The sequence below is a fragment of the Telluria sp. ZB2R32 genome, from assembly GCF_059685715.1.
In genome coordinates this window covers 113,143-228,485 of sequence record NZ_JCASIG010000007.1, presented here as the reverse complement: position 1 = coordinate 228,485, position 115,343 = coordinate 113,143, and the positions used below count along the sequence as shown (strand labels likewise).

Below are 115,343 nucleotides of genomic sequence, written 5' to 3'. Positions count from 1 at the left end.
TTGCTGTCGGCGTGTGCCGTGGCGCCGCCGGCGCAGCCTGTTGCAGAATCGGCGCAGCTGTCGACTGAAGCACAGGAGCAGGCGCAAGCCAGGGCCGAGCGCGATGCGAAAGCCGAGGCCGACGCCGAACAGGCGCGCCTGCCGAAAGTCGAACTGACCAGCACCTTGCTGAACCAGTTGCTCAAAGCCGAATTCGCCTTCCGCGGCGGCGACTGGCAAGGGCCGTATCTCACCATGCTGAGCCTGGCGCAGCAGACGCGCGACCCGCGCCTGGCACGCCGCGCCGCCGAGATGGCGCTGGCCGCGCGCCAGCCGGAAGACACCCTGGCCGCAGTGCGCCAATGGCGCCAGCTCGATCCGCAATCGGACGAAGCGACGCAGTACTATCTGGGGATGGTCATCCTGTCCGACAATATCTCGGACGCAGAAGAAATTTTCCGCAAGCGCCTCGAAGGGGCGCCGGCAGGGGTACGCGGCATCGTCCTGTACCAGGTGCAGCAATTGCTCGCGCGTGCCAAGGACAAGGAAGCGGCGGCTGCCATGCTGGAACGCCTGGTGTCCCCCTACCGCGGCACGCTCGAGGGTCACGTGGTGCTGGCCCAGGGCGCGCTGGCGCGTGGCGACAAGGCGGCGGCAGCCCGCGAGGCGCGCGCCGCGCTGGCCCTGAAACCGGACTCGGAAATTGCCGTCCTCACCCTGGCCCAGGCCGGTGAGAACGAAGGGCAGGTGCGCGAATTGCTGGCGACATTCGTGGCCGCCAATCCGAATGCACGCGAAGTGCGCGCCGCGCACGCGCGCCTGCTGGTCAACGACAAGCAGTTCGAAGCCGCGCGCAGCGAATTCCTGCTGCTCGACAAGCAGCAACCCGACAACGTCACGACCCTGTACGCGCTCGGCGTGCTGTCGACCCAGCTGAACGACCCGAGCGGCGCCGAAACTTATTTCACGCGCTTCATCGACGTGCTCGGACGCAACCCGGAAGACGAACGCGATCCCTCGAAAGCTTTATTAATCCTGTCGCAGCTGGCCGAGGAACGCGGCGACATCAAGGCCGCCGTCAGTTGGCTCGATAAATTGCCCGAGGGTGACGAAAAGGCGCTGTTCGGCACCCAGCTGCGCCGCGCCCAATTACTGGGGAAGGGGGGCGACGTGCCGGCTGCGCGCCGTTTGCTCGCTTCGCTGAAGCCGGGCGAACCCGCTGCCCAGGCCCAGGTCGCCGCAGCGGAGGCGCAAGTGCTGCGCGACGCTGGCCAGGCCGAGCAGGCATTCATCCTGATGCAGGACGCGGCCAAACGCTTCCCGACCAATCCGGATTTGCTGTACGACTTCGCGCTGCTGGCCGAGAAGACCGGCCACCTCGAGGTGATGGAACAGACCCTGCGCGACGTGATGCGTCTGGCGCCCGACAACCACCACGCTTACAACGCCCTCGGCTATTCGCTGGCCGAGCGTAATGTCCGCCTGGAAGAAGCGCGCGCGCTGATCGAAAAGGCCTTGTCCATGGCGCCGGAAGATCCCTTCATCATGGACAGCATGGGCTGGGTGCAGTATCGCCTCGGTAACCTCGATGCCGCCGAAGCGCACCTGCGCCGCGCCTATGGCTTGCGCCGCGATCCCGAGATCGCCGTCCACCTGGGAGAGGTGCTGTGGCAAAAGGGCAAGCAGGCCGACGCCCAGAAACTGTGGCGCGAAGCGCGTGCGAAAGATCCGCAGAACGACACGCTGCGCAGCACGCTGGCGCGCCTGCGGCTGTCGCTGTGAAATAATGCAGCATTAGCACGGCGGGCAGGTGCCCGCCGTTTTCATTTTCACTGCCCACCGACCGATGCCCTTCAATCGCCACCTTTCCCTCATCGTTCTCGCCGCCGCGCTTGCCGGCTGCGCCACCACCGCCACGCAACCGGGCGGCGCTCCCGGTGCCGCCGCGCCCGTAGCGAGTGTTCCCTACCGCGAGACCATCGAACTGAGCGGCCGCCTGCAGGTGACGTACCAGAAGGATGGCCAGCCCGGCAGCATGAATGGCCCCTTCGAATGGTCGCAGCGGCCGGGCCAGCTCGACGTCGTCTTCCTGAACCCCCTGAAACAGATCGCCGCCACGATCAACGTGACGCCGCAACAGGCCACCTTTACCGAAGCCGGACGCGCACCGCGCAGCGCCGCCGACCTCGAGTCGCTCACCAGGCAGACGCTCGGCTGGTCGCTGCCCGTCTCGGGCCTGCGCGACTGGCTGCAGGGCTATGCCACCGATGCTTCCGGCCAGCGCGTTGCCGCCTCGGCCGCCAACAACAGCGTCTTCACGCAGGATGGCTGGCGCCTGCGCTTCGTCTCCTGGCAGAACGCGAAAGAGGGCGGGCAGATGCCGCGCGAAATCGCCGCCGAGCGCAGCGCCACGGCCGCCGCCGACGAGCTGGCGATCCGGATCATTCTCGATCCAGCAACATGATCGCCTCACTCCACAATTGCCCGGCTCCGGCCAAGCTGAACCTGTTCCTGCACGTCGTCGGCCGCCGCGCCGACGGTTATCACCTGCTGCAAAGCGTGTTTCAACTGATCGAGCGCGGCGACACGCTGCATTTCGACTTGCGTGAGGATGGCCGCATCCGCCGCACGAACGACGTGCCGGGCGTGCCGGAAGCATCCGACCTGATCGTGCGCGCGCTGGGGCGCCTGGCCGATGCGTATCAAAGGCGCCATGGCCGCGCCGCGCCCGGCATCGACGTCGCCGTCAAAAAAATCCTGCCGATGGGGGGCGGGCTTGGCGGCGGTTCGTCGGATGCGGCTACCGCCTTGATGGCGGCAAATCATGTATGGCAAGCCGGCTTCAGCGATGCCGAGCTGATGCAAATCGGCTTGCCGCTGGGCGCCGACATTCCCTTTTTTATTTATGGCCAGACGGCATTCGTCGAGGGCGTGGGGGAGGCGATGCAGCCGCTTGCCGGGCCCGATTGCTGGTATGTCGTGATCGAACCGGGCGTCTCGGTACCGACCCCTGCAATTTTTACTGCTGAGGATTTGACGCGCGACACGAAGCCCATTACAATAGCGGACTTTCCTGCAGCACATTTAATAAATGAGTTCGGGAAAAATGATTTGCAAGCAGTGGCGTCCCGTTTATTTCCGCCGGTAGCACAGGCGATCGAATGGCTGGGTCAATACGGAGCGGCAAGGATGACTGGTTCGGGAGCGTGCGTATTTTGCGCGGTACCGGATGAGGCGCAGGCGGATCGGGTAGTCGGACAAGTTCCTTCAGCCTGGCGCGCCTGGAAAGCCCGGTCCCTGCAGCGACATCCGATGAAATCGCTCTTGCAAAACACTGAGTTGTAGAATAAAATTTTGCCTGTTGCAGGATTTGACGATGAGTTGAATACTTCAGCAAGCTGTAAGTTGCGTAGGGGAATCGCCAAGCTGGTTAAGGCACCGGATTTTGATTCCGGCATACCAAGGTTCGAATCCTTGTTCCCCTGCCATTCGTTTTGTCGGGTCTGTCGATGCCAGTGCGTCCAGCGGATAATCCGGGCGAACCGCTCTCGCGGTCGAGCCTTTTAAGCGCATAATCAGCCGGTACACCCGGCTGATTGTTTTTCAAAGTATCAACGCTCTTCTCTCAGGACTCCCATGGCTTACGAAAACCTGATGGTTTTTACCGGCAACGCTAATCCGGCGCTAGCAGAAGGGGTCGCAAAAAGCCTCGGTATCCCCCTCGGTAAAGCAGTCGTCTCGAAATTCTCGGACGGCGAAGTCATGGTCGAAATCAACGAGAACGTGCGCGGCAAGGATGTCTTCGTCCTGCAGTCGACCTGTGCTCCGACCAACGACAGCCTGATGGAAATCATGCTGATGGTCGACGCCCTCAAGCGCGCATCGGCAGGCCGCATCACCGCCGCCATCCCTTATTTCGGTTACGCCCGCCAGGACCGCCGCCCACGCTCGGCGCGTGTCGCGATCTCGGCCAAGGTCGTTGCCAACATGCTCGAAGAAGCCGGCGTCGAGCGCGTCCTGATCATGGACTTGCACGCCGACCAGATCCAGGGTTTCTTCGACATTCCGGTCGATAACATCTACGCATCGCCGCTGCTGCTGGGTGACCTGCAAAAGCGCAACTACGACGACCTGCTGGTCGTTTCGCCGGACGTCGGCGGCGTGGTGCGTGCCCGTGCGCTGGCCAAGCGCCTCGGCTGCGACCTGGCGATCATCGACAAGCGCCGTCCAAAGGCGAACGTGTCGGAAGTCATGAACATCATCGGCGAAGTCGAAGGCCGTAACTGCGTCATCATGGATGACATGGTCGATACCGCCGGCACCCTGACCAAGGCTGCCGAAGTGCTCAAGGAGCGCGGCGCCAAGAAAGTGGTTGCGTATTGCACGCACCCAGTGCTGTCGGGTCCTGCGATCGAGCGTATTTCGAACTCGCCGCTGGACGAACTGGTCGTGACCGACACGATCCCGCTGAGCGAAGCCGGCCGTGCCTGCGGCAAGATCCGCCAGCTGACCTGTGCGCCGCTGCTGGCCGAGACCTTTAAACGTATCGTCAAGGGCGACTCGGTCATGTCGCTGTTCGTCGACTAAAGAATCAAGCATCAACATGCGGCGCGCCCGGCTTCAAGCCCGGCGCGCCGTTGTACTGTAAGACGAATTTCTTGAGCGCGTCATCAGCGCTCAGCCAAGCCGGTCCCTGGTCGCGGGGGCGGCACAAACCGGGAAATCGGGCGGATATCTTCCGCATGCGATCCCAAACTTATGGAGTTTCACATGAAAGTAGTTGCATTCAACCGCACCCTGCAGGGCACCGGAGCGAGCCGCCGCCTGCGCAAGGCTGGCCAGACCCCAGGCATCATCTACGGCGGCGCCGCTGCCCCACAACTGATCGCCCTGGACGGCAACGCCCTGTACCACGCGCTCAAGAAAGAAGCTTTCCACGGTTCCGTGCTGGACCTCGAAATCGAAGGCCAGGCCCAGCAAGTCCTGTTGCGCGACTTCCAGATGCACGCATACAAGCAACTGGTCCTGCACGCTGACTTCCAGCGCGTCGACGCATCGCAGCCGATCCACACCAAGGTCGCCCTGCACTTCATCAACGCCGAGACCTCGCCAGCCGTCAAGCTGAGCAGCGCTGTCATCTCGCACGTGCTGAACGAACTGGACGTGTCCTGCCTGCCAGGCCAGCTGCCAGAGTTCATCGAAGTCGACCTGGCCAACCTGGAAGCCGGCCAGTCGATCCACACCGGCGACCTGAAGCTGCCAGAAGGCGTGACCGCACTGACCCATGGCCAGAACCTGACCATCGTCACCTCGTCGATCCCACGCGGCGCCGTTGCTGCTGAAGCGACCGAAGAGAAGAAGTAATTTTTTCATGTGCCGCGCGAGCGGTGCTGAAAACCAAACCCGCCGCGCGCAAGCCGGCGGGTTTTTTCATTTCCGCCGCCTGTGCATTTCCTCCTGCTCGTTTCTTAATCGGCGATAATCCTCCTTTTCCTGACGCGACCGCTATGTCCATCCGCCTCATCGTCGGCCTCGGCAACCCTGGCCCCGACTACGAACAAACCCGCCACAATGCCGGCTTCTGGCTGGTCGACAACCTCGCCAATAGCCTGCCCGGCTGCCGCCTGCAGCGCGAAAGCCGTTTCAACGCCATGATGGCGAAGACCAGCATCGGCGGCAACGAAGTCTGGCTGCTCGAGCCGCTCACCTTCATGAACCGTTCCGGCCAGTCGGTCGGCGCGCTGGCGCGCTTTTATAAGATCAATCCGGACGAAGTGCTGGTCGTGCACGACGAACTCGACCTAATGCCGGGCGTGGCCAAACTCAAAAAGGGCGGTTCCTCGGGCGGCCACAACGGTTTAAAAGACATCACCGCGGCGCTCGGCACCCAGGAATACTGGCGCCTGCGCCTCGGTATCGGCCACCCGCGCACCCTGGGCCTGAACCAGGGCGTCGCCGACTTCGTGCTGCACCGTCCGCGCAAGGACGAGCAAAGCCTGATCGAGGAATCGATCGACAAGGCCTTGCGCATCATTCCGCTCGCCGTCGACGGCAAACTCGACACGGCGACGATGCAGCTGCACACCGCTTAAACGCCACCTTACTGCGCGCCCGGACGCACCAGCCCGCGTGCGAACACATAGTCGGCCACCTGATGGCTCAGCGCCTGGCCGCCGGTCTTGTCGAACTGCCAGTGCACGCCCAGGTAGATCCGGCTTTGCCCCGCTTCCTCTTCCGCCTGCGTCAGGTTGGCGTAGCTGCGCGGCAGGCGCGGGCGCACGCGGCCGTCGTTGTCGCGCGTGATGCCGTTGTATTCGTCCGAGACGAAGGTGAAGGGCACCCGGTCGCCGTAGAGCCGGCGCAGCATGTGGAAGGTGGCGCCGCAAAAGCCGGCGTGGCCGGACACGTAGGACGGGAAGGGCGGCGTGAAATCCGGGCCGGTGAGGTTGCTGGCGGGGGCACCCAGTGGCGTCCAGCCCGGATCGCCACGGGTGTCCGGATTGCCGTCGCCCTGGCCGGTCGGGCCGGTCCCGGGACTGGCTTCGCGAATCGCGACGACCGGGCGCCAGAAATCGTAGGCGTACTTCACTTCCCATCCGGTAATGGTCGCATCGGCAATCGCCACGTTTACCAGCGCCAGCACGCGCGCCAGTTCGAGCGCGTCGTTGCAGCGCTGCAGGGCGATCTGCATCGTGATCTGGTTGAACAGGCGCGCCGGCGTGCCGATCCAGGCCGTGCTGTCATACGCCCAGTAAATGCCGGCAACGGTCTGGTCGGGCGTACGTTTGGTCGGCGTGCGCACGCCATCGCCGCCCAGTTGCTTCACCTCGTTGAAGGCGCGCATATAGGCCGCGCTGGCCAGCGGCGGCGGTGGCGGCAAGCGGAACTGGGTGCTCGACTGCAGCACGAACGGTTTGACGCCGCGCCACCAGGCGCCGAGCGCAATCGGGCTGCGGCTGACCGGGTCGGGCCGCCACTGTCCGGACGCGTTGCTGACCGGGTAATCGACGCCGACGATCGGTTCAGTATCGTAGGCGCCGTCGCCGGCGCGCAGCGCCAGGATCGCGGCGGCCGCGCGACGGCCCACGTCGATGCCGTTGAGCTTGGCGCGGCCGTCCGGCAGGCGCGCCAGGTCGGCATTCAGCCAGGCATCGAAGCGCGGTTTCTGGCGCGGATAGAGTGCGGCCAGGGTGTCGTGCGCCGCCTGGGCAATGGCGGCATCCTGCGCGCTGTCGGGGTAGGCCTGCAGCGCACCGGTATAGCCGGGATAGCGCCTGACGATCGCATTCACCGCGTCGTAGATGGCAATGTGGAAGATCGCCATTGCCCGGCTGGTACGCGTCGGCCCGAGCTGCTCGGCCTCCATTTCCACGTTGCCGACGACGGCCGGCGTATGGTCGACTGCGTTGGCGCGCTGCGCGACTTCGTTCCAGTAGGCCAGGCGCGCCTTGGCATTCGCCCCGGCCGGCGGCGCATAGCGCGGCGGCAATTCCTGGGTGCCGGGCTGGGTCTGGTAGACGACCGGCCCGCCACCGATCGGGGGCCGCGTACCCGCCGCGGCCGGCGGGCCAGCCAGCGACATCAACAAAGAGCAGCACAACAACGAGCACAGCATAACGCGCGACTTCATGACGGTTCTCCAGTCGGGAAAAGCGGATCGGTGCGGCAGGCGCCCGCCTGACGGCACGGACCACCCGGTGTCGAGTCGAGCTTAGAAATGGATGAATTAAAAAACAAGCGGAACAGCGACGGGGCTTGATTTCGCCCAGCTAGCATTCTGCTCTGCATTAAAGTGCTCGGCGCCATTCTTTCTGCCGGTCTAACGTTTGCGGACGGCAGCCGCTGCACGCCGCCGGGCCTCCTGCGATAATGGAACGCATGAGTGCACTTTCCTTCCACGCCGGCCCGCGCGCGCTGGCCCGGATCCGCGCGCACGGCTTGCGCGCGGCCGACGTCGCCGTCATTCCTGCCGCCGCCGGCGGTCCCAAGGGCCTGATCTTCCAGGCGCTCGACCAGTACGTGTTCGGCGAATGGCTGCCCGCCAGCCCGCGCGAACGCACCCTGATCGGTTCCTCGATCGGCGCCTGGCGCATGGCGGCGGCTTGCCAGCGCGACCCGGTGCGCGCCTTTGCCCGCCTGGGCGAACTGTACGCCGGCCAGCGCTATACCAGCACCAAGCCGAGCACGCAGCAGATCGACGCGGTGGTGCAAGGCCTGCTGCACGCTTTTGTGAGCGGCCACGAGGACGATATTTTGAGCCACCCGCAACACCGCCTGCACCTGCTGGCCGTGCGCGGCAAGGGAGCGCTTGCAGAACCCGCGCACCGGCGCGCCGAGATGCGCGGCTTCGCGGCGGCGGCGCTGACGAATTTCGCTTCGCGCGCACGCCTGGGGCGGCTGCTGGAACGGGTCGTGATCGGCGACGCCCGTGCCCCGGCCGCCTGGCTGCGCAAGGAGTTCGACGGGTTTACGACCCATTTTTCCCCCCTCACGAGAAATAACCTGGCCGCCAGCCTGCTCGCCTCGGGCACGCTGCCGCTGATCATGCAACCAGTGACGGGTATCGAAGGCGTGCCGCCCGGGCACTACTGGGACGGCGGCATTATCGACTACCACCTGGCGCTGCCCTACGCTCGCCTCGAGCAGGACGAGCCGGACGCCATCGTGCTGTATCCGCATTTCAACGAACACATCGTGCCCGGCTGGCTCGACAAGGCGATGCCGTGGCGCCGCTGCGCGCGCGGCCCCAACCGCGGCTGGCTCGACAACGTGCTGATCGTCGCGCCCACGCCGGCTTTCATTAAAACGCTGCCGCGCGCCAAGTTGCCGGACCGCAGCGATTTCAAGTTTTATGGACTCGACCACGACGCGCGTATCCGCGCCTGGTCGCAGGCGATGGGGGCGGGTCAGCGGCTGCGCGACGAGCTGGCGGCGTTTATCGCGCGGCCAGACCTGGCGCGCCTGCGTGCGATCTGACAGCCATCGGGGCGGCGCCGCGACTGTGGCGCCGCGCCTGTTTTTGCGGCATGCGGCGGCATCCGCGGTTACAATACGGGGTTACGAGCTGCGCTACCGCGCTCACCACCATCGAATGAAAGAATTCCCATGAGTCTCCAATGCGGCATCGTCGGCCTGCCCAACGTCGGTAAGTCCACCCTGTTCAATGCGCTGACCAAGGCCGGCATTCCGGCCGAAAACTATCCGTTCTGCACCATCGAACCGAACGTCGGCGTGGTCGAAGTACCGGACCCGCGCATGCAGGCGCTGGCCGACATCGTCAAGCCGGAGCGCGTGGTGCCGGCCATCGTCGAGTTTGTCGACATCGCGGGCCTGGTGGCCGGCGCCTCGAAAGGCGAGGGCCTGGGCAACCAGTTCCTGTCGCACATCCGCGAAACCGACGCCATCGTCAACGTGGTGCGCTGCTTCGAAGACGACAACGTGATCCACGTGGCGGGTAAAGTCAGCCCGATCGACGACATCGAAGTCATCCAGACCGAACTGGCCCTGGCCGACCTGGGCGCCGTCGAAAAGGCGATCCACCGCGAAAACAAGAAGGCGCGCTCGGGCGACAAGGATGCGGCCAAACTGGTCGCCATCTGCGAACGCCTGCTGCCGCACCTGAACGAAGGCCAGCCGGTGCGCACGATGGGCCTGGACGCCGACGAGATGGCGCTGATCAAGCAGCTGTACCTGATCACCGCGAAACCGGCGATGTACGTCGCCAACGTCTCGGATACGGGTTTCACCAACAACCCGATGCTCGACCAGCTGACCGAATTCGCCAAGAAGCAGAACGCCCCGATCGTCGCGATCAGCGCCTCCATCGAATCGGAAATCGCCGACCTCGACGACGCCGACAAGGCCGCCTTCCTGGGTGACATGGGCATGGAAGAACCGGGCCTCGACCGCCTGATCCGCGCCGCCTATAAACTGCTCGGCCTGCAGACCTATTTCACCGCCGGCGTCAAGGAAGTGCGCGCCTGGACGGTAAAAGTCGGCGCCACCGCCCCGCAGGCGGCCGGCGTGATCCACACCGACTTCGAACGCGGTTTTATCCGCGCGCAGACCATTTCGTATGACGATTACATCGCCTACAAGGGCGAGGCGGGTGCGAAGGAAGCGGGCAAGATGCGCGCCGAGGGCAAGGAATATGTGGTCAAGGATGGGGATGTGTTGAACTTCTTGTTCAACGTCTAACCTTGTACGACCGGCGCCGCTGCTGCGCACCGGCATCGACAGAGCCCGCCGCGTGCGGGCTTTTTTTTTGCGTCCAGATTGTATTCGCGTCGGCCGCTGGTCATCAAGCTGACATACTGCCCCGTTATTCTGCGCCTCCATGAACGCGGCAATCGCCGCGCACGACCCTGACTTGGAGAGACGCATGAACCCGACCCCCGAACTGTCCCGCCGCCGCCTGCTGCGCATGCTGGGCGCCGCCCCAATGCTGCCGATCGCCAGCGTTGGCGCCGCCTCGCTGCTGACCGCCTGCGGCGGCGGCAGCGACGATGACGCAGCCCCGGTGGCCGTGGCCCCGGTGGCGCCGGTCGCCACCCTCGGCTCGGTCACCTTCAGCTCGATGGCCGCACCGAACCTGGCGAACGCCGCCGCGATGGCGACCAACACGGTCGGCTCGACCATGAGCGTGAACTTCAGCGACAGCAGCAAGCTCGATTTCAAGCTCGCCTATCAACCCTTCTTCATCACCGGCGACATGGTCCCCAATGGCAGCGGCGGCACGATCCTGGCCGGCGGTTACTACGACATCCGCAACCAGCCGATCGTCGACACCACCGTGCCTGGCAAGGAGCGCCACTTCTTCTCGGACGCGCCGGACGGCACCTCGCTGTTGACGGTACCGAACGCCAGTGTGGCGGGCGTGAAGGGCAAGCCCGTGTTCGCCGTGGTCCAGTTCGAGTACACGACCTTTGCCCAGGACGGCAAGACCGGCATGTACGGTCGCCTGCCGTCGCCGATCGGCGTGCTCACGCTCGACCAGGACCAGTCCACCGGCAAGCTCACGCTCGTGAAATACCATAACGTCGACACCTCCAGCGTCGAGGGCTTGTGGATCACCTGCGGCGCCAGCCTGTCGCCGTGGGGCACGCACCTGTCGAGCGAGGAGTACGAGCCGAACGCGTTCACCGCCGCCAGCGATGCCCAATTCAAAGCCTTCAGCAAGAATTTGTATGGCAGCGAGACGACGGCCAACCCGTACCACTACGGCCACTTGCCGGAAGTGACGGTCAACCCGGACGGCACCGCCTCGATCAAGAAGCACTACTGCCTGGGCCGCATCTCGCACGAGCTGGTGCAGGTGATGCCGGACCAGCGCACGGTGCTGATGGGCGACGACGCCACCAACAGCGGCTATTTCGTGTTTGTCGCCGATAAGGAGAAGGACCTGTCGAGCGGCAGCCTGTACGTGGCCAAGGTCGGCGCCGGCTTCTCGCTCGACCCGGCAGCTGCCGCCGCGCCGCTCACCTGGATCAAGCTTGGTTCGGCTACCAGCGCCGAGATCCGCGCGCTGGCCGTGTCGGTCAAACCGATCGACATCATGGACGTGCGCACCGCCGACCCGCAAGACCCGACTTTTACCAAGGTGGCGGCGAACGGCGCCATCGAATGGATCAAGCTGAAACCGGGCATGGAAAAGGCGGCGGCCTTCCTCGAAACCCACCGCTACGCATCCCTGGTCGGCGCGTCGATGGGCTTTACCAAGATGGAAGGCACGACCGTCAACGCCAAGGACAAGATCGCCTACTCGGCGCTGCAGAACTGCCAGAGCTCGATGGTGGCGGGGAATGCCCTGAACGTGGCCGGCAACGGCGTCTCGATTCCAAAGGCGCTCAATGCCGGCGCGGTGATGGCCCTGAAGCTGGCCGGCGGCCAGAAGGATCTGACTGGTGCGGCGATCAACAGCGAGTGGATGCCGGTCGATTTGAAGGCGCTCTTGACCGGCGAAGACATCGCGGCCGACGCCCTCGGCAACACGGCCAATCCGGACCGCATCGGCAATCCGGACAACCTGAAATTCTCGGAAAAGATGCGCACGCTGTTCATCGGCGAAGACAGCGGCCAGCACGTGAACAACTTCCTGTGGGCCTATAACGTCGACACCAGGGTGCTGTCGCGCGTGATGTCGATTCCGGCCGGCGGCGAGTCGACCGGGCTGCATGCGGTCGATGAACTGAATGGCTGGACCTACATCATGAGCAACTTCCAGCACGCCGGCGACTGGGGCGGTATCCACAACGTGGTCAAGGGCACGCTCGATCCGCTGGTGCGAGCGAACTACAAGGACAAGTTCGGCGCAGCCGTGGGGTATCTGACGGCGGACTTGAGCCAGACGAAGTTGGCCAAGGCGTGATGTCCGACCACGCGTCGTCGTCGTCGGCGGGGGCGCTTGGTCATTGATGGTGTAACGCGTGGAGTCGGGACTCCACCCTACGAGGTTGTGAAAAAATCGCCATGGCGGCGTTGCGCCGCCTTGCCGTACCCACGCGTGGAGTCGGGACTCCACCCTACGTATACCTGAGTTCGTAGGGTGGAGTCCTGACTCCACGCGTTTTTACGAGTGGCATCCACGCGGCATGCGATACTGTCGCCCTCATGCCCACGCTCACCCACCTCATCCTGTACCCGATCAAATCCTGCGCCGCCATGCCGGTCGAGGAAGCGATCGCCACCGTCTCCGGCCTGTCCGCACTGGGCGTGCACGACCGCGAATGGATGCTGGTCACAGAAGACGGCCATTTCCTGACCCAGCGCGAATTCCCGCGTATGGCGACGATTGTTCCGCGCGTCGAGGGCGATGAACTCCTCGTCGGCGCGCCCGGCATGGCGCCGCTGCGCCTGCCGCTGGCGCAGGCGTCAACCCGCACGCTGCGCGTACAGATCTGGGACGACTCCGTCGACGCCATCGACTGCGGCGATGCCGCCGCCGCCTGGTTCGGGCAAGTGTTGAACACCACCTGCCGCCTGGTGCGCTTCCGCCCGGATGCGGCGCGTCCGACGAGCGAAAAATGGACCGGCGGCGCGCCTTCAAGCGCCCGCTTTGCCGATGCCTATCCGCTGCTCCTGATCGGCCAGGCCGCGCTCGACGAGATCAATGTCCGCATGCTGGCCGCCGGACGCGACCCGCTGCCGATGGACCGCTTCCGCCCGAACCTGGTGGTCGACGGCACCGATCCGTTCGAAGAGGACTATACCGAGGCCTTCGCGGTGGACGGCATCGTCATCAAACCGGTCAAACCCTGCGCGCGCTGTCCGATTCCGGCGATCGACCAGGCGACAGGTATTCCCGGCCCGGACCCGCTCGACATCCTGCAAACCTGGCGCGCCAAGGCGGTGCTCGACGGCGCCGTGTGCGTCGGCATGAACTGCATCGTGGCCGACGGGGCAGGGCGGCCCTTGCGCCGCGGGCAGCAACTCGCGGTCAGCCTGTCGTTTTAAGGCAGCGCCGCGGCTGGCGCCGGCGAAAAAATCGGCCATCCCGTTCTCAAGCGTGGGAAAGTCACGTAATGTAACGGGTATTGCTGAAAGGAATTCCCATGCACCAGTCGGATGCCGCTGTGTTGCCCAACCCGCAGGACCAGCGCGACCTCGTCGCCGAGAACGAAGCCCTGCGTGCACAGGTCGGCTATGTCATGGAGCAGGCGCAGCGCAACCACGACATCATGTGCCGGCATCAGGCGTTTGACCTGGAAATCGTTGGTGCGGCCAACTTCCCGCAACTGGTCGGCACCATCTTTCGCCTGCTGCCCGTCATTTCCGACCTCGACAGCGTGACCCTGGCGCTGGTCGACACCGACGCCGACATTTATACGGTCATGCACAAGCTGGGCATCGACTTCGAGACGCTGCCCGACCTGCTGTTTTGCGAGCATGCGGTGGAACTCGGCTTCGAGGTCGAACATGCGCGTCCGCGCCTGGAGCCGTACGCGCATGGCGCGCACCGCGCGATGTTCCCCCATCCGCCTGCGGGCCTGCAAAGCGTAGCCCTGGTGCCGCTGCTGCGTAATCAACGCCTGATCGGCAGCCTGAACCTGGGTAGCCGCGACAGCGAGCGCTTCACGCCGGCGCTGGGCACCGACTTCGTCGAGCACATGGCCTCGATCATCGCGATCTGCCTGGAAAACGTGATCAGCAACGAGATGCTGAAGTACATCGGGCTGACCGATCCGCTGACCGGCATCTACAACCGCCGCTACATCGACCGTCGCCTGGTCGAAGAGATCGCGCGCGCGCGGCGCCAGGACTACCGCATCTCCTTCATGTTCATCGACGTCGATTATTTCAAACAGGTCAACGATAGCGTTGGACACCAGGCCGGCGACGACGTGCTGCGCGAAGTGGCGGCGCGCATCAAGATGGAATTGCGCCTGTCCGATGCGCTGGCGCGTTTCGGTGGCGAGGAATTCGTGGTGCTCCTGATCGACGCCGACCTGGCGGCGGCGGCTTTAGTGGCCGACCGCATCTGCGCGGGTGTGGCCGATAAGCCGTTCGACCTGGCGGGCGGGCAGTGCCTGGACGTGTCGGTGTCGATCGGTGTGGCGGTGCTGGATGACTATCAGCGCGACCATGCGATCGAGGGCGTGGCGCAGCAACTGGTGGCGTCGGCCGATGCGGCGCTGTACCAGGCGAAGGAGACGGGGCGGAATCGGGTCGTGACGGCGGAATGAAATAAATTTCACCCGTAAGGTGGGCGGCTTCACCCAGAAATCTGTATCGCGTTAGCTGTAACGCCGCCCACGCGTCCAAGCGGCCGAAGCATACCGCACAATCATTCCAGCACCGGTTGAACGCGTGGGCGGGGGACCCGCCCACCTTACGTCCCTCCAGCCCATACCGCATCACCGTACCATCACAGCAACCGTCCCTCCGCCCGCGTCACCGCATCGCCCGACCCGCGCAGCACCACCACGTCGCCCGCCTGCAGCACCGTCCCCGGCACCGGTTCGATGCGCACGCGCGCACGCCGGATGCCGCTGACTTCCGCTTCCAGTTCGTCCAGCCCGAGTTCGTCGATGCGCCGGCCGACCGCCTGCGCTTCTTCGTTCAGCACCACCGAATGCAGGCGCACGTACATGTGCTCGGGGTCGTCGACGACGTCGCTGGCGCCGTGAAAATAGCCGCGCAAGGAGGCGTAGCGTTCGTCGCGCGCGCTCTGCACGCGGTGCACCACGCGCCGCAGCGGCACTCCGACCACGACCAGGGCGTGCGAAGCCAGCATCAGGCTGCTCTCGAGCGCTTCCGGCACGACTTCGGTCGCGCCGGCCTGGCGCAGCAGTTCGAGATCGCTGTCGTCGTGGCTGCGCACGATCACCGGCAACGAGGGCGCCAGCTCGTGCACCAGGTGCAGCACTTTTAACGCCGCGCGCGTGTCGGCGAAGGTGATCACCAATGCACTCGCCCGATTAATGCCGGCCGCGATCAGCGCTTCGCGGCGGCCGGCGTCGCCGTAACTCACACTCGATCCCGCCGCCTGCGCTTCCTGCACCCGTTCCGGATCGAGGTCGAGCGCATACCAGGGCAGCTTTTCGTCGGAGAGCAGGGTCGCCACGCTTTGCCCGCTGCGCCCGAAGCCGGCGATGATCACGTGCTTTTGCGCCGCCATCGTGCGGCTCGCCAGCTGCGTCAGTTGCAGCGACTGCATCATCCATTCGTTGGCGGCGATCTTCATCACGATCTGGTCCGACTTGGCGATGACGAAAGGCGCGACCAGCATCGACAGCACCATCGAGGCCAATACGAGCTGCATCAGGAACGGGTCGATCAGGTTCGAACCCGACGCCATATTCAGCAGCACGAAGCCGAATTCGCCGGCCTGCGCCAGGGCGAGGCCGGTGCGCATCGCCACGCCGTCGCTCGATCCGAACATTTTTGCCAGCACCGCGATCAGCGCGAACTTCAGCAGCACCGGCACGGCCAGCAGCAGGAGCACCAGCCACCAGTTCTGCAGCACCAGCCGCATGTTCAAGAGCATGCCGATGGTAATGAAGAACAGCCCGAGCAGCACGTCGCGGAAGGGCTTGATGTCTTCCTCGACCTGGTGCTTGAACTGGGTTTCGGAGATCAGCATGCCGGCGACAAAGGCGCCCAGCGCCAGCGACAGGCCGGCGCGTTCGGTGATCCAGGCCGCGCCCAGCGTCACCAGGAGCAGGTTCAGCATGAACAGTTCCTGCGAGCGGCGCTTGGCCACCAGGGTGAACCAGCTGCGCATCAGCTTCTGGCCGAAGAACAGCAGCAGCGCCAGCACCGCCGCCGCTTTTACGCCAGCCCAGGCCAGCGTTTTCACCAGGTTCTCCGGGTCCTTCGCCAGCGCCGGAATCAGGATCAAGAGCGGCACCACGGCCAGGTCCTGGAACAGCAGGATGCCGATGATGCGCCGTCCATGTTCGCTTTCCAGCTCCAGCCGTTCGGTCAGCAATTTGACGACGATCGCCGTCGACGACATGGCCAGCGCGCCGCCCAGCGCAAAGGCGGCCTGCCAGCCGATGTGCAGCTGCGGCGCCCACAGGGCGAGCACCAGGCCGCCGATGACGGTGGCGACGATGGTCAGCACCACCTGCGCCAGGCCCAGGCCGAACACGATGCGCCGCATTGCGCGCAACTGGGCCAGCGAGAATTCGAGGCCGATCGAGAACATCAGGAACACCACGCCGAATTCGGCCAACGCGTGGGTCGAACCGGTTTCGGCCGCCAGGCCCAGCGCGTGCGGGCCGATCAGCACCCCGACGGCGAGGTAGCCCAGCATCGGCGGCAGGTGCAGGCTGCGGAAGACGACGACGCCGAGAACGGCGCTGCCGAGCAACAAAAGGGTCAGTTCAAGGCCAGATGCCATACGATGAGTACTCTTTCTACGAACGGAGCGTTGTTCGATACGTCTGGCAAGTTTTTTGCTTTCGCAATTCGTTTATACTTCCAGAATGAGTGTAACCGATGAAAAAACAATGCTGAACAGTTTTGACGAGAACCAGGCGGGACGCATATTGACGCTGGCCCGCGAGACCCTCGCGATCGAAGCCGAGGCCATTCAAGCGCTGCACGCACGGCTCGACGCCGACGACAGCCTGGTGCGCGCAGTGGCCGTGCTGTACGCCTGCAGCGGCCGCGTGGTCGTCTCGGGCATGGGCAAGTCGGGCCATATCGCGCGCAAGATCGCCGCCACGCTGGCCTCGACCGGCACGCCGGCCATGTTCGTGCACCCGGGCGAAGCCGCGCACGGCGACCTCGGCATGGTGACCGCGCAGGACGTGTTCATCGCCATCTCGAATTCCGGCGAATCGTCGGAGCTGATGGACATTCTGCCCGTCGTCAAACGCATGGGTACGCCGCTGATCGCCATGACCGGCAAGCCGCAATCGCGCCTGGCGCTGCTTGCCGACGTCCACCTCGACATCTCGGTGGCCAAGGAAGCCTGCCCGATGAACCTGGCGCCGACCGCCAGCACCACGGTGACGCTGGCCATGGGCGACGCCCTGGCCGTGGCCCTGCTCGATGCGCGCGGGTTCCGTGAAGAAGACTTTGCGCGCTCGCATCCGGGCGGCGCGCTGGGACGGCGCCTGCTGACCCACGTGCGCGACGTGATGCGCAGCGGAGAAGCGATTCCCGCCGTGAGCCCGGACACGCCAATGACGCGCGCGCTGCTGGAGATCAGCCAGAAGGGCATGGGCATGACCGCCGTGGTCGACCCGGCCTTCAAGCCGCTCGGCGTGTTCACCGACGGCGACTTGCGCCGCCTGATCGAACGCGTGCAGGACTTTTCGAATCTGACCATCCGCGACGTCATGCACGTCGGCGCGCGCACCGTGCACCCCGAGCAGCTGGCGGTCGATGCGGTGGCGATCATGGAAGAATTCCGCATCAACCAGATGCTGGTGATCGACGAGAACGGCGTGCTGGTCGGCGCCCTGCACATCCATGACCTGACCCGGGCAAAGGTGATCTGATGGCTGACTCCCTTACTCCGCTGGCCCACGTCGAACGCGCCGCGCGCATCAAGGTCATGATCTTCGACGTCGACGGCATCCTCACCGACGGCAGCCTGACCTATGGCCCGGACGGCGAGATCACCAAGACTTTTAACGTCCTCGACGGCCTCGGCATCCAGCTGCTGCAAAAGACCGGCGTCGAAACCGCCATCATCAGCGCGCGCAAATCGCCGATCGTGCTCGCGCGTGCAAAGGACCTGGGCATCACCCATGTCTGGCAGGGTTTCCACGACAAGCGCATCGCGTTTGCCGAACTGCTGGCGCAGCTGAACCTCACGGCCGAGCAGTGCGGCTACATCGGCGACGACGTGATCGACATGCCGCTCTTGAGTAAAGTCGGCTTTGCCGTTACGGTGCCGAGCGGGCATCCGGAAGTGCAGCACCGCGCGCATTACGTCACCAAAGCCGGCGGCGGGCGCGGTGCGGTGCGCGAAGTGTGCGACCTGGTGATGCGTGCCCAGGGTACCTACGAGCAGGCCTTGGCCCCGTATTTCAAATGAGTTCGCATGAGTGAAATAAACGAATGGCGACCTACGTGAACAAACGCACCGCGCACCGCTGGCGTACGCTGGCGCTGATGCTGACGGCGGTGTTCTTCGCCTTCGGCAGCTTCTGGCTGTTGCAGGCCTTCGATTCCGACGACGGGCCGGGTGTGGCCAACAACCTGAACGAACCCGACTACATCGTCGAGAACTTCAGTTTCGTGCGCATGACGGAAAACGGCGTACCGCGCTACGTCATGTCCGGCGCGCGCCTGGCGCACCATCCCGACAACGACGTCTCGGAAGTGACTCGCCCGGTCGTCGAGAGCATGGCGCCGGAACGTCCGCGCATGACCATGCACGCCGACCGCGGCCAGGTCTACCATGGCGAAAACCGCGTCGAACTGATCGGCAACGTCGACCTCAAGCGCCCGGCCACGCCCAACAGCGAAGCGCTGCAGGCGCGCACCGAGGCGCTGACCGTGCTGGTCGACGACGAGATCGTCAAGACCAGCCGTCCGGTCCAGATGACGCTGGGCGCCGCCACGGCGCACGGGGTCGGCCTGGTGGCGGAGAACCCGACCCAGAAGCTGCACCTCGGCGGGCGCGGCCAGATCGTCTATCCGCCGCGCCCGGCGCGCGCACCCAACCAATAACAGGAACGAGCATCTATGAAAAAAAGCATTCACAACATGATTGCCGCCGCCTTCGTTTCGCTGCTGTCGCTGGCGCCGGCCCATGCCGAACGCGCGGACTCGCTCAAGCAGGCCGTCATCAATTTCGATTCGCTCGATGTCGATGAAGTCACGCAGACGCGCATCCTGACCGGCAACGTGATCCTCACGCGCGGCACGCTGACTTTAAAATCGGACCGGGCGCTGGTCAAGGAAACCCCTGAAGGTTACATGAGCGTGACCCTGACTTCGGGTCCGGGCCGGGTCGCCACCTTCCGCCAGAAGCGCGACGGCGGCCCCGACCTGTGGATGGAAGGACAGGGCGAACGCATCGAATACGACGAGCGCCAGGAAGTAGTGAAACTGTTCTCGAAAGCGATCGTGCGCCAGCTCGAAAACGGCCGCCTGACCAACGAACTCGATGGCGCCTACATCGCCTACGACAGCCGCCGCGAAGTGGCGACCGTGCGCAACGACGCCAGTGGCGAAAGCAAGGTGGGCGGCGGACGCGGCACCCTGATCATCGCACCACGCCGCGCACCGGCGGCAGGCGCCGCACCGGCAGCGGCTGGTTCCACCCCGGCGGCGCCGGCAGCAGGAAAGAAATAATGAAAGATGCACCTGACAGCCGCAGCACCCTCGTCGTCCGGGGACTGCAGAAAAGCTACGGCAAGCGCCTGGTCGTGCGCGACGTTTCGCTCCAGGTGGGTTGCGGCGAAGTCGTCGGCCTGCTCGGCCCGAACGGCGCCGGCAAGACCACCTCGTTCTACATGATCGTCGGCCTGGTGCCGTCCGACGCCGGCACCATCGAGATCAACGGCGCCGACATTTCGAGCCTGCCGATTCACCGCCGCGCGGTGATGGGCCTGTCGTACCTGCCGCAGGAAGCCTCGGTATTTCGCAAGCTGACGGTGGAAGACAATATCCGCGCCGTGCTCGAACTGCAGCACGACGAGAACGGCAAGTCGCTCACCAAAGCTGCGATCAACGACCGCCTGGATTCCCTGCTGGCCGAACTGCAGATCGAGAAGCTGCGCGAAAACCCGGCGCTGTCGCTGTCGGGCGGCGAACGGCGGCGCGTCGAGATCGCGCGCGCCCTGGCGACCAATCCGCGCTTCGTGCTGCTCGACGAACCGTTTGCCGGCGTCGACCCGATCGCGGTGATCGAGATCCAGCGCATCGTGCGCTTCCTGAAGGAGCGCGGCATCGGCGTCCTGATCACCGACCACAACGTGCGCGAGACGCTCGGCATCTGCGACCGCGCCTACATCATCAACCAGGGCGCCGTGCTGGCGTCGGGACGCCCCGACGACATCATCGCCGACGAGTCGGTACGGCGCGTCTACCTGGGCGAACACTTCCGCATGTAAGAACAGCACAGCGAACACACAGCGCCATGAAACAATCCCTGCAACTCCGGACCTCGCAGCACCTGGCGCTCACGCCGCAGCTGCAGCAGTCGATCCGCCTGCTGCAGCTGTCCACGCTCGAACTGCACCAGGAAATCGAGCAGATCCTGTCCGACAATCCCTTGCTCGAACGGCTCGACGATCCGCTCGACCACTCGGTGCGCCTGCTGGCCGACGGCGCCATCAACGACGCTCCGGCGCAGGCGCCCGAGGCGCCGGCGCCGAACGGTGAAGACGCGCCCGCCCCATCGGACGCGGCCGATGGCGGCGAAGGCGGCGACGTCGAACGCGGCGAGCCCGATGCCGACTGGGGAGAGGGCACGCGCACGTCCAACAGCGAGAACGACGACGACGGCCGTCCGCAACTGGGCGCCATCGGCATCACCCTGCGCGAGCACCTGACGGAACAGATCCGCGTGACCGGCGTGACGGCGCGCGACCGCGCCCTGGCCGAACTGGTGATCGACGCCATCGACGACAACGGCTACCTCGAAGAACAGCTCGACGAAATCCACGCGAGATTACCCGAAGAACTCGAGGTCGAGATCGAGGAACTGCGCTGCGCGCTGGCACTGGTGCAAAGCCTCGATCCGGTCGGCGTCGGTGCGCGCAGCGCGGCCGAATGCCTGGCGCTGCAGATCCGCAGCATGCCGGGCGTGCCGCTGGTAACGCGGCGCATGGCGCTGAAGATCGTCGAGGGCTACTTGACCTGGTTCGCGCAGCGCGAATTCAACAAGCTGAAAAAGGCGCTCGACTGCGACGACGAAGACTTGCGCGAAGCGCAAGCCGTGATCCGCCAGTGCAATCCGCACCCCGGCGCGGCGTTTGCGTCGAGCGCTTCGGATTACGTCGTTCCGGACGTTATTGTCCGCAAGACGCCGACCGGCTGGAGCGTCGCGCTGAACAACGACGTGATGCCGCGCCTGCGCGTGAATAACGTCTATGCCAACCTGCTCAAGGGCGGCAAGGGCGAGGGGCAGATGAGCGCGCAGCTGCAGGAAGCGAAGTGGCTCATCAAGAACATGCGCCAGCGCTTCGATACGATCCTGCGTGTTTCGCAGGCAATTGTGGAGCGCCAGAAGAACTTTTTCAGCCATGGCGCGGTTGCCATGCGTCCCCTTGTGCTTCGCGAGATTGCTGATACACTGGGTCTGCACGAGAGCACCATTTCTCGTGTAACAACTCAGAAATTCATGCTGACCCCGCACGGCATGTTTGAGCTGAAGTATTTCTTCGGAAGCCATGTCGCCACCGAAGCGGGGGGCGAAGCATCGTCGACGGCGATACGGGCGCTCATTGCGCAGCTGACAGGAGCAGAGGACCCAAAGAACCCATTATCCGATAGCAAGATCGCGGAAATGCTCGGTGAACAAGGCATGGTCATTGCGCGCCGCACGGTTGCAAAATACCGCGAGGCGCTCAAGATACCTCCCGTCAGTCTCCGCAAATCCTTGTAACAGCGGCCCCCACGTGCGTCCCAAGCGCCAGGCGGTGCCGCGCATTTATCAAAGGAGTGTGTATGAATCTCACCATCAGTGGCCACCACCTCGATGTCACCCCCGCCATCCGTGAATACGTACAGAACAAGCTCGAACGCATCACCCGCCATTTCGATCAAGTGATCGATTCCCATGTCATCCTCGCGATCGACAATCTCACCGAAAAAGACAAAAGGCAAAAAGCCGAGATCAACCTGCGCCTGTCGGGCAAGACGGTGCACGTGGAAAGTGTGGCGCAAGACCTGTATGCCGCGATCGACCTGTTGATGGATAGGCTCGACCGCCAGGTGATGAAGTACAAATCGATGCTGCAGAATCATAGTCACGAGGCGCTCAAGCGCCGTCCTGAAGGCGGAGAGGCCGCTGCTGCGATCTGATCGCGCACCGAGCACCGTCTGAACGAGGGCGCCGCACGGCGCCCTTTTCAATATGTGGGAGCGTTGCCGTGTCTTGGGTAAAATGCATGTCTCTCCCATCATCCTGCTGACCATGACCGACCATGTCCTGACCCGCGTTGCCAACGGCACCGGCATCATCACGCTCGACCGTCCCAAAGCCCTGAACTCCCTGTCGCTGGCCATGGTGCGGCGCCTGGCCGACATCCTGCTGGCCTGGCGCGACGACGCGGCCGTATCCGCCGTGGTACTTGCCAGCAGCAGCGAAAAAGCCCTGTGCGCCGGCGGCGACATCCGCTTCTTTTACGAGGCCGGCCACGCCATCCCGACCGCCAACAGCGCGCTGCTGGAAGACTTTTTTACCGAAGAATACGCACTCAATCACCTGATCCATTTTTATCCGAAACCCTACGTGTCCATCATGGACGGCGTGGTGATGGGCGGCGGCATGGGGATCGCCCAGGGCGGTCCGGAGACCGGCCTGCGCATCGTGACCGAGCGCACCAAGATGGCCATGCCGGAAGTGAACATCGGCCTGTTCCCGGACGTCGGCGGCAGCCATTTCCTGTCGCACGCGCCTGGGCAGCTCGGCAATTATCTGGGCCTGACGGGGTTGACGATCGGCGCGGCCGATGCGCTGTACGTCGGCCTGGCCGACGTGTTCGTGCCGGGCGCGCAACTGGGTGAATTGCATGCGCTGATCGAGACGACGCCGGGGGCGCAGCTGGCCGAGGCGATCCGTGCCTTTGCTGCGGGCTTTACCAGCGAGGTCGGGGAGAGCGTATTGAAAGCGCAGCGCGCCGCGATTGACACGCACTTCGGCGCCGGTTCGGTGGCCGCGATCATCGCCTCGCTGGCAGGGGATGACGACGCGTTCGCGCAAAAGGCGCTCGCCGCGATGCGCCAGCGTTCACCGCTGATGATGTGCGTGACGCACGAGATGCTGGTGCGCGGCGCGACGATGTCGGTCGCCGACTGCCTGCGCATGGAGCGGTCGCTGGTGCGCCGCAATTTCGAGCACGGCGAAGTACTGGAAGGCGTGCGCGCGCTGGTGATCGACAAGGACAATGCGCCGCAGTGGAATCCGCCGACGCTCGACGCCGTGACGCCGGAGATGATCGAGCGCTTTTTCGAGCCGGTGTGGCCGGATCACGCGCATCCGCTGCGTCACTTGAGTTGATAAACGCGGTGTAACGTAGGGTGGGCACTTGTGCCCACGCGGTCGTACGGCCGCGGACTGCAAAGCGTGCAAAGGGTATGAGAACGCCGCATATCGTGGTCACCGTCAACACTGATTAACCGGTGCAGCCGTGTGGGCACAAGTGCCCACCCTACAACTCTCTACGACTGCTCGCGGTGCCTCACCACCACGCGCTCGCTCTCGTTGAAATAGGCCGCCAGCCGCTCGGCCATGTACACCGAGCGATGCTGCCCGCCGGTACAGCCCACCGCCACCGTCAGGTAGCTGCGGTTATCGGTCTTGAACGAGGGCAGCCACTTCTCGACGAATTTGCAGATATCGTGCAGCATCTCGGTGGCGCTCGGCTGGGCGTCGAGAAAGGCGATCACGGGGGCGTCCTTGCCGTTCAGCGGGCGCAACGCCAGGTCGTAATATGGATTCGGGACGGCGCGCACGTCGAACACGAAGTCGGCGTCGAGCGGCACGCCGACCTTGAAGGCGAAGGATTCGAAGAAGAGCGTCAGCGGCGCATGCTGGACCTCGGCCAGTTCCTTGATCCAGGCGCGCAGTTTGTTCGCCGAGGCCTCCGACGTATCGATCACGTGGCCGAGCTGCTCGATGGCCCCCAGTCGTTCGCGTTCTTCGGCAATGCATTCGATGAGGGTACGGCGCGCGGCCGGATTCGCGCCCGGCATCAGGGTATGCGACAGCGGGTGGCTGCGCCGCGTTTCGGAAAAGCGCGCAACCAGCGAATGGGTGCTCGCGGTCAGGAACAGCACCTTGACCTGGTGCCCTTCTTCCTTGAGCGTGCGCACCGTGACTGGCAAGCCCGCCAGCGATTCGGCGCTGCGGGCGTCGACCGCCACCGCCAGTTTGATCGTGCTCGTCGCGACAGAATCGACCAGTTGCGGCAGCAGGGGCGGCGGCAGGTTGTCGACGCAGTAGTAACCTGCGTCTTCCAGGACATTCAGGGCAACCGACTTGCCCGAGCCGGAAATACCGGTAATGAGGACGATGTGCATGGCTCGATGATACCGCAAGCGCTGCCGCTTTGTCGTCTCAATCCCCGCTCAATCGCCGCTCAATCTCCGCTCATGGCTTGACGTTGCCGCTCCATGAACTCCTGCAGCGTATCGATCCCGCGCAGCTGCAGGATCGTGTTGCGCACCGCGGCTTCGAGCAGCACGGCGATGTTGCGGCCGGCGGCGACAGGAATGACGACCTTGCGGATCGGCAGGCCCAGCACCTCTTCGGTGGGGAAGTGGAAGGGCAGGCGCTCGACCTCTTCGTCGAGCACGCCGCGTTTGACGAGGTGCACGATCAGTTTGAGACGCATCTTGCGGCGCACGGCGGTCTCGCCAAAAATCGCCTTGATGTCGAGCAGGCCGAGGCCGCGCACTTCCAGCAGGTTCTGCAGCAGCGGCGGGCAGCGGCCTTCGATCATGTTGGGGGCGATGCGCGAGAATTCGACGGCGTCGTCGGCGACCAGGCCGTGCGAGCGCGAGATCAGTTCCAGGCCAAGCTCGCTTTTACCGAGGCCGGAGTCGCCGGTGATCAGCACGCCGACACCGAGCACGTCCATGAAGACACCGTGCATGATGACGCGCTGGGCCAGCTTTTTCGACAGATAGACCCGCAGGAAGTCGATCACCTGGGCGGCCGGCAGCGGCGTCGAGAACAGCGGGATGTTCTGCTCGTCGCAGATGGCGAGGATGTCGGGCGGGGTCTCCAGACCTTGCGCGATGATCAGCGCCGGCGGTCCGCCGCCGATCAGTTCGCCGATCACGTGGCTGCGCGAACTCGATTTGAGGCGGTGGTAGTAATTCAGTTCCTGGTGTCCGAAGACCTGGATACGGCCCGGGTGGATCAGGTTCAGGTGGCCGACCTGGTCGGCAGCCGAGGCGACGTCGCCGGAAATGAGCCGCTCGCCGCCGGGAAAGCCGGCGAACCAGCCCAGTTGCAGGCTGTCGCGATTGTCGTCGTACAGCCGTTGGATGGTGAGCGGAGTCTGCAGCATGGCGAGAAAAATAAGGGGAGGGAACTCCCCCGAGTTTAACCCAAGGCCTGCAAGCTAGGTTGCCAGTTGATAATACGTTCGTGGATCGCGCGCGGATCGGACTCGGTGGCCAGCGCCGTGCGGATCGCTTCGTCCGAGAACAGTTCCGCGATTTCCGACAGGATTTCCAGGTGCTGCTGGGTGACGTGGTCCGGAATCAAGAGGAAGAACAGCAGGCTGACCGGCTGGCCGTCGGGCGATTCGAATGGGATCGGCGCCGCCAGGCGCACGAAGGCGGCGATCGGCTGTTTCAGGCTCTTGCTGCCCTTGATGCGTCCGTGCGGCACGGCCACGCCATGGCCGAGGCCGGTGGAACCGAGGCGCTCGCGCGCGAACAGGTTTTCCGACACGGTCGAACGGGCGATCCCGCAGTTGTTCTCGAAAATCAGTCCAGCCTGTTCAAAGGCGCGCTTCTTGCTGGACACCTCGATATCGAGCTGGACGTTTTCGAGAGAGAGGATTTTGCTCAGATTGGTCATTTCACGCTTTTCATGTTGCGGCGCACAATAGCCGACTTGCGGTGCAGAATTATAGGCCGGTTTTTCAGCCATGTAATTCGATTTCGCGTCGGTATCGTACGCCTGTCGCCCACCTATTTCAGGCTTTTAGCCAGCAGTGTGATGAGCGCTGTTTGCGCTTCCACAAGGTCCACGCAATTTCCGTATCGAAAATTAATGCGTACCGAATGAAACGGCAGATGCAAGCCGCATCGACCGTAGTTTCCCCGTATTTGCTTAAAAAGCGTTTAAACGGACGCACCGTGCCGGCTGTTGTTTTTCCGTCAGTTTCTGTGGCTGGAAAGGTACAGGTAACAATCCGCCTTTACTGGCGCGCGCCGCGCAGGTTGTGCGGACGCCCGGTACTGAAATTCGCCCGCCATGGATTGATGTCGAGGCCGCCGCGGCGCGTATAGCGCGCATACACCGCCAGCTTGGTCGGCTTGCACTGGCGCAGGATGTCCATGAAGATGCGCTCGACACATTGTTCGTGAAATTCGTTGTGCTCGCGGAAGCCGATCAGGTAGCGCAACAATCCTTCCTGGTCGATTTGCGGACCGACGTACTCGATCTGCACGCTGCCCCAGTCCGGCTGGCCGGTGACCAGGCAATTCGATTTCAGCAGGTTCGACACCAGGGTTTCCTCGACCGGCGCCTCGTTGACATTGGCAGTCAGCAGGTGCGGCGCCGGCGAATAATCGTCGACTTCGATATCCATGCGGTCCAGCGACAGGCCCTCGAGTTCGCCCATTTTCAGTTTGCCGAAGTTTTCCGGCTCGGTGATGGTGATGTGCACCGGCGCGCCGAAGGCGTTCGACAAGTCTTCGCGCAGCAGCGCCACCAGCGCCTCGACGCCGGCCACGCGGGTCTGGTTGAAGGAATTCAGGTACAGCTTGAACGACTTCGATTCGACGATGTTCGGTGAATCGGCCGGCGCGCTGATGGTCGCGATCGCCACCTGCGGCTTGCCGCGCATGTTCAGCCACGACAATTCATAGGCGTTCCAGATGTCGAGGCCGAAGAAGGGGAGCGTACCCTGGATGGCCAGTTCGTCGCGCTTTTGCTGGCGCGGAATCGGGAACAGCAACTCGGGCGCGTACTGGGTCTGGTAGGCGGAGGATTTGCCAAGTGGCGATTGATCGGGGGTATTGTTCATGATCTCGTCTGGAAGCGCCGGCGCTGCGCGACAGCGGGTGGCTATCGCAATGGGTGCCGGCGCGGCGGCGGCAAAGCGGCGTATCGTACACCTTTCCGGAGCCGCTTGCGCGTCGCGTCCGCTTGGAGCGATGCATGGGCTGGTTGAACGCGTGGGCGGCGTCTGCGTCAACGATGATCATGTGCTTAGGTGGAGCCGCCCACCTTACGGATATGCCAGACGCTGGCGTGGCCGTCCTGCTGCATACACCCGTAAGGTGGGCGGCTCCATCAGGCAATCCGCGTAGACGCAGCCGACGCGCCGCCCACGCGTTCAACGCACGCGTGCACGCCGCAACCGGCGAATCACAGGAACAGCTTATACACCGGATTCGCCGTCTCATCCCAATACCGGTATCCCAGCGTCGCCAGGAACTGGCGGAAATCGTCCATCTCCCCGCCCGGTACCTGCAGCCCGACCAGGATGCGGCCCACGTCGCCGCCCTGGTTCCGGTAATGAAACAGCGAGATATTCCAGTTCGGCGCCATGCTGTCGAGGAAGCGCATCAGCGCGCCGGGGCGCTCGGGGAATTCGAAGCGGTACAGCAGTTCGTCGCGCGCCAGTGCGCTTTTGCCGCCGACCAGGTGGCGGATGTGCAGCTTGGCCAGTTCGTCGTGGGTGAGGTCGAGGGTGGCGAAATCGTGCTGCTCGAAGGTGTGCGCCAGCAGGCCGGATTCGCCGCGGCTGCTCACCTGCACGCCGACGAACACGTGCGCCTGGCGCGCGTCGCTGATGCGGTAGGTGAACTCGGTGACGTTGCGCGCGCCGACCAGCGCACAGAAACGTTTGAAGCTGCCGCGCTGCTCGGGAATCGTCACCGCGAACACGGCTTCGCGCGCCTCGCCCAGTTCGGCGCGTTCGGCGACGAAACGCAGGCGGTCGAAGTTCATGTTGGCGCCGCAGGCGACCGCCACCAGGGTCTCGTTCTTGACCGGCTGGCGCGCCATCTGCGAGCGTTCCACATACGCCTTGGCGCCCGCCACGGCCAGCGCGCCGGCCGGCTCGAGGATGCTGCGCGTGTCCTGGAACACGTCCTGGATCGCGGCGCAGATGGCATCGGTATCGACCAGGATGATCTCGTCGACCACCTCCTGCGCCACGCGGAAGGTCTCTTCGCCGACCAGGCGCACCGCGATGCCGTCGGCGAACAAGCCGACGTCCGCCAGCGTGACGCGCTCGCCCGCTTTCAAACTCCGGGCCATCGCATCCGAGTCGATCGACTGCACGCCGATGATCTTGATGTCCGGCCGCACCGCTTTCACATAGGCGCCGATACCCGAGACCAGCCCGCCGCCGCCGATGGCGACAAAGATCGCGTGGATCGGACCCGAGTGCTGGCGCAGGATCTCCATGCCGATCGTGCCCTGGCCGGCGATCACGTCCGGGTCGTCGAAGGGGTGGACGAAGGTCAGCTTCTGTTCGCGCTCGAGCAGGATCGCGTGGTTGTAGGCGTCGGTATAGGAGTCGCCATGCAGCACGACCTCCACCGCATTGCCGCCACGCGCCTTGACTGCATCGATCTTCAATTGCGGGGTCGTGGTCGGCATCACGATCAGGGCGCGGCAGCCCAGCTTCGCGGCCGACAGCGCCACGCCTTGCGCATGGTTGCCGGCCGAGGCGCAGATCACGCCACGCTGCAAGGCTTCGGTTGATAAGTGCGCCATCTTGTTGTAGGCGCCGCGCAGTTTGAAGCTGAACACGCTCTGCATGTCTTCGCGCTTGAAGTAGATGCGGTTATTGAAACGCTGCGACAGGGTGGGCGCGAGTTCGAGCGGGGTTTCCTCGGCCACGTCGTAGACGCGCGCGGTGAGGATTTTTTTCAGGTAGTCGATTGTCATGGTCGGGAAAAGGAGGGTGTGCGGCCAGTGTCCTGGTTCCTGTGACGCGAGACTGTTTACCGTGGCGGGTGACCGTGGGCTGCAGTGCGAGACGACGGGCTGGGTTGCAGGCTCATCGTATCGTGTCGGGGCGATGTGTTTTCCTCATTATAATGGACGCCTCCAACTGCCGAACCTCAACCGATGATCGAAACCGCTGTCCTCTGGCTGCTCAAGGTTCTCGCCGCTCCCACAGTCGGGCTCACGTCGGTTTTCGTCATCGCATTCGTCTCCGCCACCCTGGTCCCGCTCGGCTCCGAACCGGCCGTGTTCGCCGTCATCAAGGCCAACGAGGCCATGTTCTGGCCGGCGATCCTGGTCGCCACCCTCGGCAACACCCTAGGCGGCGCGGTCGACTACCTGCTCGGCTACCGCGCAAAGATCGCCTTTGCGCGCGAGCGCCAGAGCCGCTGGTTCGGCTGGCTGGCCAAGTACGGCGCCAAGACCATGCTGCTGTCCTGGCTGCCGGGCATCGGCGATCCGCTGTGCACGCTGGCGGGATGGCTGCATCTGCCGTTCTGGCCGAGCGTGATGTACATGGCGATCGGGAAGTTCGGGCGCTATCTGACCATGACGCTGGTGCTGCTGTATGTGCCGGATGATTTCTGGCGCAATCTGGGCACAATGATCACGCGGATCACAGGCTGATCTGGTGTGGCAGGGTGGGCTCGTAGGGTGGACTCTCGAGTCCACGCGGTGATACGCGACGGCTCCGCTTCCGTACACGATGATCTCGCCGCCGCGTCCCACCCACGTCCTTCCGATTCGGCCTACAAGCATCTCATGCTTATTTTTGATGCCTACAGGCTAGTTTTTGCAAATCTAATTTGCAACACGGGACGTTATTGCACATTTTGTTGCTTACGGACTCTGTATAAAAACGTCCCGGCTCTGCGTTGTGCGGCGCAATAAGCTAGAATGGTTGTCCTTCGGGCCAGTCCAAACGTCGATCATCCATGAACGCCCCAGTACACATCCAGACCCTGCTCGCCGATAACGCACCGGCGCGCCTGCGCGAAATTCCTTATAACTACACCTCGTTTTCGGACCGCGAAATCGTGATCCGCCTGCTTGGCGAGTCGTCCTGGCAGCTGCTCGACCAGCTGCGCGGCGCACGCCAGACCGGGCGCTCGGCGCGCATGCTGTACGAGGTGCTGGGCGATATCTGGGTGGTGCGGCGCAATCCGTACCTGCAGGACGACATGCTGGACAACCCGAAGCGGCGCCAGAAGCTGATCGACGCCTTGCACCACCGCCTGGCCGAAGTCGACAAGCGCCGCCTCACCGTGGATACGACTGATGGTGGCGACGCCGACACCGTGGCCGCACGCAGCAGCGCCGTCGAACAGCTGCTCGCCGCCGCGCGCCGGGCCGTCGATGACTTCGGCCGCGAGTTCCGCGACATGTACGACCTGCGCAAGAAGGCGCGCGCCGTGCTCGGCGCCTACACCGATAAACGCAACATCCGCTTCGACGGCATGCACCGCGTCTCGCACGTGACGGATGCCACCGACTGGCGTGTCGAATACCCGTTCCTGGTGCTGGTGCCGGACAGCGAGGAAGAGATGGCGGGCCTCGTCAAAGGCTGCATCGAACTCGGGTTGACCATCATCCCGCGCGGCGGCGGCACCGGTTATACGGGCGGCGCGATTCCGCTGACCCCGATGTCGGCCGTGATCAATACCGAAAAACTGATCGGCATTGGCGAAGTCGAGATGACGCGCCTGCCCGGCCTGGACCGCGACTACGCGACCATCCATACCGGCGCCGGCGTCGTCACCCAGGTCGTCTCGCAGGCGGCCGAAAAGGCCGGCTTCGTATTCGCGGTCGACCCGACCTCGGCGCACGCCTCCTGCATCGGCGGGAACATCGCCATGAACGCGGGCGGCAAGAAAGCCGTGTTGTGGGGCACCGCGCTGGATAACCTGGCCTCGTGGCGCATGGTCGACCCGAACGGCGACTGGCTCGAAGTGACGCGCCTCGACCATAACCTCGGCAAGATCCACGACGCGCCGACCGCCGTCTTCAAACTCGAATGGACGCACCCGGCCGTGAAAGGCGCCCCGAAAGGCGCGCCGTTCCGCACCGAGACGCTGACCATCGAGGGCCGCAAGTTCCGCAAGGAGGGGCTCGGTAAAGACGTCACCGACAAATTCCTCTCCGGCCTGCCGGGCATCCAGAAAGAGGGTACCGATGGCCTGATCACCTCGGGCCGCTGGATCCTGCATAAAATGCCGAAGTTCACGCGCACCGTGGCGCTGGAATTCTTCGGCCAGGCGCGCGACGCGATTCCGTCGATCGTCGAGATCAAGGATTACCTCGATTCGCTGCCGAAAAACGGCAGGCCCGAATTCGCGACCCTACGCCTGGCCGGCCTCGAACACCTCGATGAACGCTACCTGCGCGCGGTCGGCTACGCCACCAAATCGAAACGCGGCACGCTGCCGAAAATGGCGCTGTTCGGCGACATCGTCGGCGACGACGAAAATGCGGTGGCCATGGCCGCCTCGGAAGTGGTGCGCATCGCGAACACGCGCGTCGGCGAAGGTTTTGTGGCGGTGAGCGCCGAAGCGCGCAAAAAATTCTGGCTGGATCGCGCCCGCACCGCGGCGATTGCGCGCCACACCAACGCCTTTAAAATCAACGAAGACGTCGTCATTCCCCTGAACCGAATGGGCGAATACACCGACGGCATCGAGCGCATCAACGTCGAGCTGTCGATCAAAAATAAACTGCAGCTGGCCGGCGAACTGCACACCTATCTGTCGGGCGGCCACCTGCCGCTGGAAAAGAGCGACGACGCCAGCGGCGACACGGTCGCGCGCGACGAGATCATGGGAGACAGGCCGGAGCAGGCCGTGGCCCTGGTCGAAGCCGTGCAGGCGCGCTGGACCACTGTGCTGGCGAACCTGGACCGCAAGCTGGTCGACGTCCACCACCAGCTCGACGAACTCGGCCTGGGCCATCTCTCCGGTACGTTCGATCTGCGCATCGGCAACCAGCCCGATGCGACGCTGTTCGACGTGGTGCAGGACCATACCTTGCGCATCTCGTGGAAGCACGACCTGCGCGCGCCGCTGCGCCAGATCTTCAATGGCGCGGCGTACAAATGCATCCTCGACGAGACCGTCGCGATCCACAAGCGCGTGCTGCGTTCGCGCGTGTTCGTGGCGCTGCACATGCACGCCGGCGACGGCAACGTCCACACCAACCTGCCGGTGAACTCGGACGATTACGCCATGCTGCAGGATGCCCACAAAGCGGTCGAGCGCATCATGAAGCTTGCCCGTTCGCTCGACGGCGTGATCTCGGGCGAACACGGCATCGGCATCACCAAGCTCGAGTTTTTGCTTGATTCCGAAATCCAGGACTTCCGCGACTATAAACTGCGCGTCGATCCGGAAGGGCGCTTCAACAAGGGCAAGCTGCTCAACCTGAAGGAAGCGCACGCCGACCTGCGCAACGCCTACACGCCCTCGTTCGGCCTGATGGGCCACGAGTCGCTGATCATGCAGCAGAGCGATATCGGCGAGATCGCCAATTCGATCAAGGATTGCCTGCGCTGCGGGAAGTGCAAGCCGGTCTGCACCACCCACGTGCCGCAATCGAACCTGCTGTACTCGCCACGCGACAAGATCCTGGCGACGTCGGCCCTGATCGAAGCCTTCCTCTACGAAGAGCAAACCCGCCGTGGCGTCTCGATCCGCCACTGGGAAGAATTCGAAGACGTGTCCGACCACTGCACCGTGTGCCACAAGTGCGTCACGCCATGCCCGGTCAACATCGACTTCGGCGACGTCTCGATGAACATGCGTAATCTGCTGCGCAAGATGGACAAGCGCAGTTTCAAGCCGGCGAATCGCGCCGCCATGTTCTTCCTGAATGCGACCGATCCGACCACGATTAATGCCACCCGCAAGGCGATGGTCGGCGTCGGTTTTAAAGCCCAGCGCCTCGGCAACCAGTTGCTCCGTAAATTCGCCAAGGAGCAGACCGCGGCGCCGCCGCCGACCACGGGTAAAGCGCCGGTGCGCGAGCAGGTGATCCATTTCATTAACAAGAAAATGCCGGGCAACCTGCCGAAGAAGACGGCGCGCGCGCTGCTCGACATCGAAGACGACAAGGTGATTCCGATCATTCGCAACCCGAAGGCGACCAATGCCGACAGCGAAGCGGTGTTCTACTTCCCCGGTTGCGGTTCCGAGCGCCTGTTCTCGCAAGTGGGTCTCGCCACCCAGGCGATGCTGTGGGAAGTCGGCGTACAGACCGTGCTGCCGCCGGGCTACCTGTGCTGCGGCTATCCGCAGCGCGGCGCCGGCCAGTACGACAAGGCCGACAAGATGATGACGGATAACCGCGTGCTGTTCCATCGCATGGCCAACACGTTGAACTACCTCGACATCAAGACGGTCCTCGTTTCGTGCGGCACCTGCTACGACCAGTTGGCGACCTATGAATTCGAAAAGATCTTCCCGGGCTGCCGCATCATGGACATCCACGAATACCTGCTCGAAAAAGGGGTGAAGCTGGAAGGCGTGGAAGGCACGCGCTACATGTACCACGACCCTTGCCACACGCCAATGAAGCTGCAGGATTCGGTCAAGACCGTGAACGAATTGGTCAGTACCTTCGACAACGTGAAAATCGAAAAGAACGAGCGCTGCTGCGGCGAGTCCGGCACCTTTGCCGTGACGCGGCCGGACATCGCGACCCAGGTGCGTTATCGCAAGGAGAGCCAGATGGAGAAGGGCGCGGCCAAACTGCGCGCCGATGGCTTCGAGGGTGAAGTCAAGGTGCTGACCAGCTGCCCGTCCTGCCTGCAGGGCCTGTCGCGCTACAACGGCGATTCGAAAACCTCGGCCGACTACATCGTCGTCGAAATCGCCAGGCACCTGCTGGGCGAGAACTGGCTGCCCGATTACGTGGCACGCGCCAACAACGGCGGGATCGAGCGGGTGCTGGTATGAGTTCGGCTTTTAACGGCGCCCTCCCAAACTGCGAGCTGTGCCAGTTCGCCGCATCGACGGTGCACGCCAACGAAAAATTTTCGGTGATCCTGGTCGACGATGCGAATTATCCCGGCTTTTGCCGCGTCATCTGGCGCGACCACGTACGCGAGATGAGCGACCTGGCGCTTGCAGATCGCCTGCTGCTGAACGAAGCCGTGTACGAGGTCGAACAGGCGATTCGCGAGACCATGGCGCCGGTTAAAATCAACGTCGCCAGCCTGGGCAATGTCGTGCCGCACCTGCACTGGCACGTCATCCCGCGCTACACTGACGACGCGCACTTCCCGGCGCCCGTGTGGGCAGCGGCGGTGCGCGAGACGGACGCCGCCGTGCTCGACGCACGCCGCGCCCTGTTGCCGCACCTGGCCGACGCCATCGCGCGCCGCATGAACCGAACAGACAAGTAAAAAGTAAAAGTCATTATGCCGATTCCAACCGAACTGACCGTCCACCAGAAATCCCGCCTGCTCGAAATCGCTTTCAACGACGGCCGCGCCTTTTCCATTCCCTTCGAACTGCTGCGCGTGTATTCGCCCTCGGCCGAAGTAAAGGGCCATGGGCCGGGCCAGGAAACCCTGCAAGTGGGCAAGCGCGACGTTGGCATCAGCGGTGTCGAACCGGTCGGGAATTACGCCGTGAAACCGTTGTTCACCGATGGCCACGACAGCGGGATTTTTACCTGGGATTATCTGTATAAACTGGGCAGCGAGCATGAAGCGCTGTGGCAGGATTACCTGGGCCGGCTGCAGGCCGCCGGGTTTGCAGGAGAGAGTGGGCGCGAACCGGGCACGGTGTTGCCGGGGGCGCTGGTGCGTGGTGGGGTTTGCGGGAGTGGCCACAATCACTGAGCTGATTCGCAAACGTTGATCCGCGTGGGCACAAGTGCCCACCCTACGGTGCACCACCGCCCGTAGCAAGTTCATGGAACAGTTGCATAATGTAGGGTGGGCTCTCGAGCCCACGCGGTACGGCAGCGCTAATTCACCACCGCATCCGGCAGCCTGCCCAATTAATCACCATAAAAAAAGCGCCCCGAAAGGCGCTTTTTCATTTATTCAAACCGCGTCGGCCACCGTAGCAGCCACGCAATCCAAATATCACTGCGGCTGGATATTGGCAGCCTGTTTGCCCTTCGGGCCAGTGGTGATCTCGAAGCTCACGCGCTGATTCTCCGACAGGGATTTGAAGCCCGGTGCGTTGATTGCCGAGAAGTGCGCGAACAGGTCTTCACCGCCGCCGTCAGGCGTGATGAAACCAAAACCTTTTGCATCGTTGAACCACTTAACAGTGCCAGTCGTCATTTTAATTCCCCAAAAGTTTATTTTAATATGCCTTGTTTCGGCCTGTCGGTGAAGAAAACGAATGACGCCAGCGACTGTCTTAACAAAGCGAAATTATTATAGGCAGAAATCTGCGTTCGTGAAGGAAAATTTGGCGACGTATTTATTGCCGAGTTGGGGCGAAACGACAGCCGAGCCGCGATCGCGCCTTATCCCGTTCTCGGCTGCAATGAACGTTGTCGAGCGCTAAGCGAATTCTTGAAAGAAGCTGGATATTGAACGGCTAGTTCTGGACAACTGCCTGCGACAACACTGCTACCAGCTGCTCAATCGCATACGGTTTGGCCAGCACTTGCACGTCGGGCACGGCGACTTGCTGTTCGGTGTAGCCGGTCGCCAGGATGACCGGCAAGCCGGGATAGCGCTGGCGCAGGATGCCGGCCAGGTCGATGCCGCTCACTTGCCCTGGCATGACGACGTCGGAAAAGACGACGCCGGGCCGGCGTGCATCGCTTTCCAGCAGGCGCAGGGCGGCTTCGCCGTTCTCGGCGACCATGACGTCGAAGCCGCTTTCCTGCAGCGCGCGCAGCACGGCTTCGCGCACCAGGGCGTCGTCTTCCACGAACAGGACGGTGCCGCTGCCGTGTGCCGGCGCAGCGCCATTGCCGTCGATGGTGGGCGCGGCCATCACGGCATCGCGGGCGCGCGCCAGGTACAGGTCGACCCGGGTGCCGATGCCGGGAATGCTGTCGAGCACCAGCGTGCCGCCGGTCTGGGTCGCGAAGGCATAGGCTTGTGGCAAGCCCAGGCCCGTGCCCTGGCCCGGCGGCTTGGTCGTGAAGAAGGGGTCGAGCGCGCGCGCCATGACCTCGGGCGTCATGCCGCTGCCGCTGTCGACCATGCTCACCAGCACGTAGTCGCCGCGCGCCAGGGCGGGGCCGGCGCCGGCGTCGCCACTGTCGATCGTGATATTCCGCGCTTCCAGGCGCAGCACGCCGCCGTCCGGCATGGCGTCGCGCGCATTCATGGCCAGGTTCAGCAGCGCCACGTCGAACTGCAGCGGTTCGAGCGTGACCGGCCAGACCTCGTCCGTGCAATGCACTTCGACCGCGACCTTGCCGCTCAGCGAGCCTTTCATCAACTGCACCGCACTGCGCAACTGCTCGCACAGGTCGACCGTGCTGCGGCGCGCTTCCTGCATGCGCCCGAACGAACCGAGCTGGCCGGTGAGGGTAGTGGCGCGCGCCACCGTGCGCTGGCAGGTCTGCACCAGGCTTTTGACCTTGTCGTCGCGCGTGGTGAACGCCGCCAGTTGCAGCGCCGTGGTCAGGGTCTGCAGCAGGTTGTTGTATTCGTGGGCGATGCCGCCGGTGAGGCGCCCCAGGGCTTCCAGCTTCTGGTTCTTCAGCAGCGCGCTCTGGGCGCGTTCGGTGGCGGCGATCGCGGCGGCGACGCGCGCTTCCATCTCGGTCTGGCCCTGGCGGATGCGGATGCTGGCGTCGGCCAGGTGGTGCGCCACGCTGTCGAGCTCGGCCCAGCCGGCGGGCTGGTAGCGCACCTCGGCGCCGGTGCCGAGCGCCACCGCGCTGCGGCCGAGCGCGTCGATCGGCGCGATGGCGCGGCTGGCGAAGCGGCGCGCCGCCACCAGGCCGACGACCAGCAGCAGCGCCATCATGCCGCCGAGCAGGGCGGCGGCGCGCAACGGCGCCTGGCGCAATTCGCTGCGCGGAATGCTGAGCAGGATCTTCCAGTCGGCGCCGGGCACGGTGCTGGCGTAGACGCGCGAGTCGATTCCGTCCAGGGTACGCGATTCGTACATCGTTTCCTGCACGCCGCGCACCAGGGCGCGGGTCGTGTCGCGTACGGGTTTGCCCAGGTACAGTTCCGGCGCCCGGGTGCGCGCCACGACCAGCCCGTTGCGGTCGATCAGCGTCGCCAGCCAGGGAGCCGGCAGCCGCTGGCGCCCCAGCAACTGCTGCAGGGAACCAACGTTCATGCCCAGCGATAGCAGGTAACGGATCGGCCTGGCGCCGGGATCGCCGTTGCCGGCCGCGCCGTACACCGGCACCTGCAGCGCGATGTCGTGGCCTCCCGTCGTGCGCGAGACGAACAGGTCGGAGACGAAGGTATTCGCCGGGTCCTTGTTCTGCATCAGCTGCGCGATATTCGAACCGCCACGGGGCGGCAAATCGCTGCCGTAGGGACGCCGGGTATTGAGCAAAGGGCGGCCGTCCAGGTCGAACAGGACGATCACCGATTCCGGTGGCGGCACCGCGCGGCGGGCGTGCTGGTAGAACTCGACCAGGTCGCCGCGCTCGAGCGAGGGCGCCCCGGCCAGCGCACGCAGCAGCTCTTCCTTCTTCTCGAGCTCGTTATCGACGAGCAGTGCCATGGCCCGCGCCGTCTCGGCCATGCTGCGATTTTGCGCTTGCTGGGCATCGCGGTAGACGTAGGCAACCGCCAGCGCCGCGGCGATGAACGAAGGAACCAGCACGGACAGCACCAGCAACAGGAAACGGGTCCTCGTTCGCATGCAGATTGAATATTGCAGAGAAGGAAAGAAAGAGTGGCTGGAAATTATACAAGAGTTAACAATTCAACGCCGCACCGATGGGCTTGCCGGGCGGGGGCTGTGCAGCACGGCGCAGGTCAGCGTCTGCAGCGGGCGAGCAGGTGCCGCGAGACGGCGCCGTACAGGTCGGGCGCGGAGCGTTGCGGGCTGTCCGGGTTGCAGGCTTGCGCGCGTTCGTAGGCCTCGACCTCGGCATCGAAGCGCAGGATCGTGTCTTGCGGCGCGGCGGTTGCGGTGGCGGGAATGCGCGCGCCGTGGGCCTTGAAAAACGCATAGATCGCGGCGGCCTTTGATCCGGGTTCCCATTTGTCGAGCAGCCTGAAGGTCTTTTTGCCGGCATCCCAGACCTGCAAGCGGTAGCCGGGCAGGCTGTCGCCGCGGACGTGGCGGCTCGGGAAACTACCGACCAGGTAATTGGTCTTGCCTGCCGCATCGTGAATGACGCCGATTTCCTCGCCGAACAAATAGCGGTCTTGTTCCTCCATCGTCTTGCCGACGCCGGGCTCGTCCGGCTCGTGGGCGGGCACCGTGGCGCCGATCCGCAGCCAGCCGTTCTGGCGGCCGAGATAGAGCGTGTTGATCGAATCGCGATCGCCTCCGCTCGACAGCGGCGCCGAGGCATTCAGGTACCAGTCGCACTGGCCGTCGTTGTCGAGATCGAGCCGATAAAAGCTGAGCCAGGTGTACATCGCCGACCCATCGGCGCGCTCCCCGCCATTGCCGCTCACTTCGGCGTCGGCAGGGGCAGCCTTCCGAATCCAGGCATAGCCTTTGTCGGTCCTGGCCAGTTTTTCGTATTTCGCCGGAAAGGATTTGGCGGGCAGCCGGCAAGCCGGGATCTGCGTCGTCGGCCGCACGGTTTGCGCCGACGCCATTGAAGCGATGGTAGTGAACAGGAAGATGAACGGTATTTTCATGAATGGGCGAGCCTTGTTGGTCGATAGCGGATTTCATTGTTCAAGATGTTGCAGATGTTGCCATAAGCGGTGTTCCGCTGCGTCCGCGCCCGCCATGCATGTCGCTTGTATAATGCGGCAAGATCAACCGGCAGAGCACTATGACCAACACCACCCATTTCGGCTATAAAACCGTTTCCGAGGACGAAAAGGTCCACGAGGTCGCCAAGGTTTTCCATTCCGTCGCCGCCAAGTACGACGTCATGAACGACCTCATGTCCGGCGGCCTGCACCGCATCTGGAAGACTTTTACCATTGCCCAGGCCGGTGTCCGTCCAGGATTCAAGGTGCTCGACATTGCCGGCGGCACCGGCGACCTGTCGAAAGCCTTCGCCAAGCAGGCGGGGCCGAGCGGGGAGGTCTGGCTCACCGACATCAACGAGTCGATGCTGCGCGTTGGCCGCGACCGGCTATTGAATAAGGGTTTGGTGACCCCCACCTTGCTTTGTGATGCCGAAAAGTTACCGTTTCCGGACAATTATTTTGACCGGGTCAGCGTGGCCTTTGGCTTGCGCAACATGACGCACAAGGACCAGGCGCTGGCGGAAATGCGCCGCGTGCTCAAGCCCGGCGGCAAGCTGCTGGTGCTGGAATTTTCGAAAGTCGCGGCGCCGCTGCAAAAGCCGTACGACATGTATTCGTTCTCGGTGCTGCCATGGCTGGGCCAGCGCATCGCCAACGATGCGGAAAGTTATCGTTACCTGGCCGAATCGATTCGCATGCACCCGGACCAGGAAACGCTGAAAGGCATGATGGAAACGGCGGGCCTGGAACGCGTCCAGTATTTCAACCTGACGGCGGGCGTGGCGGCGCTGCATACCGGTATCAAGTTGTAAACAAGCGCTAAGGGAGCGTTAAGCTTCAGGCATTAAGCTAAGGGCAAATTTTAAGGGGGCATGTGAAATGAAAAAATTCCTGGTTACGATGGTACTGGCCTTGAGCACGACGGCAATGGTTGCCGAAGCTTTTGCCCGTCCGATGGGCGGCAAGCGTTCCATCGGGCGCCAGTCGCAGACGGTGCGCCAGATGCCTGCCCCCGCACCGGCCCCGGCCGCCCCGATCAACCGCCAGGCGGCAACGCCGGGCCCGGCCGCACCGGTTGCCGGCGCTGCTGCCGGCGCCGCCGGCGCCCGCGCTGCGCAGGCGGCCAAGCCGAGCATGTGGAAAGGCTTGTTGGGCGGCGCGCTGCTCGGCCTCGGCCTGGGCGCCCTGTTCTCGCACCTGGGCATCGGCGGCGCCATGGCTTCGTTCTTGTCCTCGGTCCTGATGATCGCGCTGCTGGCGCTGGCCGTGATGTTCATCGTGCGCATGTTCCGCCGCAAGGACACGCCGGCGAATGCCCAGTTCAAGGGCGGCTTCAATCAACAGCCGCTGCCGGCCGGCGGCACGCCTGAAATCGGTTCGGGCTTGCAGCAGCCGTATCAACCGCAGTCGTTCCAGGGCACTGCCGCGGGCGTGTCGCTGAACAAGGGCGCCGCCGCGCCGGCGCAGCACGTGCAATGGGGCGTGCCGGCCGACTTCGACAATGAAGCCTTCCTGCGTCATGCGAAATCCTCGTTCATCCGCATGCAGGCAGCCTGGGATAAAGGCGACGTGGCCGACCTGCGCGAATTCACGACGCCGGAAGTGTTTGCCGAACTGAAAATGCAGATCGCCGAACGCGGCGCGAATGCCGATTTCACCGACGTCGTCTCGATCGACGCCCAGCTGCTCGGCATCGAAACGAGTGCCAGCGATTACCTCGCCAGCGTCCAGTTCAATGGCATGATCCGTACCGCCCCGAATGCGCCGGCCGAGCCATTTACCGAAGTCTGGAACATGGAAAAGCCGCTGTCGGGCAATACCGGCTGGGTACTCGCGGGTATCCAACAGGTGGCGTAATTATTTTCCTGCAAACTTTCCGTGCACGGGGTTTGTGCCCCGGCAAACTGGTAAGATCGAAACCGCCCGCCTCAACCCGGGCGGTTTTGTTTTTTTCGCGACCCATTCCATGTTCCCGAGCCCTCTATTCCTGGCGCCGCAACGCGCCCTGACGGTGTCTGCCGTTGCCACGATCAACCACTTGCTGGCGGACGAGTCCTGGGCGCGCGCTTCTCTGCAGCGTCACGCCGGCAAGATCGCCGTCATCGATACCGGCCACCTGGCGCTGCGCCTGCGCGTGGCGGCCGACGGCTTGCTGGAAGCGGCGCTGCCCGAGGCCAGCGCCAACGTCACCATCCACGTCAAGCTGACCGACCTGCCGCTGATCGCGCAAAACCGCGAGCGCGCGTTTTCCTACGTGCGCATCGAGGGCGACGCCGAATTCGCCAACACGATCTCGCAACTGAGCCGCGGCCTGCGCTGGGAACCCGAGCACGACCTCGAGCGCCTGTTCGGACCGATCGGCGCCAGCCGCCTGGCAGGCGGGGCGCGCAGCGTCTTTGCCAACGTGAATGCCGGTGGCCGCCGCCTGGCCGAGAACCTGGCCGAATTCCTGGTCGAGGAACGCCCGGTGCTGACCCGCCCGGCCGAGGTGGATGCGTTCGGCGCCGACGTGGTGCGCCTGCGCGACGACGTCGAACGCACCGCCAAGCGCATCGCCCGGCTGGAACAGCTGGCCGCGCAGCAAGCCGTGCAAAAGCCGGCGCAACAGTACGCCGTGCAAGTGGCGCCGCCCAGCGCCCTCATTCCGACAACCCGCACGAGCGGGGATTCCACCCTGGATAGCTGATGATATTGAAATTCCTGCGCCTGCTTAAAATTTTCACGGTCGCAACCAAGTACGGCCTCGATGAAATCGCAATGTCCGGCTTCAATGCCCCGCGTACGGCACGTTTTGTCAGCGGCATGTTTTTCTGGCGTGGCCACATCACCACCCCGCGCGCGATCCGCCTGCGCCTGGCCCTGGAAGAGCTGGGGCCGATCTTCATCAAGTTCGGCCAGGTGCTGTCGACCCGGCGCGACCTGATGCCGCCGGATATCGCCGACGAGCTGGCGCTGCTGCAAGACCGCGTGCCGCCGTTCCCATCCGACCAGGCGATTGCCCAGATCACGGCCGCGCTCGGCGCCCATCCCGACCAGTTGTTCGCCAGTTTCGATCCGGTGCCGGTGGCCTCGGCTTCGATCGCGCAAGTGCACTTCGCGACGCTGAAGAACGGCAAGCAGGTTGCCGTCAAGGTGCTGCGTCCGGGCATGAAGAAAACGATCGACGAAGACATCGCCCTGATGCACCTGGCGACCGGCTTGTTAGAGCGCGTCTGGGCCGAGAGCCGGCGCCTGAAGCCGCGCGAAGTCGTGGCCGAGTTCGACAAATACCTGCACGACGAACTCGACCTGATGCGCGAGGCGGCCAACGCCAGCCAGCTGCGCCGCAATTTCGCGGATTCCGAGTTATTGATGGTTCCGGAAATGTATTGGGACTATTGCTCCAGCAGCGTGATCGTCATGGAACGCATGAACGGCATCCCGGTGTCGCAGATCGACCGCCTGGCGGCCGAAGGCGTCGACCTCAAAAAGCTCTCCAGCGACGGCGTCGAGATCTTTTTTACCCAGGTCTTCCGCGACGGCTTTTTCCACGCCGATATGCACCCCGGTAACATCCTGGTCTCGGTCGAGCCGGAAACCTTTGGCCGCTACATCGCCCTCGATTTCGGCATCGTCGGCACCTTGAACGACTTCGACAAGGATTATTTGTCGCAGAACTTCCTCGCCTTTTTCCGGCGCGACTACAAACGCGTGGCCGAAGCCCATATCGAATCGGGCTGGGCGCCGCGCACTACCCGCGTCGACGAACTCGAATCGGCGGTGCGCGCCTGCTGCGAACCGATTTTCGACCGGCCATTGAAAGACATCTCGTTCGGCCAGATCCTGCTGCGCCTGTTCCAGACTTCGCGCCGCTTCAATGTCGAGGTGCAGCCGCAACTGGTGCTGCTGCAAAAGACCCTGCTCAACATCGAGGGACTGGGACGCCAGCTCGATCCCGACCTCGATCTGTGGAAGACGGCGAAACCGTATCTGGAGCGCTGGATGGGCGAGCAGGTCGGCTGGCGCGGCCTGGTCGAACGATTAAAAGCCGAAGCACCGCGCTACGCCCACATCTTCCCGCAACTGCCGCGCCTGGCGCACCGCGCGCTCGAGCAGCAAGCGCAGCCGCATGCGGCGACGCAGGATTTGCTGGCCCTGCTGGTGGTCGAGCAACGCCGCACCAACCGCCTGATCGGGTTTGTCGCCTGGCTGGCCGGCGGCATCGCCTCGGGCATCATCTTCGCGGCCGTGCTGGCGCGCTACGGCAATACTTTCTGACATGCCCGAATTCAGCAGCCGCGATCCGAATACCCCGCAATTCTGGGACGAACGCTTCGAGCAGGCGTTTATGCCGTGGGACCTGGGCGGCGTGCCGCAGGCGTTGCGCGATTTCGTTGCACGCGACGCAGTGACAAACCCTTCGCCGCGCACGGTGCTGATTCCGGGGTGCGGCAACGGCTATGAATTGCAGTTTTTATCCGACGCCGGATGGGATGCCACCGCCATCGACTTTTCGCCCGCCGCCGTCAGCCGCGCGCGGGCACTGGTCGGGCCGTGGGCCGCGCGCGTGGTGGAGGCGGACTTTTTCAGCTGGCAACCGCAAGGGGCGCTCGGACTGATCTACGAACGCGCCTTCCTGTGCGCCTTGCCGCCCGCCATGCGCCCGCACGTGGCGACGCGCTATGCCGAACTGCTGCCGCCGGGTGGGCTGCTGGCCGGCTTCTTTTTCTTTGGGAATACGCCAAAAGGGCCACCGTTCGGCATCCCGCGGGCGGAACTCGAGGAATTGCTGACGCCGCATTTCGCGCTGGTGGAGGAGGGCGATGTGGTCGATTCCTTGCCTGTTTTTGCGGGACAAGAACGCTGGATGGTGTGGGAACGGCTGGACAGTGTACAGGTTTTGTAGGGTGGGCTCTCGAGCCCACGCGGTACTACGCACGCACATCGAAACGCGACCCGCCGAGGTAGCGTCTTACTCAAACTGTCGGGTGTGCGAAGGTACAGCCGCGTGGGCTCGAGAGCCCACCCTACGACCCAGGCTAATTCACGGACAAAAAAAAGCCCGCATGCGCGGGCTTTTAACTACAGCTTCTTGTACGGCCATGCGGCGATGAGACATCGCGCCAACTTCTGTTTCTTTGACCTGGTTCCAGCAAGCCGGAACCTGCCGGCAGCATCTGCTGTCGAGGATGCTATTTAAACAGCTGAGTTGATTTTCAGCAAATGGTACGATTGAAATGCTGATTAAAAACAACAGTTCGCGGCGCTGCCGCTTTCGCGGGCAATCGCTGCCGACGCTGAGCGGTCCATCAGTCCGTCAGAGCCCGCTAAAACCTTTATAATTCAGGGTTTTGAAGATTTTTGCGGAGTATCACAATGCCGATTTACGCTTACCGCTGCGATGAATGCGGTTTTTCCAAAGATGTACTGCAAAAAATTTCCGACCCGGTCTTGACGACCTGCCTGTCCTGCGGCAAAGACGCGTTCAAGAAACAGGTCACCGCTGCCGGCTTCCAGCTCAAGGGCTCGGGCTGGTACGTCACCGATTTTCGCGGCGGCAAGGCCCCGGCAACAGGTACCGCACCCGCCACCAGCGCAGCGGCGCCTGCCGCGGCCGAGTCCGGCAACGCCAGTGGGTCGAGCGAAAGCAGCACGGCCGCCAGCCCGGCGCCGGCAACCAAGAGCGACACGAGCGCCTCTTGATGCCGCTCCCTGCGGCCTGTTGGCCGCAGCAATAAGAACAATGAGAACTTGATGCGCAAATACTTCCTGACCGGCTTGCTGATCCTCGTGCCGCTGGCCATCACGGCCTGGGTGCTGAGCATGATCATCGGCATGCTCGACCAGTCGCTGCTGTTCGTGCCCGAACGCTGGCAGCCGCGCGCGCTGTTCGGGGTCAACATCCCGGGCATCGGTGCGATCCTGACGATCGCCATCGTCTTCATCACCGGCCTGCTGACGAATAATCTGGTCGGCGGCTACGTCGTGCGCCTGGGCGAGCGGCTGCTGAAACGCATCCCGGTGGTCAGCTCGCTGTATGGCAGCGTCAAGCAAGTGTCGGACACGCTGTTTTCGTCGTCCGGCAACGCCTTCCGCCAGGCCGTGCTGATTCCTTACCCGCATGCCGATTCGTACACCATTGGCTTCCTGACCGGCGTGCCCGGCGGCGACGTGAAGAACCACCTGGTCGGCGAATTCGTCAGCGTGTACGTGCCGACCACCCCGAACCCGACCTCGGGCTTTTTCCTGATGATGGAGCGCAGCAAGGTCGTCGAGCTGGACATGACGGTCGATGCGGCCCTGAAGTACATCGTGTCGATGGGCGTGGTGGCGCCGACTTAAGCACCCGAACAAGCTCCCCGAGCGGACTACAATAGCAAGCATCAAAGCCGCTGCAGGCGGCACCGATACACCAACCTGGAATAGAGAAAATATGTCCTCCATGCGTACTCACTACTGCGGCCTCGTGACCGAAGAATTGCTGGGCCAAACCGTCAGCCTGTGCGGCTGGGTGCATCGCCGCCGCGACCACGGCGGGGTCATCTTCATCGACCTGCGCGACCGCGAAGGCCTGGTGCAGGTCGTCTGCCATCCGGACAATGCCGATGTGTTCAAGGCCGCCGAGCACGTGCGTAACGAGTACTGCCTGCGCATCACCGGCACCGTCACCAACCGCCTGGAAGGCACGGCCAACGCCAACCTGAAGTCGGGCAAGATCGAAATCAACGCCAGCGCGGTCGAAGTGCTGAACGCATCGGTGCCGGTGCCGTTCCAGCTGGACGACGACAACCTGTCGGAAACCACCCGCCTGACGCATCGCGTGCTCGACCTGCGCCGCGCCCAGATGCAGCGCAACCTGCGCCTGCGCTACAAAGTGTCGATGGAAGTGCGCAAGTACCTCGACAACCTCGGCTTCATCGACATCGAAACCCCGATGCTGACCAAGTCGACCCCGGAAGGCGCGCGCGACTACCTGGTCCCATCGCGCGTCAACCCAGGCAACTTCTTCGCGCTGCCGCAGTCGCCGCAGCTGTTCAAGCAGCTGCTGATGGTCGCCAACTTCGACCGTTACTACCAGATCACCAAGTGCTTCCGCGACGAAGACCTGCGCGCCGACCGCCAGCCTGAATTCACGCAGATCGACTGCGAAACCTCGTTCCTGACCGAACAGGAAATCCGCGACCTGTTCGAAGACATGATGCGCGTCGTGTTCAAGAACGCCGCCGGCATCGACCTGCCGAACCCGTTCCCGGTCATGGACTTCGCTACCGCCATGGGTTCCTACGGTTCGGACAAGCCGGACATGCGCGTCAAGCTGGAATTCACCGAACTGACCGAGCTGATGAAGTCGGTCGAATTCAAGGTCTTCAACAGCGCCGCCAACATGACCGGTGGCCGCGTGGTCGGCCTGCGCGTGCCGCAGGGCGCCTCGATGCCGCGTTCGGAAATCGATGCCTACACCCAGTTCGTCGCCATCTACGGCGCCAAGGGCCTGGCCTACATCAAGGTCAACGAAAAGGCCAAGGGCCGCGAAGGCTTGCAGTCGCCGATCGTGAAAAACATCTCGGACGACGTCCTGACCCAGATCCTGGAACTGACCGGCGCGCAAGACGGCGACCTGATCTTCTTCGGTGCCGATAAAGCCAAGGTCGTCAACGACGCCATCGGCGCGCTGCGCGTCAAGATCGGCCATTCGGAATTCGGCAAGAAAGCCGGCCTGTTGGACGACACCTGGTCGCCGCTGTGGGTCATCGACTTCCCGATGTTCGAGCACGACGAAGAAAACGACCGCTGGACCGCAACCCACCACCCGTTCACGGCCCCGAAAGACGGCCACGAAGACATGCTGGAAACCAATCCAGGCGCCTGCATCGCCAAGGCCTACGACATGGTCTTGAACGGCTGGGAAATGGGTGGCGGCTCGATCCGTATCCACCGCGAAGACGTGCAGAGCAAGGTGTTCCGCGCCCTGAAGATTGACGCCGAAGAAGCGCAATTGAAATTTGGCTTCCTGCTCGATGCCCTGCAATACGGCGCGCCACCGCACGGTGGCCTGGCCTTCGGTTTGGACCGCCTGGTTACGCTGATGACCGGCTCGGAATCGATCCGCGACGTGATCGCCTTCCCGAAAACCCAGCGCGCGCAGGATCTGCTGACCAATGCGCCGTCGGAAGTCGACGAGAAGCAGTTGAAAGAATTGCACATCCGCCTGCGCAACGAAGCGCCGAAGGTGGCGTAAGCACGCTCAGCCAGTTGGCTGGGTAGAATAGGGGCCGGCGCATCGAATGATGCGCCGGCCCTTTTATTTTGTTTCGGAGAAGCGCGCGTGCACAAGATTCCTGAGTCGGTCCTGGTCGTCATCCACACCGTGGACATGCAGGTGCTGCTGATCGAGCGCGCCGACCGGCCCGGATTCTGGCAATCGGTGACCGGCTCGCTCGACGCGCCCGACGAACCCTTGCTGGCGACGGCCACGCGCGAACTGTTCGAGGAAACGGGGATCGTCGCCGACGGCGAACGCATCCGCCTGCATGACTGGAACCTGTCGAACGTCTACGAAATCTATCCGACCTGGCGCCACCGCTACGCACCCGGTGTGACCCACAATACCGAACACGTGTTTTCGGTGTGCGTGCCGCGCGATATCCCGATCACCTTGAGTCCGCGCGAGCACCTGCAGTACGCATGGTTGCCGCTACTGGAAGCGGCGGATCGCTGTTTTTCGTCGTCGAATGCGGAGGCGGTGCTGCAACTGCCGCGGCATGTCGACGTCGAACATGACTAGCCTGATCGCCCCTTAGCGGTAGCAGCTCAGGCGCAGGGTATCGTCTTCGCGCGCAACGATGCGTTGCGGCTGGCCATCGCCGCAACGGTAGACGATGTTCAGGCGTTTCTCGACGTTGCGCGCCGGATCGCCGCACAGGTGATTGCCGGCGACGACGACGCCGCCATTGCGCTCGGCTTCCTGGCGCACCGCCCGGCGCGCATCGCACATGGCGCCGCGCGCGCCATAGCTCGCCTCTTCGACCCGCAGCCGATCACGGCCAGGGCCACCACGGCGGTCGTCGTGGGCGGCGCGCTGGCCGGCGGCAAATCCGGCATCGTAGCCACGGCGATATTCAGCGCTTTGGGCAAACGCGGAGGTGGAGGCGGCAGTCAGGGTCAGGACGGCGGCAAGGCGCAGAATGGTGTGGCTAGCAAATCGCATGATGGTCTCCGAATTCAAATGATGAATGCATGGCGCCATTGTGTCAGTAAATACGGACAAATTTGTCGGTTGCACTGTAAGAAAAGTGTCAATCTGTAAGCTGGGGTCTGACATTCGGACACGGCCTCCGCCTTGGCACCTAACGCTCCGCAACCCGAAAACAGCAGACCTCGGCAAGAAACAGCCTCGAAGTATCGTCGAGCTTGTGTCTGAATGTCAGACCTGACCCCAGCCAATCTGTATCAGAAAGCGCGGTAGCGTTGCTCGCGGTAGAGCAGCGAGGGCAGCATCACGTGGGCCATGGCTTTCGACACGCGCGTGTCGTCGGGCAGGCCGGCCTCGAGGTCGAGCGCGCCGGTGGCGGCATCGTAGCTGGCGCTCAGCGGCGTCTGGCCGGGACGCAGGATGGTGGCCGAGCTGCCTTCGAGCCATGCAAAATAATTATCGAACTGCATCATGGCGCGCCCTGGGCTGGTGCTGTCGCGCGCAAAATCGCGTCCGACCATCGGGTGGCTGCTGGAGACGCCGAGCAGCGACAGCAGGGTCGGGCCGAGGTCGATCTGGCTGGCGATGGTGGCGATGCGCTTCGGTTCGATGTCGGCGCCGAGGATCAAAGCCGGGATGTGGAATTTCTTGATCGGCACCAGGCTGTTGCCGTAGACCCGGTTGTCGTGGTCGGCCACGATCAGGAAGACCGTGTCTTTCCAGTAGGCCTGCTGTTTCGCTTCCCGAATGAACTTGCCGAGCGCGAAATCGGCGTACTTGACGGCGTTGTTGACGGTCTGCTTGGCCGGGTCGTACAGCTTGATTTTCCCGTCCGGGAATTCGAAGGGTTCGTGGTTCGACGAGGTAAAAATCAGACTGAAGAACGGTTTGTTTTTCGCATGCAGATCAGACAGGCGTTCGAGCGATTTGGCGAACAGGTCTTCGTCCGACGCGCCCCAACTGCCGACAAACGCCGGCTGCATTTCCGCCCGGTCGACGATCTTGTTAAAACCGTTACCGGAGAAGAAGCTGCGCATGTTGTCGAAATGGGCTTCGCCGCCATACACGAATTCGGTGTGGTAGCCCTGCTGGCCGAGACCGGACGCCAGCGTATAGAAATTTTGCTGGGCCAGCGACAGTTTGACGACGCTGCGTGCCGGCGTCGGCGCGTAACCGGCGACCACGGCCTCGATGCCGCGCACTGAGCGGGTGCCGGTGGCATACATCTGCTCGAACCACCAGCCTTCACGCTTGAGCTTTTCCAGCTCGGGCGTCACCGGCAAGCCGCCGAGCGATTCGACGAAGGTCGCGCCCAGGCTTTCTTGCAGGACGATCACCAGGTTGAGCGGCTTGTCACGCGTCAGCGCGGCTTGCTGGTGGTGTAGCGTCGGCAGGGCGGGGGTGTCGAAACGGGCGTCGCGCAGCCAGGGCGCGGAGCGCACTTCTGCCAGGACCTGGCTGCGCGGAACGGTGCCGTAGATCTCGGAAGAGACAGTCTCGTTGCGCATCGAACCGAGGGCGCTCAGTACCGACCATCCCGAATTGATGATCAGGGAATTGACCATGGCGTCGCCGGTGAGCGCGAACATGGCCGGGTTGGCGGGGCGGTGCGCCGTTGTCGAGCGTACCTGCATGAACACGAGCAGGCAGCACAGCGGCCATAGCAACAGCAGCTTGCGCGCTGGCCACATGACGCTGGCGGCGGAGGCATGACGCAACAGGCGATACAGCGCCGTGCCGATCAGCAGGGTAGCGGCCAGGCCGGCAACCAGCGCAATACGAAAGCCGTTCCAGAGCGTGGCGAACACTTCGCGCGGATAGGCCAGGTACTCGATGAACAGCCGGTTCGGACGAATATCGTATTGCATGATGAACTGCGGCGACGACAGTTCCATGAACAGGATGAAGACGAGCGCGAACGTGCCCCAGCAGGCCATCGCGCCTTTCCAGAAGCGGGCGAAGCGCCGGTGCGCCAGGAGCGGCGCCAGCAGCAGGGGGATGGCCAGGAAATAGCCGACCAGGATCAGGTCGGCGCGCACGCCCTGGACCAGGATCGGCAGCAGCATGCCGGTCGGCTGCACGCGCTCCCATTGCCAGGCGACCAGGGCGGCGCGCGAGAACGACAGCAGGGCCAGGCCGATGAGCAGGATCTGAAACAGCGGGGCATATGGTCCGGCCCACCTGGTGCTACGCGCCAGCCTGTTTCCGATTGAATGCAGTTTGATGCCAATGCCTGATGCTTGAATCACCGTCGTGTTCCTGTTTTACTTTGTGTATCGGGAATGGCGATGCGGTTGATCCGGACATGGCCAAGGGCCAGCTTACGAGAGGTGGCCTCATTGCAATGTAAAGTGGGCGTTAAGAAAGCGTTAAATGGCGTGGCAGCCAACGCCAGTCAGTTCAGCCAAATTTCCCGAGAAAGAATGATCAGACCCGTAAGGTGGATGGCTCCACCTCTCCGGTTGGCGGAACAGCGGTGCGTGTGCCGCCCACCTTACGCGTCCATGATCAATGTCGGAGGGAAATTTCTTACCCTCAAGAGGTACAAACGACATTGTTTGCGAATAAAGAAGTGTGATCTAAATCGTTCATTTTTCACTCGCCTTGGAGTAGGCTAGGTGCATGAACGACAACTTCCACGACCAGGGCGGCGCCAATCACTGGCACCTCGGCCCCATCATCGACGCGCTGCGTACCTCGCGCGAATCGACCCACAACATCCGCCACCAGGGACGCGTACGCGAGCTGCCTTCGCGCACGGTACTTAGGCAGGTGATCGAAGGCGTCTGTGCGGCGCTGTTTCCCACGCATTACGGGCGTCCCGACCTGAATGACGAGAGCATCGATTTCTTCGTCGGCGATACCCTGAACGTCGCCCTCGACCAGCTGGCGGAGCAGGTGCGGCGCGCCTTGCGCTTCAATCCGGAGCTGGAACACATCGCCGAGCCGGAGCTGACCGAGCGCGCGCGCGCGATCACGCGCCAGTTCGCCGCCAGTCTGCCCGAGATCCGCGCCCTGATCGTCTCCGACGTGCAGGCGGCGCTGGCGGGCGATCCGGCCGCCAGTTCGGTCGCCGAAATCATGCTGTGCTACCCCGGCACGATCGCGGTGCTGTATCACCGCATCGCGCACCGCCTGCACCGCGTCGGCGTGCCCTTCCTGGCGCGCCTGGGCGCCGACATCGCCCACACGTTGACCGGCATCGACATCCACCCGGCGGCGCAGATCGGCGCCAGCTTCTTCATCGACCATGGCACCGGCGTCGTCATCGGCGAAACGGCCATCATCGGCCGCCACGTGCGCCTGTACCAGGCCGTCACGCTGGGCGCGCGCCGCTTCCCGACCGACGAGAGCGGCGCGCTGGTAAAAGGAGCGCCGCGCCATCCGATCGTCGAGGACGACGTCGTCATCTATGCCGGCGCCACCATCCTCGGGCGCATCACTGTGGGGGCGGGATCGACCATCGGCGGCAATGTCTGGCTGACGCAGAGCGTCGCACCGGGCAGTAACGTTACCCAGGCCCAGATGCGCGGCGCCTAAGGTCGCACTATCCAGGATCGCAAGCACCGGCGAGTACGCACCGTGACGCTGTTCGTAGAGAGAAAACACAGTGTGGTCTTGACCAGTTTAACCACGCTACCGCGTTCTGATGACATTTTGTAAGCTGCAAATAAAGATATTCGAAATGTCAAACAAATTTTGTTTGTAGGCGTAGATACAACGTCACCCCTCCTTTTGTCCTACAAGCTCACCTCGCCAAAACGTACAAATGCTATTCGTCAAGCATAAAAACGCAAGTTTTAGCACGCATGTTCTTTAATGTCCTGGTGAAAGTTCGGCAGATTGCTGCTAACTACCGTCTAACTTGCATACATATCGATACAAATCTCTGAAATCTGAAACAAATTATCTACGGCAACTTTCATTGTAACAACTTGAAACAAGTTCTTTGCGGCAAAATTGCTTGAGGTTATTCGTTATGTTAGCTAGCGCACAGTAGAAACTGCGTTTGACAATCAGAAACCGGTCGCCTATCGTCAATGGTTCGCGTCGAGCGAATTTTTGAACTGCAACAGTCCAACCAACGGATTCTGGGGGAATACAAGCATGGAACAATTCGAACCGAAGCATGAGGAAAAAGTGAAAGCAGTCAGCGTGGACGATGATTGTTTCTACATCGACCTGCTCTGCGGCCTGCGCCTGTCCGGCCCGCGTCTGATTTCCGTTCCCTTGTCCGAGGCGGAGAACCTGGCGTCGCCCCGCAATGCCGCATTGCGTCAGCATTGGGAAGCGGCCCCTGCGTTCGAATAAGCAGTACACAACGGTGACGGGGTAGCGGCTCCCAGAAGCCGCGCCCCGTACCGCACGATTGGAAACCTTATAAAAATGAACACGGACTGATGGGGTTAGAATATTCCCATGAAGATTCGTGTCGCGACCTACAATATTCACAAGGGTGTCACCTCATTGCGCAGTACCCCGCGGGTGCTGGCGCTCAAAAAGGCGATTGCCGAGTTCCATGCCGATATCGTCTTCCTGCAGGAAGTGCAGGGAAGGCATGACCGCCATCAAGCGCGCTATGGCCAGCACAAGCGCGAGACCCGCATCTGGCCGGAAACGGCGCAGTACGAGTACTTTGCCGGCGAATCGCACCACCATCATTCCGCCTATGGCATGAACGCGGTCTACGACCATGGCCACCATGGCAACGCCTTGCTCAGCTGCTTCCCGATCGAAAACAGCCACAACCACGACGTCTCGGACCACGCCTACGAGCAGCGCGGCATCCTGCACTGTGTACTGGAGACGCCTGCCGGCAAGATCCACTGCTATGTCGTGCACCTGGGCCTGTTCGAAGGCGGGCGCGGGCGCCAGACCGAGCAATTGATCGAGGCGGTCAACAAGTCGGCGCCGAACGGCGAACCGGTGATCATCGCGGGCGACTTCAACGACTGGCGCAATACCCTCAGCGACCGCCTGCGCAACGCCCTTGGCGTGACCGAGGTCTTCGATGAGCTCGGACCCAAATCGGCGCTGGGCGACATGGTGCGCAGCTGGGCCGGGCGCCAGCCGCGCCTGGCGCCGGCACGCACCTTCCCGGCCGCGCTGCCGTGGTTCCGACTCGACCGCATTTATGTACGCGGATTCAAGATCGACAACGCCCAGGTGATGGCCGGTCCGATCTGGGCCAAGCTGTCCGACCACGCGCCCATCGTCGCCGAATTGCAGCTGGCCTGACGCCATGCGCAGCGTGACGTATGTAGCGAACAACGACATCGTCTTGCTCGAAACCGGGCAGCAACTGTTCCCGGCGATGATCGCCGCCATCGACGCCGCCCGGCACGAGGTGCTGTTCGAAACCTATATCTTTGCCGAGGACGAGGTCGCGCGCAGCATCGAGGCGGCGCTGATCCGTGCGGCCGCGCGCGGCGTCAAGGTGCGGGTGCTGGTCGACTGGTTCGGCACTGGCCACCGCACCTGCTGTCGCCGCGCCGAGGCGTTTGCCGCGGCCGGGGTGCACTACCGCGTGTTCAATCCCTGGTTCAAGCGCGGCATTGCCCGCACTCATCGCAAGATCACGGTCGTCGATGCCGAGGTCGCCTTTGTCGGCGGCATCAACATCAACGACGACATGAAGCACGATTACGAACCCTACCTGCCGCTGCCGGCGCCGCGCTGGGATTTCGCCGTGCGCGTGCGCGGACCGCTGGTGGCCCATATTCATTTCGAGGCAAGGGCGCAATGGATGCGCGCCGGACGCCTCGACCTGCTCAGCCGCATCGGCCTGTACCGCGAGACGCGGCGCCCGCCGCCGACCGAAGGCGCGCGCCCGATGCGCGCCGCCTTTGTCGTGCGCGACAACCTGCGCAACCGCAGGACGATCCAGCGCGCCTACCTGCAGGCGATCGGGCAGGCGAAAAAGAGCGTGCTGCTGGCCAATCCGTATTTCGCACCGGGACGCAAATTCCGCGAAGCGCTGGCCCGTGCCGCAGGGCGCGGCGTCGACGTCACGCTGCTGATCGGCGTCGGCGAATTCCGCATGCAGGACGCGGTCGCCCGTTCCTTTTATCCGAAGCTGCTGGCGGCCGGAATCAAGGTCGTCGAATACCGCAAAACCCAGTTGCACGCGAAGATCGCCGTGGTCGACGACGACTGGTCGACGGTGGGTTCGAGCAATTGCGACGGCCTGTCGCTGTTCCTCAACCAGGAAGCGAATATCGTCGTGCGCAACACCGCTTTTGCACGCGCCGTGCGCGCCCACATCGAGCGCGGCATTGCCGATGGCGAAGTCGTGCACATGGAAGAATTCGAGGGCATCGGTTGGGTGCGCCGCGTGCGCTATGAAATGGCTTACCTTCTCTATAAACTGACCATGCGCATTTTCGCCATAGGTTATGCATAAGGAAGAGTAAAACATGGACAACGTACGGATCGACAAGTGGCTGTGGGCGGCGCGCTTTTTCAAAACCCGCTCGATGGCGGCCGATGCGGTCGAGCGCGGACGCGTGCGCATCGCGGGTGAACCCGTGAAACCGGCGCGCGCCGTGAAGGTGAACGACAAGATTGCGATCGACAACGGTTCCGATCGCTGGGAAGTAATGGTCGCCGCCATTTCGGACAAGCGCGGCCCGGCACCGGTGGCGCGCGAACTTTATTTCGAAACCGACGAGAGCATCGCCCGGCGCGAGAACGACAAGACGGCGCGCCGGCTGTTCCCGGAGCCGAGCCTGGACATCAAGGGGCGGCCAACCAAGCGCGACCGGCGCGCGATTTCGAAGGCGGCAGGGTAAGGACGTCCATGCGTTGAATGTGTCGCAGCCGTAGCGTGGACGGGTTCCCCGTCCACGCGTTCAACCGTCGCGCCACCACCCCCGCACAATAGAACCGCACCTCTAGATTCCCGTTTGACATTCACCGCTCGATAGATAATAGTACGCTCGTTCGGATTTTTCGATTCACGCAGGGGAAACGTATCAACACTTCAGCAAAATTCATGCGCAAGGGTGAACAGACGCGGGCGGCGATTCTCGACGTCGCGCTCGAACTGGCCAGCCGTAACGGGCTCGAAGGCTTGACCATCGGCTTGCTCGCGGACCGCATGAACATGAGCAAATCGGGCGTGTTCGCCCACTTCGGCTCGCGCGAAGATTTGCAGATGGAAGTATTGAAGCTCTACCACCACCGTTTCGAGCAGGAAGTGTTCTTTCCTAGCGTAAAAGAGCCACGCGGCTTGCCGCGCCTGGAATCGATGTTTGCGCGCTGGGTCAAGCGGGTATCGGTTGAAATTGCGTCGGGCTGCATCTATATCAGCGGCGCAGTGGAGTACGATGACCGGCCGGGCCCGATCCGCGAATCGCTGGTGGCGATGGTGCGTGCCTGGCAGGGTGCGCTGCTGCGCGCCGTGCAGCAGAGCATCGATTGCGGCGCACTGAAAGCGGGCACCGACCCGCAGCAGCTGGTTTACGAGATGTACGGGCTGATCCTGGCCTTGCACCACGACGCACGCTTCCTGCGCGTCCCGGGCGCGATCGACCGCGCCAACCGCGGCTTCGCGCGGCTGATCGAGAATTACCGCAATCCCGTTCAAAACACCTGAGCCGGCCCTATCGCCCGCTCTTCAGTATTAAAAATAACCTCACCTTCGTCAGGAGAAAACCATGGGTCAGTACGTCGCGCCAATCCGGGATATGCAGTTTGTGCTGCACGAATTCCTCAACGTCACCGAAGAGTTCAAGAACCTGCCTGCCTACCAGGAAATCGACGCCGACATCATCAACCAGGTGCTGGAAGAAGGTGCGAAGTTCACCCAGGAAGTGCTGTTCCCGCTGAACCATTCGGGCGACCGCGAAGGCTGCCATTTCGACGCCGCCACCAAGACCGTGACCACCCCGAAGGGTTTCAAGGAAGCGTATAAACAGTATGTCGAAGGCGGCTGGGCGGCACTCGCCTGCGATCCGGAATACGGCGGCCAGGGCTTGCCGGTCTCGCTGAACAATTCGTTCTACGAGATGCTGAACTCGGCCAACCAGGCCTGGACCATGTACCCGGGCCTGTCGCACGGCGCCTACGAGTGCCTGAAGGAACACGGCACCGACGAGCAGAAGCAGTTCTACCTGCCGAAGCTGGTCTCGGGCGAGTGGACCGGCACCATGTGCCTGACCGAAGCGCATTGCGGCACCGACCTGGGCCTCTTGCGCTCGAAGGCCGAGCCGCAGGGCGACGGCACCTATAAAATTACCGGTTCCAAGATCTTCATCTCGGCCGGCGAACACGACGTGGCCGAAAACATCATCCACCTGGTGCTGGCGCGCCTGCCGGACGCACCGGAAGGCTCGAAAGGCATCTCGCTGTTCCTGGTGCCGAAATTCCTGCCGAACGCGGATGGCTCGCTGGGCGAACGCAATCCGATCTTCTGCGGCGCCATCGAAGAAAAGATGGGCATCCACGGCAACGCCACCTGCCAGATGAACCTGGACGGCGCCGTCGGCACCCTGATCGGCCAGCCGCACAAAGGGCTGAATGCGATGTTCGTGTTCATGAACGCCGCCCGCCTGGGCGTGGGCATGCAGTCGCTGGGTCTCACCGAAGTGGCGTACCAGAACGCGCTGGTGTATGCGAAAGACCGCATCCAGATGCGCAGCCTGTCGGGCCCGAAAGCGCCTGAGAAGCCAGCCGACCCGATCATCGTGCACCCGGACGTGCGCCGCATGCTGTTGACCGCGAAAGCCTATGCCGAAGGCGCGCGCGCCGTCTGCTCCTACGTCGCGCTGCAGATCGACCGCGAACTGAATCACCCGGACGAAGACGTGCGCAAGGAAGCCGCCGGCGAAGTCGCGCTGCTCACCCCAATCGTCAAAGCCTTCATCACCGACAACGGCTGGATCGCAACCTCGGAAGCGATGCAGGTCTACGGCGGCCACGGCTACATCAGCGAGTGGGGCATGGAGCAGTACGTGCGCGACGCGCGCATCAACATGATCTACGAAGGCACCAACACGATCCAGTCGCTCGACCTGCTGGGCCGCAAGATCCTGATGGACAACGGCGCCAAGCTGCGCGCCTTCGGCGAGAAGATCAAGTCCTTCGTCGAAGAGAACGGCCTCGATGAATCGATGTCCGAATTCGTGACCCCGCTGGGCGAACTGGGCGACAAGGTCGGCAAGATGACCATGGAAATCGGCATGAAGGCCTTTACCAACCAGGACGAAGTCGGCGCCGCCGCCGTGCCTTACCTGCGCGTGGTCGGTCACCTGGTGTTCTCGTACTTCTTCGCGCAGATGGCGAAGATCGCGCTGGAGAAGAAAGACTCGGACGACAAGTTCTACGAGTCGAAGCTGGCCACCGCACGCTTCTACTTTGCACGCCTGTACCCGGAAACCGCGATGCTGATCCGCCAGGCTCGTTCGGGTTCCGCCAACCTGATGGCGCTCGACGCCGACCTGTTCTAACTGCTTCCAGGGATAAAAAACCATGACCAATTTCACCGTCAAGAAAGTCGCCGTGCTGGGCGCGGGCGTGATGGGCGCGCAGATCGCTGCGCACTGCGTCAACGCCAAGGTGCCTGTCGTGCTGTTCGACCTGCCTGCCAAGGACGGCAACAAGAACGGTATCGTCCTGAAGGCCATCGAAGGCCTGAAAAAGCTGTCGCCGGCACCGCTCGGCAACAAGGACGACGCGGGGCTGATCGAAGTCGCCAACTACGAAGACAACCTCGACGTGCTGCTTGGGTGCGACCTGATCATCGAAGCGATCGCCGAGCGCATGGACTGGAAGCACGACCTGTACGCCAAGGTCGCGCCGCATATTGCGCCGAACGCGATTTTTGCTTCGAACACCTCGGGCCTGTCGATCAACACGCTGGCCGAAGGGTTTAACGAAGAACTCAAGGCGCGCTTCTGCGGCGTCCATTTCTTCAACCCGCCGCGTTACATGCACCTGGTCGAACTGATCCCGACCACGTCGACCAATCCGGAGATCCTCGACCAGCTCGAGACCTTCCTGACCTCGACCTTGGGTAAAGGCGTCGTGCGCGCGAAAGACACGCCGAACTTCATCGCCAACCGCGTCGGCATCTTCGGCATGCTGGCCACCATCCACGAAGCCGAAAAATTCGGCCTGTCGGTGGACGTGGTCGACGACCTGACCGGCGCCAAGCTGGGCCGCGCAAAATCCGGTACCTTCCGTACCGCCGACGTCGTCGGCCTGGACACGATGGGCCACGTCATCAAGACCATGCAGGACACCCTGCAGGACGACCCGTTCTTCAGCCTGTACAAGACCCCTGACGTGCTGGCGAAACTGATCGAGAAGGGCGCCCTGGGCCAGAAGACCGGCGGCGGCTTTTATAAAAAGGTCGGCAAGGACATCCAGCGCCTGGACTTCGCCACCGGCGAATACGTGGCCGGCGGCGCGAAAGCTGCCGACATCGTCGGGCGCATCCTGAAGGAAAAGGACCCGGTCAAGAAGTTCAAGGCCCTGCGCGATTCGACCAATCCGCAGGCGCAGTTCCTGTGGGCGATCTACCGCGACGCTTTCCACTACATCGCCGTGCACCTGGACACCATCGCCGATAACGCGCGCGACATCGACTTCGCCATGCGCTGGGGCTTCGGCTGGAGCGTCGGTCCGTTCGAGACCTGGCAAGCCGCCGGCTGGACGCAGATCGCCCAGTGGGTCAAGGAAGACATCGAAGCCGGCAAGGCCCTGACCGATACCCCGCTGCCGGCATGGGTGTTCGAAGGACAAGTCGCCGAGAAGGGCGTGCACACGCCTGAGGGTTCGTACTCGGCCAGCTCGAACAGCTATGTGCCGCGCTCGACCCTGGCCGTCTACGAACGCCAGGCCTTCCGCGCACCGGTGCTCGGCGCCGGCGGCAACGATGCGAAAACCTTCGGCACCACCGTGTTCGAGGACGACTCGGTACGCCTGTGGCACTCGGGCGACGAGGTGCTGGTCATCTCGCTCAAGACCAAGATGCACGTCATCGGCGACGGCGTGATCCAGGGCCTGAAGCGCGGCCTGGCGGAAGCGGAAAAGAACTTCAAGGGCCTGGTGATCTGGAATACCGACGCCACCGAAGGCGGCGCCTTCTCGGCCGGCGCCGACCTGCAATCGGCCCTGCCTGCCTTCATGGCCGGCGGCGCGAAGGCGATGGACCCGATTGTCAAGGAACTGCAAGACACCTTCATGCAGATGAAGTACTCGAACGTGCCGGTCGTCGCCGCGGTTGCCGGCCTGGCGCTCGGTGGCGGCTGCGAGCTGGCGCTGCATGCGTCGAAGCGCGTGGCCTCGATCGAGTCGTACATCGGCCTGGTCGAAGTCGGCGTCGGCCTGGTGCCGGCCGGCGGCGGCCTGAAGGAAGCGGCGGTGCGCGCTTTCACGGAAGCCAAGGGCAACGACATCCTGCAATTCCTGAAGACCGGTTTCACCAATGCCGCCACCGCGCAAGTGTCGAAGTCGGCACTGGAAGCGAAGGCGATGGGCTACCTGAAGGAAGACGACATCATCGTCTTCAACGCCTACGAGCTGCTGCACGTGGCCAAGGTGCAGGCGCGCGCGATGTTCGACGCCGGCTACCGCGCACCTGCGCGCCGCCCGGTCCAGGTCACCGGCCGCTACGGCTGGGCGACGATCCGCGGCCAGCTGGTCAACATGCGTGACGGCGGCTTCATCTCGGCCCACGACTACAAATTGGGCGACATGATCGCCGAGATCGTGACCGGCGGCGACGTCGACCAGGGCAGCGTGGTGTCCGAGCAGTGGCTGCTCGACATGGAACGCAAGGCCTTCATCGAACTGCTGAACAACCCGAAGACGCAAGAGCGGATCATGGGCATGATGCAGACCGGCAAACCAGTGCGTAACTAAGCGAAACTAAGCCGCGACAGAACAGGACTACTGACATGAGCAAACAACTTCAAGACGCATACATCGTCGCAGCGACCCGCACCCCGATCGGCAAGGCGCCACGCGGCATGTTCAAGACGACCCGCCCGGACGACCTGCTGGTGCACGCGATCCGCGGCGCCATGGCCGCCGTGCCGAACCTCGATCCGGCACTGATCGTCGACGCCATCGTCGGCTGCTCGTTCCCGGAAGCGGAGCAGGGTTTCAACATCGCCCGTAATGCGGTCGTGCTGGCCGGCCTGCCGCACACGGTCGGCGGCGTGACCGTCAACCGTTACTGCGCCTCGGGCATCACCGCCCTGGCGATGGCGGCCGACCGCATCCGCGTCGGCGAAGCCGACGTGATGATCGCCGGCGGCGTCGAATCGATGTCGATGGTGCCGATGATGGGCCACCACCCCTCCATCAACATGGAAACCTTCAAGGACGAAAACGTCGGCCTCGCCTACGGCATGGGCCTGACCGCCGAGAAGGTGGCGCAGCAGTGGAAAGTGTCGCGCGAAGACCAGGACGCCTTCGGCCTGGAATCGCACCGCCGCGCCATCGCCGCCCAGCAGGCGGGCTTCTTCAAGGACGAGATCACCCCGGTCGAGATCGTCACCCGCACGCCGAACCTGGCCACCGGCGAGATCACGGTCAAGCGCCGCACCGTGGACCTGGACGAAGGCCCGCGCGCCGACGCCAGCCCTGAGGGCATGGCCAAGCTCAAGCCCGTCTTCGCGGCAAAAGGGTCCGTCACCGCCGCGACCTCGTCGCAGATGTCGGACGGCGCGGGTGCGCTGATCGTCGTCAGCGAAAAGATCCTGCGCGAGCACAACCTGACGCCGCTGGCGAAGTTCTCCTCGTTCGCGGTGCGCGGCGTGCCGCCGGAGATCATGGGCATCGGCCCGAAAGAGGCGATTCCTGCCGCCCTGAAAGCGGCCGGCATTACCCAGGACCAGCTGGACTGGATCGAGCTGAACGAAGCGTTTGCAGCGCAGGCGCTGGCCGTGATCCGCGACCTGGGCCTGGACACCAGCAAGGTCAACCCGATGGGCGGCGCGATTGCGCTGGGCCACCCGCTGGGCGCCACCGGCGCCATCCGCGCCGCGACCGTCGTGCACGCACTGCGCCGCAATAACCTGAAGTACGGCATGGTGACGATGTGCGTCGGCGCCGGCATGGGCGCGGCCGGTATCATCGAGCGCGTTTAAATTGAATCGCGGCCGTATCGACGTGTGCGTTGATGCGGCCGGCACGTATCACCGCGTGGGCACGCGTGCCCACCCTACGGCCGTCGCGTAACGTAGGGTGGGCACTCGTGCCCACGCGTTTTCGTGCCCCAAAATACCTTGGAGACTAAAAATGACGATCCAAACGAACAAACAAAACGGCATCCTCACCATCGAATTCAACCGCCTCGAGCGCAAGAACGCCATCACCGGCGCCATGTACCAGACCATGGCCGACGCCCTGTTAGAGGCCGAACAGGACCCGCAAGTGCGCGCCGTCCTGATCACCGGCAAACCGGAGATTTTCACCGCCGGTAACGACCTCGACGACTTCCTGAACAACGCCGGCGAAGGCGCCATGACCGAAGACCGCCCGGTGTTCCAGTTCATGAAAGCCCTCGAAGGCTGCACCAAGCCGGTGGTCGCCGCCGTCGCCGGCGCCGCGGTCGGCATCGGCACCACCATGCTGATGCATTGCGACCTGGTATATGCCGCCGACAATGCCAGGTTCTCGATGCCGTTTACCCAGCTCGGCCTGTGCCCGGAATTCGCGTCGTCTCTGCTGGTCGCGCAAAGCGCCGGCTACACCCGCGCCGCCGAAAAGCTGATGCTGGGCGAATCGTTCACGGCCCAGGAAGCCTTCGAGATGGGCATCGTCGCGCGCGTGCTCCCAAGCGTCGAGCTGCTCGAATTCGCGCAAGGCCAGGCTGCCAAGCTGGTGGCCCTGCCGGCCGCCTCGATCCGCGCCACCAAGGCCTTGATGCGCCGTCCGCGCGCCGCCATCGTCGCAGAGACGATGGGCGTCGAGAACAAACAGTTCAGCGCGATGCTGACCGGCGCCGAAGCCAAGGAAGCGTTTACGGCCTTCTTCCAGAAGCGTAAACCCGACTTCTCGAAGTTCGACTGAGCGGCCGTTCTCCTGTCGCGCTCAGCGCTTCGCGACGGGGGAGGTCAGGCGCTCCGCGACGACCGCCGTCACCACCGCCTGCAGCACGTGGATCGCCCAGCGCTCGCCGGCTTTACGGGGCCCGGCGGCGATTTCGCCCTTGGTGATGCCGAGTACCGGCGCAATGGCGCCGATGTTGACGGCGTACAGCGCGGTGCCGTAGAGCGTACCGAGCACGACCGGCGACAGCGAGGGCGCCAGTTGCTGGAGCTTCGGCAGCGCCGACGCGAACGCGGCCGAGGCGCCGAGGTGATTGGTGAATTCGACCATGCTGGTGCCGGTGTCGCCGATCACCGCGCGCGAACCCGTCACGTCGTCGATCCAGTCGACGGCGTCGCGGTCGAGCGTCTTGGTCATCAGGCCGCTCTTGCGTCCTGCCCACATGACTGCGCTCGTCACCACCCCCGCAACCAGTCCGCCGATCACTGCCGCTTGTTGTCGTTGCATGAAAACTCCCTGTCAGAAAAATGAATCGGCGCCAGACATGCGCTTGATGACCCCGTCCTCCCTGGCGCCGCCGATCAGGTGACATTACGCTTCTGCAGGGTTCGCTTCGGTTCGATATCGTACGGAGTGGGCAGCGCCGTGCCGGAATCGGCACGGCGCTGCCGTTCTCCCTTGCCTGCAGGCCTTAATTGCCACCAAACGCGATCTGCCCGTCACCGAGCACGACGCTGCCCTCGACGCCGGCCGCTGTCGCGCCTTGCGCGGCAGCATTCGCCTTCGCGCGCGCGCCGTTGTCGTAATCGACCACTTCGGCCTTCGACACCGGATCGATGTGCGCGATGCGCAGGTGGATGCGGTCCTTGCCGCCAGCGTTGGTGCCCGTTCCTGCACCGGCCGTTGCGGTGAGTGCGAACCGGTAGCCGCCCTTGCCGTTGACGGTGCCCTGTCCGCTGTACTGGACGCGGGCGCCATCGCGCGCCACCGATTCGACCCGGCTGCTGCGCAACGCCAGGCCTGCCACATCGACCTCGACGGCGGCCTTGCCGGCGCCACCCTCGGACAGGAAGGCGAAGCTGCCGATCGTCGCCCGACGCGCGCCGGCGCTCGCTGCATTGGCCGGCGAGGCAAAGGCGCCGATGCCGGTGGTGGCCGTCCTGCCGCCAACGACGACCTTGCGTTCGACCGAGCTGTCCTTGCCGCTGCTGTCGGTGATCGTGAGCCGTACCGTATAGATGCCGGCGGCGCGGTAGGCGTGCTGGCCGCTGACGCTACCGGCGCCACCCTTCTCGTTGACGGTGCCAGTCGTCTTGCTGCCGTCGCCCCAGGACCAGACGGCCTTGTGCGTGTCGCGTACATCGACATCCTGGAAGCCCGCCGAGAACGAGAGCAGGGTGCCCGCGTGCGCCGCCCCCGTGTACTTGACCGGGCCCGCCACCGGCGGCAGGGCATGGCAAGCCGACGGCACCAGCAGCACCAGGGTGCCGGCATTGGTATTGGCGACGATGGTGCCGCTGTCGTTCAGGACCAGGCCGCCGAACAGCGTCAGGCCGGCCGGCGCACCGACGACGCGCGAGGTGAGATCGACGAAGCCGCTGGTGCGCGTCCAGATGTAACCGCGGCCGTTCAGGGAGCCGACCACTTGCCCGCGGTTGTTGACGTCGGCCGTATCCGAGAAGTCCGTGAGCGGCGTCCCCACCGTGAGCAAGCCATCGTCGCGGCTCCAGATGAAGCCGTTCCTGTCGCCCGGGGTGGAATACAGCTGGCCGATCACGAGCCCCTTCTCGTTGACCTGGTCGGCCCAGGACAGGTAGGAAGGCTCGGTGCCGAGTCCCTGCAAGCCGCCTGCGCGCGTCCAGATGAATGCCTGGTCGCTGAGCCTGGTGTCGAAGGCGGCGCTGCCGACGATCTGGCCGGCATTGTTGATGTCTTCCGCGACCGACGCGATGCTGGGGAAATCGTTGAGCGGGATCGGCCCGCCGCCCCCGGCGGGCCACTTGGTGACCTGGGTCAGCCTGGGACCCGAAGCCTCGTCCGACCAGCCGACCGCCGTGCCCGCATCGTTGATTGCATTGGCGACCGAGGTCGACTCGGGCCCAAGGGCGCCGAGATCGACCATCCCGGTGGCCGGACTCCAGCGGAACGCGTGGTACCGCGGCAATGGCGAGGTGAAGCGGGCTGTGCCGACGACCTGGCCCTTGTTGTTGATGTCGATACCGAGCGAGTCGCCGACACCGGGCGGGTTCAGGTCGACCAGCCCGGTCGGCCGGCTCCAGCGGAAGGCATGGAAGATCCCATCCGCGGTCGCCGCGGCGCCGGTCACCTGGCCCGCCTCGTTCAGGGCGTTGACGACAGCGGCCGTTCCGCCGAAGGTGCCCAGGTTGCGTACGCTTGCGCCGTCGTAGAAGCGGGCGCTCGGCACGTCGCCTTCGTGTGTGGTGAAGGCCACCTGGCCCTTGCTGTTGATGCCCGCCGGGGAACCATTGGGCGCCAGCGGGACAATCCGGTAGGTGGTCGGCACGGGTGGCGCGGCCGGAGAAGCGGCCGAGGTGCCGCCCAGCGTCATCGAGGCACAGGCTATGGCGACGAGGGAAGCCAGCCGCCAGCGTTGGGGAGCGCGCGCGGGTCCAGTCGCCGCCGTACCGGTCACATTTCTGGTTTGCATTTATTCCTCCTGATCCAGTTTGTGCGCTCGGTCAACATGCCACACGGGAATGTGTGGTAGGCGGGCACACTGGCTCAGCTTATGCAGCAGTGCTGAGCCGGGTACTGGGACAGGTCAAGAAATGCGCACGCGCGCCGGGAACCCGGGCGCCGCCTGCGATGAGGAATTGGTGCCAGTATGTTTCCCGACCGCTGGCGCCGGTAGGGCAGCGAAGCTGCCGTGTTCGTTCGAACAGGGCTATCTTCGCTCGGGAATGTGACAGCTTGTTGACTTACCCCTGCTTGGAGGCGGGGGCCAGCAGCGTGTGCGGTGCGCCTTCGCACAAGGTCAACACCGCGCGCACCAGTTCCACCGGCGCTACCGGTTTCGACAGGTATTCGTCGAAACCCGCTTCCAGCGCACGCCGGCGGTCTTCGTGGCGCGAAAAGGCGGTCAGGGCGAGGGCGCGTACGCCGGCCACGCGCGGATTGCCGGATGCGCGCACGCGCCGCATCAGTTCCAGCCCATCCATGCCCGGCATGCCGATGTCGCTCACCATCAGGTCCGGTTTCAACCCGTCGATCATCTGCAGCGCCTTGTAGGCGGTGGCGGCAGTGACGATGGTGGCGGCCATGTCGGCCAGCACGTAATGGACGATGTCGAGCGAATCGCGTTCGTCGTCGACCACCAGGATCGTACGCCCCGCCAGTGCGCCGCTGCCGGCGCGCACCGCATGCAAATCACCTGGTTTGAGCAGGCAGTCGGGGCTGGCCGGGAGGTTTCCCTCCAGCGTCGGCAGCGGCATGGTAAGCGTGAACGTCGACCCGGCGCCGGCGCCGCCGCTCGCCGCCGTGAGCCGGCCGCCCTGCAGTTCGACCAGCTGGCGCGCGATCGACAGGCCCAGGCCGAGGCCGCCATGGCGCCGTGTCGACGAGGAATCGGCCTGGCGGAAGCGGTCAAACACGTGAGGAAGAAATTCCGGCGCGATGCCGATGCCGCTGTCGCTTACCGCGATCACGATGGCGTCCGCCACGCATTCGGCGCTGACGCGCACGCTGCCGCCGGCGGGCGTAAATTTGATGGCGTTCGACAGCAGATTGGTCATGACCTGCTGCAGGCGGCTGGCATCCGCCGCCAGCGGTCCGGCGTGGCTGTCGATCAGCATTTCGATGCGCACGTTTTTCGCCAGGGCGCCGGGGCGCACCGTTTCCACGGCGGCGCCGATGAAATCCGCGGGCCAGGTGCGGTCGACTTCGATGCGCACCTTGCCGGCGAGCAAGCGGCTCATGTCGAGCATGTCTTCGATCAGTTGCGACTGCGCACGGGCATTGCGTTCGATCGTCTGCAAGCCGCGCTTGAGCATTTTTTCATCCTTGCCGCCATCCATCAGCAACTGCGCCCAGCCGAGCATGGCGTTGAGCGGGGTGCGCAGTTCGTGCGAGAGGGTGGAGAGGAACTCGTCCTTCATGTCGGACAAACGTTCAGCCTCGAGCCGCGCCTTTTGTTCGTGCAGGTACAAGGCTTGCCGTTCGGCCAGGACGTGCGCGCGCTCTTCCAGGCGCGAATCGTAGATGGCGACCAGGGTGGCAATCGTCAGCAGCAGCAGGGCGGTGACCGTCACCATGCCGGCCAACAAATCCTGGCTGATGCCGACGTTTGCTTCCAGGCAAATGCTGCCTGGATCGAAGTGCGCCGCCTCCATGCCGGTATAGTGCATGCCGGCGATGGCGCCGCCCATGACGACGGCAGCCGCGAGCTGCATCAGTTTGTCGTGCTGCATGCGGTGGCGCAGGTGAAAGGCCAGCCACAGGGCGCCGGCCGAGGCGCCGATCGCGATCAGCACCGACAGCGCGAACAGCAGCGGATCGTAGTCGATGCCGGGCCGCATGCGCATGGCCGCCATGCCGGTGTAGTGCATGGCATTGATGCCGAGCCCCATCAGCAGGGCACTGATGGCGAAATGGCTGGCGCGCGGCGTCGGCCGGCTGATCTGCGACAGCGCCAGCGCCGAGGCCAGTACCGGCAACAGCCAGGAAACGAGGGTGATCGCGGTATCGTAGCCGACCGCGAAGGGCAGGCGGAAGGCTTGCATGCCGATGAAATGCATGGCCCAGATGCCGCTGCCCATGGCAAAGGCGCCGCCGGCCATCCACCACCAGGTGGCGCGGCCATGCGCGTGGCGCACGCGTTCGGCCAGGCTCAGCGCGGTGTAGGAAGCGTAGACCGCGACCAGGATCGAGACCACGACAAGGGTCGGTTCGTAATGGCCAATCGACATGGAAAATCCGCTAGCTCGCCGGGAAGTGTCCCGGGCATGTTGGAAAAAAATGCAGGTGAACCAGTCTACACGGCGCTGGTTCAGCACGCATTAAATTTTCCACCGAGCAATTACCGCATGACGAGGAAGTAACAGCGTCATGCGGAAAAGCGCTTATTTGGCCTTGCGCGTATTCGGCAAGAAGGCAGTCGCCAGGCCCAGCAACGGCAGGAATGAGATCACGCCGTACACTTGCACGATGCCGTGGGTATCGGCCAGGTTGCCGAGGCAGGCCGCGCCGATGCCGCCGATGCCGAACATGAGGCCGAACATCAGGCCCGAGACCATGCCGACCCGCCCCGGCACGGCTTCCTGGGCATAGACCACCAGCGCGGAAAAGGCCGACGACATGATCAAGCCGATCGCAATGGCCAGCACGCCCGTCCACCACAGGTTCGCATACGGCAGCGCCAGCGCGAACGGCGCGACGCCGAGGAAGGAAATCCAGATCACGGCCTTGCGTCCGATGCGGTCGCCCACCGGGCCGCCCGCAAAGGTGCCGGCCGCCACCGCCGCCAGGAACATGAAGAGGAACATCTGGCTGTGCTGGACGCCGAGGCCGAAGCGCTCCATCAGGTAAAACGTGAAGTAATTCGTGAACGAGGCGATGTAGACGAATTTGGCGAACATCAGTATGCAGATGACGATCACCGCGCGGATCACGCCGGCGCGGTCGAGTCCTTCGCGGTGGCCCGTCATAAGGCTCTTCGCCTTGGCGCTGCCGTTGTGCGTGACCCACAGCGTCAGGCGGTACAGCACGAAGATGGCGGCCAGTGCGACCAGCATGAACCAGGCCACGGCGCCCTGGCCATACGGAATGACGATCGCGGCCGTGAGCAGCGGACCGATCGCGCTGCCGCTGTTACCGCCAACCTGGAAGGTCGATTGCGCGGTGCCGAAGCGGCCGCCCGAGGCCAGGCGCGCGATGCGCGAGGCCTCCGGGTGGAAGGCGGCGGAACCGACGCCGATGACGGCCGCCGCCGCCAGCAGCATGGTGTAGCTGCCCGCCGTGGCCAGCAGGGCGACGCCGATCAGGGTCATCACCATCCCCATCGGCAGTAGCCAAGGTTTTGGATGTTTGTCCGTGTACATGCCGATCCACGGCTGCAGCAGCGAGGCCGTCACCTGGTAGACCAGGGCGATGAAGCCGATCTGGCCGAAGTTCAACGCAAAATTCGTTTTCAGCAGCGGGAAGATCGCCGGCACCATCGCCTGGATCATGTCGTTGAGCAGGTGCGCGACCGCCGCGCCGCCGACGATGGGCAGCAGGAATTTCTGCGCGACAGGGGCAGGGGGCGCCGCGGTATCCGGTGCGATAGGGGAGGTGGCAGGTGTGGTCATTGGAAGGCGAAGGGTAGGAGCGAAAGCGGCGCTGGATCGCCGAGCATAGCGCAGCTAAGAGTGACCGTCTCGCGCTAGCCTGCCAGCAGCTGTAGAATTCCTGCCATGGAGCCGCATCCTTTTCACAAGCACCAGCTGTTCGATAATTTGCCGCGCCCGCTGGTGGTGATGGAAAATCGCTGGCCGGCCGGCAGCGCGACCGGCTGGCATTCCCATCCGAAAGGGCAGCTGCTGTACGCCACCGCGGGCGTCATGGCCGTGCATACCGATGCCGGCGCCTGGGTCGTCACCCCGAACCGGGCCCTGTGGATGACCACCGGCCTGCGCCACAACGTCACCATGTCCGGCGACGTGGTGCTGCGCACCGCCTACATCGACGTCGCGCGGGTGGCGGCGCTGCCGGCCGCGAGCTGCGTCATCAACATCTCGCCGCTGCTGAGGGAACTGTTAATCGAGGCGGCGCGCATTTCACCGAGCGCGGAGCCAGTCGGCCGCGATGCGCGCCTGATCGCGCTCTTGATCGACGAAATCCGGCTGGCGGTGGCGCTGCCGCTGCACCTGCCGCTGCCGCGGGATGAACGGCTCAGGTCGATGTGCGCCACCCTAAGTGCGCAGCCTGCAGCGTCGGCCAGCGCAGCGGCCTGGGCGGCGTCGATCGACGTCGCCGAACGGACGCTGCACCGTTTATTTGTCAGGGAAACCGGCATGACCTTCGCCAAGTGGCGCGAGCAGGCGCGCCTGCTGTATGCGTTGCAGCGCATCGGCAATGGCGACAAGGTCATCGAAGTCGCGCTCGACTGCGGATATGCCAGCCCGAGCGCGTTCGCCGCCATGTTCAAGCGCCATTTCGGGGTCACGCCGTCGCGCTTTTACCGCTGAAGTTCAAGCCAGGGATGGCTAGCGGCGCAGGAGGAAGGTCGCCATGGCCGCGACGGCGCCGGCCGCCGCCAGTGCCCAGGGGCCGATGCGCATGATCTCGCCCGAGTGCCCGGCCTGTACGGCGAGCGGGCCGGAGATCGGACGCCATTCGTCGCGCCGGGCCGCGGCGGCGCGCGCGGCGGCCGCTTCCTGTTCGTAGAAGGTGGAAAAGCGTTCGAGGTCGAGCGGATTGAGCGTGGCCATGTAGGCGACGATCTGGTCGTGCTGGTCGAGCCGTACCTGGTAACGGTTACGTCCGGCCGCCACCGCCTTGCGCAGGTGCTCGGCTTCGGTCTCGACCAGTTCGCGCACGCTCTCCCGCGTAATGGCGGCCAGCGCGATCCTGGGTCGTTCAACGCTTCGTCTGTCGGCTTGCACGTGCGGTCTCTCTTGGCTTTGCATCTGGATGGCAGTCTACGCCCCTGTGCGGCCGTGTGCCAACACACTTGGCCCTGCTACTGGAATCAAGCTGACAACAAGCGCTTCGGGAAGCGTCTCAAAATTTCTACAAGGCAAAATATATTTCCGCATGATTGTAAGAACGCCATTTAGTTCATGCCGGTAAGTGCGATAACCTGAATAGCTCGCCACATTCGGCGAAACGGTTGGCAAACAAAGGTAGGCACATGCCTGGCGCACGCAGCGGCACATGAAAACTGATTTGAACGATACGACAAATACGGCGGACCTGGCGCGGCTGGCCGAGCAAAATACCGCCCTCATCGAAAATTCGCTCGACCTGATCGCGCTGATCGACGCCGACGGCCGCTTCCTGCGCCTGAACGCGGCGACCTTCGACATCCTCGGCTACCGGCCCGAAGAGCTGGTGGGGCGCCGTTACTGCGAACTGGTGGGAGAAGAAGAGATCGCGCGCTTTGCCTCGCTGCGCGCCGAACTGCGTAGCGGCGTCTCGGTGCGGCACGACCTGCGCCACCGCTGGCTGCGCAAGGATGGCCGCGAAGTGATCGTGTCGATTTCGGTGCGCTGGTGCGCGCTCAGCCAGGTGACCTATGCCACCGCGCGCGACGTCACCGAACAGCACACCGCGCGCGAAGCGCTGGCCAAGCTGCAGCAACAGCAGCAGCTCATGTTGGAAAGTATCGGCGACGCCTTTTTCGCCGTCGACCGCAACTGGTGCGTCACTTATGCGAACCGCAAGGCGGGCGCCTTTGTGAATGTCGACGCCGGCACGGCCATCGGCCGCAACCTGCTCGAGGTCGCGCCCGACCTGCACCATTCGCCTTCGCTCGCCTATTATCAGCGCGCCATGGCAAGCGGCGAAGCCTGCACCTTCGAAACCTATTGGGAACCGTCCGGTGTGTGGATCGAAGTCCGCGCCTATCCGAGCGAGGATGGGCTGGCGGTGTATTTCCACGACATCAGCTTCAAGCGCCAGGCCGAGGAGGCGTTGAGAAAAAGCGAACAGCGCTACCGCAGCCTGTTCCAGCAGGCGGCCGACAGCATCGTCATCGCCGACCGCGACCTGTTCATCGTCGCCGCCAACGGCCGCGCCTGCAGCAACTTCGGCTACACCGAGGCCGAATTCCTGCGCCTGCGCGTGCCCGACATCGACAGCGGCTATGCCTACACGGAGGACCTGGCGCTGGCGCTGCAGGATGGACACACGCGCCTGCTGCGCATCCAGAAGCGGCGCAAGGACGGCAGCACCTTCCCGGCCGACGTGCACATCTCGCGCTTCGAAGACAACGGCAACGAGTACTACCAGGCCATCATCCGCGACGTCACCGAGCGCGAAGAAACGCAGAACCGCCTGCGCGAACTGGCCACCCACGACACGCTCACCGGTTTACCGAACCGCGCGCTGCTGAACGACCGGGTGCAGCGCCTGCTCGACACCTGCCCGCGCGAGGGGACGGTGGCGACCATGTTCCTCGACCTCGACCGCTTCAAGGAAGTCAACGACTCCTTCGGCCACGAATTCGGCGACGTGCTGCTGTGCGAAGTGGCGGCGCGCCTGCGCCGCGTGCTGCGCCCGAGCGACGTGATTGCCCGCCTCGGTGGCGACGAATTCGTGATCGCCGCCCACTGCAGCAGCGGCAAGGGCGCCGCCGAGCGCATCGGCGAAAAACTGCTCGACGTGCTGACCGCGCCGATCACGATCGCCGGGCAGGACGTGATCATCGGCGCCTCGATCGGCATCAGCCTGTTCCCCTGCGATGGCCACAACAAGGAGCAGCTGTTCCAGGCCGCCGACACGGCGATGTACCGCGCCAAGGCCGCCGGGCGCAACCGCTACCGCTTCTTCGAGCCCGAGATGGCCGTCGCCACGCGCGAACGCATGGCGCTCGAAACCTCGCTGCGCCCGGCGCTGGCGCGCGCCGAATTCGAACTGCACTACCAGCCGCGCATCGACCTGCGCAGCATGGCCATGGTCGGCATGGAAGCGCTGATCCGCTGGAACCATCCCGAGCGCGGCATGGTGTCGCCGGCCCAGTTCATCCCGATCGCCGAAGAGACGGGTTTGATCGTGCCGATCGGACGCTGGGTGCTGTTCGAGGCCTGCCGCCAGACGCGCCGCCTGATGAGCGAATTCGGGCGCGAGATCTGCGTCTCGGTCAACGTCTCGGCGCGCCAGCTGGCGCACCAGACCTTCGTCGGCGAAGTGCGGCAAGCCCTGGCCGAATCGGGCATTCCGCCGCACTGCCTGGAACTGGAACTGACCGAAAGCGCGCTGATCGCCGACATCGAGCGCACCGCGCAGATGCTGCGCGAACTGCACGGGTTGGGCGTCAAACTGGCGGTCGACGATTTCGGCACCGGGTATTCGGGCCTGGCCTACCTGCGCAAATTTCCGATCGACGTCCTGAAACTCGACCGCTCCTTCGTACTGCAAGAAGACGAGCGCATCAGCGCCTTCGATTTCGTCAAGGCCTTCGTCGACATGGCGCACGCCCTGAAACTGGCGGTAGTAGCCGAAGGCGTCGAGACCGCCGAGGTGGTCGAGTTTCTGCGCTCGGCCGCGTGCGACGAGGCGCAGGGTTATCACTTCGCGCGCCCGCTGCCGCTCGATGCATTGCGCGCGCGCCTGGCGGGCGAAACCTGACCCGCGGCCGAGGTACGCCACATCCTCGTAGGGTGGGCTCTTGAGCCCACGCGGTTCATCGCATGCATCGTGGACGCTTCAAACGACATACCGCGGTTGGCGAATTCGGCTTGTTCGCTTCGATGCGAGCTCTGCAACGCGTGGGCTCAAGAGCCCACCCTACGGTGCGCAACATCCAACGGCAAGTTCACAAGACAGTAGTCCATCCATCAGTAGGTGTCGGCTAACGGTCGTCAATATTTTCAGTGGGCAAGAAACAGGCGATAATCGTCGTTTCCCGATTCCAACGACGCCGCCCACCATGCCCGACCGCGATCTCCCCGTAACTCCACCCGAGGCGCCTGCCAGCCCAGCCCGCCGCCGTATCTTCCAGGCTGCCGCAGCCGTCGGCCTCGGCGCCGGCCTGCCTGTCGCCAGTGAAGCCGCGCCGCGCCCGGCGCACAAGCCAGCCTCCTCGCTCGACGCCAAGCTCAAGACCCATGTGAAAAACGTGGTCGTGATCTATCTGGAAAACCGCAGTTTCAATAATCTGTTCGCCAATTTCCCGGGCCTGGCCAACCCGCTGCCGGCCAGTGCGCCGCAAATCGACCGCGACGGCTCGGTGCTGCCGGTGCTGCCGAAGATCTGGGGCGGCATGGTGCCGGGCCGGCAAGACGTCGGCGGCAAGGAATACCTGATCGGCGAAGACAGGATCGCCAACCTGCCGAACGGCCCGTTCGCATTGAGGGATGCGGAGGGTAAACCCTTGCCGGAAGCGCTGGTCACGCGCGACCTGGTGCACAATTTCTATCACAACCAGATGCAGATCAACGACGGCAAGAACGATGGTTTCGTCGCCTGGGGCGATTCCGGCGCGCTGGTGATGGGGCATTACGGCGAAACCAACAACAACCTGGGCCTGTGGCAGATCGCGCGCGAATACACGCTGTGCGACAATTTTTTCATGGGCGCTTTCGGCGGTTCTTACCTGAACCACCAGTTCCTGATCAGCGGCCGCACGCCCGAATATTTCCATGCGCCGCACACCGCGGCGAAGAAAAAGATCGCCGTGCTGGAAGACGGCCCGCTCGGGCAGCGCCTGGCGGTGGCGCCGGACTCGCCGAAGTCGGCCCTGGAAGGCAAGCCGAAATTCGTGAACGCCGGCGCCATCACGCCCGACGGCTATGCGGTGAACACGATGGCGCCGCCATTCCAGCCGAGCTGGGTGCGCCCGGCGGCCGGTGGCGACGCCAACGCCGCCGACCCGCAGGATGCCTCGGTGCTGCCGCCGCAAAGCTACGACACCATCGGCGACCTGCTGTCGCGCGCCAACGTCAGCTGGGCCTGGTATGGCGGCGCCTGGCAAGCGGCGATCGACGGCCGCGGCGCCGGCCAGCGCCCGAACTTCCAGCACCACCATCAACCGTTTAACTATTTCAAGCAGTTCGCGCCCGGCACCGACGCGCGCGCCGCGCACCTGCGCGACGGCGGCCTGGGCGACAGCCCGATCTCGAACCGCTTCATTGCCGACGCCGTCGCCGGCAAGCTGCCGGCCGTCGCCTTTTACAAGCCGCAGGGCAACCTGAACTTGCACGCCGGTTATTCCGACATCGAATCGGGCGACGCCCACATCGCCAACGTGATCGAGCACCTGAAAAAGTCGCCGCAGTGGAAGGATATGGTGGTCGTGATCACCTTCGACGAAAACGGCGGCTGGTGGGACCACGTGGCGCCGCCGCAGGGCGACCGCTGGGGACCAGGTTCGCGCATTCCGGCGATCGTCGTTTCGCCGCATGCGAAGCGGGGCGCGGTCGACCACAATTTCTACGACACGACCTCGATCCTGCGCTTCATCACGCGCCTGCACGGCTTGCCGCGCCTGGAGGGCCTGGCCACGCGCGACGCCGCCTTTGCCGCACGCGGCGCGCGCGGTCCCGGCGACCTGACGGCCACGCTCAGCTTCCGCTGACGCGGCGCTGTCCGCACTGCAAAGCCGGCCTGCGCGCCGGCTTTTTTGCGTCTGCAGGGAACGTCTTTGACAGCAAAATGTTGCTAAAAGGCTACCGCGCGCGGGTTTCCCGAACGCGGCGATACACTGGCCATTGGATCAGCAATGCGCAGCGCGGCGCTGCCGTACGACACGGCGCGGCGTGGGCGCAGGACGATCGGAACACTTGAACAGGAGCGGCGCATGGGAGACATGCCGGCTCTTTCCCAACCCCCCAGGAGAGCATCATGCAAAAAAATAAAGCGTTGAAAGGACTGCTCGCCGTTTCGGCCGCAGCCGCCATGTTCGCCAGCTTCGGCGTGCAAGCACAATCGACCAGCACCTCGGCCACTACGATGAACCCACAGGGCCAGCCGAACATGACCGGCAAGGCCGCGGCTGACGGCACCGTCAACAACACCAACAGCCAGGGCATGGAAGACCGCAGCGGCCAGGTCGGCGCCAGCGCCGCCGGTTCGAGCACCGGTTCGAGCACTGGTTCTGCAACGGCGGGCCACGCGGGCCACGGCCAGAGCGGCGCCGGCATGAGCGGCAGCACCGGCACCGGCGCGACCGGCATGTCGGACGCCACCTCGGGCCAGTCGGGCACCGCAGGCGCCACCGCCGCCGGCGGCGCCAAGATGAGCAAGGCCGACAACAAGGCCATCATGGACATGGCGATGGTGAACATGGCCGAAGTCGAAATGGGCAAGCTGGCGCAGAGCAAGAGCCAGAATCCTGAAGTGAAAACCTTCGCCCAGCAGATGATCGACGACCACACCAAGGGCCTGGCTGAAGTGCAAGCCGTGGCGCAAGCCAAGGGCATCACCCTGCCGACCGAACTCGACGCCAAGCACAAAGCCATGTCGGCCAAGCTGGCCAAGCTCGAAGGCGAGAAATTCGACCGCGAGTACATGAAGGTCGGTGGCCTGGCATCGCACAAGGAAGCCCTGGCACTCTTGAACAAGAACGAAAAGGGCGCCAAGGATGCCGACGTCAAAGGCCTGGCAACGAAGATGAAGCCAACGGTGGAACAGCACCTGAAGGCAGCCCAGCAGATGCCGGCGAACGCAAAGTCGGGCACCACGTCGGGCCAGTAATCGTCGCTCCACCGGGCGTCGACAGACGGCGTCCGTGACGGCAAAGCGCGCCCCTGGAGCGATCCCGGGGCGCGCTTTTGTTTTATCGCGGGGTGGTGCTGACGTATACTTCACGCCATGACGATCCACCGCTGCAGCTGGGCCAACCCGGCCAATCCCCGCTACCTCGATTACCACGACCATGAATGGGGCGTGCCTTGCCATGACGAGCGGCGCCTGTTCGAAATGCTCAACCTCGAGGGCGCCCAGGCCGGCCTGTCCTGGGAAACCATCCTCAACAAGCGCGACAGCTACCGCGCCGCCTTCGACGACTGGGATGCGGACAAGATCGCGCGCTACGACGATGCCAAAGTGGCGCAATTGCTGGCCAATCCCGGCATCGTGCGCAGCCGCCTGAAAGTGGCGGCGGCGATCACCAATGCGCGTGCCTACCTGGCGCTGCGTGCAGAAGGCCAGACGCTCGACGCTTATCTGTGGTCCTACGTCGAAGGCCAGCCTCTGGTGGCGCAGTGGCCGGACGGCGCCCGGCCGACGAAAACCGCACTGTCGGACCGCCTCTCGAAAGACTTGGCCAAGCGCGGCTTCAAATTCGTCGGCTCGACCATCGTATATGCCTACATGCAGGGCATCGGCATGGTCGACGACCACGATCGGCATTGCTTCCGCCACCGTCCCAACGGCGCAGGCTCGGCGTGAACCCGGCACGCTTCTGGCAGGGCCGCGAACGCTATACGGTGTTCGATACCGCCTACGGCAATGGCGCGCGCGCGGCCGCGCTGATCGCCGCCTGGCGCAACGACCCGGAGCGGCCGGCGCGACTGCACATCGTGGCACTCAGCGATGGCTTGCTGCCCGGCTTTCACCGCATCCCGCAAGACGACGATGCCGTCACCCTCGACCTGGTGAATGCGCCGTTGGACGCGGCACTGGCCCAGCTCGCCGCGCGCATCGACTTCGTGCAGCTGCACGGCCTGCGCGGACCGAACACCGGGTTTGCGCGCGCGCTGGCGCGTCTGGCCGCCGGCGATGCGCGCCTCGCCTTCGACTGGCTCGAGCAGGAGCAGGTCGCCGCGCTGATGGCGCAAGGCTTCGTGTTCGACAAGGGCGGGGCGCGCTTCGCCAGCCTCAAGCCGCGCCAGCCCTTGCCGGCGGTGCCGGAACGGCGCGCGATCGTCATCGGCGCCGGCCTGGCCGGCTGCGCGGCGGCCGAGCGCCTGTGCGCGCGCGGCTGGGAAGTGACGCTGGTCGAGCGCCATGCGGGGCCGGCGGGCGAGGCGTCGGGCAACCTGGCCGGCATTTTCATGCCGCTGCTGTCGAAAGACGACAACATCCCGACCCGCCTGACGCGCGCCGCCTACCTGTATGCGCTGCGCTACTGGGAGACGTTAGGCGGCATCGGCAACGCCATCGAAGGCGCCGCCTGCGGCGTGATGCAGCTGGCGCGCGACGCCGGCCATGCGGCCGCCTCGCGTGCCATCGCTTCTAGTGGCACGCTGCCGCGCGAGTTCGCCGAATGGCTGGAAGCGCAGGAGGCGAGCGAACTGCTCGGCTTGCCGGTGCAGGATGGCGCCTGGCTGTTCCGGCAAGGCGGCTGGGCGCGCCCGGGAAGCGTGTGCGAGGCGATGCTGGCCGCCTGCGGCGCGGGCCTGACGCGGCGTTTCAATGCCGGCAGCGTGACCCTGGCGCGCGCCGGCGAAGAATGGGAGGTGCGAGGTGAGGGCGGCACGATCGCGCGCGCGGCCACCGTGGTGCTGGCCGGCGGCGCGGGTTCGACCCGGTTCGCGCAAGCCGCGCGCCTGCCGCTGTCGAACCTGCGCGGCCAGGTGACCCACCTCGACGCCGCCACGCTGCCGCAGCTGCCGTTCGTGCTGTGCCGCGAAGCCTACCTGACGCCGGCCGCCGGTGGCATCGCCTGCGCCGGCGCCACCTATGACCTCGACGCCGATCCGCGCCTGCGCGCAGCCAGCCAGCAGGAAAACCTGGAACGCCTGCGCGCGCTGGTGGCGCAGCCGCAAGCCGGTGCGGGTGCGCCGCTGGCCGGGCGCGTCGGTTTCCGTAGCGTCGCGCCCGACCGCCTGCCGCTGGTCGGCGCACTGCCCGATTTCGAGGCCGCCGGCGCGACCGAACGCCTGCGCGACGTGCCGCGCCATCCGGGCCTGCATGGCTTGCTCGGCTATGCCTCGCGCGGGCTGATCTGGGCGCCGCTGTGCGCCGAGTTGCTGGTTTCGCGCCTGGAAAACGCACCGCTGCCGCTGGAGGCGGCGCTGGTCGATGCCCTCGATCCGGCGCGCTTCGTGTTGCGTGCACGCCGCACTGGGCGGGGCCCGGCGCCGTTTGCGCCGGATTAAACGCCGTCATGCTGGCGCAAGCCAAACCGCCGCGCCGGACCTGCGTATAATTAACGTACGGCAACTTTCCTGCGCTATTTCGGTGGCGCCCGCAGCGATCCCAGCGTATGGACGACACTTCACCTTCCCAGGACTTGCTCCTGTTCCTGGCCTCGACCGCCCACGACATGAAGAATTCGATCAGCGTGCTCTCCGGAACCCTGGAGCGGCTACTGGTCGATGGTGCGCCGCAGGCCGACGCCACCTATCCGCAAATGGCGCAGATGCTGTACCAGACGCGGCGCCTGAACGACAACCTGATGCAGCTGCTGGCGTTATATAAACGGGTCGGCACGCCCGACTATCCGTTCGACGTGCAGCCGATCGAGGCGGACCAACTGGTGGCGCAAGTGGTCGCACTCGGCCGCGTGCTGCTGGACGCCAAAGGGATCGTGCTCGACGTCGCGCTCGAGCCCGGCCTGATCTGGCACCTGGACGAGGACCTGATCGTCGGCGTCGTCGCGCATGCCGTCAATAACGCCGTCCACTACACGCGCGACCGCATCCGCCTGGCGCTGGGCACGGTCGATGGCTTGCTCGAGATCCGCGTCGAGGACAACGGCGCCGGCTATCCGCCGGCGTTGCTCGCGGCCGGCGCGGCGGGCTTGTCGCAGGTCGCCAGCGGCATCGATTTTCGCAGCAACAGCGCCGGCCTGGGCCTGTACTTTTCGCGCGAAGTGGCGCGCATGCACCGCCACCGCGGGCGCGAGGGCAGCGTGCGCCTGGAAAACGGCGGCGCACTCGGTGGCGGCTGTTTCATTCTGAGTTTGCCATGAACGCGCCCGCAGCAACGAAAGCCGAGCCGATCGACTGGGCGGGTAAACATTACCTGGTGGTCGACGATTTCATCGGCGTGCGCCAGCTGCTGCGCGAAAGCCTGCGCAGCCTGGGCGCAAAGAACATCGACCAGGCGGCCAGCGGCGGCGAAGCGATCGGCCTGCTCGCCAAGCTGCGCTACGACGTGGTGCTGTGCGATTTCAATCTCGGCGACGGCAAGAATGGCCAGCAGGTGCTGGAAGAAGCGCGCGTGCGCAACTTCCTGCTGCCCTCGAGCGTGTGGATGATGGTCTCGGCCGAAAAGAGCGTCGAATCGGTGATGGGCGCGGCCGAACACCAGCCCGACGCCTACCTGGTCAAACCGATTACCGAAGGGGTGCTGCTCACGCGCCTGAACCGCGCCTGGCACCGCAAGCAGGTGTTCCGGCCGATCGACCAGGCTTATGCCGAAAAGGATTACCTGCGCGCGGCGCGCTTGTGCGACGAGCAGATCGACGCGAGCCCGGTGCATGAAGTCGAACTGCTGCGCATGAAGGCGCGCCTGATGGAAAAGAGCGGCGAGCCGGACAAGGCGCGCGAAGCCTACGAACGCGTGTTGAATGGGCGCGAATACCAGTGGGCGCGCGCGGGCCTGGCCAAGATCCGCCTCGCCAACGGCGAATTCGAGCAGGCGCGCCAGATGTTCCAGGGCGTGATCGCCGAGAACCGCTATTACATCGACGCCTACGACCAGCTGGCGCTGGCCTACCAGGGCATGGGCAAGCTCGAAGAAGCCTGCTCGATCCTCGAACGCGCCGCCAAGTTGTCGCCCAACTCGGTGCCGCGCCAGCGCAACCTGGGGCAGATCTGCCTCAAGCTGGGCAATGTCGGCATGGCCGAAAGGGCGTTCAGGAAGTGCATCGCCATCGGCGAATATTCGGTGCGGCGCACGCCGGACGCCTACCTCGGCCTGGCGCGCGTGTGCGGCCTGAAGAACGATCCGAAGGAAGCACAAGTCCTGTTGCTGGCGGCGCAGCGTGAATTTGGCGAAGCCCATCCCGACATCGACCTGCGCGCCAAGATCACCGAAGGCCTGGTGTACCACGAGAGCGGAGACTACCGGCGTGCGCGCAAGGCCGGCGACGAACTGGAAGCCTTGCTGGGCAGCCGCGAGGACCGTCCCGATACCGCCACCTGCCTCGAGATGGCGACCCTGCTGTTCGCGGTCGGCGTCAAGGAAGCGCCCGTCGACCTGCTGTGCTACGTCATCCGCAACAACCACGACAACGCGGTGCTGCTCGACGAGGTGCAGGCGATTTTCGACAAGGCGCGCTTGAGCGACGAAGGCGTCGACTTGATCCGCTCCTCGAAAAAGGAAGCAGCCGATCTGATGAACCAGGGCGTGCTGCTCTGGAAGACCGGCAAGCTGCAGGAAGCCGTCGACTGGATGCGCTCGGCGCGCGCCCGCCTGCCGAACAACCAGCGCATCCTGTTCAACGCCGCCCAGGTGCTGGTGTCGCACATGCGCGAGCGCGGCCACGACGAAGCGCTGGCGCAGGAAGCGCACGCCGTACTCGCCCACGTCGACCGCCTGCAGCCGGGTCAGCAACGGTTTGCGCAGTTGATGGAGCAACTGGCGGCGCTGGCGCCGAAGACGGAAGCTCCAGAGACGCCCACCTGATTCGCTAGCCGTCGTGTACCTTATGGGGTCATCGAGGCCAATGGCCTCGATGACGGGTTCACCGGGCTCCGCCCACGCGTTACGGGCGCTTCCTTGAACCCGAGGCTGTAACCTGTCGCCCACGATGTGTTTGCATCGTAGCGCGCCCATCGGCGCCGGCGCAAAAAGGATACGTGCGTAACGCGTGGGCGGAGCCCACCCTACGGTTATCGAAACTCGTTGCGTACCTCAGGATTTGCGTCGCGCACGGGCGGCGGTGCAGGCGGTGTGGCCGGTGCCACCGCGTGCCCACCCCGTAAGGCTTCGCACAATTTGACCACATCGTGTCCGCCGGCCGCTTTGGCCGACAGCGCCGCCGCCTTTGCCAGTGCCGCCTTGGTGATGTGGTAGCCGAGCGCCCGGTAGCTTTCGAACTGGGCTTCGTCGAACCACTGGTCGGCTGTGCTCTGGTGCGGGTAGGCGGGATTCGCCTTGCGGTAGTTGAGCACGTCCGCGTTTTCCGAGCCGACGATGGCTGGCTTGATGTACAGCAGGGTGCCGTCGACGCCGTCGGCGTCGACGTGGCTGTAGCGGATCGCGCCGACTGCGCAGCTGCAGCCCGACAGGCCGGTGTCGCCGGCGACCGCCATTTTCGAGACGTCGAGGTCGATGCCGATGTGCAGGTCGGTGGCGCATTTGCGGATCGCGTTGCCCAGGTCTTCGAAGGACATCGCCTTGTCGCTGGCGACGTCCACCGCGACGACCAGGCGGCAGCGGCGCCGTACCAGTTCGTAGATGCCGAGGTTTTCGAAGTGGCCGCCGTCGGACAGGTAGACGTAGTTGGCGTCGGCGTTGGTCATGCCGAACAGTTCGGCGATGAGACTGAAGAGGCCAATGCCGGGCGAGGAGCGGGTCCAGCTCGACTTCAGCGGGTTCGGGCACCAGCGTCCCAGGCGCACGTTAAACATCGTCATCAAGAAATTCAGCGGCGGCGACGAGTGGGTGCCCATGTTCGGGCTGGCCGCCGCGCCCGACAGGGCGACAGCCATGCCGAGGCGCACCGTGGCGTCGTCGTCGCCGCTGCCGGGCCCCGAGGCGTATTCGCGCGTGGGCCGGTAGACGCCGCGCTGGGCGTCGCGCAGGCCGCCGTTGGCTCCCGGCGTCGGCGTCAGCGGCATCTCGAAGCCGCAAAAGCGCGGCGTGAACGCGAACGAGGCGGCTTTCCTGGTCTGCCAGGCCAGCTCCTCGCCGCCCACCAGGTTCAGGGCGGTGTTGACGATGTGGTAGGGGCGCTGGTTTTCCATGTCGGCCAGCTGCGGGTCGTCGCTGGGATCGAAGCCGGTGAACGGGTGCGGTTTGCGGCGCGTGCTGCTGGCGCCGAAATAGGCGCGCACCAGGCGGTTCCGGTACAGCATGTAGAGCGAGAACTTGTTGATGTCGACGCGCCAGCCGAGCAGCAGGGCGGCGCCCAGGAAGCAGCAAAAGGCGATCACCAGGGTGCTGCCGTCGCTGGCCAGCGTGGCGTTGGCGTGGGCGGCATACACGCAGGGCAGCGAGACCGGCGACGGGCAGGCGACGTCCGGCATGGCGACCACCGCCTGCACCAGGCTCGACAGCAGGGCGAAGATGCCGACCGTGAAAAAGTAGGGCGCCAGGCGCGCGGCGAGTTCGCGCTTGGCGCAGTTGCCGTCGCGCGAGCCGGTGGCGCTGCCGCTGCCGGCTTTCAAACCGATGACGGTCATGACCAGCCAGCCGAGCGCGGTGCCGGCGTTGGCGATCGGCTCGTAGGTCAGCCAGGCCCAGTGCAGGAGCGGCGCGCAAAAGAAGGCGACCCCGAACATGATCAGCCAGGCCAGCGAAAAGATCGACGACCAGGCGCCTTGCCGGCTCCACCATTCGCGGCTGGCGTCGCTGTACAGGGGGCCGATCAGGCCGATCATCAGCGTCATCGTCACCGAGAACAGCGTCATCATCAGCGGCATGCCGAAGATGCCCAACGCGATCGCATTGTTCAGGATCGGGTGTTCCTTCGGATTGGGCAGCAGCGCCAGGCCGGTCAGCAAGAGCAGGGTGCCGGCCGCCAGCGCGCCGATCGCGCAGACGAAGTGGCTCATGCCTTCCTTGAGTTCGTTGCGCGAAATATCGGGAAGCAGCGCGGGAATCGGGCGGCGCAGGCGCTGTTCGAGCGCGAGCGCGGCGCCGTACAGGATGAGCAAACCTGTGACGGCCGGGCAGACGCGCCAGGCCAGCAATTGCGCGATCTCGATCGAGGCCAGGTGGGCGACCGCGCCCGGTGCGAATTCGAGCGCCGCCGACAGCGTCAGGCTGGCGACAAAGGCGGCGCCGGCGCCGCACAGCACATAGCCGGCGCCGCGGTAGGGGCTGGTGCGGTCGTGCGCCAGGTACCAGCCGCTGGCCCAGACGATGAAATACACCAGCCCCGGCATCAGCAGCCAGGCCGCGCCCCAGCCGTGAAAGCGTACGGGTAAACCTTCTTCCCACAGGATCGGCAGGGCCCCGCCGTGGCGCCACAGGCCGATGCTGACCAGGAAGCCCGCCAGCAGCAGCGGCAGATTAATGCAGCGCAGGACCGCTCCCTGCTCCAGCGGAAAGCGGCGCAAGCCGGTCGAGCTTTCCGGCTTGCTCGAGATACTCAGGGCGATGCAGAAGACGGCGAACAGGAACAGCACCGTGCCGGCCAGCCAGATCGCGTCCGACCAGGCCGCCCAGGGCGCGCCCGGCTTGACAACGCGGTGCACGGCCCAGACCGCGAAGCGCGGCAAGATCAGCAGGGCGCACAGCCAGGCCACCAGCATGGCCAGGTTCAGGCAGGTGTTGCGCACATAGGTGCCGATCAGGGTCCAGGTATCGGCGCTGAAGGTGCCGCTACGCGGCGACAGGTAATTACTGTACTGGCGCAGGAACTGGATCTCGACCGGTTCGCTGGCGACCGCCTGGCCGGCCGCACCGGGCGTGAGCAGGGCTTCGACGGCGGCCACGTCGCCGCGCCGTTCGCGGATGCATTTCGACAGCCAGCCGCCAATGAAACCGCCGCCCGAGACGGTCGACAGGTAATCGACATCGCGCAGCAGGCGCAGTTCGGCAATCGCCTGCAGGGCGCCAAGATTAAAAGTGGCGCTGCGCACGCCGCCGCCGGACAGGGCCAGGCCGGCCAGCTGCGCCTCGTGGGCGCGCGTGAGCAGGGCGCAGGTGGCGGCCGGCTGCACGTCTTCCGGGCCGCCGCTGGGCGCGTTCGGTCCCGGGCGCAGCAAACCGAGTTCGTTCTGGAACACTTCGCTGAAGACGCTGCCGCTGCAGGCGTTGAGGCGGCGCCAGGTCGCTTCATCGAGCGCGCCGCCGCCGGGCAGGTTTTGCTGCTTGCGGAAGGCGGAGATTGCCGCGGTTAGTTCTTCGAGGCGGTGGGCGCTGGGCGGCACCGGGCAGCCGGCGCTCTCGAGCTTGCGCCGGACGTCGGCGACCTGCTCGGCAGTCAAACGCGAGAAATTGATAGTAGGCATGCCGTTCTCCAACAGGGGAATACGGCGGCCGGATACCCCGGCCGTGTTGTCAAGTTCAACACGACAGGGGCGGGTGTGATGCCCGTCAAATCAAGACATGGGCTCGCTATTGCGGTTTATTTGCGCTGGGATCAAGCTTTATCGGATTTTGTCCGGGAAGGTTTCTGCGAAGAAGTGCCGGGCGTGCCACCGACGTCGCCGCCCGTGGTTGCGCGTCCGGATGGATCGGGTACGTCGCCGGGCTTGGCCTCCGCCGTGTTGCCGGCCCCCTTGCCGTCGGCCTTGTCGCTGGCCGGCTTGGCGTTTGCTCCGCCGTCGGCTGGCATGGCGCTGGCCACGGCCTGGCGGAACTGATCCTGCAACAAATTCCACCAGGCGACGGCAGGCTGCATGGCGGCATCCGCGCTCGCGCCGCCCGGGGCGGCCTGGGCAGACGCCTGCGGCGGTGGCGTCGGCGTGCCCGCCTGCTGCATACCCGCGGCATTGAAGAAGGCGGAGAAGGGCGGCAGCGAAGATGTTTGATCACCCTGCTGGCCCATGGCCTGGGCCATGCTGTCGCTCATCGATTTCAGGGCGGCGATAGTGCCGCGCTGCACCTCCAGCGCCTGGATCGAGGTGCGCAGCATCGACAGGTTCAGGTTAAGCCAGCTTTCGACGGCCTTCAGGTCGGTGATGCGCTTGTCGAGGTCCTCGGTCGAGAGCGCCGGGGTGCCCAGGCCGGGCGTGCTCAGCGCGCCCATGCCGGGCACGCCCATACCGCCCCAGAGGTTCTTTACGAACTCGAGCGTATCCGTCATGCCGGGCACATTCTGCGAGGGTGGTTTCTGCATGGTCGTCTCCGTTAAGTGGTCGTTCTAGCGTAGCAGATAAATAACACGCGGATCAATCGAAGTCGGAGCCAGCCGGACAGCAAGGGCGGACGTGGACAGGTATATTAGCGGGATGGGTATCGTCTCCGTCATCGTCCGGCAGCGCCGCGCCGTGCTGCTCGGCGCACTGATCGTGTTCCTGCACGCCGCGCTGTTCTCCCTCATCTCTGGTTCGGTGGCGTTGCCGCGCCTGCAGGCGTCCGGCGGCATGGATGTCATGCAGGCGCAGTTGCTGCCGCCACCCGCGCCCCCGTCAAACCCGAGCGACCCCGTTCCCCTGCCGCTGCCCAAACTCGCGTCGCTGCCGCTGCCCCCGCTGCCAAAAATAGCGCAGGAAAGTGCGCCCTTCCTGAACGAAGAAGCGGTCGGACCCGCGGTCGAGCCGGGCAGCGGCGGCAGCGGCGAGGCGCCGGCTCCTGCGTCTGTGCCTGCATCTGCGCCGATCCCGGCCGCGGTCGCCACCGCCGAGCCGCCACCCGCGCCTGTGCCCGCCGAACCGGTCCCGCCGGCGGCGCCCGAAGCGCGCCGCTACAAGGTCGACATGCCGCCGTCCGCGAAGATCATGATGGACGTGGCCCGGGTCGATGCCGACGGCACGCGCTGGAGCGGCGAAGCGCAACTGGCCTGGAGCGTTCGCGACGACAGCTATCGCATCGAATTCGAGGCCGGCATCCGCATCCTCGTCACGCGCGTCAACCTGGCCGTGCTGACCAGCGAAGGGGCATGGGCGGCGACCGGTTTCGCCCCCGTCAAAATGACGGAAAAACGGCGCGGGCGCGCGCTGACCGCCACCCATTTCGACTGGCAGCACGACCGCATCACATTCTCGGCTTCGCAAAAGACGGTGCCCCTGATGGCGGGCGCCCAGGACAAGGCCAGCGTGCCGCTGCAACTGGCGGCGATCGCGCGCGGCGACCCCAGCCAATTGACGGGCGATATCGACCTGCAGGTCGGCGAAGACCGCGACGCCGTCGTGTTCCGCTTCGTCGTGGTCGGCCAGGAAGAAATCGACACCAGACTCGGCAAGCTGCAGGCGGTTCACCTGACGCGTCCGCCAAAAGAAGGGTCTTACCGTTCGCGCCTGGACATCTGGCTGGCCCCGGGCCGGGGCTGGTATCCGGTGCAGATTCGCAATACGGAAGCCAACGGTGCAGTGACCACGCAAACCGTGAATAATATAGTCCTCACCGATACAGGAAAATGATAATGCGAAGCAATCTTTTGAAGAGCGGCGTCCTTGCCATGGCGCTGGCGCTGGCTGGCACTGCACAGGCGGCGGCGCCCGTAAAACGCGCGGTCGAGTTGCCGCCATCGGCCGATCTGGCCTACGAATTGCACGCCCAGCAGCGCGGTATTGCCCTGAAAGGCGACGCGACCATCGCCTGGCGCGCCGGCGACGGCAAATACGATGTGAACGTCGAAGCGCGCGTCCAGCTGCTCGGCAAGCTGACCGAATACCGCAGCCGCGGCACGGTCGACAGCTTTGGCCTCGCGCCCGACGAATTTTATGAAAAGCGCTACCGCAAGGACGCCACCACGACCAGGTTCAACCGCGACGCCAGGACCATCAACCTGAGCGAAGCCAAGGAAGCCCAGCCACTGAAAGGGGGCGAACAGGACCGCGCCTCGGTCACCTGGCAACTGGCCTCGGTCGCGCGTGCCGCCGGCGAGGCGAAGTTCAAGCCGGGCAGCGAATGGAGTTTCATTGTCGCCTCCCGGCGCGATACCGAGCCCTGGACCTTCAAGGTGGTCAAGCGCGAAAAGATCCAGACCGCCATGGGCGAACTCGACACGGTACTGGTGACGCGCGAGGCGCGTGCCGGCAAGAGCGAAGGTCTCGACGTCTGGCTGGCGCCGGGGCAGGAGTGGTATCCGGTGAAATTGCTGTTCCGCGACAACGATCGCGAGACGATCGAGCAGACGGTCACCAGGATCACGAAGAAGTAAGGTAGCAAGTAGCGTGGACGGGTTCCCCGGCCACGTGTTGACACGCAACATCAGCCAATCGGATGTGTCATTCCTGCCAACGGGCAACATCCGTGCTGCTTTCCCCTCCTAGTTGCCCGACCTTAACTGTTATACTGCTCCCCCCGCGGAAAATTGGCTGCTGACCGGCTGTCCGACGTTCTGCGCTCGCAAAACTGGTATCCCACATGATCGACATACAGGCAGGCGCGGCCCTCGCCGCGGAACCCCCTGGATTGGCGCAGGACGAGCCGGACCCGCTCGCCGCCCACTTCCAGCAAGGCATCGCACCCGACGAAATCGAGCAGGTCTTCCACCTGAAACGCGCGCAGCCGATGCTGTCCGCGTTCACGGCGCTGTTCCACGGCACCCAGGACGGCGTCCTGGTGCGCCTCTTGGTGCTGCGCGAACTGGCGGCCGACACCGGCAGTTCGGCGTTTTCGCGCGCCGACATCAACCAGAAGCTCGCCTACCTGATCCCGGAAAGCCTGGAAACGGTGCTGAACCGCCTGCGCACCCACGGTTTACTGGCCTGGGATGCGCCCGCCGCCGTCTACCGCATCACGCCGCTGGCAAGGAATGTCCTGTCCGCGCTGGACACCCTGATCGCCCTGGCCAAGCCGGACGAGGACGACGCCGAGATGGGCTTCCTGCTGTCGCAGGTGGCCGGTGCGCAAGCCGTGGGCGGCGTCACGGTCGAGCAGCTGCGGCATTTGCTGGGGCGCCTGATCGAACTGACCGAGGAGTTCCGCGATGCGATCGCCTCCGGCTCCGAATTCAAGCTGCGCAATTCGCAGGCGAAGTGGCACATGGCGTGTGATTGGGTCGAGAAGGGCTCCGTCATCCTGCGCGCGATCACGTCCGACGAACGCGCCGATTCGGCCACCCACAAGGCGGCGCAGGCGATCGGCCGCGCGCAAAGCGCCTTGCTCAACATGCAGGGCATGTTCTCGCGCGCGCTGAACCAGATCGAACGCCAGCGCGTGCACCTGGGCCAGTCCGGCCTGTCGACGACGGACGTGAAACGCTGGCTGCTGGCGCACGACGACCTGGCCAGCCTGGCGGCAGATGCGATCGACCGTCCTGTGGTGCCGCTGTTCGGTACGCCGGCCGAAATGATCGACGTCGCCGAAACCGAACTGCTGGCCGAGCGCACCATTGTCACCGGTCCCAAGGGCTTGCCGAACGGCGAAGACGCGCCGCTGACGATCAACGACAACCCGGCCATGCAGGCCGAACTGAACGACTGGATCAATAAACTGGCCGACTTCGCCAACCTCGGCAACTTCCCGGAATTCTCGGAAACCGGACCGAAGAAGGTGCAGCTGCACGAATCGCTGCTGCCGGCCGGTTTTGCCCTGGCATCCTACCGCGCCTCGCTGCTGCCGCTGCTGGGCGACGCCAGCGAAGCGAGCCTGCAGGGCGCCACGGCGGAACTGGCGCGCCTGCCGATCCGCTTCGAGCCGACGGACGAGATGGTCCAGCTCGACGATCCGGAAGTGGCCGCCATGTCCTTTGCAACCCTTTCACTCGATCTCGAAAACGGTACTCCCGATGAATGACGACGCACAAATCCTGATCGCGCGCCTGCTGACGCACCAGACGCTGCGCCGCGACGACAAGATGGTCAAGCGCGCACTGTCGGACGAACAGTTCCGCATCGAAGTCGACAAGCGCCTGCTGGAATCCGGCCTGAAACTGCTCGACAACGTGTATGCCGACCACGTGACGATCGCGCTGCACCGCAATGTCGAGCCGAAGATCTTCGGGGCCAAGGACATCTGGCAGAACAATAACTTCGGCCTGACGCGCGACGGCGTGGCCTTGCTGGTGGTGCTGTGGGCGCAGATCATCCTGCCCAAGCGCGAGCGCCAGGAGACCCACGTCACGGTGGCGGACGACCAGAACGACCTGTTCGACAAGGACAACCCGATTCCGCGCGCCGAAGACACCTCGATCGGCATCTCCTATACGGCGCTGCTGTCGGACTTCGGCGACAAGCTCGGCAAGAAGACGCGCATGGACATGAACCTGGGCCAGCTATCGAAACTCGGTTTCATCGAACGACGCGGCGACGTGATCCTGGAAGGCCCGCTGCTCGACCTGATGATGGACACCGACGTGCTCAAGGAGCGCATCATCAACGGCGCCCTGTCCGACGTGTTCAAGCGCGCGCCGCTGGCCGCGGTGCCGCGCAAGATCGCCGCTGCCAACGACTCCGCGAACGACGCCGACGCCGTGGAACCTCTCGAACCATCGAACTGAGACACTATGTTCCACATCAAATCACTCGAGCTGGTCCACTGGGATTACTGGCAGCGGATCAAGAACATCCCGCTCGACGCCAAGATCATCACCATCGCCGGCCAGAACGGTTCGGGCAAGACGACCCTGCTCGATGCCTTGCGCACCCTGTTCGGCCTCGATTGCTCGATGGGCCGCACCTATAAACACTATGCGCGCCACTCGGGCCAGCAAAGCGCCTGGATCCGCGCCGTGGTCGACAACAAGGCGGTCGGCAAGCAGCTGTCGAACCGGCCGTTCCGCCATTCCGGCTTCTTCGCCGACGACGAAGTCACGCTGTTCTGCCAGGTGCAGAAAAACGGCGGCGACTGGAAGCGCCAGTACCTGATGCGGCCCGGGAACGTCAACATCGAAGAGGTCACCGAAGCGACCGACTGGCTCGGCGTCGAGAACTACAGGAAACGCTTAGCTTCAGCAGGGCTGTCGCCGGCGATGTCGAAAGTGCTGGCGCTGGAGCAGGGCGAGACCGATAAACTGTGCGAATACGCGCCGCGCCAGCTGCTCGACCTGGTGTTCCAGGTCTTCGGCGACAAGGAGGTGCTGGACGCCTACGACGAAGCCAAGCGCCACCAGCGCGACACCGAGACAGAGCTGAAACGTTTCGAAGCCGAGCTGGAAACCTCGCGCGTCAACCTCGAAGGCTTGCGCCTGCGCGTGGCGAACTACCATCAATGGGAAGGCTTGCACAAGGAACGGCGCGAGCTGAAGGAAGAAGTACTCCCCAGCCTCGAATACCACGAGGCGCGCGAAAAGGCGGCCAACATCAGCCGCGCACTGCACGAACAGCGTAAACCCTTGGCGCAGGTCGACAGCGTGCTGGCCGAAAAGCGCCAGTCGCTGGCCGCGCAGCAGCGCGCGCTGACCGAAGCGCAGCAGCAGGAAACCCTGCTGGAGCAGGAAGGCACGGCGCTGGCCAGCCGCCTTACCCAGATCAACACCCGCATCAAGCCGATCGAGAACCTGCTCGAGCAAAAGGAACGTCTGCAAAAGCTGGCGGCGGAAGCCGGCGCCGACATGGCCGAAGTGGCCTCGCAGCTGGAAGAAAAGGAAGCCGAGCTGGCGCGCCAGCGCGCCGCGCGCGAAGCATTGGGCACGAAGATCGCCGCAGAGATGGCGACCATCTCCGCGCTGCAGGGCAAAAGCGCGATGCCGGAGCCGGAAGCCCAGAGATTGATGCGCCGCGCCCTGCGCGACGAGGGCATCCCGCACGCGATGCTGTCGGATATCGTCGAAGTGACCGATCCGAAATGGCAGGGCGCGGTCGAGGGTGTGCTGGGCGGTTACGCCTCGGTGGTGCTGCTCGAACGCGCCAAGGATGCCCCAAGCGCCTACCGCCTGGCCGAGAAAGAGCGCTATCGCCACTTCATCGTCCCGGACTGCGTCGAAGCACCGAAGATGAAGGACGACAGCCTGCTGTCGGTAGTGAATTTCTCGGCGCCGGCCCCGGGCTGGCTGATCGATCAACTGGCGCGCATCGACCGCGTCGATTCGGTCGATGCCGGCTTCAAATCCGGTAGCGACGAGTGGATCACGCCGGACGCCTATCACCGCGAACGCCGCGGCGGACGCTCGCTGTTCGTCGAGCCGTCGCGTTACCGCTTCGGCGCCGCGGGCAAAACCCAGCGCCTGGAGGCGATCCAGAAATCCCTGCCGGCGCTGGAAGCGAAGGAAGATGCGCTCACGCTTGCCATCAGCAAGCTGGCCGCCGAAGTCGGCGCGCTGAAGGCGCGTATCGCCGGCGTCGACGCCGCCAAGGAACTGGCGGCGCGCCAGGCCGAGTTCGAGGAAGCGGCGCGCAGCATCGCACCGATCAAGGCCGAGCGCCTGGAAGTGGGCGCGCGCCTGGGCGAACTGCAGGCGCTGACGAAAAACGCAACGGTCGCGCGCACCCGCGCCGACACCGTCTGGCAGAACGCGCGCATGGCCTTGTCGGAAGCGGAAGCGGGCCTGCGCCTGAACAGCCGGCGCCAGGTCGAGCAGCGCAGCGAGCATGCGAAAGCGCTGCTGGCGCTGCGCGGCGGCTGGAAGACGATTCCGGCGGCGTGGAAGCGCGCGGCGCGCCGTGCGGCGCTGGTGTCGCAGCACCAGAATGCGCACCAGGTCAACCTGCGCATCTCCTCGCTCGAACACGCGCTGGCGCGCGACGACTGGGAACTCGACGCCACGGTGATCGACCAGTACGCACGCCTGAACGACCAGCTTTCCGGACGCCAGGTCGAGACCGAGGAGCGCCGCTACCAGAACAACCGCGCGATCGAAGCAACGGGCAATGCGCGCGGCGCCTACATCGAGCGCCTGCGCTATACGATCAAGACCTACTCGAAGAACATCAAGGACCTGGGAGAGCTGGCCGGCATCGACGTGCAGGCCGACCCGGTGCGCCTCGAGAACGACGACGTGCAACTGGCGCAGGCCGGCCTGCACGTGCGCTTCAAGTTCGACGGCAAGGACCAGATCGGCATGAACGACGGCGAAGCCTCGGGCGGCCAGCAGGTGATGAAGTCGCTGGTGCTGTTGATCGGGCTGTTGAAATCGGAAGAGGGTTCCGGCGGCTTCGTCTTCATCGACGAACCCTTCGCCCACCTGGACATCCGCAACATCCAGCTGGTCGGCGAGTTCCTCAAGAATACCGACGCCCAGTACCTGATGACGACGCCGCTGACGCACAACACCGACGTCTACGACCCTTCGGAACTGACGCTCATCACGAGCAAGAAGAAGAAGGACACGCAGTGGGCGCAGCCGATTTTCGTGCTGCAGCGGCGGAAGGAAGAGGCGCAAGCCGCGTAACAGAAAGGGACCTCGCGGTCCCTTTTTCATGCTCGTTACCGTAAAGCGCAGGGATCGTAGGGTGGGCTCTCGAGCCCACGCGGTGCGGCGTGTAAGGGTCGAGACAGGTTTTCGACCAGCAAGCGCGGGACCGCGTGGGCACAAGTGCCCACCCTACGACACCTGGTTCAGCACATCACGCCTTTTCGATCGCCTGGCGCAAACGGCGCCGCCACAGCAGCAAGCCTACTGAATACGCCGCGAAATAGGCCCCGGTCAGCCCGACGCACAGCATGGTCAGCGGACTATCGGTAAACCGCGGCGCCGGCGCGCCATTTCCCTGCTGGCTGGCATAGATCTCGACCCCGAGATACAGCACGCGCGCCACCAGCACCATCGCCATCACGATCCCGAGCCGCATCGGCGGGGTGAAGAAGTAACCGAGTTCGGTGTCTTCGTACACCGTGCGCTTGAGCGCGAACACGCCCCAGAACACGCCCAGCGCGGTACCGGCGGCCAGCGCCCCCAGCGCATACGGCCGCGCGAGCACTTCCGACAGCGACACCAGGATCATCCCGGCGAACACCAGTACGCCGGTGTAGTGGCGCGACATGATCGAGCGCTGGCGCGTCATCTGCGTTTTCAGGCGTGTATAAACGCGCCAGACAAGGATCGGCGTCAGCAGGAGCAGGGCGAGGGTGGTGATGGTCATCGAAATGGTCAAGCCTGGTTGGGTCGGAGCGGGCATTGTAACCGGGCGTCGGATGCGCACGGCCCATGGTAAGGTGACAACATCGCTTTCAGGAGACCAGACCCATGTTCCCAGCCATTCCGAATCTCACCCCGCTCCCCGTGCGCGCCCACCGCGCACCCGACCCCGTACCGGCCGACGATCCGCTGCCGGAACCGTTCGACGTGCCGCACCCGCACCATGGGCCGCTGCATACGCCGCAAAACGAAGACCCGGTGCCCGATCCGAAGCCAAGTCTGCACTGACAACGTATAAAAGAAGAGGTCCCCGCAGGGACCTCTTCTTTTGGTCTTTCTACTTTAATCCCACGCCCACGAGTACAGCACGTCGAGCGCCGTATTCGTCCCGGCCTGGAACTGCAGCGTGAACTTCGGCGTCAGTTTGTAGCGCAGGTTCACCAGGCTCGAAGCCGACGACGCACCCTGCTCGAAGCTGATGTAGGCACGCGAGGAAATGCGCTTGCCGATCGTGACCACCGTGTTCGCCAGGCCTTCGGCGTCGCCGTTGCGGCCCTGGCCGATGCCCAGTTCGTCCACGCCGAGCGAATTGGCCAGCTTCGACTGGATGCCGCCGGTGCCGCCTTTGCCGCCCAGCAGGGCGCCGGCGGCGGCGCTCAACACATCCTTCTCGTTGCCGCTGGTGCCTTCCATGCCGTGGCCCAGCACCAGCCAGGACAGTTTTTCGCTGTCCGGCACGTTCGGCGTCGACACCAGCTTCGCTTGCGGCGAGCGCGCGGTGCCGCGCACCTGCACGCCGGCTTCGACGTTGGTCTCGCTCAGCTGCGTGCCTTCGGGCTGGCGGCGCACCGCGAGCACGTCCAGCGTCGGGTTGTCGTAGGGGCCGGCAAAGGTGATGACGCCGCGTTCGATCGCCAGCTTCTGGCCATAGGCGGCGTAGTTGCCGCTGGCGACCCGGATCGTGCCGTTCACGCGCGGGGCGGCATTGCCGGTCATGCGCACGCGGGCACTGCCCTCCAGCATGGCGTCGATGCCGAGGCCGCGCAGGTGGAAGTTGTCGCCCAGGTCGGCCGCGAGGTCGACCACCAGCGGCACTTCCTTTTCCTTTTTCTGCGGCGGCATCGGTTTTCCGCGGCCGAGCACGATCACGTCGTCGGAAATCGTTGGCCGGCCCTGCGGCGCGAACTCGATCAGCGCGCGGTCGGCTTTAAAGCGGCCTTCGAGCGAGAAGCGCGTCGCATCGCGCACCAGCGCCGCATTGCCCGACACGATCACGGTGCGGTCCGGGCGCGACAGCGCTTCGAGCTTGTCCGCCACCAGGTTCAGCTGCATGGTCGGGGCGTCGCCGAAGCGGATTGAACCGTCGGCGGTGGCGCTGCCCGAGCGGCCCTGCAAATACAGGCGCTGCAACACCAGGCGGTCGCCCGCGAGCTGGGCGCGCAGCTGGCCGCCCTGCAGGCGCACACCCTGTTCCGGCCAGCGCACGGCAATCGCGTCGCCGTTGACGGTGCCGTTCAGCGAAGGCGTGCCGATCGTGCCGCCGGCCGTGATCGCCAGCTGCATGCTGCCGCCCAGTTCCAGGTCGCGCTGGCCGGCCAGCGGCGCCAGCCAGGCGATCGAGGCCATGTCGGCATTCGCCGTCATGCGCAGCGGGCTGTCGCGGTTGACCTTACCGCCGATCATCTGAACGCTGCCGTCGACGCGCGCGGTGCCGGTACGGGCGCCGTCGAGCGCCAGCCGGGTGCGCAGCGAACTGCCCTGCACGTCGGCGCGTACGTCGAAGGTGCGCAGGCCGAGCGCGACCGGGGTGTTGGCGCCGACCAGGGCGTCGCCGCCTTCGCGGAACACGTGCACGCTGCCGGCCAGGGCGGGGGCGCCACCCGCGACCATGCGCATGTCCAGGCTCCAGTCGGCGCCCAGGGTCAGGTTGCCCTGCACGTTGTCGCGCAGCGCTTCGGAGAACTGGCCGAGATAGTTCAGCGGCACGCCGGCGGCGGCGCCGCGGCTGTTCCAGCGCGCGCCCGTCTTGGTCAGCGTATCGATGCGCACCGTGCCCGAGGGCAAGCGGATCAGTGCACCGTTGAACGCCAGCGATTCCGGTTTCGCCAGACCGGCGACGCCGGCGCCGGGCGCGACGCCGATGCGCAGCGGGACCGGCTGCGCCAGGGTCATCGCATAACGGCCCTTGTTCTGCAGGGCGGCGAGGGTGCCGGCCCAGGCATTGCCGCTCCAGCCGCCGCGCACCTCGGTGAAGGCGTCGAAGTCGTCGCTCCTTGCCGCTGCGCGCAGCGTGTGCGACGCGCGCGTGCCGCTGCTTTGCAGGCTGGCGGCGGCGATACGGGTGTCGCCATTGCTGTACTCGGCGACCTGGATGTCGGCCACCAGCGGATCGGCGCCGCCGCGGCCGGAACCGAGATTCGCGTTGGCGCGCAGGGACTTCACGTTATGGGCGCCGAGCAGGCGCAGGTTCTGGCCTTCCAGGTTGGCGGCGAGCGACGGCGTTTGCATCGTGCCGCTGACGCTGCCGGCGCCGCGCAGGGCGCCGCCGAAGTCGGGACCGAGCGCCGCCAGTTGCGGCGCATCGATACGCCAGTCGAGGCGGTCGCCGCCGGCGCCGAAGCTGCCTTTCGCGGCCAGCACGTTGGCGCCGATGTGCAGGTCGACGTCGGCGCCGGAGACGTGGCGTTTATCGGCCGCCAGGCGCGCATGGCCCCAGAACGGCGATTTCGCCAGCGTCGATTCCGCGAGTTTCAAATTGAGCGCGCCGCGCCAATTGTCTCCGGAGCGGCCGCTGGCATCGAATGCGCCATTGATCGACCCCGGCAGCGGGCTGCCGAAGGCGGCCGGATTGAAGCGCGCCATGTTGCCGCTGCCCTTGGCCTCGACGAAGCGCGCGCCTTCGGCGCCGGCCAGCCAGGCTTCGCCGCTGACGTGCAGGTTGCTGTTGTTCGCCTTGCGCTGGGCCGCGACCCAGCCGAGGCCGTTCGCGTCCGCGACAAACGTGGTGCGCGGGTTGGCCATGGTGCCGGTGACGACGCCATTCGCGTTGATTGCGCCATACAGGTCGCTGCGCAATGTGGCCAGGTTGCGTCCTTCGACGCGCCAGGCCATGCGTTCGCCCGGCGCGCCGAATGCGCCGTTCAGGTTGACCGTGTTCTGGCCCAGCGCCAGGCTGGCGTCGACGCCGCTGACGTGTTTCGCGTCGGCCATCAGCTTGCCCTTGCCCGACAGCGGCTGGTCGAACAGGCGGCTCGGGCGCAGCGTGAAATCGCTGTTCACGCGCCAGGCCGGGGCGAGCGCGCCGCTGGCGTTGACGAGCGCATTGATGTCGGCTTGCGGATAATCGCCCAGCGCTGCCGGATTGAAGCGGCTGGCATTCGCGCTGACCTTGAAATCCTTGTCGCCATCGAGTTTCATGTTGCCGTTGACGACCACCGTGCCCTTGCCGGCGGCGAGCTGCGCATCCTGCACGTCGACGACATTGTCTTCGAGTTTGGCCTTGGCCGTCAGGCGCAGACCACTCTCCACCAGGCGCACGTCGAGCGTCTGCACCTTGCCGACATTGGCCACCGCGATGTCGCCGGCGATCTTCGTCGGCTTCATGCTGCCATGGATGCCTTTCAGATCGAAGCTGTCGGTATGCAGGGCGAAGTTGGCGGTGCCCAGGCCTTCGTCGCTTTGCTCCTTGACGTTGTCCTTGTCGCCGCCGCGCTGCACGCTGCCGCTGCCGGTAAAGCGGCCGGCGGCGCCGAAGTCGAGCAGCACGTCGCTGATGCGCATCGCATCCAGGTTGCCGCCGAGCTGGCCGCGGAAGGCGCGTAGCGGCAGGCGTTGCTGGTCGATGGTGCCGGCCGGGCCGTCGTTGACCAGGTCGACGTTTCCGGAGATGGCGCGCGCGTCGTCCAGCTTTGCGGCAATCGTCAGGCTCAGGTCGGCCGTCGGCAGCGAGGGATTGAAGAAGCCCGGATCGATGTTGCGCGCCTTGAGGTCCATCGTACGCAGCGGGATTTCGGCGAACGGCGACAGCGTCATGCGCGCTTCGCCGCCGGCGCGGCCGGCGTTGCCGGTCGCGTCCAGCGTGGTCACGTTCAGGTCGCCGCCGGCGCGCAGTTTCAGGGCCGCCGGCGTGGCGCCGGGACCGACCTTACCTTGCGACAGGCTGGCATTCGCCGCCAGCTTGTAAGGCTTCTGGGAGCCGATCTGGCCGTCGGCCGCGACCTGGCCCCAGGGAGTGGTCGCCGCCGCGTCGCGCAGCTGCCATTGCACCTTGTCGCCCAACAGGCGCATGCGGATGTTGGTGATCTCGGTGCTGGCGCCCTGATTGACGAAAGTGGCTTTCGCCAGCCGCGCGTCGTCCAGCGCAATCTTGAAGGGCGGGGCGAGCGAGGCCGGCATCGTGGTCTTTTCCTCGCTTTCCTTCAGCGTTTCCAGGCGCAGGTCGGCCGCATGCAGCTTGTTGACCTCGATGCCTTTCGAGAGCAGCTGGCGCGGCGACCATTCGAGGTCGATGTTGGTGGCGATCGCCAGTTGCTCGTCGGTGCGCCAGACGATGCGGTCGATGTGCATGGCGCCGTAGATCGAGCCGCGCACGCCGGTCAGGGTCAGCTTGCCGCCGGTGGAGCGGGCGACACGCTCGGCGATCATTTGCAGCGTCGTTTCGCGGCCCAGGTACCAGAGGGCGCCGCCGACGACGACGCCGGTCACGGCCAGGCCGATGGCGACGCGGCGCGGCCAGCGCCGCACTGTTGGCGGTTTGTCGGCCGCCGCGGAAGGGGTAGGAGTGTGGTCGTCCATCAGAACGTGAATCCAAGTGAGAAGTGCAGGCGCGCCTTGCGCACCGCCTGGCCATAGGCGAGGTCGACGTTGATCGGGCCGACCGGGCTGCGCCAGCGCGCGCCGACGCCGTAGCCGTATTCGGGTTTGAGGTCCTTGAACTTGTCGGCGGCGTTACCGGCATCGACGAAGAAGGCGACGCCCCATGGCGGACGGAACCAGTACTGATACTCGGCGCCGCCGGTCAGCAGGTAGCGCGCGCCGACGATCGCTTCGCCTTCGCGCACGCCCAGTTGCTGGTAGCCGTAGCCGCGCACCGACTGGTCGCCGCCGGCGCGGAACAGGAAGGTGCTCGGCACGCCTTCCTTCTCTTTCGAGAGTACGGCGCCGGCTTCGGCCTTCAGGATCAGGGTGCCGCTGCTGCCTACCGGGCGGTAATACACGCCGCGCGAATAGCCGCGGATGAACTTTTCGTCGGTGAACAGGGGCAGCGGCGCGATGCCGAGCTGCCAGTTGAGCGCATAGCCACGGGTCGGCTGCAGCAGGTTGTCGAGCTTGCGGCGGGTGACGCTGTAGGTGATCGGAATGCTCTTGCTGTATTCGGTGTCGATGCCGCCCGCGATTTGCTGCCGTTCGGCCAGCGCTTCGATGCCGATGCTGCGCTCGAGTTCCGGCGTGCCCCAGGCGCGGCGGGCGCTGACGCTGGCGGTGGTCGTGATTTCGCCGCGCAGGTCGGTGCGTTCGAAACCACCGCCGACGCTGTCGTTATAACCGTTCGGCGTGGTCGGCCAATAGAAATCGGCACGCGCCAACTGGTGCTTCTGTTCGTAGATCAGGTCGCTCTTCATGCGCTTGCCGAACACGTTCAGGTCGTCGTAGCTGAGCGATGCACGGCCGCCGGTATTGGTCGAGAAACCGACACCGACCTCGACGTTCTTCTGCTTGTTTTCGGTGACGCGCACCAGCACCGGCAAGACGGTCGGGCCGGGAGCGGTGGGCGGCTTGACGCCGGTCGTGGCCGCGCCTGGCACTGCGTCCGCGCTGGCGGCTTGCGCAGGGGCAGATGCGGCAGCAGATGTAGCAGCAGACTCGGGCGGCGCCGTGCCGTCCTGGCCGGCGGGAGCATCGTCGTCCTCCTTGAGTTCCCGGATCTCGGCGGCGAGGACGGCGCGCATGTCGGCGCTGACTTCGACGGTGGCGAAATAACCGGTCTCCTGCAGCCGCGCCTGCAAGGCCTGCAAGGCGGCTTCGGTGTACATGTCGCCCGGCTTGATCTTGTTCAGGTTCGTAATCACTTCGCGCGGATAGCGCTTCAGGCCGCGGATGCGCAGCTCGCCGAAACGCATTTCCGGGCCGCTGTCGATCACCACGCGCAGGGACGCCTTGTTGGCCTCGGGGTCGACCGTGGCGCTGGTTTCGACCAGCTGGGCACGCGGGAAGCGCGACTGCATCACTTCGCGCAGCAGGTCGCGCTTGGCCGCTTCCCAGTCGCCCTGGCGAAAGCGCGCGCCGACCGGCAACGACCAGCGGTTGCGCAGTGCGGCTGCGTCGTAGGGCGCGCCGCCCTGTTCGAAGGGGACGAAACCCTGCAGCACGAGGTCGAGGTCGCTCACCAGCGTCGGCTGGCCAGGGTCGACGACGATGCGCGCCACCGGCGTGGCGCCGCTGGTGTCCAGGCCGGCGGTAATCTTGGGCGAGTAATAGCCCTCGGTGGCGATCAGGGTGCGCGCCTCGTCCGGCACCGCCTTGACCAGGCGCTGCAACTGGTCGAGGTCGACGCGCGGGTTGCCGCGCCAGCGCAGCAGGTCGAGGTTGTCTTCGAGCAAATCGTCGAGTTTGCCCGGCGCATCGATGCGGACCGTGTACTTGATCCCTTGAGCCGCCTGGGCCTCCTGGGTCGCTTGGTCGTTCGGCGCCGGCACGCCCGTCTCTGCCTGCTGGGCATACGCGCCTTGCGCGCCCAGCACGGCATACACGGACAGCATGATTTGTGCCAAAATCCGTGATTGCCTTGGCGCCGCCTGCGCGCTCCGGTTGGATGGTGCGAGAACCATGGGTCTCCGTCTCAGTGTAAAAGCTGAGCAAATCTTAACGGAATTGCAAAAATGGTGGCGGACGTTTAACTTCCGGAATACAACACATGCACCCTCCCGATACCGCCCTCGTTCTCTTCAGTGGAGGACAGGATTCGACCACCTGCCTGGCCTGGGCGCTGCAGCGTTATGCGCGCGTCGAAACCATCGGCTTCGATTATGGCCAACGCCATGCGATCGAGCTCGCAGTGCGGCCAACCGTGCTCGAGAAAATGCGCAGCTTGTCCCCCGAATGGGATGCGCGCCTGGGCGACGACCACATGATCGACCTGTCGCTGCTCGGCCGCATTTCCGATACGGCGCTGACCAGCAATGTCGCCATCGAAATGCAGGCCAACGGCTTGCCGAACACCTTCGTGCCGGGCCGTAATCTGATGTTCATGATGGTGGCGGCAACGGTCGCCTACCGGCGCGGCCTGACGGTGCTGGTCGGCGGCATGTGCGAGACCGATTTCTCGGGCTATCCCGATTGCCGCGACGACACGATGAAGGCGCTGCAGGTGGCCCTGAACCTGGGCATGGCGACGCGCCTGAAAGTCGAAACGCCGCTGATGTGGATCGACAAGAAACAGACCTGGCAACTGGCCGAGCAGGCCGGCGGCACCGCGCTGGTCGACCTGGTGCGCTTCGAGACCCACACCTGCTACCTGGGCGAGCGCGGCGAACGCCACGACTGGGGCTATGGCTGCGGCACCTGCCCGGCCTGCGAACTGCGCGCCCGCGGCTACGCCCAGTTCGCGGCGGAAAAGACCGCTTAAATCGCCACCTTGTGCACGGCGCGGTTGCGCCGTGCGCGGCTGACCAGGTACCAGACCAGGGCCAGCGGCAACAGCAGCGGCAGCAGGAAGGGCACGATTGCCGCCGTCACGGCCAAGCCGGCAATCGCCAGCGCACCGACGATGACGACGCCCACGCCGGTCAGCACCACCGCCAGCACCGCGCCCACCACCACCGTCACCAGCAAGCCGATCAGCGTCCCACCGCCTGCCAGCAGGAGGCCGAACAGGGTGCCGAGCGGACCGTCGAATTCCTCGCCGTCGATGTGGAAGCTGGCGTCCCCGAAGCTGAACAGCATGTCCCACAGCAGCAGGGCGCACAGGAATAAAACGAGGTAGGGAACGATCTTTTTCATGGCAGCTTCCTCTGAAGTGGGGTGGGATGGCTTCACTGTAGGTATGTGGAGCGTGCCCGGCCAGCGCTCTGCGACGGGCGGCATTTTTGGCGGGCCGGAGCGCAGCGGAGAGCGATGAACATCGACGAACATCGGCCTTGCAAAGCGCAGAGCGCCGCCTATACTGACAGCCTGCTCTGTTGTAGGAGGGACCTCCATGCATATCGTCAGCTCACCGATGAAGGTGCATCGCACTGCGCCAGCGCCAGTCCGGGCCGGGGGAGGGCCGAAGGGTCCGCCATCGGCCCCGCCTGCCATCCCGCCCATCATCATCAACCCTTTCAATCGGGAAGCACCGAAAGAGCGGATCATCGACCCGCTGCGCGCGCCGCCGCCACCGCCGGTACGCCCGCCGGGACTGCCGGGCATGCGCATCTGAGGCCAGCAGCGGCGTCGTATAAAACAATGCCCGCTTTTATTCGTTTGCTATCGCTTCGACCCTGCTATTTCCTCTATGATCTTGTCTTTGGGCGAAAGCCTGGCAGAGGAAAAACAAGCGATGAACGACGAAGTAAACGACCTGGAATCGGGCGACGAGGATGGTCCGGTGCAGGAACCGCGCCTGTGGCAAGGCAATGGCTGGACTGCACGCGTCATCAAGAACGAAGACGACGAAGGCTGGGCCGTCGCCATGTACAAGGATGGCGAGCCGGAGCCGGCGCTGGTCGGTCCATGGACGATGGGCCGCGACAAGAAAAACCCGAAGCCGCTCGACGTGAATGCCTTCAATACGCTGATCAAGACGGCCTCGGAAGTCATCCGCCGCCACGAGCAGCACCTGCACGCGATTCTGCATAAAAGCCTGTATGTCTGGACCGAAGGCACGGGCGAACTGAAGGTAACGCTCGACATCAAGCCGGACGACGACGACCCCTACGCAATCCTGACCGCGACCGACCAGATGAGCGAACAGGTGGCGCAGGTGCGCGTCTCCGCGAATTTCAAGCTCTCACCGAGTACGGCGCAGGCCTGGATCGAGAACGAATTCAAGGCGCCGCGCGGCTGAGGCGTGTTGCAAGTAAACGCGTAATACGTGTCCTGTTCGGGACTAGCAGCCCAGTGCGACGTAGCGCGTGCGCAGTACGAACAGGTTGCGCTGCACCGCCGGCTTGCCCATTTTGTCGGCTGCCGCTTCCAGCGCTTCGGTCTGCAGCAGTGCCGGATCGAGTTGACGGCACTCGCGCTGGGCTGCCGAGCTGAGACGAATGCGGCGACTAAAGACTTCAAATTGTGCAGCATTCATACCGCTGATTGGCCGCAGTGCTTCTGCGAACTGCTCACGGTGGTGCTCCTCCCGCACGTCACGCCCGATCCGTTCCTTGCCGCTGAGCTTGTTCACCCCGCGTGTCGGTACGACGACGAGCCGTTCCGCGCCCAGGCAAGGCTTGTCCGAGTACGCGACGACTTTATTGTCCGTGCATTTGTACATCGTGCGCGATGGCGGCGGCAGCTGTTGCGCTGCTGTCGGCAGCGCGTACCAGGCCAGCACAAGGCTCACGAGTACATGGCGATTCAGGAGTGCCTTCAATCCGGCCACATGCGGTTGCGCGAGCCTGGGGGTGGGAGGAAGAAGAAAAGACATGGTGCCGATTGTAGTGTGGGCACGCATAATTAACAACAAGCAATAAATCGAGGCGCAATGCAACGAACGAAGACTGTTGGGCGGATGCGTCAGCCGTCGTTGGTATAGCGCTTCTGGCAGCGCTCGCAAAAGAAACTGCGTCGGTTGGTGCGGCCAAGATGGGCCTTGGTAAACGGGATGTCGCAGCGCGGGCAGATCTTCTTGGCGTGCGCCAGCCAGTGCTGCTTGAGCACGTACTGCCGCTTCCATTCCAGAAAATCGAAACTGTACTGGCGGGCTTCCTCGACCAGTGCGCGCAGCTTGGGCGCGGGCAGGGCGCCGACGGTCGAGGCCGGGTGAACGCGGATGCGGAACAGTACTTCGTTCTTGATGATGTTGCCGACGCCCGAAAAAATATCCTGGTTCAGCAGGGCGTCGCAAGCGAGCATGTCGGGACAGGCGCGCAGCTTCTTGCGTGCCTGCGCCGGGTTCCAGGCCGCGCTCATCACGTCGGCGCTCCAGTCGTACTGGCCGTCGAGGTCGGGATCGATCTCGCGCACCGCGCAGGCATAGAAATTCAATACATCTCCCGCCGCGGTACGCAGGTACAGGCGCGGCGTCTTGCTCTCGCGCTCTTCGTTGACGCGGTAGGTGCCGAACAGCAAAAAATGGACGCGGATCGCCATGTTTGGCAATTCGATCAGGAAGTGCTTGCCCCAGGTGCGCAGCGACACGATGCTCTGGCCGAGCAGGCGGGTGGGATCGATGGCGCGCACGTTGCCGCCGGCGTCGACGATCTGCTGGCCGACGAAACGGGCCGTTTCTTCTTTCAAAATGAACAGCGATGGTCCTTCGGGCACGGTCGATCCTCCTTGCCGCCAAGTGTGCGCTTGCCGCGCGCGAACGGCTGTGCGGGGACTAACAATCGGATACAGAATTTACCTGGTGTAGACCTCGCTGTTTTACAAAGGAGCGTATATTTGAACAGTAAAAAACAGGATAACGACTAGAGAGGAAACACCATGAAAAACGCGATTCGCACACTGGCCGTCAGCGGCCTGCTGGCATTGGCCGCGGGCACTGCTTCGGCCGACGTGACCGTCAACTACATCGAACAGGAACGCTTTTCCGACCTGCCCTTTACCCCATGGGAACGGGAGAGCGTGCTGAAAGAACTGACCGGGCATTTCGCCAAACTCGGCGCGCAGCTGCCCGCTGGCCAGAACCTGCGCATCGACGTGCAGGACATCGACCTGGCCGGACGCGAGTATCCGGGCCGCGGCGCGCGCGACCTGCGCATCGTCAAGAATGGCGCCGAGTGGCCACGTATCGACCTGCGTTACACGATCGAAAACAATGGCCAGGTCGTGCGCAGCGGCGACGCGCAACTGCGCGACATGAGCTTCATGGACCGCATCAACCGCTCGACCGGCAGCGATTTCCTGCGCTACGAAAAGCGCATGATCGACGATTGGTTCTATACGGAGATCATGCCGCGCGAGCGCGCCGCGCGGCGCTGAGTGGACGCGCCGAGCTGCGTGAACCAACAAGCCGTGCCGGCATGTCCGGCGCGGCTTTGTTGTCATTCGTCTTCCGTGCACCAATGTTCATCGCGCCGTCCTGGCGCGACCATGCACATGGGGTAGCCATAACAAAACGATACAAAACTCGTGCGTGAGCGAAAGCATCGTGGGGGCACAACGGCGTATATTTCATGTGCAATGAGAGAAATCCCTACTGAAAAATAACCAACAAGGATTCGTCATGAACAACGTCATTTATAAACTGGCTGCCACCGGATTGCTGGCGCTGGCGGCGGGCAGTGCCGGCGCCGAAGTCGTGGTCAATTATGTCCAGCCCGAGCAATTTTCGGACTTGCCATCCCTGCCGAAGGATCGCCAGCAAGCCTTGAACGACCTGACCCGGCACTTCGCCAAGCTGGCCGCGCAATTACCCGAGGGGCAGATCCTGCGCGTCGACGTGGCCGACGTGGACATGGCGGGACGTGAAATCCCGGGGAATATCGTGCTCAACCGGCGCACCTACAGTAGCAGCGTGGACTGGCCGCGCATTCGTCTGCAGTATGAAATCGAGAACCAGGGGCAAATCGTGCGTAGCGGCGCCGTGGAATTGCGCGACATGGCCTTTTCTTATCGCGCCAAGCGCTATTACGACGGCGATCTCCTGCGGTTTGAAAAGCAAATGCTCGACGATTGGTTCAAGGAATCGATCCTGAGCGGCGAACGCTCGGCGCAACGCTGACGCGAGCGCAGCCCGCGGCATGTCATCGCTGCGGGCATCGCCTTGAATTTTCTCGATGCCGGCTTGTCGCCGGCATCGTCTTTTCTCAGTCCGTATTTCGCCCCGGCGCGGGCTTGCCGATGTCGCGCACCCGGTAGTCCGACGGCACCGCGAACAGCGCCGCATCCGGTTCGCCGCGTTTGATGCCTTCCAGGCGATACACGTAGTCGCCGCTGCGCGGGTCGCTGTGCTTCGAATACACCGTCACCTGCAATTCCGGCGCATACCAGGTTTCGTCGGCCACCACGATCGGGTTGCGGTTGCCCACTTCACCAGCCGGGATTTCATAGCTGCGCAGTTTTCCTTCCGCCTTGACGCCGTCGAACTCGCGCGTACCGAGGTCGCGGCTGACCGATTTGTGTGCCCACTTCACATCGGCCAGGGCGTTGTTGACCGCGCCGGCGATCATGGGCCCCATTTGCGGCCCAGGACCCGGCAGGGGACCGGCTGCGGCGCCGTCGGCATCCGCTCCACGCGGCGCCCGGATCACGCGCACGGTTTCGCGCACAATCTTGCGCTGGCCGTCGCGCTGGCCGTCATCTTCGCGTTCCACGTCGACCAGCACCCGGTCGCCGCCATGGCGCTCCAGCGCCGGCAGGCGGCCCTCCTTGCGCATGCGCTCGACTTGGGCGCGCGCGGTGTCGCGCGCAGTGCGGGCGATGCGTTCGACGTCCATACGCGAGGGCAGGCGCCGGGCGCTGCGCTCTTGCGGATGCAGGATCCAGGTGCTGCCTGCCAGCGGATCGTCGATCGTCACGGTGCGCAAATCTCCCTTGTCGTTGCGCACCTCGTGGCGCGTGCGGCCGGCGCTGTCGCGGTAGCTGGCCGAGCGCGTGCGCCGTTCGATCTGGTTACCGTCCGGCAGTTGCTGCAGCCGTTCGGAGATCGCCTGGGCGCTGTACGGCGCATTTTTCACCGGCTGGTGGTGGCCGCGGTGGATGATGCGCAAGCTGTCGAGGTCGTGCTGCATGGCGATGCGCGGCGCAGGCGCAGGCCCGGGTGCGGCCGCTTCCTCGGCCAGGGCAGGGGGACAGGCGAGCAGGGCGGCGAGCAGCAGGCGGTTTGGTTTCATTGTGTCCTCGTGGTCGGTGGGCGAATCGGTCAATCGATGGAACTCAGGCGCAGCGCAAGCGGTTCGCCGCCGGCGCCGACGAGCATTTCGGCGCGCACGTCCTCGCCGGCGTTTTCCGGCGTCACCGGCAGGCCGAGCGCAGCCAGTATCGTGCGCGGCATGGCGGTTTCGACCAGGCGCGGCGCCGGGTCCGCTTCGATGCGCTCGAAGGAATCGAGTGCGATGAATGCAGCGCCATTGTCGATGCGCACCAGTGCGCTGTCGGGCAGGCCGTCGGCCAGGCGGGGCGGTACCAGCAGCAGTCCGAGCACGCCCGCGGTCAGCACGGCGCAGACGCCGGCCGCGCTCCACTCGAGGAGGCCGAGGCGCCGGTACCAGGGCCGCCGGCGCGCGAACTGGGCAGTAAAGGCCTGCATCAGTTCTTTTTCCACGCAGCGTGGGGCGTCCAGGTGCGTGGTCGCCGTGCGCAGTTGCGCCAGGCGATCGTCGAGTTCGGGAAGGTTGGGGAGGTCGTCGTGGTGCATGGTCGTGTCCATTCAGTTGGCGTCCAGCGCATGGGCGCGCAAGGCCTTGGCCAGTGCCGCGCGTCCGCGCGACAGGCGCGAGCGCACGGTGCCGATGTCGACCGCGCAGATCGCGGCAATTTCGGCGTAGGACAGGCCGTGCATTTCGTACAGGATGACGGCGTCGCGGTAATGCGGCGCCAGCCGGGCCAGGGCGCGCCGCACTTCTTCCGCCGCTTCGTCGGCCAACACGTGGGTCAACGGGCAGGCGGCGTCGCAGGAGAGATGGGGTTCGTCGCCGTCCTCGTCGGGTTCGGGCAAGGGCGACTCACGCCGGCGCGGCTCCTCGTGTTTCAGGATCAGCAGGCGCACCACGCCGAACAGGAAGTTCGGCAGCGAACTGCGCAGCGGATCGAAGGCAAGGCGCCCGCTCAACAACCCCATGAAGGATTCCTGCACCATGTCGGCGGCGGTGTCGGGCGAACCACAGCGCAGCAGGGCGAAGCGGTAGAGCGGGCCCTGGTGGCGCCGGTAGAGCGCCGCAAAGGCGGGCGCGTCGCCGGCGCGCATGCAGCGCAGTAACTCGTCGTCGGAAGTGGTCGGGGTGATGGTCATGGTCGGCTCTCAAGCATATTCCGCCGGGAGCCCTGGAAAGTTCCAGTTATTTTTTGCAGCTTGCAGATGGCTGGCTGCGCAGCCGATCCAGCTCAGTCGATCCAGCTCAGTCGATCCAATTTACCCGCTCGAATTTGTTCCGGAATTCGTCGGACATGGCCACGACCTGGCTGGTCTTGTAGTTGTAGAACACGAAACCGGACTTGGCCATGGCGACCAGCGCCTTGTCTTTCGGGCGCGTGATGCGGAAGGTGATGTCGCCGCCGTACTTGTTGAAATCCATGACGCCGACTTCGAACAGCAGCTGGTCGCGCGCATGCGCTTCGGCGCGATACGTTGTGGCCAGGTCGGTGACGATGATGCCGGTGCCATCGCGCTCGGTTTCGGCGACGCCGAACTCGAACAGGAAACGGGCGCGCGCCTCGGAGATCATCGAGATCATCGAATCGTTGCCGAGGTGGTTCGCACCGTTGATGTCGGTCACGCGCACCGTCAGGGGCGTGGAATAGTAGTACTGGTCTTCAGGGAAGTGGAGGTGTAAGCGTGCCATCCTTTTATTCTAACCGCATCAACCCCCACCACCCCGCACCAGTTTGAAGATGCGGCCCGTCGCGCTGACCACATACAGTTCGCCCGCCCCATCGCGTCCGAACGACACGACCTGGCCGGCATTGTTCAGGTTCCAGTCGCGCTGCTCGGTAATCGTCGATTGGTTGGCGAACAGGCTTTTCACGAAGCCGCGGCAGTAATCAGAGTAAAAATAGCGGCCGGCCAGTTCCGGCATGGCCGTGCCCCGGTACACATAGCCGCCCGTGATCGAACAGCCGTTGACGTTGCCGGTGCCGTGCTCGTATTCGAATACGGGCAAGGTCAGGCCGGTGCGGTTGCAGGTGGTCGCATCGTAGCAGGCGGTACCTTCCATGATGTCCCAGCCGTAGTTGAGGCCGCCCTGACCGGTGCCGGCCAGGTTGATTTCCTCGCGCGCGCCCTGGCCGACGTCGGCGATATACAGCTGCTCGCCATCGAAGGCGAAGCGCCACGGGTTGCGCAATCCGGAGGCCCAGATCTCGGGCAGGCCGGCACCCGGGCGGATCTCGTAGGGGTTGGTCGGCGGAATCGTGTACGGCCGCAGCGGCGTGGCCGTGCGCACGTCGACGCGCAGCAGTTTGCCGAGCAGGGAATTGGGGTTCTGGGCATTGCCGAGCGGGTCGCCGGCGCCGCCGCCGTCGCCGGTGCCCGCATACAGCATGCCGTCCGGCCCGAACGCAACCAGCCCGCCGAAGTGGTTGGTGAATTGCGGGTGTGGAATGCGCAGGATGGGCAGGCTCGCGGTGCCGTCGGCCACGTCCGGCGTGGGCGAACGGCCGTAGCGTTCGACGACGATGTTCTGCGACGGGTCCGTGTAATACACGTAGAAATAGCCGTTGGTCGCAAAATTCGGGTCGAAGGCCATCGACAGCAACCCGCCTTCGCCGCCGGTGAACACGTTCGCACTGATGTCGAGCCAGGGCTGGGTCAGCGTCACGCCGTTGCGCACGACGCGGATCACGCCGCGCCGCTCGAGCACGAACAGGCGGTCGTCGCCCGGCGGGGCGGTGACAAAAGTCGGGTTGGTGAAGGTCGGCCCGATGTCGGCCAGCGCCAGCGTGAACGTGGAACTCGCATAGGCAATCGTCGCCGTGGCGGTGGCGCCGGCCGTGACGGTGACGCTCTGGGTGGCCGGGGTCGGCGTGTAGGTGCTGTTCCCCGAGGTAACGCTGGCGGCGGCGACGCTGTAGCTGCCAGGCGGGAGGTTGTTCAGCGTCTGCGGACCGCTCAGGTCTTGCGAAAAATTGTTGGGTCCGGTCACGCGCACGCTGGCGTTGACGCCGGCCGGCAGGGCGTTGACCGTCACTTGCAGCGTGCCGGTGGTGACTGTGGGAGGGGGAGGGGTGGGCGTGCCGGGATCGCCGCCACCGCCGCCGCAGCCGGCAAGCAGCAGGGGGAGCAGCAGCAGGGAATAAACGAACATCCGTACGCGATCGACCAGCATGATGGGCCCCCACAGGAAACGGAACGTCTGTACAGCAGACTGTGTAGTGGATTCTGCCAGTCTTGTTGAACGGGCCGCGCACGCTTGCGCGCGGTTACCGGTTACCGGTTCAAGGTGCGGCGGGTGCGCGCTGGCGGGTCTTGGCGACGACGCCGGACGGGTCGATCAGGACGACGAATTCGGCAAAACGGCCGCCGCCCGCGGGCGACTGGTAGAGCCAGGCTTCATAGCCGCTGTCGAAGACGACGCTTTTAGTTTTGCCGAAGGCGGCGAGCAGTTCGGCCTTGGTGGTGCGGCCGGGCACGATCGCGGCGGCCAGGCGCTCGGCAGCCACCTGGGTGCCGGGCGTGCCGGGGGCGGTGGCGCAACCGGCCAGGAGCAGGGTGGCAAGCAGGGAAGAAGTCAGGAGCGCGGCGGTCTTCATGGGGCCGCCTGCGCGGCCGGGGCCGCATCCGTCATGTAAGCGAATTCAACGAGGGTATCGTCGGGCCAGGTCTTGTCCCACAGCGGCGCGTAATAGGTGCGGTCGAGCAGCACTTGGCAGTCGCAGAAGCGCAGCATCTCGGGCGTCTGGTCGCCGCCGGCGTACAGCATCTTGAATGGCATGTCCTCGACCCGGTCGCCAGCGCGCAAGCGCACGCCGAACAGCGGCCGGTCGGCAAAGAACAGGTAGTTGCCATCGGGGCTGTTGCAGACGTGCTCGGCACTGAGCAGGGCGTTGGAGAGCCAGGCGAACATCTGCGAATTGTTCGACACCAGCCCGGCTTCGGTGCCGACGCGGCATTCGAGGCGCAGGTCGCCGAGGCGGCGCGTATCGGGCGGCAAGCCCGGGGTGCGGATCAGGGCGCGCCAGGTCATGCTGACCGTCTTGCGATTGGCGAGCACGGCGGCGTCTTCGCGCAGGGCTTGCTCGTTGCGGGGGAGAACAAAACTGTTGTCGGGGCCGATCGGCACCGGCACCGAGACCGTGTCGCCGGCCACGCGCAAGGTGATGCCGTCCATCTTGACGTCGGGGGTGCGCGGCAGCAGCTGGAAACGCAGCGATGCCTGCGGGGCCAAGGCATGCTCGCGTTCGAAGCGTTCCATGCCCTGGATCATCTTGCGGTAAGACTTGTCGACCGGGTCGCGTGTCGTCGAGACATTGACCTTAGCAACCGGTTCCTGTGCCGCTGCCCCGCCCGCTGCCGCCAGGACGGCGAAGACAAGGGGGAATAAAGACAGGAAGCGGCGCATGCTGAATAGCTTACCAGTAACGGACCCGGCCGGTGTCCATGTGCACGAACTGCGAGTCGGGGTAGTAACCGACGCCGCCGGCCTTCATCGACATGGCGGCCTTGTGCAGCTGGGCCAGGTTCTTGCCCGGCATGCGGATGTCGATCGCCTTGCCGTCCATGTGCATGCTGTGCTTGGCCACGCCATTCGACCGGGCCGCCAGCTTGGCGTTCGATTCCGGCGAACGGTAGCCGGAAATGATGTGCAGCACCTGGTTGTCGCCGAATTTGTCGCTGACGTCGTTGAGCAGGACGATCAGCTTCGGGTCCATCTCGGCGATCTTGTCGTTGCGGTGGTCACGCAACAGTTTATTGATGTCTTTCAGTGCATCGGGAATGAACTGGCCTTCGGCCCAGAACACGCTGCGCAGGCTTTCGCCGGTATGGGTGTTGTACAGGCGCAGGGTGCGTTCGGCGGGAGCGGACTGGGCAGCTTTTGCCAGCGCCGGCATGCCGATGGCGGATGCGAGCACAACAGAGCTTTTGAGGAAAGAGCGTCGCTGGTTCATGAACATCCTTAGGCAAAGTCAGAAAAGAAGATGATACCCCGATTTCGCTATCTTTGCAGTGAATGTGCGCTTTTTGCACCACGATGACGGTTAATTAACAACTTTTAGCGGAATTTTGCATGCAATTCAGTCAACAGCAGTGGGTAGCGTTAACTCTGGCGTTGTTGGTCGGAGCGCCGCGGCCGTGCGCCGCGGCGCCGGCGTTTCGCCGATACTCGTTCGAAAGGAGAATGCAATGGACGACTTTTCGATCGATCTGGCCAGCACGGCCCTGGTGCTGATTGACCTACAAAACGGCAACATGGCGCGCGACCTGGCGCCCTATTCCGCCGAGAGCGTACTCGGCAACTGCGTCGCGCTGGCCCAGGAGATGCGCAACCGCGGCGGCATGGTGGTGTTCGTGCGCGTGCTGTTGAACGAATTGCAATCGCCGCCCGCCGACACCCCGCTGCACGCACCGGGCGCGCCGCCACCGCCGCCGGATGCCTCGCAGTTCGCAGCGGACGCCGGCGTGGAAGCGACCGACGTGGTGATCGTCAAACGCCAGTGGGGTGCGTTTTATGGGACCGAGCTCGACCAGCTGCTACGGCGCCGGGGCATCCGGACGCTGGTGTTGGGAGGCATCGTCACGAATATCGGCGTCGAGTCGACCGCGCGCGCGGCGCATGACCTGGGGTACAGCCTGGTGTTTGCCGAGGATGCGATGAGCGGCATCACGGCCGAGGCGCACGATTTTGCGTGCAAGAACACGTTCAAGTTGATGGGACGGGTGCGCAAGACGGCGGCGTTGATCGATGCCTTGCAGGCGGGGACCGGCGAGGCGTAGGGCATTGATGAAATAGCGCCGAGTTTGTTCGTGCGGTGTACGGTGGGCATGCCCACCGTACGTGCGCGTGCATGCCCGACCATGACCGGCACCCTGTCGTTTACGCCGCTTCGTGCACCTGCGCCGTGATCTCGTACGAGCGCAACCTTGCCGCGTGATCGAAAATCTGCGACGTGATCATCAGCTCGTCCGGGCGCGTGTGCGCAATGAACGCCTTCAGTTGCGCCGCCACCGTCGCGGGCGAGCCGATCGCCGAGCACGACAGCACCGCATCGAGCATCATCCGTTCCGACGGCCCCAGCGCTTCCAGGTAGCCGCGCACGGGCGGCTGCAGGCGCGTCGGGCGGCCGCTGCGCAGGTTGACGAAGGCCTGCTGCATCGAGGTCGCCTGGAACTGCGCTTCCTCGTCGGTGTCGGCGGCGAACACGTTAAAGCCGAGCATGACGTAGGGCTTGTCCAATTGTGCCGATGGCTTGAAATTGGCACGGTACAGTTCGATCGCCTGCATCATCATCTGCGGCGCGAAGTGCGACGCGAACGCATACGGCAAGCCCAGGTGGGCCGCCAGTTGGGCACCGAACAGGCTGGAACCGAGAATCCACAGCGGCACGTTCAGGCCGGCGCCGGGAACGGCGCGCACCTGGCGCCGCGGCGAGTCGGCGAAATAATCCTGCAGTTCGAGTACGTCCTGCGGGAATTCGTCGGCGTCGGACGCCAGGTTGCGGCGCAGGGCGCGCGCGGTGATGTGGTCGGAACCGGGCGCGCGGCCCAGGCCCAGGTCGATGCGGCCCGGGAACAGCGACTCCAGCGTGCCGAACTGTTCGGCAATGACGAGCGGCGAATGGTTCGGCAGCATGATGCCGCCGGCGCCGACGCGGATGGTCGAGGTGCCGGCTGCGACATAGCCCATCAGCACCGAGGTGGCGGCGCTGGCGATGCCCGGCATGCCGTGGTGTTCGGCCAGCCAGAAACGGTTGAAACCCCAGCGTTCGCCATGCTGGGCGAGGTCGAGGGAATGGTGGAAAGAAGCACGTGCGTCGCTGCCTTCGGCGATGGGCGACAGGTCGAGTATGGAGAATGGAATCATGGGTTTCATGATACGCCGAAGGATTTTTTTTCGCTGGACACGCCTGATTTCGGGTGCGCGCCGGGGCGCTTCTGTAAAGATTGACCAGCAAAAATTGCCTCTTTACTATAGCCGCACCCAGCGCCGCCGCCACCTTCTTCTGCCCGGATTTTCCATGCGACCAAACTTGTTCCACCTTCTGAAACGCCAGGGCGCGCGCGTCGTGTGCCTCGGCTTGCTGGCCGGGTGCGGTACGCTGCCGCCAGCCCCGCACAAGCCCGCCCTCGACAGTGCGCAGTTCGCGCGCATCGATGCGGGGCTGCAGCGCGCGATTGCCGAGCATCGCCTGCCGGGGGCGGTATTCCACCTGGAGCGCGATGGCGCCGTGTTCGAGCGTGCCCATGGCCGCTTTACCTACGACGCCGACGCCGCGCCGGTCACGGCGGCCACTGTCTTCGATGCCGCCTCGCTCACCAAGGTGCTGGCGACGGCGCCGTCGATCCTGCTGCTGGCCGAGGACGGCAAGCTCGACCTGGAAGGCAGGCTGGTCGATTATTTCCCGGAATGCGCCGGCGGCGGCAAGGACGCGATCACCATCCGCCACCTGCTGACGCATACCTCGGGCCTGGCCGCCGGGCTGGCCGGAAAACCGACCTGGGAAGGAGACGCAACCGCCCACGATAAAGCCTGCGCGCAGACGGTGACCCACGTGCCGGGCACCTTCTTCCGCTATTCCGACATCAACTACATCCTGCTCGGCCAGCTGGTGCGCAAGTTGTCGGGCATGGAACTCGACGCTTTTGCGCAGCAGCGCATTTTTGCGCCGCTGGGCATGCAGGACACCGGTTACCTGCCGCTGCGGCGCATGGCGGCAGCGGCCATCGCACCGACCCATCGGACGACCGCCGGCACCGACGGCGCCCCGGAATTGCTGCAAGGCGTGGTCCACGATCCGACCGTGCGCCGCATCGGCGGCGTGGCGGGCTCGGCCGGCGTATTCAGCACCGCCGCCGACGTCGCCCGCTATGCGCGCATGCTGCTCGGCGGCGGCCAGCTCGACGGTGTGCGGGTGTTGTCTCCGGAAAGCGTACGGCTGCTGACCACCGTGCAGAGTCCGCCCGGCATCGCCGCGCTGCGCGGCCTCGGCATGGACATCGACTCGCCGTTTGCCCAGCGTCCGCGCGGCAGCCTGTTCCCGCTCGGGAGCTACGGCCACACGGGCTTCACCGGCTGCGTGCTGTGGATCGATCCCGGCACGCGCAGCTTCTATGTGCTGCTGTCGAACCGGGTTTATCCGGACGACAAAGCGAACGTGCTGACGCTGTATTCCGAGCTGGCCACGCTGGCGGCGCAGGCCGCCGGAATCGAAGCAAATGCGGCGCCGAATCCGCTGGCAAACACGCCTTGAACCGTGTCCGATATCTTTCCGACAGGCTAACGTGCGCTGCATTCAAATCGACCTCTCTACACTTGGGCACCTCGAATCACTCAATTATGTCATTGATATTGTTGAGCTTTTCTAGAGCCCCCAATCATTAGGAGATAAACATGACAATGCATAAACTGTTAAAAGGCCTGCTGGGCGCCTCGGTTGCTGCTGCAATGGCAATGTCGGTCAACGCGACCGCACAAACCTCCGGTTCATCGGGTCAGTCCGGCTCGAGCGGTTCGCAAGCAAGCGACCAGACTTCGGGCAGCTCGACCAGTGGCACTAGCAGCAGCTCCAGCAAGAACCAGAAGAAAGACAAGAAGTCGCACAGCAGCAGCGGTTCCAGCGGCAGCGGCACCAGTGGTTCCAGCGGCGCATCGAGCACCGGCTCGATGGGTACCAGCGGTAGCGGCAGCGCCAGCGGCACCAGCGGCAGCGGCACCACCGGCGGCTCGGGCAGCAGCAGCGGCACCAGCGGTACCTCCGGCTCGGGCAGCACCAGCGGCAGCTCCGGTACCAGCGGTACTTCGGGTTCGAGCGGCTCGATGGACAGCGGCACCACCGGCGCCACCGGCACCAGCGGTTCGATGGGCAGCGGCGCCTCGGGCACCAGTGGCTCCATGGGCACCGGCTCCATGGGCACCGGCAGCAGCGGCACCTCGGGCACCAGCGGCTCGATGGGCACCGGCACCAGCGGCACCTCGGGCACGAGCGGCTCGATGGGCACCTCGGGAACTTCCGGCATGTCGGGCAGCACCGGCACCGGTACCACCACCACCGGCACCAGCGGCCGCTGATTCCATCGGCACCCCGGCCATGCACGAACCCGTGCATGGCACACACCAACACCAGCGCGCGCGCTGGTGTTGTCGTTCATGGGCACCCCATGCCATAGCCCGCCTGTTCCATTTGTTTTTGTGCCAAGACCTGTGGTTCCCCAGCCACACACACCAAAAGTTTCCGTAAGGTATCTTCAGTTTGTGACAGGCATCCCGTAGAATCCGGGCCTGTTTCCCTGTGCTCTCCCCACATTCTCAACCAGGCCGGTGCGGCTATTGCCAGCGCCCGGGCTCGGTGTTGCCTTTTTTTATACGACATGTCCAGCCTTCCCCGTACTTCGTCCGCCCCCCGAAAACTGACCACACTGAGCGCCATTGCTGCCGCCGCCATGCTGCTTAGCGCCTGCGGTACCGTCAAGGTGCAACCGCTGACCGACACCGAGGTGCGCCAGCAGGCCGCGCTCGACCGCCAGGCCGCCTTTGCCAACGTTCCGCCGGTGACCGGCAAGCTGACGATGGACGAAGCCGTCGCGCGCGCCCTGAAGTACAACCTGGACCGCCGCACGCGCCTGATGGAAGAAGCGCTGGCGATGAACCAGCTCGACACGGCCAACCTCGACATGCTGCCGCGCGTGATGGCCAACGCCGGCTACACCTGGCGCGATTCCGACCTGATCACGCGCAGCGTCGATTCCGTCACCGGCCAGCCTTCGCTTGCCAATCCGTACATTTCGTCCGAGCGCAGCCGTCCGGCGTATAACCTCGGCACCACCTGGAACCTGCTCGACTTCGGCCTGTCG

The 115,343-nt window shown here is 64.6% G+C and carries 99 protein-coding genes and 1 tRNA gene (2 of these 100 only partly in view); 65 read left to right on the top strand and 35 right to left on the bottom strand.

The genetic code is table 11. From position 1 onward, the window contains the following. From AC56LG_RS20440 to pth, 7 genes are all read left to right on the top strand, one after another. Nucleotides 1-1,761: the 3' portion of a tetratricopeptide repeat protein gene (locus AC56LG_RS20440; RefSeq protein WP_497167902.1), read on the top strand. It extends 36 nt beyond the left edge of the window; only the last 1,761 of its 1,797 coding nucleotides appear in the window; its start codon lies off the left edge, out of view; the stop codon is at nt 1,759-1,761. Nucleotides 1,762-1,825: 64 nt separating this feature from the next. Further along, the gene (locus tag AC56LG_RS20435; RefSeq protein ID WP_497167901.1) at nt 1,826-2,443 is read left to right on the top strand and encodes a lipoprotein insertase outer membrane protein LolB; all 618 of its coding nucleotides are present in this window, start codon (nt 1,826-1,828) and stop codon (nt 2,441-2,443) included. Next, nucleotides 2,440-3,324 carry a 4-(cytidine 5'-diphospho)-2-C-methyl-D-erythritol kinase gene (ispE, locus tag AC56LG_RS20430; protein ID WP_497167900.1) on the top strand — a complete coding sequence of 295 codons (885 nt, stop codon included), beginning with the start codon at nt 2,440-2,442 and terminating at the stop codon, nt 3,322-3,324. The genes AC56LG_RS20435 and ispE overlap by 4 nt, the downstream gene beginning before the upstream one ends. 66 nt (nt 3,325-3,390) lie before the next feature. Continuing rightward, nucleotides 3,391-3,467: transfer RNA gene (locus tag AC56LG_RS20425), tRNA-Gln, on the top strand. Between the two features lie 148 nt (nt 3,468-3,615). Continuing rightward, on the top strand, nt 3,616-4,566 hold the full coding sequence (locus tag AC56LG_RS20420) for a ribose-phosphate pyrophosphokinase (protein ID WP_056345247.1): 951 nt from the start codon (nt 3,616-3,618) through the stop codon (nt 4,564-4,566). A 183-nt stretch (nt 4,567-4,749) separates the two neighbouring features. After that, on the top strand, nt 4,750-5,343 hold the full coding sequence (locus AC56LG_RS20415) for a 50S ribosomal protein L25/general stress protein Ctc (protein ID WP_497167899.1): 594 nt from the start codon (nt 4,750-4,752) through the stop codon (nt 5,341-5,343). A 143-nt stretch (nt 5,344-5,486) separates the two neighbouring features. After that, nucleotides 5,487-6,071 (top strand): aminoacyl-tRNA hydrolase, encoded by a 585-nt coding sequence (gene pth, locus AC56LG_RS20410; protein ID WP_497167898.1) that lies wholly within the window; start codon nt 5,487-5,489, stop codon nt 6,069-6,071. Between the two features lie 8 nt (nt 6,072-6,079). Here the strand turns inward: pth and AC56LG_RS20405 are convergent, their stop codons facing one another. Continuing rightward, nucleotides 6,080-7,609: a vanadium-dependent haloperoxidase gene (locus tag AC56LG_RS20405; RefSeq protein ID WP_497167897.1), complete on the bottom strand. Its 1,530-nt coding sequence runs from the start codon at nt 7,607-7,609 to the stop codon at nt 6,080-6,082. A 248-nt stretch (nt 7,610-7,857) separates the two neighbouring features. Between AC56LG_RS20405 and AC56LG_RS20400 the strand changes: the two genes are divergently transcribed. From AC56LG_RS20400 to AC56LG_RS20380, 5 genes are all read left to right on the top strand, one after another. Continuing rightward, complete coding sequence (locus tag AC56LG_RS20400; protein WP_497167896.1) at nt 7,858-8,955, top strand: patatin-like phospholipase family protein; 1,098 nt, start codon at nt 7,858-7,860, stop codon at nt 8,953-8,955. 129 nt (nt 8,956-9,084) lie between these two features. After that, nucleotides 9,085-10,176, top strand: coding sequence for a redox-regulated ATPase YchF (gene ychF, locus AC56LG_RS20395; RefSeq protein ID WP_497167895.1), 1,092 nt, complete (start codon nt 9,085-9,087; stop codon nt 10,174-10,176). A 184-nt stretch (nt 10,177-10,360) separates the two neighbouring features. Then, complete coding sequence (locus AC56LG_RS20390; protein ID WP_497167894.1) at nt 10,361-12,346, top strand: PhoX family protein; 1,986 nt, start codon at nt 10,361-10,363, stop codon at nt 12,344-12,346. A gap of 242 nt (nt 12,347-12,588) precedes the next feature. Next, complete coding sequence (locus tag AC56LG_RS20385) at nt 12,589-13,431, top strand: MOSC domain-containing protein (RefSeq protein ID WP_497167893.1); 843 nt, start codon at nt 12,589-12,591, stop codon at nt 13,429-13,431. 98 nt (nt 13,432-13,529) lie between these two features. Further along, nucleotides 13,530-14,660: a GGDEF domain-containing protein gene (locus AC56LG_RS20380; RefSeq protein ID WP_497167892.1), complete on the top strand. Its 1,131-nt coding sequence runs from the start codon at nt 13,530-13,532 to the stop codon at nt 14,658-14,660. 182 nt (nt 14,661-14,842) lie between these two features. Here the strand turns inward: AC56LG_RS20380 and AC56LG_RS20375 are convergent, their stop codons facing one another. Then, a complete protein-coding gene (locus tag AC56LG_RS20375) occupies nt 14,843-16,822 on the bottom strand; it encodes a monovalent cation:proton antiporter family protein (RefSeq protein WP_497167891.1) in 1,980 nt (659 codons plus the stop codon). Nucleotides 16,823-16,907: 85 nt separating this feature from the next. Here AC56LG_RS20375 and AC56LG_RS20370 point away from each other — a divergent pair, with 85 nt between their 5' ends. The 8 genes from AC56LG_RS20370 (at nt 16,908) to AC56LG_RS20335 (ending at nt 23,611) form a co-directional block, all read left to right on the top strand. Then, complete coding sequence (locus AC56LG_RS20370) at nt 16,908-17,930, top strand: KpsF/GutQ family sugar-phosphate isomerase (RefSeq protein ID WP_497167890.1); 1,023 nt, start codon at nt 16,908-16,910, stop codon at nt 17,928-17,930. Beyond that, nucleotides 17,930-18,472, top strand: coding sequence for a KdsC family phosphatase (locus AC56LG_RS20365; RefSeq protein ID WP_497167889.1), 543 nt, complete (start codon nt 17,930-17,932; stop codon nt 18,470-18,472). Before AC56LG_RS20370 ends, AC56LG_RS20365 begins: the two co-directional genes overlap by 1 nt. A gap of 35 nt (nt 18,473-18,507) precedes the next feature. Further along, entirely contained in the window at nt 18,508-19,110 is a 603-nt protein-coding gene (gene lptC, locus AC56LG_RS20360) for an LPS export ABC transporter periplasmic protein LptC (RefSeq protein ID WP_497167888.1), read from the top strand. Between the two features lie 15 nt (nt 19,111-19,125). Beyond that, complete coding sequence (gene lptA / locus AC56LG_RS20355; protein ID WP_497167887.1) at nt 19,126-19,737, top strand: lipopolysaccharide transport periplasmic protein LptA; 612 nt, start codon at nt 19,126-19,128, stop codon at nt 19,735-19,737. Then, complete coding sequence (lptB, locus tag AC56LG_RS20350; protein WP_497167886.1) at nt 19,737-20,498, top strand: LPS export ABC transporter ATP-binding protein; 762 nt, start codon at nt 19,737-19,739, stop codon at nt 20,496-20,498. Before lptA ends, lptB begins: the two co-directional genes overlap by 1 nt. A 26-nt stretch (nt 20,499-20,524) precedes the next feature. Next, nucleotides 20,525-21,994 carry an RNA polymerase factor sigma-54 gene (locus AC56LG_RS20345; protein WP_497167885.1) on the top strand — a complete coding sequence of 490 codons (1,470 nt, stop codon included), beginning with the start codon at nt 20,525-20,527 and terminating at the stop codon, nt 21,992-21,994. A 62-nt stretch (nt 21,995-22,056) separates the two neighbouring features. Continuing rightward, entirely contained in the window at nt 22,057-22,413 is a 357-nt protein-coding gene (hpf, locus tag AC56LG_RS20340; protein WP_056345188.1) for a ribosome hibernation-promoting factor, HPF/YfiA family, read from the top strand. A gap of 112 nt (nt 22,414-22,525) precedes the next feature. Further along, nucleotides 22,526-23,611 carry an enoyl-CoA hydratase/isomerase family protein gene (locus AC56LG_RS20335; protein ID WP_497167944.1) on the top strand — a complete coding sequence of 362 codons (1,086 nt, stop codon included), beginning with the start codon at nt 22,526-22,528 and terminating at the stop codon, nt 23,609-23,611. Nucleotides 23,612-23,772: 161 nt separating this feature from the next. Here AC56LG_RS20335 and rapZ read toward each other — a convergent pair whose 3' ends face one another. From rapZ to ilvA, 5 genes are all read right to left on the bottom strand, one after another. Next, nucleotides 23,773-24,633, bottom strand: a complete 861-nt coding sequence (gene rapZ / locus AC56LG_RS20330) for an RNase adapter RapZ (RefSeq protein ID WP_497167884.1) — start codon at nt 24,631-24,633, stop codon at nt 23,773-23,775. Between the two features lie 59 nt (nt 24,634-24,692). After that, nucleotides 24,693-25,628: an HPr(Ser) kinase/phosphatase gene (gene hprK, locus AC56LG_RS20325; protein ID WP_056345175.1), complete on the bottom strand. Its 936-nt coding sequence runs from the start codon at nt 25,626-25,628 to the stop codon at nt 24,693-24,695. A gap of 35 nt (nt 25,629-25,663) precedes the next feature. Beyond that, the gene (locus tag AC56LG_RS20320) at nt 25,664-26,146 is read right to left on the bottom strand and encodes a PTS sugar transporter subunit IIA (protein WP_192051206.1); all 483 of its coding nucleotides are present in this window, start codon (nt 26,144-26,146) and stop codon (nt 25,664-25,666) included. 343 nt (nt 26,147-26,489) lie between these two features. Continuing rightward, nucleotides 26,490-27,320 (bottom strand): NADPH-dependent 7-cyano-7-deazaguanine reductase QueF, encoded by an 831-nt coding sequence (gene queF, locus AC56LG_RS20315; protein ID WP_497167883.1) that lies wholly within the window; start codon nt 27,318-27,320, stop codon nt 26,490-26,492. 344 nt (nt 27,321-27,664) lie between these two features. Continuing rightward, entirely contained in the window at nt 27,665-29,197 is a 1,533-nt protein-coding gene (gene ilvA / locus AC56LG_RS20310) for a threonine ammonia-lyase, biosynthetic (RefSeq protein WP_497167882.1), read from the bottom strand. A gap of 183 nt (nt 29,198-29,380) precedes the next feature. Between ilvA and AC56LG_RS20305 the strand changes: the two genes are divergently transcribed. From AC56LG_RS20305 to AC56LG_RS20290, 4 genes are all read left to right on the top strand, one after another. Beyond that, nucleotides 29,381-29,884, top strand: coding sequence for a YqaA family protein (locus AC56LG_RS20305; protein ID WP_192051212.1), 504 nt, complete (start codon nt 29,381-29,383; stop codon nt 29,882-29,884). Between the two features lie 308 nt (nt 29,885-30,192). Continuing rightward, nucleotides 30,193-34,203: a DUF3683 domain-containing protein gene (locus AC56LG_RS20300; protein ID WP_497167881.1), complete on the top strand. Its 4,011-nt coding sequence runs from the start codon at nt 30,193-30,195 to the stop codon at nt 34,201-34,203. Beyond that, nucleotides 34,200-34,652: an HIT family protein gene (locus AC56LG_RS20295; RefSeq protein WP_497167880.1), complete on the top strand. Its 453-nt coding sequence runs from the start codon at nt 34,200-34,202 to the stop codon at nt 34,650-34,652. The genes AC56LG_RS20300 and AC56LG_RS20295 overlap by 4 nt, the downstream gene beginning before the upstream one ends. A 15-nt stretch (nt 34,653-34,667) precedes the next feature. Further along, nucleotides 34,668-35,093 (top strand): gamma-butyrobetaine hydroxylase family protein, encoded by a 426-nt coding sequence (locus AC56LG_RS20290; protein WP_497167879.1) that lies wholly within the window; start codon nt 34,668-34,670, stop codon nt 35,091-35,093. 249 nt (nt 35,094-35,342) lie between these two features. Here the strand turns inward: AC56LG_RS20290 and AC56LG_RS20285 are convergent, their stop codons facing one another. From AC56LG_RS20285 to AC56LG_RS20275, 3 genes are all read right to left on the bottom strand, one after another. Next, a complete protein-coding gene (locus AC56LG_RS20285; RefSeq protein ID WP_192051221.1) occupies nt 35,343-35,546 on the bottom strand; it encodes a cold-shock protein in 204 nt (67 codons plus the stop codon). A gap of 262 nt (nt 35,547-35,808) precedes the next feature. Further along, nucleotides 35,809-38,058 (bottom strand): hybrid sensor histidine kinase/response regulator, encoded by a 2,250-nt coding sequence (locus tag AC56LG_RS20280; protein ID WP_497167878.1) that lies wholly within the window; start codon nt 38,056-38,058, stop codon nt 35,809-35,811. 116 nt (nt 38,059-38,174) lie between these two features. Further along, nucleotides 38,175-39,014, bottom strand: a complete 840-nt coding sequence (locus tag AC56LG_RS20275; protein WP_497167877.1) for a hypothetical protein — start codon at nt 39,012-39,014, stop codon at nt 38,175-38,177. A 140-nt stretch (nt 39,015-39,154) separates the two neighbouring features. On the opposite strand from AC56LG_RS20275, the gene ubiE reads away from it, so the two are divergent. From ubiE to nudB, 9 genes are all read left to right on the top strand, one after another. Continuing rightward, a complete protein-coding gene (gene ubiE / locus AC56LG_RS20270) occupies nt 39,155-39,889 on the top strand; it encodes a bifunctional demethylmenaquinone methyltransferase/2-methoxy-6-polyprenyl-1,4-benzoquinol methylase UbiE (protein WP_497167876.1) in 735 nt (244 codons plus the stop codon). Between the two features lie 67 nt (nt 39,890-39,956). After that, complete coding sequence (locus tag AC56LG_RS20265; RefSeq protein WP_497167875.1) at nt 39,957-40,934, top strand: Tim44 domain-containing protein; 978 nt, start codon at nt 39,957-39,959, stop codon at nt 40,932-40,934. A gap of 109 nt (nt 40,935-41,043) precedes the next feature. Continuing rightward, nucleotides 41,044-41,763 carry a ubiquinone biosynthesis accessory factor UbiJ gene (locus AC56LG_RS20260; RefSeq protein ID WP_497167874.1) on the top strand — a complete coding sequence of 240 codons (720 nt, stop codon included), beginning with the start codon at nt 41,044-41,046 and terminating at the stop codon, nt 41,761-41,763. Continuing rightward, the gene (gene ubiB / locus AC56LG_RS20255) at nt 41,763-43,334 is read left to right on the top strand and encodes a ubiquinone biosynthesis regulatory protein kinase UbiB (protein WP_497167873.1); all 1,572 of its coding nucleotides are present in this window, start codon (nt 41,763-41,765) and stop codon (nt 43,332-43,334) included. The genes AC56LG_RS20260 and ubiB overlap by 1 nt, the downstream gene beginning before the upstream one ends. Nucleotide 43,335: 1 nt before the next feature. Continuing rightward, a complete protein-coding gene (locus AC56LG_RS20250; RefSeq protein WP_497167872.1) occupies nt 43,336-43,962 on the top strand; it encodes a methyltransferase domain-containing protein in 627 nt (208 codons plus the stop codon). A gap of 470 nt (nt 43,963-44,432) precedes the next feature. Beyond that, nucleotides 44,433-44,759: an FmdB family zinc ribbon protein gene (locus tag AC56LG_RS20245; protein ID WP_497167871.1), complete on the top strand. Its 327-nt coding sequence runs from the start codon at nt 44,433-44,435 to the stop codon at nt 44,757-44,759. A 51-nt stretch (nt 44,760-44,810) separates the two neighbouring features. Next, on the top strand, nt 44,811-45,398 hold the full coding sequence (locus tag AC56LG_RS20240; RefSeq protein ID WP_497167870.1) for a DUF502 domain-containing protein: 588 nt from the start codon (nt 44,811-44,813) through the stop codon (nt 45,396-45,398). 100 nt (nt 45,399-45,498) lie between these two features. Continuing rightward, the gene (gene aspS / locus AC56LG_RS20235; protein ID WP_497167869.1) at nt 45,499-47,295 is read left to right on the top strand and encodes an aspartate--tRNA ligase; all 1,797 of its coding nucleotides are present in this window, start codon (nt 45,499-45,501) and stop codon (nt 47,293-47,295) included. An 87-nt stretch (nt 47,296-47,382) separates the two neighbouring features. Next, a complete protein-coding gene (gene nudB, locus AC56LG_RS20230; protein WP_497167868.1) occupies nt 47,383-47,841 on the top strand; it encodes a dihydroneopterin triphosphate diphosphatase in 459 nt (152 codons plus the stop codon). A gap of 12 nt (nt 47,842-47,853) precedes the next feature. Here nudB and AC56LG_RS20225 read toward each other — a convergent pair whose 3' ends face one another. Together AC56LG_RS20225 and AC56LG_RS20220 are read right to left on the bottom strand one after the other, a co-directional pair. Next, nucleotides 47,854-48,264, bottom strand: coding sequence for a hypothetical protein (locus AC56LG_RS20225; RefSeq protein WP_497167867.1), 411 nt, complete (start codon nt 48,262-48,264; stop codon nt 47,854-47,856). Nucleotides 48,265-48,506: 242 nt separating this feature from the next. Next, a complete protein-coding gene (locus AC56LG_RS20220; protein WP_497167866.1) occupies nt 48,507-50,498 on the bottom strand; it encodes an LTA synthase family protein in 1,992 nt (663 codons plus the stop codon). A gap of 373 nt (nt 50,499-50,871) precedes the next feature. Here AC56LG_RS20220 and epsC point away from each other — a divergent pair, with 373 nt between their 5' ends. The 10 genes from epsC (at nt 50,872) to AC56LG_RS20170 (ending at nt 62,274) form a co-directional block, all read left to right on the top strand. Further along, nucleotides 50,872-51,789 (top strand): serine O-acetyltransferase EpsC, encoded by a 918-nt coding sequence (gene epsC / locus AC56LG_RS20215; protein WP_497167865.1) that lies wholly within the window; start codon nt 50,872-50,874, stop codon nt 51,787-51,789. Between the two features lie 567 nt (nt 51,790-52,356). After that, on the top strand, nt 52,357-52,560 hold the full coding sequence (locus AC56LG_RS20210) for a hypothetical protein (RefSeq protein WP_192051277.1): 204 nt from the start codon (nt 52,357-52,359) through the stop codon (nt 52,558-52,560). Between the two features lie 108 nt (nt 52,561-52,668). Continuing rightward, nucleotides 52,669-53,487: an endonuclease/exonuclease/phosphatase family protein gene (locus tag AC56LG_RS20205; RefSeq protein ID WP_497167864.1), complete on the top strand. Its 819-nt coding sequence runs from the start codon at nt 52,669-52,671 to the stop codon at nt 53,485-53,487. Nucleotides 53,488-53,491: 4 nt separating this feature from the next. Further along, nucleotides 53,492-54,652 (top strand): cardiolipin synthase ClsB, encoded by a 1,161-nt coding sequence (gene clsB, locus AC56LG_RS20200; protein WP_497167863.1) that lies wholly within the window; start codon nt 53,492-53,494, stop codon nt 54,650-54,652. A 13-nt stretch (nt 54,653-54,665) separates the two neighbouring features. After that, nucleotides 54,666-55,040 carry an RNA-binding S4 domain-containing protein gene (locus AC56LG_RS20195; RefSeq protein ID WP_497167862.1) on the top strand — a complete coding sequence of 125 codons (375 nt, stop codon included), beginning with the start codon at nt 54,666-54,668 and terminating at the stop codon, nt 55,038-55,040. A 203-nt stretch (nt 55,041-55,243) separates the two neighbouring features. Beyond that, entirely contained in the window at nt 55,244-55,846 is a 603-nt protein-coding gene (locus AC56LG_RS20190) for a TetR/AcrR family transcriptional regulator (protein WP_192051286.1), read from the top strand. A gap of 61 nt (nt 55,847-55,907) precedes the next feature. Continuing rightward, nucleotides 55,908-57,698, top strand: a complete 1,791-nt coding sequence (locus AC56LG_RS20185) for an acyl-CoA dehydrogenase C-terminal domain-containing protein (protein WP_497167861.1) — start codon at nt 55,908-55,910, stop codon at nt 57,696-57,698. A gap of 22 nt (nt 57,699-57,720) precedes the next feature. Next, nucleotides 57,721-60,117 (top strand): 3-hydroxyacyl-CoA dehydrogenase/enoyl-CoA hydratase family protein, encoded by a 2,397-nt coding sequence (locus AC56LG_RS20180; RefSeq protein WP_497167860.1) that lies wholly within the window; start codon nt 57,721-57,723, stop codon nt 60,115-60,117. A 35-nt stretch (nt 60,118-60,152) separates the two neighbouring features. Continuing rightward, entirely contained in the window at nt 60,153-61,349 is a 1,197-nt protein-coding gene (locus tag AC56LG_RS20175) for an acetyl-CoA C-acyltransferase (RefSeq protein ID WP_497167859.1), read from the top strand. Nucleotides 61,350-61,500: 151 nt separating this feature from the next. Continuing rightward, entirely contained in the window at nt 61,501-62,274 is a 774-nt protein-coding gene (locus tag AC56LG_RS20170) for an enoyl-CoA hydratase (protein WP_497167858.1), read from the top strand. Nucleotides 62,275-62,295: 21 nt separating this feature from the next. On the opposite strand, the gene AC56LG_RS20165 is transcribed toward AC56LG_RS20170, so the two are convergent. The 4 genes from AC56LG_RS20165 to AC56LG_RS20150 all read right to left on the bottom strand — a co-directional run bounded on the left by AC56LG_RS20165 (nt 62,296) and on the right by AC56LG_RS20150 (nt 68,558). After that, nucleotides 62,296-62,760 (bottom strand): hypothetical protein, encoded by a 465-nt coding sequence (locus AC56LG_RS20165; protein WP_497167857.1) that lies wholly within the window; start codon nt 62,758-62,760, stop codon nt 62,296-62,298. Between the two features lie 184 nt (nt 62,761-62,944). Further along, complete coding sequence (locus AC56LG_RS20160; RefSeq protein WP_497167856.1) at nt 62,945-64,921, bottom strand: PKD domain-containing protein; 1,977 nt, start codon at nt 64,919-64,921, stop codon at nt 62,945-62,947. A gap of 271 nt (nt 64,922-65,192) precedes the next feature. Then, the gene (locus AC56LG_RS20155; RefSeq protein ID WP_497167855.1) at nt 65,193-67,178 is read right to left on the bottom strand and encodes an MHYT domain-containing protein; all 1,986 of its coding nucleotides are present in this window, start codon (nt 67,176-67,178) and stop codon (nt 65,193-65,195) included. A gap of 153 nt (nt 67,179-67,331) precedes the next feature. Further along, nucleotides 67,332-68,558, bottom strand: coding sequence for an MFS transporter (locus AC56LG_RS20150; protein ID WP_497167854.1), 1,227 nt, complete (start codon nt 68,556-68,558; stop codon nt 67,332-67,334). A 105-nt stretch (nt 68,559-68,663) separates the two neighbouring features. Between AC56LG_RS20150 and AC56LG_RS20145 the strand changes: the two genes are divergently transcribed. Continuing rightward, nucleotides 68,664-69,437 (top strand): AraC family transcriptional regulator, encoded by a 774-nt coding sequence (locus AC56LG_RS20145; protein ID WP_497167853.1) that lies wholly within the window; start codon nt 68,664-68,666, stop codon nt 69,435-69,437. A gap of 18 nt (nt 69,438-69,455) precedes the next feature. On the opposite strand, the gene AC56LG_RS20140 is transcribed toward AC56LG_RS20145, so the two are convergent. Continuing rightward, nucleotides 69,456-69,788, bottom strand: a complete 333-nt coding sequence (locus AC56LG_RS20140) for a hypothetical protein (RefSeq protein ID WP_497167852.1) — start codon at nt 69,786-69,788, stop codon at nt 69,456-69,458. Nucleotides 69,789-70,125: 337 nt separating this feature from the next. On the opposite strand from AC56LG_RS20140, the gene AC56LG_RS20135 reads away from it, so the two are divergent. The 7 genes from AC56LG_RS20135 (at nt 70,126) to AC56LG_RS20105 (ending at nt 80,430) form a co-directional block, all read left to right on the top strand. Further along, nucleotides 70,126-72,540, top strand: a complete 2,415-nt coding sequence (locus AC56LG_RS20135) for a sensor domain-containing protein (protein WP_497167851.1) — start codon at nt 70,126-70,128, stop codon at nt 72,538-72,540. 301 nt (nt 72,541-72,841) lie between these two features. After that, entirely contained in the window at nt 72,842-74,488 is a 1,647-nt protein-coding gene (gene acpA / locus AC56LG_RS20130) for an acid phosphatase (RefSeq protein WP_497167850.1), read from the top strand. Between the two features lie 266 nt (nt 74,489-74,754). Continuing rightward, nucleotides 74,755-75,606 carry a DUF4142 domain-containing protein gene (locus AC56LG_RS20125; protein WP_497167849.1) on the top strand — a complete coding sequence of 284 codons (852 nt, stop codon included), beginning with the start codon at nt 74,755-74,757 and terminating at the stop codon, nt 75,604-75,606. 117 nt (nt 75,607-75,723) lie between these two features. Continuing rightward, nucleotides 75,724-76,302 carry a DNA-3-methyladenine glycosylase I gene (locus tag AC56LG_RS20120; RefSeq protein ID WP_497167848.1) on the top strand — a complete coding sequence of 193 codons (579 nt, stop codon included), beginning with the start codon at nt 75,724-75,726 and terminating at the stop codon, nt 76,300-76,302. Continuing rightward, on the top strand, nt 76,299-77,954 hold the full coding sequence (gene mnmC1, locus AC56LG_RS20115) for an FAD-dependent 5-carboxymethylaminomethyl-2-thiouridine(34) oxidoreductase MnmC1 (RefSeq protein WP_497167847.1): 1,656 nt from the start codon (nt 76,299-76,301) through the stop codon (nt 77,952-77,954). Before AC56LG_RS20120 ends, mnmC1 begins: the two co-directional genes overlap by 4 nt. Nucleotides 77,955-78,061: 107 nt before the next feature. Next, nucleotides 78,062-78,769, top strand: a complete 708-nt coding sequence (locus AC56LG_RS20110; protein WP_497167846.1) for a sensor histidine kinase — start codon at nt 78,062-78,064, stop codon at nt 78,767-78,769. Then, nucleotides 78,766-80,430 (top strand): response regulator, encoded by a 1,665-nt coding sequence (locus AC56LG_RS20105; protein WP_497167845.1) that lies wholly within the window; start codon nt 78,766-78,768, stop codon nt 80,428-80,430. The genes AC56LG_RS20110 and AC56LG_RS20105 overlap by 4 nt, the downstream gene beginning before the upstream one ends. 206 nt (nt 80,431-80,636) lie before the next feature. Here AC56LG_RS20105 and AC56LG_RS20100 read toward each other — a convergent pair whose 3' ends face one another. Together AC56LG_RS20100 and AC56LG_RS20095 are read right to left on the bottom strand one after the other, a co-directional pair. Further along, nucleotides 80,637-83,927, bottom strand: a complete 3,291-nt coding sequence (locus tag AC56LG_RS20100) for a patatin-like phospholipase family protein (RefSeq protein ID WP_497167844.1) — start codon at nt 83,925-83,927, stop codon at nt 80,637-80,639. Between the two features lie 131 nt (nt 83,928-84,058). After that, a complete protein-coding gene (locus AC56LG_RS20095) occupies nt 84,059-84,757 on the bottom strand; it encodes a PhaM family polyhydroxyalkanoate granule multifunctional regulatory protein (RefSeq protein ID WP_497167843.1) in 699 nt (232 codons plus the stop codon). Nucleotides 84,758-84,869: 112 nt separating this feature from the next. Between AC56LG_RS20095 and AC56LG_RS20090 the strand changes: the two genes are divergently transcribed. The 5 genes from AC56LG_RS20090 (at nt 84,870) to AC56LG_RS20070 (ending at nt 91,855) form a co-directional block, all read left to right on the top strand. Beyond that, on the top strand, nt 84,870-86,000 hold the full coding sequence (locus AC56LG_RS20090) for a DUF3108 domain-containing protein (protein ID WP_497167842.1): 1,131 nt from the start codon (nt 84,870-84,872) through the stop codon (nt 85,998-86,000). A gap of 2 nt (nt 86,001-86,002) precedes the next feature. Then, nucleotides 86,003-86,743, top strand: a complete 741-nt coding sequence (locus AC56LG_RS20085) for a DUF3108 domain-containing protein (protein ID WP_497167841.1) — start codon at nt 86,003-86,005, stop codon at nt 86,741-86,743. 206 nt (nt 86,744-86,949) lie between these two features. Then, nucleotides 86,950-88,323: a hypothetical protein gene (locus AC56LG_RS20080; RefSeq protein ID WP_497167840.1), complete on the top strand. Its 1,374-nt coding sequence runs from the start codon at nt 86,950-86,952 to the stop codon at nt 88,321-88,323. Then, nucleotides 88,316-89,026: a hypothetical protein gene (locus AC56LG_RS20075; RefSeq protein WP_497167839.1), complete on the top strand. Its 711-nt coding sequence runs from the start codon at nt 88,316-88,318 to the stop codon at nt 89,024-89,026. The genes AC56LG_RS20080 and AC56LG_RS20075 overlap by 8 nt, the downstream gene beginning before the upstream one ends. 6 nt (nt 89,027-89,032) lie before the next feature. Further along, on the top strand, nt 89,033-91,855 hold the full coding sequence (locus tag AC56LG_RS20070) for an ATP-binding protein (protein ID WP_497167838.1): 2,823 nt from the start codon (nt 89,033-89,035) through the stop codon (nt 91,853-91,855). A 175-nt stretch (nt 91,856-92,030) separates the two neighbouring features. Here AC56LG_RS20070 and AC56LG_RS20065 read toward each other — a convergent pair whose 3' ends face one another. After that, nucleotides 92,031-92,546 carry a hypothetical protein gene (locus AC56LG_RS20065; RefSeq protein ID WP_497167837.1) on the bottom strand — a complete coding sequence of 172 codons (516 nt, stop codon included), beginning with the start codon at nt 92,544-92,546 and terminating at the stop codon, nt 92,031-92,033. A gap of 104 nt (nt 92,547-92,650) precedes the next feature. On the opposite strand from AC56LG_RS20065, the gene AC56LG_RS20060 reads away from it, so the two are divergent. Beyond that, entirely contained in the window at nt 92,651-92,830 is a 180-nt protein-coding gene (locus AC56LG_RS20060) for a hypothetical protein (RefSeq protein WP_497167836.1), read from the top strand. 54 nt (nt 92,831-92,884) lie between these two features. Here AC56LG_RS20060 and AC56LG_RS20055 read toward each other — a convergent pair whose 3' ends face one another. Further along, nucleotides 92,885-97,336: a translocation/assembly module TamB domain-containing protein gene (locus AC56LG_RS20055; protein ID WP_497167835.1), complete on the bottom strand. Its 4,452-nt coding sequence runs from the start codon at nt 97,334-97,336 to the stop codon at nt 92,885-92,887. Beyond that, nucleotides 97,336-99,300 (bottom strand): autotransporter assembly complex protein TamA, encoded by a 1,965-nt coding sequence (locus AC56LG_RS20050; RefSeq protein WP_497167834.1) that lies wholly within the window; start codon nt 99,298-99,300, stop codon nt 97,336-97,338. Before AC56LG_RS20050 ends, AC56LG_RS20055 begins: the two co-directional genes overlap by 1 nt. 155 nt (nt 99,301-99,455) lie before the next feature. Here AC56LG_RS20050 and queC point away from each other — a divergent pair, with 155 nt between their 5' ends. Then, nucleotides 99,456-100,166 (top strand): 7-cyano-7-deazaguanine synthase QueC, encoded by a 711-nt coding sequence (gene queC / locus AC56LG_RS20045; protein ID WP_497167833.1) that lies wholly within the window; start codon nt 99,456-99,458, stop codon nt 100,164-100,166. On the opposite strand, the gene AC56LG_RS20040 is transcribed toward queC, so the two are convergent. Further along, on the bottom strand, nt 100,163-100,540 hold the full coding sequence (locus tag AC56LG_RS20040) for a hypothetical protein (protein ID WP_497167832.1): 378 nt from the start codon (nt 100,538-100,540) through the stop codon (nt 100,163-100,165). The genes queC and AC56LG_RS20040 overlap by 4 nt on opposite strands. Nucleotides 100,541-101,078: 538 nt before the next feature. On the opposite strand from AC56LG_RS20040, the gene AC56LG_RS20035 reads away from it, so the two are divergent. Beyond that, a complete protein-coding gene (locus AC56LG_RS20035) occupies nt 101,079-101,585 on the top strand; it encodes a hypothetical protein (protein WP_497167831.1) in 507 nt (168 codons plus the stop codon). A 42-nt stretch (nt 101,586-101,627) separates the two neighbouring features. Here AC56LG_RS20035 and AC56LG_RS20030 read toward each other — a convergent pair whose 3' ends face one another. After that, a complete protein-coding gene (locus AC56LG_RS20030) occupies nt 101,628-102,161 on the bottom strand; it encodes a hypothetical protein (RefSeq protein WP_497167830.1) in 534 nt (177 codons plus the stop codon). An 89-nt stretch (nt 102,162-102,250) separates the two neighbouring features. Continuing rightward, on the bottom strand, nt 102,251-103,000 hold the full coding sequence (locus tag AC56LG_RS20025; protein ID WP_497167829.1) for a DNA-formamidopyrimidine glycosylase family protein: 750 nt from the start codon (nt 102,998-103,000) through the stop codon (nt 102,251-102,253). A gap of 162 nt (nt 103,001-103,162) precedes the next feature. Here AC56LG_RS20025 and AC56LG_RS20020 point away from each other — a divergent pair, with 162 nt between their 5' ends. Both AC56LG_RS20020 and AC56LG_RS20015 read left to right on the top strand, forming a co-directional pair. After that, entirely contained in the window at nt 103,163-103,660 is a 498-nt protein-coding gene (locus AC56LG_RS20020) for a DUF3016 domain-containing protein (RefSeq protein WP_497167828.1), read from the top strand. A 244-nt stretch (nt 103,661-103,904) separates the two neighbouring features. Further along, complete coding sequence (locus AC56LG_RS20015; protein WP_497167827.1) at nt 103,905-104,402, top strand: DUF3016 domain-containing protein; 498 nt, start codon at nt 103,905-103,907, stop codon at nt 104,400-104,402. Nucleotides 104,403-104,487: 85 nt separating this feature from the next. Here the strand turns inward: AC56LG_RS20015 and AC56LG_RS20010 are convergent, their stop codons facing one another. The 8 genes from AC56LG_RS20010 to mepK all read right to left on the bottom strand — a co-directional run bounded on the left by AC56LG_RS20010 (nt 104,488) and on the right by mepK (nt 110,443). Then, the gene (locus AC56LG_RS20010) at nt 104,488-105,513 is read right to left on the bottom strand and encodes a hypothetical protein (protein WP_497167826.1); all 1,026 of its coding nucleotides are present in this window, start codon (nt 105,511-105,513) and stop codon (nt 104,488-104,490) included. Between the two features lie 29 nt (nt 105,514-105,542). Next, the gene (locus AC56LG_RS20005) at nt 105,543-106,037 is read right to left on the bottom strand and encodes a hypothetical protein (protein WP_497167825.1); all 495 of its coding nucleotides are present in this window, start codon (nt 106,035-106,037) and stop codon (nt 105,543-105,545) included. A 12-nt stretch (nt 106,038-106,049) separates the two neighbouring features. Further along, a complete protein-coding gene (locus AC56LG_RS20000) occupies nt 106,050-106,631 on the bottom strand; it encodes an RNA polymerase sigma factor (protein WP_497167824.1) in 582 nt (193 codons plus the stop codon). Between the two features lie 106 nt (nt 106,632-106,737). After that, on the bottom strand, nt 106,738-107,181 hold the full coding sequence (locus AC56LG_RS19995) for a thioesterase family protein (protein ID WP_497167823.1): 444 nt from the start codon (nt 107,179-107,181) through the stop codon (nt 106,738-106,740). A gap of 18 nt (nt 107,182-107,199) precedes the next feature. Beyond that, nucleotides 107,200-108,663 (bottom strand): PQQ-dependent sugar dehydrogenase, encoded by a 1,464-nt coding sequence (locus AC56LG_RS19990; RefSeq protein WP_497167822.1) that lies wholly within the window; start codon nt 108,661-108,663, stop codon nt 107,200-107,202. Between the two features lie 109 nt (nt 108,664-108,772). After that, nucleotides 108,773-109,087, bottom strand: a complete 315-nt coding sequence (locus tag AC56LG_RS19985; RefSeq protein WP_497167821.1) for a hypothetical protein — start codon at nt 109,085-109,087, stop codon at nt 108,773-108,775. Beyond that, nucleotides 109,084-109,896, bottom strand: coding sequence for a hypothetical protein (locus AC56LG_RS19980; protein WP_497167820.1), 813 nt, complete (start codon nt 109,894-109,896; stop codon nt 109,084-109,086). Before AC56LG_RS19980 ends, AC56LG_RS19985 begins: the two co-directional genes overlap by 4 nt. A gap of 10 nt (nt 109,897-109,906) precedes the next feature. Next, on the bottom strand, nt 109,907-110,443 hold the full coding sequence (mepK, locus tag AC56LG_RS19975) for a peptidoglycan L,D-endopeptidase MepK (RefSeq protein ID WP_497167819.1): 537 nt from the start codon (nt 110,441-110,443) through the stop codon (nt 109,907-109,909). 235 nt (nt 110,444-110,678) lie between these two features. On the opposite strand from mepK, the gene AC56LG_RS19970 reads away from it, so the two are divergent. Beyond that, nucleotides 110,679-111,269: an isochorismatase family protein gene (locus AC56LG_RS19970; RefSeq protein WP_497167818.1), complete on the top strand. Its 591-nt coding sequence runs from the start codon at nt 110,679-110,681 to the stop codon at nt 111,267-111,269. Between the two features lie 100 nt (nt 111,270-111,369). Here the strand turns inward: AC56LG_RS19970 and AC56LG_RS19965 are convergent, their stop codons facing one another. Then, complete coding sequence (locus tag AC56LG_RS19965) at nt 111,370-112,356, bottom strand: LLM class flavin-dependent oxidoreductase (RefSeq protein ID WP_497167817.1); 987 nt, start codon at nt 112,354-112,356, stop codon at nt 111,370-111,372. Between the two features lie 154 nt (nt 112,357-112,510). On the opposite strand from AC56LG_RS19965, the gene AC56LG_RS19960 reads away from it, so the two are divergent. After that, nucleotides 112,511-113,743: a serine hydrolase domain-containing protein gene (locus tag AC56LG_RS19960; protein ID WP_497167816.1), complete on the top strand. Its 1,233-nt coding sequence runs from the start codon at nt 112,511-112,513 to the stop codon at nt 113,741-113,743. A gap of 241 nt (nt 113,744-113,984) precedes the next feature. On the opposite strand, the gene AC56LG_RS19955 is transcribed toward AC56LG_RS19960, so the two are convergent. After that, entirely contained in the window at nt 113,985-114,386 is a 402-nt protein-coding gene (locus AC56LG_RS19955; RefSeq protein WP_497167815.1) for a hypothetical protein, read from the bottom strand. Between AC56LG_RS19955 and AC56LG_RS19950 the strand changes: the two genes are divergently transcribed. Beyond that, on the top strand, nt 114,385-114,561 hold the full coding sequence (locus AC56LG_RS19950) for a hypothetical protein (RefSeq protein WP_497167814.1): 177 nt from the start codon (nt 114,385-114,387) through the stop codon (nt 114,559-114,561). The two genes, AC56LG_RS19955 and AC56LG_RS19950, sit on opposite strands and share 2 nt — an antisense overlap. A gap of 371 nt (nt 114,562-114,932) precedes the next feature. Then, a protein-coding gene (locus AC56LG_RS19945; protein ID WP_497167813.1) for a TolC family protein crosses the window boundary here: on the top strand, nt 114,933-115,343 show its beginning. Its footprint extends 1,059 nt past the window's final position; only the first 411 of its 1,470 coding nucleotides appear in the window; it begins with the start codon at nt 114,933-114,935; its stop codon lies beyond the right edge, outside the window.

Bases quoted from the DNA above. Each gene is read 5' to 3' on its own strand.
- AC56LG_RS20420 (WP_056345247.1), top strand. From the start codon at position 3,616: ATGGCTTACGAAAACCTGATGGTTTTTACCGGCAACGCTAATCCGGCG.
- AC56LG_RS20190 (WP_192051286.1), top strand. From the start codon at position 55,244: ATGCGCAAGGGTGAACAGACGCGGGCGGCGATTCTCGACGTCGCGCTC.
- queF (WP_497167883.1), bottom strand. From the start codon at position 27,320: ATGAACAATACCCCCGATCAATCGCCACTTGGCAAATCCTCCGCCTAC.
- AC56LG_RS20060 (WP_497167836.1), top strand. From the start codon at position 92,651: ATGTTCCCAGCCATTCCGAATCTCACCCCGCTCCCCGTGCGCGCCCAC.
- AC56LG_RS19950 (WP_497167814.1), top strand. From the start codon at position 114,385: ATGGGCACCGGCTCCATGGGCACCGGCAGCAGCGGCACCTCGGGCACC.
- queC (WP_497167833.1), top strand. From the start codon at position 99,456: ATGCACCCTCCCGATACCGCCCTCGTTCTCTTCAGTGGAGGACAGGAT.
- AC56LG_RS20040 (WP_497167832.1), bottom strand. From the start codon at position 100,540: ATGAAAAAGATCGTTCCCTACCTCGTTTTATTCCTGTGCGCCCTGCTG.
- AC56LG_RS20150 (WP_497167854.1), bottom strand. From the start codon at position 68,558: ATGACCACACCTGCCACCTCCCCTATCGCACCGGATACCGCGGCGCCC.
- AC56LG_RS20305 (WP_192051212.1), top strand. From the start codon at position 29,381: ATGATCGAAACCGCTGTCCTCTGGCTGCTCAAGGTTCTCGCCGCTCCC.
- ispE (WP_497167900.1), top strand. From the start codon at position 2,440: ATGATCGCCTCACTCCACAATTGCCCGGCTCCGGCCAAGCTGAACCTG.
- AC56LG_RS20250 (WP_497167872.1), top strand. From the start codon at position 43,336: ATGCCCGAATTCAGCAGCCGCGATCCGAATACCCCGCAATTCTGGGAC.
- AC56LG_RS20385 (WP_497167893.1), top strand. From the start codon at position 12,589: ATGCCCACGCTCACCCACCTCATCCTGTACCCGATCAAATCCTGCGCC.
- rapZ (WP_497167884.1), bottom strand. From the start codon at position 24,633: ATGCACATCGTCCTCATTACCGGTATTTCCGGCTCGGGCAAGTCGGTT.
- clsB (WP_497167863.1), top strand. From the start codon at position 53,492: ATGCGCAGCGTGACGTATGTAGCGAACAACGACATCGTCTTGCTCGAA.
- AC56LG_RS20020 (WP_497167828.1), top strand. From the start codon at position 103,163: ATGAAAAACGCGATTCGCACACTGGCCGTCAGCGGCCTGCTGGCATTG.
- AC56LG_RS20000 (WP_497167824.1), bottom strand. From the start codon at position 106,631: ATGACCATCACCCCGACCACTTCCGACGACGAGTTACTGCGCTGCATG.
- AC56LG_RS20300 (WP_497167881.1), top strand. From the start codon at position 30,193: ATGAACGCCCCAGTACACATCCAGACCCTGCTCGCCGATAACGCACCG.
- AC56LG_RS19980 (WP_497167820.1), bottom strand. From the start codon at position 109,896: ATGCGCCGCTTCCTGTCTTTATTCCCCCTTGTCTTCGCCGTCCTGGCG.
- AC56LG_RS20070 (WP_497167838.1), top strand. From the start codon at position 89,033: ATGTTCCACATCAAATCACTCGAGCTGGTCCACTGGGATTACTGGCAG.
- AC56LG_RS19985 (WP_497167821.1), bottom strand. From the start codon at position 109,087: ATGAAGACCGCCGCGCTCCTGACTTCTTCCCTGCTTGCCACCCTGCTC.
- AC56LG_RS19995 (WP_497167823.1), bottom strand. From the start codon at position 107,181: ATGGCACGCTTACACCTCCACTTCCCTGAAGACCAGTACTACTATTCC.
- AC56LG_RS19970 (WP_497167818.1), top strand. From the start codon at position 110,679: ATGGACGACTTTTCGATCGATCTGGCCAGCACGGCCCTGGTGCTGATT.
- AC56LG_RS20165 (WP_497167857.1), bottom strand. From the start codon at position 62,760: ATGCAACGACAACAAGCGGCAGTGATCGGCGGACTGGTTGCGGGGGTG.
- AC56LG_RS20050 (WP_497167834.1), bottom strand. From the start codon at position 99,300: ATGCTGTCCGTGTATGCCGTGCTGGGCGCGCAAGGCGCGTATGCCCAG.
- AC56LG_RS20290 (WP_497167879.1), top strand. From the start codon at position 34,668: ATGCCGATTCCAACCGAACTGACCGTCCACCAGAAATCCCGCCTGCTC.
- lptB (WP_497167886.1), top strand. From the start codon at position 19,737: ATGAAAGATGCACCTGACAGCCGCAGCACCCTCGTCGTCCGGGGACTG.
- AC56LG_RS20090 (WP_497167842.1), top strand. From the start codon at position 84,870: ATGGGTATCGTCTCCGTCATCGTCCGGCAGCGCCGCGCCGTGCTGCTC.
- AC56LG_RS19990 (WP_497167822.1), bottom strand. From the start codon at position 108,663: ATGCTGGTCGATCGCGTACGGATGTTCGTTTATTCCCTGCTGCTGCTC.
- AC56LG_RS20120 (WP_497167848.1), top strand. From the start codon at position 75,724: ATGACGATCCACCGCTGCAGCTGGGCCAACCCGGCCAATCCCCGCTAC.
- AC56LG_RS20080 (WP_497167840.1), top strand. From the start codon at position 86,950: ATGATCGACATACAGGCAGGCGCGGCCCTCGCCGCGGAACCCCCTGGA.
- lptA (WP_497167887.1), top strand. From the start codon at position 19,126: ATGAAAAAAAGCATTCACAACATGATTGCCGCCGCCTTCGTTTCGCTG.
- AC56LG_RS20015 (WP_497167827.1), top strand. From the start codon at position 103,905: ATGAACAACGTCATTTATAAACTGGCTGCCACCGGATTGCTGGCGCTG.
- AC56LG_RS20125 (WP_497167849.1), top strand. From the start codon at position 74,755: ATGCAAAAAAATAAAGCGTTGAAAGGACTGCTCGCCGTTTCGGCCGCA.
- AC56LG_RS20075 (WP_497167839.1), top strand. From the start codon at position 88,316: ATGAATGACGACGCACAAATCCTGATCGCGCGCCTGCTGACGCACCAG.
- AC56LG_RS20435 (WP_497167901.1), top strand. From the start codon at position 1,826: ATGCCCTTCAATCGCCACCTTTCCCTCATCGTTCTCGCCGCCGCGCTT.
- AC56LG_RS20245 (WP_497167871.1), top strand. From the start codon at position 44,433: ATGCCGATTTACGCTTACCGCTGCGATGAATGCGGTTTTTCCAAAGAT.
- hpf (WP_056345188.1), top strand. From the start codon at position 22,057: ATGAATCTCACCATCAGTGGCCACCACCTCGATGTCACCCCCGCCATC.
- hprK (WP_056345175.1), bottom strand. From the start codon at position 25,628: ATGCTGCAGACTCCGCTCACCATCCAACGGCTGTACGACGACAATCGC.
- AC56LG_RS20100 (WP_497167844.1), bottom strand. From the start codon at position 83,927: ATGCCTACTATCAATTTCTCGCGTTTGACTGCCGAGCAGGTCGCCGAC.
- AC56LG_RS20145 (WP_497167853.1), top strand. From the start codon at position 68,664: ATGGAGCCGCATCCTTTTCACAAGCACCAGCTGTTCGATAATTTGCCG.
- acpA (WP_497167850.1), top strand. From the start codon at position 72,842: ATGCCCGACCGCGATCTCCCCGTAACTCCACCCGAGGCGCCTGCCAGC.
- AC56LG_RS20205 (WP_497167864.1), top strand. From the start codon at position 52,669: ATGAAGATTCGTGTCGCGACCTACAATATTCACAAGGGTGTCACCTCA.
- AC56LG_RS20415 (WP_497167899.1), top strand. From the start codon at position 4,750: ATGAAAGTAGTTGCATTCAACCGCACCCTGCAGGGCACCGGAGCGAGC.
- mepK (WP_497167819.1), bottom strand. From the start codon at position 110,443: ATGAACCAGCGACGCTCTTTCCTCAAAAGCTCTGTTGTGCTCGCATCC.
- aspS (WP_497167869.1), top strand. From the start codon at position 45,499: ATGCGTACTCACTACTGCGGCCTCGTGACCGAAGAATTGCTGGGCCAA.
- AC56LG_RS20055 (WP_497167835.1), bottom strand. From the start codon at position 97,336: ATGGACGACCACACTCCTACCCCTTCCGCGGCGGCCGACAAACCGCCA.
- AC56LG_RS19965 (WP_497167817.1), bottom strand. From the start codon at position 112,356: ATGATTCCATTCTCCATACTCGACCTGTCGCCCATCGCCGAAGGCAGC.
- AC56LG_RS20085 (WP_497167841.1), top strand. From the start codon at position 86,003: ATGCGAAGCAATCTTTTGAAGAGCGGCGTCCTTGCCATGGCGCTGGCG.
- AC56LG_RS20375 (WP_497167891.1), bottom strand. From the start codon at position 16,822: ATGGCATCTGGCCTTGAACTGACCCTTTTGTTGCTCGGCAGCGCCGTT.
- AC56LG_RS20370 (WP_497167890.1), top strand. From the start codon at position 16,908: ATGAGTGTAACCGATGAAAAAACAATGCTGAACAGTTTTGACGAGAAC.
- AC56LG_RS20170 (WP_497167858.1), top strand. From the start codon at position 61,501: ATGACGATCCAAACGAACAAACAAAACGGCATCCTCACCATCGAATTC.
- AC56LG_RS20155 (WP_497167855.1), bottom strand. From the start codon at position 67,178: ATGTCGATTGGCCATTACGAACCGACCCTTGTCGTGGTCTCGATCCTG.
- AC56LG_RS20240 (WP_497167870.1), top strand. From the start codon at position 44,811: ATGCGCAAATACTTCCTGACCGGCTTGCTGATCCTCGTGCCGCTGGCC.
- epsC (WP_497167865.1), top strand. From the start codon at position 50,872: ATGAACGACAACTTCCACGACCAGGGCGGCGCCAATCACTGGCACCTC.
- AC56LG_RS20225 (WP_497167867.1), bottom strand. From the start codon at position 48,264: ATGCGATTTGCTAGCCACACCATTCTGCGCCTTGCCGCCGTCCTGACC.
- AC56LG_RS20185 (WP_497167861.1), top strand. From the start codon at position 55,908: ATGGGTCAGTACGTCGCGCCAATCCGGGATATGCAGTTTGTGCTGCAC.
- AC56LG_RS20285 (WP_192051221.1), bottom strand. From the start codon at position 35,546: ATGACGACTGGCACTGTTAAGTGGTTCAACGATGCAAAAGGTTTTGGT.
- AC56LG_RS20005 (WP_497167825.1), bottom strand. From the start codon at position 106,037: ATGCACCACGACGACCTCCCCAACCTTCCCGAACTCGACGATCGCCTG.
- AC56LG_RS20180 (WP_497167860.1), top strand. From the start codon at position 57,721: ATGACCAATTTCACCGTCAAGAAAGTCGCCGTGCTGGGCGCGGGCGTG.
- AC56LG_RS20390 (WP_497167894.1), top strand. From the start codon at position 10,361: ATGAACCCGACCCCCGAACTGTCCCGCCGCCGCCTGCTGCGCATGCTG.
- AC56LG_RS20380 (WP_497167892.1), top strand. From the start codon at position 13,530: ATGCACCAGTCGGATGCCGCTGTGTTGCCCAACCCGCAGGACCAGCGC.
- AC56LG_RS20345 (WP_497167885.1), top strand. From the start codon at position 20,525: ATGAAACAATCCCTGCAACTCCGGACCTCGCAGCACCTGGCGCTCACG.
- AC56LG_RS20030 (WP_497167830.1), bottom strand. From the start codon at position 102,161: ATGTCTTTTCTTCTTCCTCCCACCCCCAGGCTCGCGCAACCGCATGTG.
- AC56LG_RS20175 (WP_497167859.1), top strand. From the start codon at position 60,153: ATGAGCAAACAACTTCAAGACGCATACATCGTCGCAGCGACCCGCACC.
- AC56LG_RS19955 (WP_497167815.1), bottom strand. From the start codon at position 114,386: ATGGAGCCACTGGTGCCCGAGGCGCCGCTGCCCATCGAACCGCTGGTG.
- AC56LG_RS20210 (WP_192051277.1), top strand. From the start codon at position 52,357: ATGGAACAATTCGAACCGAAGCATGAGGAAAAAGTGAAAGCAGTCAGC.
- AC56LG_RS20280 (WP_497167878.1), bottom strand. From the start codon at position 38,058: ATGCGAACGAGGACCCGTTTCCTGTTGCTGGTGCTGTCCGTGCTGGTT.
- AC56LG_RS20335 (WP_497167944.1), top strand. From the start codon at position 22,526: ATGACCGACCATGTCCTGACCCGCGTTGCCAACGGCACCGGCATCATC.
- AC56LG_RS20105 (WP_497167845.1), top strand. From the start codon at position 78,766: ATGAACGCGCCCGCAGCAACGAAAGCCGAGCCGATCGACTGGGCGGGT.
- ubiB (WP_497167873.1), top strand. From the start codon at position 41,763: ATGATATTGAAATTCCTGCGCCTGCTTAAAATTTTCACGGTCGCAACC.
- pth (WP_497167898.1), top strand. From the start codon at position 5,487: ATGTCCATCCGCCTCATCGTCGGCCTCGGCAACCCTGGCCCCGACTAC.
- AC56LG_RS20135 (WP_497167851.1), top strand. From the start codon at position 70,126: ATGAAAACTGATTTGAACGATACGACAAATACGGCGGACCTGGCGCGG.
- AC56LG_RS20365 (WP_497167889.1), top strand. From the start codon at position 17,930: ATGGCTGACTCCCTTACTCCGCTGGCCCACGTCGAACGCGCCGCGCGC.
- AC56LG_RS20095 (WP_497167843.1), bottom strand. From the start codon at position 84,757: ATGCAGAAACCACCCTCGCAGAATGTGCCCGGCATGACGGATACGCTC.
- ubiE (WP_497167876.1), top strand. From the start codon at position 39,155: ATGACCAACACCACCCATTTCGGCTATAAAACCGTTTCCGAGGACGAA.
- AC56LG_RS20320 (WP_192051206.1), bottom strand. From the start codon at position 26,146: ATGACCAATCTGAGCAAAATCCTCTCTCTCGAAAACGTCCAGCTCGAT.
- AC56LG_RS20035 (WP_497167831.1), top strand. From the start codon at position 101,079: ATGAACGACGAAGTAAACGACCTGGAATCGGGCGACGAGGATGGTCCG.
- AC56LG_RS20405 (WP_497167897.1), bottom strand. From the start codon at position 7,609: ATGAAGTCGCGCGTTATGCTGTGCTCGTTGTTGTGCTGCTCTTTGTTG.
- AC56LG_RS20160 (WP_497167856.1), bottom strand. From the start codon at position 64,921: ATGCAAACCAGAAATGTGACCGGTACGGCGGCGACTGGACCCGCGCGC.
- AC56LG_RS20275 (WP_497167877.1), bottom strand. From the start codon at position 39,014: ATGAAAATACCGTTCATCTTCCTGTTCACTACCATCGCTTCAATGGCG.
- AC56LG_RS20260 (WP_497167874.1), top strand. From the start codon at position 41,044: ATGTTCCCGAGCCCTCTATTCCTGGCGCCGCAACGCGCCCTGACGGTG.
- AC56LG_RS20110 (WP_497167846.1), top strand. From the start codon at position 78,062: ATGGACGACACTTCACCTTCCCAGGACTTGCTCCTGTTCCTGGCCTCG.
- AC56LG_RS20065 (WP_497167837.1), bottom strand. From the start codon at position 92,546: ATGACCATCACCACCCTCGCCCTGCTCCTGCTGACGCCGATCCTTGTC.
- AC56LG_RS20295 (WP_497167880.1), top strand. From the start codon at position 34,200: ATGAGTTCGGCTTTTAACGGCGCCCTCCCAAACTGCGAGCTGTGCCAG.
- AC56LG_RS20010 (WP_497167826.1), bottom strand. From the start codon at position 105,513: ATGAAACCAAACCGCCTGCTGCTCGCCGCCCTGCTCGCCTGTCCCCCT.
- AC56LG_RS20265 (WP_497167875.1), top strand. From the start codon at position 39,957: ATGAAAAAATTCCTGGTTACGATGGTACTGGCCTTGAGCACGACGGCA.
- AC56LG_RS19960 (WP_497167816.1), top strand. From the start codon at position 112,511: ATGCGACCAAACTTGTTCCACCTTCTGAAACGCCAGGGCGCGCGCGTC.
- AC56LG_RS20400 (WP_497167896.1), top strand. From the start codon at position 7,858: ATGAGTGCACTTTCCTTCCACGCCGGCCCGCGCGCGCTGGCCCGGATC.
- ychF (WP_497167895.1), top strand. From the start codon at position 9,085: ATGAGTCTCCAATGCGGCATCGTCGGCCTGCCCAACGTCGGTAAGTCC.
- AC56LG_RS20195 (WP_497167862.1), top strand. From the start codon at position 54,666: ATGGACAACGTACGGATCGACAAGTGGCTGTGGGCGGCGCGCTTTTTC.
- ilvA (WP_497167882.1), bottom strand. From the start codon at position 29,197: ATGACAATCGACTACCTGAAAAAAATCCTCACCGCGCGCGTCTACGAC.